This is a genomic window from Sphaerisporangium sp. B11E5 (genome assembly GCF_039871875.1).
GTDB lineage: Bacteria > Actinomycetota > Actinomycetes > Streptosporangiales > Streptosporangiaceae > Sphaerisporangium.
The window spans coordinates 1-113240 of the sequence record NZ_JBDPMD010000017.1 but is presented as its reverse complement, the minus strand read 5'-3'; the positions used below and the strand labels follow the sequence as shown (position 1 = coordinate 113240).

Genomic DNA, 113240 nt, shown 5'->3' with positions numbered 1-113240 from the left:
CGCCGGGCGTTCGCGCAGCGGCGCTGCCTGCTGCCCGCCGACGGCTACTACGAGTGGTACAAGATCGACAAGAAGACCAAGCAGCCGTACTTCATCCACCCCGCCGACGGCGCGGTGATGGCGATGGCCGGGCTGTACGAGTTCTGGAAGGACCCCTCCCGCGCCGACGACGACCCCGACAAGTGGCTGGTCACGTGCACGGTCATCACGACCACGGCCGAGGATCAGCTCGGGCGCATCCACGACCGCATGCCGATGATCATCACCCCGGACAAGTGGGAGGACTGGCTCGACCCCGGTCTCACCGACCTCGACCGGGTGCGCTCCCTGCTCGACGACTCCTCGGCGCAGCGCGGGCTGGCCGCCTACCCGGTGTCCAGTGACGTCAACAACGTGCGCAACAACGGCCCGCACCTCCTGGAGCCGGAGAGCGAGGAGGAGTCGCTGTTCCGGATCAGCGGGGGATAGGCCTGTTTTCCGCACGAGCCCGAAAGCCTCTGCTCGGGTGCTCTGTGCCATCCGGTGCGGTGAGTGAGCGTCCAGGTCGTCGAGGGCGATGTGCGGAAAATGGGGCTAGGGAGAAAAGGCCTATTCACACCGGTGTAAGTAACCGGCCGAATGGGCATCCGGTGAGAAGAGCGATGGCTCATGAACTGACGGTCACCGCCTGAAGTACTCCTCCAGTGCCGGGCGGGAGTTCCGGGGGATCCCGCGCACGGCCGCGTCCAGATCTTCCCGGAGGTGCGGATTCGTGGACGACGCGACCGCTCGTACCCAATTGAAGAGCATGCTCGCCGAACTCGACCGGTCGATCATGGTGCTACGGGGCGACCCCGACGTCCCCGGCGACCGGTCCCTCGCCGACGCGGGCTCCGATCTCACCGACGCCGACCGTGCGCGGGCCATGCTGGACGTGGCGACCCGCCAGCGCACAGCCGTGCTCGCCGCACTCAAGCGGCTGGACTCCGGCGACTACGGCCGCTGCGTGGACTGCGGCAAGCCGGTCCCCGAGGGCCGTCTCGCCGCCCGCCCGGAGGCGGCCCGCTGTGTGCAGTGCCAGTCCGTGCGGGAACGCCGCCGCTGATCCCCGCCGATCCGCCGGCCCGCGCCGCACGGTGGCGCGGGCCCGCGGCGTGCCTCAGCCCGGGCGGCGTGCGCTCGCGACCAGGTGGATGCCGACGGTGTCGTCGTCGTCCGGGTGGGCCTCCAGCTCGGTGCGCACCAGCCAGGCGAGGGCCTTGGCGTCGGCGGCGAGCACGTGGTCGACGGTGGACGGCGACAGCACCGTGCGCGGGCGCACCCACTCGACCTCCAGGCCCGCGTCGCCGAGCAGCTCGCGCAACTGGGTGCTGGTGAAGCAGCGGGTGATGCTGCCGTCCGGCCACGGCACCAGCATGACCTCGCTGGTCTGGCACAGGTGCGCCCAGTAGTTCTGCTCCGCCATGATCGCCATGCCGAGCACCAGCGAGTCCACCGAGGCGAGCACCCGCCCTCCCGGCTTGAGCACCCGCACCACGTCCTGCACGGTCGACTCGGCCATCAGCTCGAGCGACAACACCCGCTCCTCGGCCACCACGGCGTCCACGCTGGCGTCCGGCAGGAAGGCGAGGTCGTCGGCCCGCACCCGGCGGATGCGGTCGGACACGTCGCGCAGCCGCGGGTCGAGCGGCCGCCGGAAGTCGACCACCTCGATCACGTGGTGCCCGGCCTTGGCGGCCTGCACCGGCCAGTGGCCGCGCCCGCCGGACAGGTCCAGCAGCAGGCAGGGACGATCGGGGAGCCAGCGGCGTAGCTGCTCGGCCACGACGGCGTGGTAGAAGGTCCAGTACGGCCCGAGTGCGCCTGAGCCGTTCAGTTCGTTGGCCGGGATGGGCAGCACACGTGGCTCCTGGACGGTCGGGGCTCCGGGGACCAGCCGGTACGTATCTTTTTCCCCGTACCGGGTCGTTCGTCACCTTCTAGTTACCGGGAACAGATGCTATGCCTCGCGTGTTGCACACGGGCGTAAACACGCGAGGAGGTTCCGTCCCATGCTGATGGCCGAGGTCGGCGATCGGGTCGTGACGCACCAGCCGGTATTCTCGGCTGTGTACGGCGCGCATAAGGGGGTGGGTCCGGTCTCAAGGACAGCCGAGGAGACACTGGAGCAGCGCAGCGAGCGGTTCGAGCGCGACGCTATGCCGTATCTCGACCAGCTCTACTCCGCGGCGCTCCGGATGACCAGGAATCCCGCCGACGCGGAGGACCTGCTTCAGGACACCTTCGCCAAGGCGTTCGGTTCGTTCCACCAGTTCCAGCAGGGCACGAACCTGAAGGCCTGGTTGTACCGCATCCTCACCAACACCTTCATCAACAGCTACCGCAAGAAGCAGCGCGAGCCGAAGCAGTCGGGCACCGAGGAGATCGAGGACTGGCAGCTCGCCCGCGCCGAGTCGCACACGTCGGGCGGCCTGAAGTCCGCCGAGATCGAGGCACTCGAGCACCTGCCCGACAGCGACATCAAGGACGCGCTCGCGGCGCTGCCCGAGGAGTTCCGGATCGCGGTCTATCTCGCCGATGTCGAGGGTTTCCCCTACAAGGAGATCGCCGACATCATGGGCACCCCCATCGGTACCGTGATGTCCCGCCTCCACCGGGGACGGCGCCAGTTGCGGACCCAGCTGGAGGATTACGCGCGCGAACGCGGGCTCGTGCGATCGGAGGACGCGTCGTGAGGGCGCCCGGCGGCATGAACTTGATCGGCGAGGGCGGAACGGCCAACGGCGGCGCGGGCGCCATGGTGAGGTGTTGGGCATGAGTTGTGGTGAGCCGCACGACACCGACTGCAGGGAAGTGCTCGACCGGGTCTACACCTTCCTGGACGGCGAGCTCGACGAGAGCAGGCGTTCCGACATCCGGCAGCACCTGGACGAATGCGGTCCCTGCCTGGAGGAATACGGCTTGGAAACGGTCGTGAAACAGCTCGTGGCCAAACACTGCGGCTGCGACACCGTCCCTGAGGACCTCCGGGCCAAGGTGCTCAAGCGCATCGCGGCGGTCCGGTCGGAGCTCGCCGAGGCCGACTAGGCGTCTGATCTCCTAAGATGCCGGGATGCGGGTACTCGTAACCGGCGGCGCCGGCTTCATCGGATCCACTCTCGTCGACCGCCTCCTGGCCGACGGCCACGAGGTCGCCGTCGTGGACGACCTGTCCTCGGGTGACCGCGGCAACCTCGCGGGCGCCGCCCGCAGCCCCCGGTTCACGCTGCACCAGCTCGACGTCCGCGACCCCGCCCTTCACGAGCTCGCCGCGGACCGGCGCCCCGAGGTCGTCTGCCACCTGGCCGCCCAGATCAGCGTGCGGGCCAGCGTCGCCGACCCCGTGCGCGACGCGCGGATCAACGTAGAGGGCACGGTGAACGTCCTGGAGGCGGCGCGGGCCGCGGGCAGCAGGAAGGTCGTGTTCGCCTCCTCGGTCGCGGTGTACGGCAGGCCCGAGGTGATCCCGGTGCCGGGCGGCGCCGCGACCGACCCGCGCTCGCCGTACGCGGCGTCCAAGCTCGCCGGCGAGACCTATCTGGCCATGTACCGCGCGCTGCACGGCCTGGAGTACACCACGCTGGTGCTGTCCAACGTGTACGGCCCCCGCCAGTCGCCGGACGGCGAGGCCGGGGTCGTGTCCATCTTCACCGACGCCCTGCTGCGCGGTGCCCCGACCGTGGTGTTCGGCGACGGCTCGCAGACCCGCGACTACGTCTACGTGGACGACGTGGTGGACGGCTTCGCCCGCGCCTGCGGCCCCCAGGGCGACGGACGCAGGCTCAACCTCGGTACGGGCGTGAGCACCACCGACCGCGAGTTGCACACCCTGGTCGCCGCCGCCTCGGGCGCGCCCGACGAGCCGCGCCTCGCGCCCGCGCGCCTCGGCGACCTGCCCGCCATGGCCGTCGACCCCGCCCCCGCGCTGGACGCCCTCGGGTGGCGTCCGCGCACCGATCTGGTCACCGGCCTGAAGGCCACCGTCGAATGGGCCAGATCAGGTTAGCTGGGGGTAGTGGTTTGATTACGCTTTGGATGCGATTCTTCGACTTCCCGTACGCCCCACCCTGGTTTCTGTAGCCTGAACCCGGACTCGATGGGGAGGCGGAACATGGTGAAGGCACTGGCCACACGCATGTTGACGGCCATGGTGGCCGGCGGTGCCGGGCGTACCTGGGGCGTGATCGTTCTCATGGTCGTCCTCAGTGCGGCGGCTGTCGTCACCGGCACGGGTGGCGTGCCCATGGGGATCTCCTGGACCTGAGCGCGTACCCGTGACGGCCGGAGGTGGCGGCGATGCGTGATCTCCCGTGGCCGGCGAGGGTGTACCTCACGGCACTCGTGGCAGCCGCCGTGGCGATGATGGGGCGGGGCCTGCTCATGTCCGACGGGTTCGCCGGACGCGAGTGGCCCACCCTGCTGGTCCTGGCGCTCCTGTTCCTGGTCTGTGAGTCGGTCCCCACTCTGCTCAACGTCGAGGGGGCCGCCATGTCGGTCAGCTTCTCTGCGGCCCTCGCCGCGGTGGTGCTGGTCGGCGACGTGGGCGCCGCCATCGTCGGCGCCACGGCGGTGCTGAGCGTGCGGCCGGGCTTACCCCTGCACAAACGCCTGTTCAACGGCGCGCAGTTCGCCTTGTGCGGCTACGCCGCCGGCCAGGTGTACGCGATGCTCGGCGGGCCGCAGCACGTCCCGCCCGTCGACAGGTTCGCCGCGCTGATCGTGCCGTTCATGGTCGCGGCGGGGGTCTTCGTGGTGCTGAACGTCCTGCTGTTCGGGGCGATGCTCTCGCTGGCCGGGCACCTGCGCCTGGACGATCTGCTGCCGCTGCGCGGCCTCGCCCAGCTCCTCGGCTCCTACCTCGGCTACGCCACGTTCGGCCTGCTGATCGTCGGCCTGTGGGCCACCGTGCAGTCCATCTCCGCGGTGCTGGTCCTGCTGCCGCTGTTCATCGCCCGGTGGACCTTCGGGCAGTACCGCGCGCAGCAGCGCTCCTACGACGCCACCATCGCGGCCCTGTGCCAGGCGGTCGAGACCAAGGACTTCTACACCCGCGGCCACTGCACCCGGGTGTCGAGCGCCGCCACGATGATCGCGCAGGAGATCGGCATGGGCTCCGAGCGCACCCGCGCCATCGGCTACGCCGGCATGCTGCACGACGTCGGCAAGCTCGGCGTCCCCACCAAGGTGCTGCAGAAGGAAGGCAGCCTCACCGAGGAGGAGTACGCCGCGATCCAGCTCCACCCGATGCGCGGCCTCGAGATCGTGCGGGGCATCGACTTCCTCGACGAGGCGTTCGCCGGCATCATGCACCACCACGAGCGGCAGGACGGCCGTGGGTACCCCATGGGCCTCGCGGGTGCCGAGATCCCGGAGTTCGCCCGCGTGATCGCGGTGGCCGACGCCTTCGACTCGATGACCTCCGACCGGTCCTACCGCAAGGCCAAGTCCATCGAGGAGGCGCTGACCGAGCTGCGCAAGGGCGCGGGCACGCAGTTCGACCCCGAGATGGTGACCGCGTTCATCCGGGCGGTGGACCGCCGCGGCTGGGACCCCCCAGGGCGGGTGACCCTCGCGCAGGCGGGCGAGGTGGTGGAGCCCGTGGCCAAGGACCACGACGACCCGACGGCGCCCATCGAAGTGGTGTCGGAGCGGTGACCACGGCCGAGCGGCCCTTCCACAGAGTGGATTCCGGACGGCTGTTGCTGATCTGCGCCGCCGGGCTGGTCACCGTGGCCGGGGTCGCGCACACCGCGACGACCGGCCTGCTCGACTACGAGAACGCCGTGGCGTTCGGCGCGCTGGTCGCGGCGGGGGAGCTGGCCCGCCTGACCATGCCGGGCAACCGCGAGGTCGCGCCCATCGGCGCCGCGGCGGCGCTCGGGTACACCCTGCTGCTCGACGTCGGCGGCCGTCCGGCGCTGCACTCGGCGCTCCAGGTGGTCGCGGTCATGGCGGCGGGCATGGCGGTGGGAGCCTTGCCCCACCTGGCGGTGGGCCGGCCGCCGTACCTCGACGCCATCGCCCGGCGCCTGCTGTGCGGCGCGCTGCTGGCGTTCGCGTACCGCCCGCTGGCCGGCGACCTGTTCGCCACCACCGGCCCGAACCACGACTCGTGGTGGGTGGTGCTCGGCGTGATGGCGCTGCTCATCACGCTCATGCTGGCGGTGGACGTCTGCGTCGCCGCGCTGTTACGCGCCGAGCAGGTCCGCACCGCGTTCCGCGTCGCGGTGCGGGACGAGATCAACATGGCCGCGCCGCTCGGCGCCGCGGTCGCCGCGTCCGGCATCCTGCTCGCGCTGGCGTCGCACAGCATGAGCCTCGCGGCGCTGGTGGTGTTCGCCGCGCCGCTGCTGGTCACCCAGGTCGCGTTCCGCAAGTACGCGGGCATCCGCGCCACCTACCTGCAGACCGTGCGGGCGTTGTCCCGGGTCACCGAGGTCGGCGGCTACGTCGAGCCGGGGCACTCGCTGCGGGTCAGCCGCCTCGCCCTGTCCATCGGGCGGGAGCTCGGCATGGCCGAGCCTGAGCTGCTGGAGCTGGAGTACGCCGCGCTGATGCACGACATCGGCCAGCTCTCGCTGCGCGACCCGATCCCCGGCGGCGCGACCGTGCTCACCGACCCCGCGCAGGCCCGCAGCATCGCCGAGCTGGGCGCCGAGATCATCCGCAAGACCGGCGTGCTCGGCCGGGTCGCCGAGATCGTGCGCCGCCAGTGCGACCCCGCCACCGCCACCGACCCGCCGCCGCTCGCCAGCCGCATCATCAAGGCCGCCAACGCCTACGACGACCTCATGGGCGGCTCCGCCGACCGCGACCGCGCCGCCGCCACCCTCGACCGCCTGCGCCTCGACCCGCGCCGCGAGTTCGACCCCGCGGTCGTCGAGGCGATGGCCAGAGTCGTCGACCGCCCGACCCGCTGAGCCGCCGCCGGTCCCGGCGGCCCCCGGTTGTCGCCGATCCCCGGCGGTTCGTGGATCTGGCGCCGCCCCCCGGCGGCCCGCCGGCTGTCGCCGGCCACTGGCGGCTCGCTGGAGCCCGCCGCCGGCGCCGGGCCGCCCGCATATCGGAAGTCCGTAATCCGTACACCCGCGGCGGTGGCGCCGGTGGTAACGTGCGTGGCCGGGGACCTGCGGCTTTACCTGGGACTTCAGCGCCACTTGAGCTACTTGGCGGATACAGGAGAGATTCGTAGGCCGGTGGCTGGCATTGTGGACTTCCTACAGACGCGACACGGGGGTTCGGTGGTTTCCCCGGGGGATCTGGGTGCGGTCGCGGTCATAAGGTGGTGAGCCGTCGAAGGGAGCCTGCCGGTGTTCGGAAGTGTTCTGGTGGCCAATCGCGGGGAGATCGCCCGACGGGTGATCCGCACGGTGCGGGGCATGGGGCTGCGAGCCGTCGCGGTGCACTCCGACGCGGACGCCGATCTGCCGTTCGTCGCCGAGGCCGACGACGCGTTCGCGCTCGGGCCCGCCTCGCCCGCCCAGAGCTATCTCGACATCGCCCGCGTGATCGAGGCCTGCCGCGCCACCGGCGCCGAGGCCGTGCACCCGGGGTACGGCTTCCTGGCGGAGAACCCCGCCTTCGCCCGCGCCGTCACCGAGGCCGGCCTGGTGTGGATCGGCCCGTCCCCGGACGCCATGGAGCGCATGGGCGACAAGATCAACGCACGGAACCTCATGGAGCGGGCCGGGGTGCCGGTCGCCGCCGGCACCCGGGAGCCGGTCACGGACGTGGACCGGGCCCTGGTGGCCGCGGCCGAGATCGGCTACCCCGTCATGGTGAAGGCCGCGGCGGGCGGCGGCGGCATCGGCATGGGTGTCGCGCACGACGAGGACGGCCTGCGCCGGGCCTTCGATTCGGCCGCACGAGCGGCGGCGCGCTTCGGCGGCACCCCGTCCGTCCTGCTTGAGCGCTACATCGCCCGCGCCAGGCACGTCGAGGTGCAGATCCTCGGCCTGGCCGACGGCACGGTGGCCGCTCTCGGCGAGCGGGACTGCTCGGTGCAGCGCCGCCACCAGAAGGTCGCCGAGGAGTCGCCCTCGCCCGGCGTGAGCCCCGCCCTGCGCGCCCGCATGCTGGCCGCGGCCGTCCGCGCGGGCGAGGCCGTGGCGTACCGCGGCGCGGGCACGGTGGAGTGCCTGGTGGACGTGGAGCGCGACGACTTCGTCTTCCTGGAGATGAACACCCGCCTCCAGGTGGAGCATCCGGTGACCGAGCTGGTGACCGGCGTCGACCTGGTGGAGCAGCAGCTTCTCGTCGCGGCCGGTGAGCCGGTGACGTTCTCCCCGGACGCCGGGCCGCGCGGGCACGCCATCGAGCTGCGCGTGTACGCCGAGGACCCGAAGCGCTTCCTGCCCGGCCCCGGCAAGATCGACGTGTGGGAGGAGCCCACCGGCCCCGGCGTGCGCGTCGACTCCGGCTACACCGTGGGCAACACCGTCACGGCGTTCTACGACCCCCTGCTGGCGAAGCTGTGCGTACACGGCGCCGATCGTGGGCAGGCGCTTGCCAGGGCCCGTGCCGCCGTGGCGTCGTTCCGTGTCGAAGGGCCCAAGAACAATCTGCCGTTCTGCGCGGAGCTGCTCGAGCATCCGGAGTTCGTCACCGGTGACTACGACACCGGACTGGTGAGCCGGATGCGCGCATGACCCGGTCGGCCCGGCGCGTGTGGAGCGCGCCGGGTCGTTCCGGCACAGTTCCGGTTCGCCGACAATTCTTGATCATTCATAGAGGGGAGTAGCCGTGGCGGAGGTACGCGCGGAGCTGGTGGCCAATGTCTGGAAGGTCGTGGTCGCCGAGGGGGATGCCGTTGAAGAGGGCGACACCTTGGTCATCTTGGAGTCCATGAAGATGGAGATCCCCGTGGTCGCCGAGGACCCCGGTGTGGTGACCGCGCTGAAGGTGTCCGAAGGCGATGTGATCCAGGAAGGCGACCTGATCGCCGTCATCGAGTGACCGGCTCCGCGTGTGCGGCTCGCCTGGCCGGCCGGCGGCGCCGGCGGGCTCGCCCGGCTGCCCGCTCCGGCCGGGTGGCGCCGCGTTCAGCGGGTGAGGCCGCCGAGGAAGCGCTCGCGGTCCACGACCACCCGCTCGATGACGGCCGTGGCCACGGTTCGCTCACGGTCCCGCGCGGTGACCTCGAAGACCAGGCGCCTGCCGTCCACCTCCACCAGCTCGGCCACCACCTCGACGTGGGTGCCGATCGGGCTGGCCGCGCGGTGCTCCAGGGTGACCTTGGTCCCCACCGAGGTGCTTCCCTCGGGAAGGTGGCTCTGCACGGCGCGCACGGTGGCGGCCTCGGCGAAGGCCAGCAGCCGGGGCGTGCCGAGCACGGGGACGTCGCCGCTGCCCAGCCTGATCGCGGTGTCCTCCCGCTCGACCATGATGAGGAGCTCGGCGCGCAGCCCGGCGGCGATCGTCATGCACGTCACCTTATTGGATGCCCTGATGATCGACGGCTCGTCCGGCTCGCCCCGGCTTCACCGGTTGTCGGCGCCGGTGGGGAGCCATGCAATACGCTTCTGGCGTGAGCCCCTTCTGCGACCACTGCGGGCGCCGTCATGACGACGGTGAGCATTCCGCGTGCCGCACGGCGCGGCTCATGGAGCCACCTCGCTACTGCCCGGCGTGCCGGCGCCGGCTCGTCGTGCAGGTGACCCCCCAGGGCTGGTCCGCCCGCTGTGCCGAACATGGCACGACGGCGAGCTGAGCAGCCCATGTGAACCCAGTGACCACAGGGTTTTGTGATGGTGGCGTGACCTCGTCGCGACACTAATCCGCTTTGTTGGAGAACTCTGGGGCGTCATCTGGTTGAACGGATTGGGGTAAGCGGGGGAGACATGGTGGCCCAAGGGACCACGCTGGCGGGGCGGTACCGATTGGACGTCCGCATCGGCGCCGGCGGCATGGGCGAGGTGTGGCGCGGTGAGGACATCGTGCTGGCACGCACCGTCGCCGTCAAAGTGCTCTTACCAGGGCGGAGTGACGACCCGGGCTTCGCCGCGCGCTTCCAGGGGGAGGCCCGCGCCATGGCGACGATCAACCACCCGGGTGTCGTCGACGTGTACGACTACGGTGTGAGCGACGTGCCGGGGGCCGGCCCGACCGCTTACCTCGTGATGCGTTTCGTGGACGGCGAACCGCTGGACCGCTTGCTGGCCAGGCTCGGCCGCATCGCGCCCGAGCCCGCCGTGGAGCTCATCGCGCAGGCCGCCTCCGCGCTCCAGGCCGTGCACGACGGGGGCATCGTGCACCGCGACGTGAAGCCCGGCAACCTGCTGGTCCGGCCGGACGGCACGCTCGTGCTCACCGACTTCGGCATCGCCCGCGCCGAGATCGGCCACCGGCTCACCGACGCCGGCATGGTGCTCGGCACCGCGGCCTACTGCGCGCCCGAGCAGGCCGAGGGGCAGCCGGTCACCCCGGCCGTCGACATCTACGCCCTCGGCGTGGTCGCGTACGAGTGCCTGGCGGGCCGCCGCCCGTTCGACGGCGACACCCCGGTCACCATCGCGCTGAAGCACATACGCGAGGACCCGCCGCCGCTTCCCCCCGACGTGCCGCCGCCGGTGCGCCACCTGGTGGAGCGCGCCCTCGCCAAGGACCCGGCGCGGCGCTGGCGCAGCGCCGCGGAGATGAGCACCGCCGCCCGCCTCACCATGCGGGCCGACACCGGCGTGACCGGCGCTCTCGGGCCGGGCCTGGGCGGCGCCGCAGGGACCGGCGGCACCGGGACCGGCCTGACCGGCATGGTGCCCGCCGGGCCGCAGCCCACCGGCCAGCACCCCCACCTGGCCTCCCCGGAGACCGGCACCCACCTGTCGTGGCGGGAGGGCGAGCCCGGGCAGCCCACCACGGCCACACCGCCGCCGTACATCCTGTCCGCCGCCACCCAGGGCACACAGGCCGTCTCCGCCCAGGACCCCGCGGCGCCCCCCGCGCCGGCGGGTCCGCGGCGCGGGCGCCGGGCCGCGGCGCCGAAGCGGGGCCGCATGGGCCTGGTGATCGGCATCGTCGCGGTCGGCGCGCTGCTCGGTGGCGGAGGCGCGGTGGTGTTCAACCAGCTCGCCAACACCGGGGCGTCCGCCGCGGGCGCCACCCCGACGCCGACCGTGGAGCCCACCGCGAGCCAGGTGCCGACCACGCGCCCCGCGCGCCGTCCCCGCGTCTCGCCGACCCCTCGCACGCCGACCCGCGCGGCCGAGCCGACGGAGACCGATTCCACGCCCACCCCCACGGCGAAGACGCCGACGCCGGGTCCCAGCAGGACCCCCACGGCGTCCCCCAGCCCCACCAAGGAGCCCGCGGCCAAGAAGGTCGTGCCGGCGGTCATCAACCTCACGCAGGTGAACGCCACCGCCCGCCTGCGCGCCGCCGGGTTCAAGGTCAAGGTGGACATCAGCGGCGAGCCGAGCGACGAGGGCTGCACCCGCGTGCTCGACCAGAACCCCGCCCCCGGCACCTCGTGGGCGGTCGATCGCTACGTCAGCATCGTGGTCGAGCAGGGCATTCCCTGCCCCGGCCAGAGCGAGCCCTCCACGCCCACCCCGACCCCGACCGGGTGACGCCGGCCGGGGGTCGCGGGGCGCGCGGTCAGATGCCCGTGGTGGTGCGCGGGTAGGCGATCTGCGGGTCGGTGGCGATGTTGACGAGGTACGGCACACCGGAGTCGAAGGCGCGGCGCAGGGCGGGCCCGATCTCCTCGGGCGAGGTGACCAGCTCGCCGGCGCCGCCGAGCGCGGTCACCACCTGGTCGTACCGGCACTGCGGCTGCAGCTCGGCCGCGACGTCGTAGCCGTACAACATCTGCATGGGGTGCTTCTCCAGGCCCCACATGCCGTTGTTGCCGCACACCATGACGACCGGCAGCTTGTGCCGCACCAGGGTGTCCACGTCCATCAGCGAGAAGCCCGCGGCGCCGTCGCCGAGCAGCAGCACCACCTGGGACTCCGGCCGGGCGAGGCGCGCGGCGATCGCGTACCCGAGGCCGGTGCCGAGGCAGCCGTACGGGCCGGGGTCCAGCCAGCAGCCCGGGCGGCGCGGCTCGATGTACTTGCCGGCGTACGACACGAAGTCGCCGCCGTCGCCGATCACCACGGCGTCCTCGGCCAGCAGGCGGTTCAGCTCGCCGTAGACCCGCATCGGGTGGATCGGGTCGGCGCCGGACTCCAGCAGCTCGGCGTCCCCGGCGATCGCGGCGGCGGCCTTCTCGGCCAGGGTGGACAACCACGGCTCGTACGCCTTGGGGGACACCCCGGCCTCGGCGCAGGCCGTGCTGAGGCTCCAGAACAGCAGGGACAGGTCCCCGGCGGCCGAGGCGGCGGTGCCGATGTGCGTGGCGAGCTGCGACGGCGTGTCGGCCAGGTGGACGACCTTGGCGAGCGGCGCGCCCTCCTTGCCGCCGAAGAAGCCGTAACCGAGCCGGAAGTCCAGCGGGGCACCCGCCACGATGACCAGGTCGGCCTGCGCGAACGCGGCGCCGCGGGCCCGGGTGACGAGCAGCTCGTGCCCGGCGGGCAGGATGCCGCGGCCCTGGCCGTTCGGGATGACCGGCAGGCGGAAACTCTCGGCGAAGTCCCGCGCGGCCTCCTCGGCGCGGTCCATCCAGACGTCGGAGCCGAGCACCAGGACCGGGCGCTCCGCCTCGGCGATGAGGCGCGCGACGGCGGCCAGCGAGTCGCCGTCCGGCTCCAGCGGGGACGGCGTGAGCGTCTCGCTCTCGTGGGTGGGGGACGGCGCGAACAGGTCGTCCATGTAGAAGTCGAGGAAGACCGGGCCGCGGTGCGGGGAGATGGCGGTGCGGAACGCCGACTCGACGTCCTGCCCGATCGAGTCGGCGCCGCCGGCGGTGAACGCGAGCTTGGTGATGCTCTCGAACAGCGGCGGGTGGTCCATCTCCTGCAGCGCGCCCGACCCCCAGCGGGAGCGCGGCGCCCGGCCGCCGAGCACGACCACCGGCGAGCCGTTGAAGTGGGCGGTGGTCACGCCGCTGACACCGTTGGTGATGCCGGGCCCGGCGGTGAGCACGGCGAGGCCCGGACGGCGGGTGAGCCGCGCCGTGGCCTCGGCGGCGAACACCGCGCTCTGTTCGTGCCGGACGTCGACGATGCGCATGCCCTCGTGGACGGCCCCGTCGTACAACGGGAAGACGTGGCCGCCCGAGAGGGTGAACATGACTTCGGCACCGTAGGCGCGTGAGACGGCGACCGCGATGTCGCCGGCGTGCTTTGCAGACTCCATGCGCTGAACTTACCTATTTACCGCCCGGTCAATCCTGTGGGTGGCTCTTCGGCGTGGCGGGCGCGTCACAGGGTCGGCGACAGCGCCTTGATCGGCATCTTCAGGTCGGCCAGCAGCTCCAGGTCCTGCTCGGGGGAGCGGCCGAGGGTGGTCAGGTAGTTGCCGACGATGATCGCGTTGATGCCGCCGAGCATGCCCTCGCGGGTGCCGAGGTCGCCGAGCGTGAGCTCGCGCCCGCCGGCGTACCGCAGGATGGTGCGCGGCAGCGCCAGGCGGAACGTCGCGATGGTCTTCAGCGCCTCGGGGCCCTCGACCAGGGGATGGTTCGCGAACGGCGTGCCGGGCCTCGGGTTGAGGAAGTTCAGCGGCACCTCGTCGGGGGCCAGCTCGCCGAGCTGCCCGGCGAACTCGGCCCGCTGCTCCCGCGTCTCGCCCATGCCGATGATGCCGCCGCAGCACAGCTCCATGCCGGCCGCGCGGACCATCTGGCACGTGCTGAGCCGCTCCTCCCAGGTGTGGGTGGTGACGACCGCGCCGAAGTGGGAGCGGGCCGTCTCCAGGTTGTGGTTGTAGCGGTGCACGCCCATCGCGGCCAGCTCGTCCACCTGCTCCTGGGTGAGCATGCCGAGCGAACAGGCGACGTTGATGTCCACGGCCTCCTTGATGGCCTTCACACCCTCGCGCACCTGGTCCATGAGGCGCTTGTCCGGCCCGCGCACCGCCGCGACGATGCAGAACTCGCTGGCCCCGGTCTTGGCGGTCTGGACGGCGGCCTCGACGAGCGAGGGGATGTCCAGCCACACCGACCGCACGGGGGACTCGAACTGCCCGGACTGCGAGCAGAAGTGGCAGTCCTCCGGGCACCCCCCGGTCTTCAGCGAGATGATGCCCTCCACCTCGACCTCGGGGCCGCACCATTTCACGCGCACCTCGTGCGCCAGCGCCAGAAGCTCCGGCAGGCGCTCGTCCGGCAGTTCCAGGCATTCCAGAGCCTGCTCGGCGGTCAGGCCCCGGCCCTCGTCGAGCACTTGAACCCGGGCGATCTCCAGGATGTCCATACTCATCGGTCCCGCTGCTCCCTCGTCGGCTGGGTCACAGACTAAGGGCTGCCCGGAAGCCGGAAGGGTCGAACCCGCCTCCGAGGGGTGATCCAAGTCCGGACCGGGCCACCCGGGCGAAATCCTGACGGTCCAGGGCACCTGCCCCGGCGGGCAGGACCCCGGCGAGTGGACGGGCGGCCAGCATCTCCAGATCGGGCACGTTGTGCCGTTCGGCGAGGCCGGGGTGCTCCGGCCAGGAGCCGATCACCACGCCCGCGAGGTCCAGGCCGCGGCCCGCGAGGGCCTCCAGGGTGAGCGCGGTGTGGTTGAGCGTGCCGAGGCCGGCCCGCACCACCACCAGGACGGGGGCGCGCACCATCCGCGCGAGGTCGGCGAGGGTGCCGCCGTCCTCGTCGAAGCGCACCAGCAGCCCGCCGGCGCCCTCCACCAGCACCAGGCGATGCGTCTGCGCCAGCTCGGCGACGCGCGTGGCGGCGTCGGCGAGGGACAGCGGGGGCAGCCCGGCCGCGCGGGCCGCGGCGGCCGGGGACAGGGGGTCGGGGTAGCGGGCGAACTCGAACGTCGTGGTGACCCCGGCCAGCCGGACCACCTCGTCGAGGTCGCCCGGCGCGCCGGGGGCGGCGCCGGTCTGGGCGGGTTTGACCACCGCGACCGGCGCGCCCCGCTCACGTGCCAGCGCCGCCAGCGCGGCCGTGACGACGGTCTTGCCCACCCCGGTGTCGGTGCCGGTGACCACCAGAACGCTCACCGGCACCACATTAGGGGGGCGCGACCCCTTTTCCCGCCGCGATGGCCGGCCACGTCAGGCGTCGTGTTGCCCGTCGTGCTGGGGCGGCCGGTGCAGACGCGTGACGAACTTGTAGCGGTCGCCGCGGTACAGCGACTGGGCCCACTCCACCGGCTGCCCGTCGGCGTCGAAGGCGTGCCGGGTGAGCAGCAGCATGGGCAGGCCGACGTCCACGCCGAGGACCTGCGCGTCGTACGGCGTGGCCAGCACCGTCTCTATGATCTCCTCGGCGTCGGTGAGCTGCACGTTGTAGGCGTTGTGCAGCGTCTCGTACAGGGAGGCGTGCACCTCCAGCTCGCGCCGCAGCCGCGAGAAGCGCCGCGCGGACAGGTGAGTGGTGTCGATGGACATCGGCTCGCCGTTGGCCAGCCGGAGCCGGTGGATGCGCAGCACCCGCCCCCCGGGGTTGATCCCGAGACGCTTGGCCAGGGTCTCGTCGGCGGAGATGTAGCTGATGTCCAGGATCTTGGTGTCCGGTTCGAGGCCGACGGTCCGCAGATCCCCGGTGTAGGAGGTCAGCGCCAGCACCTGGGCGACCTTGGGCTGGGCCACGAACGTGCCCTTGCCCTGGATGCGCAGCAGGCGCCCCTCGACGACCAGCTCCGTCAGGGCCTGCCTGACGGTCGTGCGGGACGTCTCGAACCGCACGGCGAGGGCACGTTCGGGCGGCAGCGCCGCCCCGGCCGGCAGAGACTTGGTGAGCTCCAGCAGGTTGCGTTTGACGTCGTAGTACTTGGGGATCCGGGGAGAGTCTTCCGTCACACGTTCACCTTCATCTCGGCCACCGCGGTGAGCGCGCGTCCGATCACCGCGAGATCATCCGAACTCAGATTGGCCCGTGCGGTCAATCTCAGACAAGACCGGCCGGACGGCACCGACGGCGGGCGGAAACATCCGGCGCGCACGCCTCGCTCGGCCAGCGCCGCCGCCGCGCGCAGTGCGGCGTCCGGTGGGCCGAGCACCACCGGCACGACGGCCGCCGCCGGGACCGCGGTGGTAAGCCCACGGTCCTCGGCCATGCGGGCCAGCGCCGATGCGTTGTCACGGGCCTGCCTTGGCAGGTCGGGATGGCCGCCAACGATATCAATGGCCGCGAGCGCCGCGGCGGCGGCCGCCGGGGCGAGCGCGGTGTCGAAGATGAAGGTGCGGCCGGTGTCGACGAGGGTCTCCACCACTTCGGGCGCGCCGAGCACGGCGCCGCCCTGCGATCCGAACGACTTGGACAGCGTGACCGTGCGCACGACGTCGGGGGCACCCGCGAGGCCGGCCTCGTGCACCGCGCCCCGGCCGCCGTCGCCGACGACGCCGAGCGAGTGGGCCTCGTCCACCACGAGCAGCGCCCCGTGCGCGCGGGCGGCGGCGTGCATCTCGGCGACGGGGGCGAGGTCGCCGTCCACGGAGAACACCGCGTCGGTCACCACCAGGGCGTGCTCCTCGGACCGGTCGGCCAGCACCTTGGCCACGGCGTCGGCGTCTTTGCGCGGCGTGACCACCACGCGGGACCGCGACAGGCGGCACGCGTCGATGATGGACGCGTGGTTGCCGGCGTCGCTGACCACCAGGCCGCCCGCGCCGAGCGTCGCCACCGCCGCGAGGTTGGCCATGTACCCCGAGGAGAACACCAGCGCCCGCGGCGCCCCGGCGAACGCGGCCAGCCGCTCCTCCAGCTCGGCGTGCACCCCGGTGGTGCCGGTGACCAGCCGGGAGCCGGTCGATCCGGTGCCCCAGCGCTCCGTCGCGCGGACCGCGGCGGCGATCAGGCGCGCGTCCCGGGACAACCCGAGGTAGTCGTTGGACGCCAGGTCGATCAGGCCGTCGTGGTCGGGCGTGCGGGGACGTGCGGCCCGGCGCAGCCCGGCGGCGTCACGCGCCGCGGCGGCCACGCGCAGGCGTGCCAGGGGATCGGTGTGCTCCATTCGACGAATCTTCCCAGTGCCCGGCCGCTCGATTCGCTTTCCGCCGGGTTAGCACGCATGATGCACACGTGCCGACTCTGAGCGACCTCGTCGGGCGCCACACCACGTTGGACCCGGCCGACCTGGAATGGATGCAGTCCCTGGTGTCGGACTGGCAACTGCTGGCCGACCTGTCCTTCGCCGACCTGATCCTTTGGATCCCGCTCAGGGACGAGTCGGCGTGGGTCGCCGTGGCGCAGATGCGGCCCACCACCGGCCCCACCGTCTACCACGACGACGTCGTGGGCACCATCGTCGCGGCGTGGGAGCGGCCGCTGATCGACACCGCGTGGCAGGAGCGGCGCATCTGCCGCGAGGGCGACCCCGACTGGTCCAGCGGCGTGCCGGTGCGCGAGGAGACCATCCCGGTGCGGCGCGACGACCACTTCGTGGCGGTCATCCAGCGCTCCACCAACCTCTCCTCGGCCCGCACGCCCTCACGCCTGGAGCTGACGTACCTGCAGAGCGCCTCCGACCTCGCGCAGATGGTGGCCGAGGGCCGCTTCCCCTTTCCCGACGAGGGCCCGATCCTGGTCCGCTCGCCCCGCGTGGGTGACGGCCTGCTGCGCCTCGACCGGGCCGGCCGGGTGACGTACGCCTCGCCGAACGCGCTGTCGGCGTACCGGCGCCTCGGCCTGCACGCCGACCTCGTGGGCACCGACCTCGGCCGCACCACCGCGGCGCTGTGCTACTCCGACGAGCCCATCAACGAGGACCTCATCCTGGTGGCCAGCGGCCGCACACCTCGCGAGACCGAGGTCGAGGCGGGGGCCAACGTCGTGCAACTGCGCGCCATCCCGCTCATCGTCGGGGGCGGGCGCATCGGCGCGCTCATCTTGATCAGGGACGTCACCGAGCTGCGGCGCCGCGAGCGTGAGCTCATGACCAAGGACGCCACGATCCGCGAGATCCACCACCGGGTGAAGAACAATCTGCAGACCGTGGCGGCGCTGCTGCGGCTGCAGGCGCGGCGGCTGCGGGTGCCGGAGGGCAGGGAGGCGCTGGAGGAGGCCGTACGCCGGGTGGGGTCGATCGCCATCGTGCACGAGACCCTGTCGCACACCCCCGAGGAGATCGTCGACTTCGACGACATCGCCGACCGCGTGATCGCGATGACGGGCGACGTCTCGGCGGCCAACGTCATGCCGCGCCGGGTGGGCAGCTTCGGCATGCTGCCCGCGATGGTGGCCACACCGATGGCCATGGTGCTCACCGAGCTGCTGCAGAACGCGGTGCAGCACGGCTTCTCCTACGGCAGCGGCACCATCACCGTGGTGGTCTCGCGCACCGAGGAACGTCTGGACGTGAGCGTGGCCGACGACGGCCAGGGCCTGCCCGACGGGTTCGACCTGGACTCCTCGACCAGCCTCGGGCTGCAGATCGTGCGCACGCTCGTGGTCGGCGAGTTGTCGGGCCGGCTCGCCGTGCGGCCGCGCCAGGGCGGGGGGACGGAGGTGTCGCTCACGATCCCCGTTCAGCCGGCCTAGCGCGGATCTCCTCGTCGTGCCCGCGGACCTCGGGGCTTCGCGGCTCTCGCTGTCGGTCGGACGGTCGAGCTATCGGCGGGTCAGACGGCCAGGCGGGCGCGCGTGCGGGCGGTGCGGCGCTTGAGGGCGCGGCGTTCGTCCTCGCTGAGGCCACCCCAGACGCCGGCGTCCTGGCCGGACTCAAGAGCCCACTTCAGGCAGGAGTCGATGACCGGGCACGAGCGGCAGACCTGCTTGGCCTCTTCGATCTGCATGAGCGCGGGGCCGGTGTTGCCGATCGGGAAGAACAACTCGGGGTCCACGTCACGGCAGGCAGCGCGGTGGCGCCAGTCCATGCGTTCCACTCCTTCGTAGGCGGAGCCTCACGGCTCCGAGCGGTGACGGATGTTTGTGAACACTTTCACTAGCAAGGGCGAAAATTTTCCCGGACCTTGGGATGGGGTCCAGGAACATCGCTCTGACCGCCGTGGACCTTTGAGGACAGATTGCCTCCCCAAACGTCCTACGTTCCGACGTCACGTTGAGCTTTTCAGGCATGCCCAGGTCACGCAAGAGGTTTGGGGGAAGGTTTTGCCGGAGATAGATGTCGGATGCGTCACACTATGACGGCAAGTGAACGTTTAGACCAAAACTTGTAACGCGGCTGGCACCGAAACAAACGTCACGCGTTCCCGCTCCCCAAGGTAATCGCCGTCGAGCTGGAACGCGGTGGGCCGCCGGGCGACGAGCGTGAACTCGTCCTCGTCGTGGAGCTGCACCAGATGGCGGCCGCGGGCCAGGCCCGTGCGCTCGCCGATGATCTGCCGCACGATGTGGGCCATCGCCAGAGGGCCGAGGCGGCGAAGGCCGAGCATGTCCAGGCCGGTGTCGAAACCGGCCCACGGCGTGGGGTTGACCGGCCGGTCTCCGGCGTAGGTCCAGGGGGCGGTGTTCGAGATGATCGCCATGTGGATGCCGTCCACCACCGGCCGCCGCGGACGCTCCAGGCGCAACGCCGGGTGACGGCGGTCGGTCATCAGGTAGTGCCGCAGCGCCGTGCCGATGTACCGGGTGGGGGAGGCCTTGTAGCCGGCGGCGCGCAGCCCCTCGACCGCCCGGACCACCTCCGCGTCGTACCCCATGCCCGCCGAGAAGGTGAAGTACCGGCTCCTGGTGGCCGAGCCCGACGTGCCCCCGATGGTGGCGTCGTCCCAGATCGCCCGGCCAAGACCGACGGTGCGGCGCCGGTCCTCCCGCAGCGCCTCCAGCACCGCGCCGGTCGCCTCCACCGGGTCGTTCGGCAACCCCAGGGCCCTCGCCATGACGTTCGCCGAGCCACCCGGGATCACGATCAGCGCCGGCGGCTCGCCCTCGCCCGCCAGCATGCCGTTCACGGCCTCGTTGACGGTGCCGTCCCCGCCGAGCACGGCGACCGCGTCGAAGCCCTTCTCCCGCGCGGTGCCCGCGAGCAGCGTGGCGTGGCCGCGGTAAGCGGTCTCCTCCACCGAGAGGTCGACGGCCGCGCCGAGGGCGCGGATCAGCACCTGGCGGGTACGCCGGTGCGTGGACGTCGCCTTGGGGTTGGTGAGGAGGAGTGCCCGCATGCCGCCCAGCGTAGCCACCGGTCATCCACCCGGCGTACCGGTCGAGTAGGGTCCCGATATGTTCAACCGCCCGGTGACCTTGATCGTCGCCGCCGCCGTGCTGGCGGCCGAGGGACTCACCGCGATCGCCCTCGGCGGCTACGCCGGGGTGCAGACCGTCGCGGGCGGCGCCACGGCCGTCGGCGACTCCATCGTGATCTCCGCGCTCGGCCTCGTGGTGGGCGCCGCGCTGCTGTGGGTCGCCTGGGGCGTGTCGTCCGCCGCGCGGTGGAGCCGGGCCCCCGGCGTGGTCACCCAGATCTTCTCGGTGCCGGTGGGCGTGTCGCTGACGCAGTCCGGGCAGTACGTGCCGGGCGCCCTGCTGCTGGCCCTGGCGGCGGCGGGCGTGGTGGCACTGCTGGCGCCGCCGACGACCCGGGCCATGATCAAAGACTGAGGCTTCCCCGCGAAGCCCCCGGATGTGAAGATCCCGCCCGGCGGTGGGCGGGTCAGTCCTCGGCGGTGAGGCCCTCGCGGAGCTGGGCCAAGGTGCGGGCCAGCAGGCGCGAGACGTGCATCTGCGAGATGCCGAGCTCGGTGGCGATCTGCGATTGCGTCATGTTGCCGAAGAAGCGCAACAACAGGATGCGCTTCTCTCTCGGCGGCAGACGCTCCAGCAGCGGTTTCAGCGACTCGCGGTACTCGACGCCCTCCAGCGACTCGTCCACGATGCCGAGCGAGTCGGACACCGCGGGGGCGTCGTCGTCCCCGGAGTCGGGCGCGTCCAGCGACACCGTGGAGTAGGCGTTGGCGGACTCCAGGCCCTCCAGCACCTCCTCCTCGCTCATCGCGAGGTGGGCGGCGAGCTCGGCGACGGTGGGCGCCCGGCCCTGCCGCTGCGACAACTCGCTGATCGCCTTGGTGAGGGAGAGCTTGAGCTCCTGCAGGCGGCGCGGCACGCGTACCGCCCAGCCCTTGTCGCGGAAGTGCCGTTTGATCTCGCCCACGATGGTGGGCGTGGCGTAGGTGGAGAACTCGACCCCGCGGGCCAGGTCGAAACGGTCGATCGACTTGATCAAGCCGATCGTCGCCACCTGGGTGAGGTCGTCGAGCCACTCGCCGCGGTTGCGAAAACGGCGGGCGAGGTACTCGACCAGCGGCAGATGAAGCTCGACCAGCTCGTCGCGGATGCGCTGACGCCGCGGATCGTCCGAGGGCAGCTCGGCCAGCTCGCTGAACAGCCCACGGGCCCGGACCCGGTCGGGAACGGTGCTGTCACTGCCGGCCACGGCTCGGGTCCTCTCCGTCACAGCGGCCTCGCAGCGCCTCGGCGCTTGTGCAGCACGATGGCCATGCGGTCGGGGGAGTCGGTCTCGGCGTCCACGCTGTCGGCAAGGGCGGTGAGCACCATCCAGGCGAAGTCGTCACGCTTGGGCTCGGCCTGGCCGACGGTGCTCACCTCGACCCGGACGATCATCTCCTTGCCGGTCAGCTCGAACTCGGCGATGAGGTCGGTGCCGGGCACGGCATGGCCGAGCAGCATGGCACACGCCTCGTCGACGGCGATCCGGAGATCCTCGATCTCGTCCAAGGTGAAGTCGAGCCGTGCCGCGAGCCCCGCGGTGGCCGTACGGAGCACCGACAGGTAGGCGCTCGCGGCGGGCAACCGCACGCTCACCGCGTCACGGATCCCCGCCAGGCCGCCGGAGATGCCATCTGCACGCGTCGCTGTCTCGTCGGTCACGTTCCTCCTCGCGCAGAGCTGCTGACTAGCAACTTACCGCCCCCGGACCGCTGATGCGGGACTGGGACGCGCCGATAGTGCTGATCTTGCGTGATTGCGGGCGGGTTTCCGTGACGTCCCGCTGACCCTGCCTTGACGTCTATGCCCGAGGCCGGCCGCCGGCCCCGCGCGACCGTAAAAGGCGCGCGAGGCCGGTGACGGTCCGGACGCTCAGGCGGCCTTGGTCTCCCAGAAGATCTTAGAGATCTCGTCGATCTTCCCGAGGAGGTCGTCGGCCTTGGCGACGTCAACCGTGCCCTTGGCGCCGGCCGCGCCCGCGAGCTTGGTGGCGTCCCAGAAGAGCTGGTGGAGCTGCGGGTACTGCTCCACGTGCGGAGGCTTGAAGTAGTCGGTCCACAACACCCACAGGTGATGCTTGACCAGCTCGGCCCGCTCCTCCTTGATCTTCAGGGCCCGCGCCCGGAACACCGGGTCGTCGTTGTCGGCGTACTTCTGCATGATGGCCTTGACGGACTCCGCCTCGATGCGAGCCTGCGCCGGGTCGTAGACACCGCAAGGGAGATCGCAGTGCGCGGAGGCGACATGGCCCGGCCGCAGCAGTCGTGCGAGCATCGGTTTCCTTCCTAGACGCTGATGACGGGGACAGCAGTTGTCCTGGTTCCCAACTTACTCGTGTCGATTCCCCGCGGAGGAGGCGGATGTCGTTCATGAAGGTCCGTGTGGCCGGCACCTCGATGCTCCCCGTCCTCCACCCCGACGACCTGCTGCTGGTCCGCCGCCGAGCCCGCATCCGCCCCGGCGACCTCGTCGTCGCCCGCCTCCCCGGCACCCCCACCCAACTGATCGTCAAACGCGCCACGATGCGCACCGGAGAAGGCTGGTGGCTGGAAAGCGAAAACCAGCAAGCCCCCGGCCGAAAAGACAGCTGGGACTTCGGCCCCGTCCCCCCCTCCAACGTCCTGGGCCGAGTCCTCCTCCGCTACGCCCCCCTCCACCGCGCGAAACTCTTCCCCTGACGCGGCGCCGGCTCCTCCCCGGTCGTGTAGCCCCGATGGGGCGCCGCGACGATGGGCCGTGGTACGGCGATCCCGGCGCCGCCGTACGGCGAGGTCCCACCGGCGCTGCGGGCGAAGGCCGTCGTCACAGGCCCCGCAGTGCCGGCCGGCTCCCTCCGCCGTGTGGCCCGATCCGGCGCCGCGACGGCGGGACGAGGTACGGCGAATCCGGCGCCGCCGTACGGCGGGGAGCCGGTTACGCGCCTGCCACGCGTTCGGCGTCGCGGCGGCGGGCGCGGTACGCGGCGACGTTGGCGCGGCTGGCGCAGCGTTCGGAGCAGTAGCGGCGGGAGCGGTTGGAGGAGGTGTCGAGGTAGGCGCGGCGGCAGGGGTCGGCCTGGCAGACGCCGAGGCGGTCCACGCCGAGGCCGGTGACAAGAGCGGTGAGGCCCATGACGGCGCCCGCGGCGTACTCGCCGCTCAGCCGGCCGCCCTCGGTCAGGTGGAGGTGCCAGCGGTGCCCGTCGTGCCGGGTGATCTGCGGGTGCACCGGGTGCCGGGTCAGCAGCGCGTTGAGCCGTTCCACGGCTCCCTGCTCGTCCTGCCGGGCGGCGGCCGCGAACACGGCGGCCAGCTCGCGACGCAGCTCGCGCAGGATCACCAGGTCGGCCCGGGTGAGCCGCGCGGCGTCCTTCTCCCGGCCGGCCGCGACGAGGAACCGCCGGGCCTCCTCCAAGGAGTCCAGCGCGTGCCCGCTGTTGACCAGCAGCACCGCGAGTTCCGCGTACGAGGTGAGGTCCACGTCCGGTCCAGGTAAGGGATGAATACGAACTACGAGTATTACACGCTACCCCTGCCCGACGCGGTACCCCCGAAGTCTCTCCGGCTCTCCGCCGTACGGCGGCGCCGGATTCGCCGTACCTCGTCCCGCCGTCGCGGCGCCGGATCGGGCTGCACGGTGGAGGGAAGCCGGTCGGGACTGCGGGGCCTGTGACGACGGCTTCGCCGTCAGCGTTGGCGGGACCTCGCCGTACGGTGGTGCCGGATTCGCCGTACCTCGTCCCGCCGTCGCGGCGCCGGATCGGGCTGCACGGTGGAGGGAAGCCGGTCGGGACTGCGGGGCCTGTGACGACGGCTTCGCCGTCAGCGTTGGCGGGACCTCGCCGTACGGTGGCGTCGGAATCGCCGTACCACCTCTCGCCGTCGCGGCGCCGAATCGGGGCTGCACGACCGGGGAGGAGCCGGCCGGGACGGCGCTTCGCCGTACCGGGGGCCTGGTTCGCCGCACCTCGTCCCTGGCCCGGTGTTCGGGACAGGGGACGAGGCGTAGCGAGGTGGTGGAGGGAGGCGTTGAGGTGGTGGGGGGAGGGGGTTTGCAGGGTGTGGGTGGTCTGTGGGGGTATTGGGGAGAAACGTCAGGGTACGGGTGGATGCAAGGGGATGTCGGGTACCGGAGCGGCCCTCTGGGGGGCGGTCTGGGACGGGGACCCCGGCGCGGGGTGGATTGTGGGACGCACGGCTTCGGCAGGTGTCGTGGGGTGTGGCACAATCGAGCGACGGGTGACCCCCGTACCCCCTCACGGAGACGACCGTCAACGACGACGGCCGCCGGGCGGCTACCGAAGCCTGGGCCTCGCTCAAACGCGGCGTCTAACGAAGGAAACCGTCCTTACGACACAGGGGTCGCTGTGGCAGTCACGCCGTTCTCCGCATCTTTGGAAGATCTCGATCTGGATCCCGCGTTCGCCATGCACCGCGGGGGCAAACTGGAGGTCCGTTCCACCGTCCCGGTCCGCGACGCCGGGGACCTGTCCCTGGCCTACACGCCCGGTGTGGCGCGGGTCTGCACGGCCATCGCCGAGCAGCCGGAGCTCGTCAACGAGTACACCTGGGTCTCCAACGTCGTCGCCGTGGTGAGCGACGGCACCGCGGTGCTGGGGCTCGGCGACATCGGGCCGGCGGCGGCCATGCCGGTCATGGAGGGCAAGGCCCTGCTGTTCAAGGAGTTCGGCGGCGTGGACGCGGTGCCCGTCTGCCTGGACTGCACCGACGTGGACGGCCTGGTCGAGACCGTGGTGCGTCTCGCGCCGTCGTTCGGCGGCATCAACCTGGAGGACATCAGCGCCCCCCGCTGCTTCGAGGTCGAGGACCGCCTGCGGGAGCTGCTCGACATCCCCGTCTTCCACGACGACCAGCACGGCACCGCCATCGTGGTGCTCGCCGCGCTCCAGAACGCCGCCCGGCTGACCGGCCGCACGCTCGGTGACCTGCGGGCCGTGGTCGCGGGCGCCGGGGCCTCGGGTGTCGCGGTCACCAACATCCTGGTGAACGCCGGCATCGGGGACATCGCGGTGTCCGACTCCAAGGGCATGATCTACCAGGGCCGCGAGGGGCTGAACCCCGTCAAGCAGGTGCTGGCCGCCCGCACCAACCGCGCCGGCCGCACCGGGTCCACCGAGGAGGCCCTCACCGGGGCGGACGTGTTCATCGGCCTGTCCGGCTCCACGCTCGCCGAGAGCGCCGTCGAGTCCATGGCCCGCGACGCCATCGTGTTCGCGCTCTCCAACCCGACCCCGGAGATCCACCCCGAGGTCGCCCGGCGGCACGCCACGGTCGTGGCCACCGGCCGGTCCGACTTCCCGAACCAGATCAACAACGTGCTGGCCTTCCCCGGCGTGTTCCGCGGGGCGCTGGACGTGCGGGCGTCGGCCATCACCGAGAACATGAAGGTCGCCGCGGCCCGCGCGCTGGCCGATGTGGTGGGCGGCGATCTCTCCCCTGACTACGTCATCCCGAGCCCGTTCGACGCCCGCGTGGCCCCCGCGGTGACCGCCGCGGTCGCCGCCCAGGCTCACGAGGACGGCGTGGCGCGCAAGTAACCGCGTCCTCCCAGCTCACGACAAGCCCTGCCCGCCGCCACCGCGGCGGGCAGGGCTTTTTGTCGACCAACCTTGGCCTCATCGTGAGGTTTCCCTCCCGAAGGTCAAGTCTCCGGAATTCCCACATCATGTCACGCAACGTGCTATAACAAAAACTCTCCGTTACTCACCGGACAAGAGCGAGCACGACGGGCGTACGTCTCTTCGCAAGGGGAGGCTCGCCGGTGGGCCGGAGCCTCGTCGACCGTCCGTGAGTCCCTGGGGAAGCGATGCGACGTGAGCCCAACCACCTGCTCCGCCACCTCGTCGCCGAGGCGGGCTTCTCCCACAAGGGGCTGGCCCGCGCCCTCAACGACCTCGGAGCGGCCCACGGCCTGACCGGGCTGGTCTACGACCACAGCTCGGTGCTGCGCTGGGTGGCCGGTCAACGCCCGCGCGACCCGGTGCCGGCGCTGCTCGCGGAGATCTTCGCCATGCGGCTCGGACGGCCGGTCGGCCCCGAGGACCTCGGGATGGCGGGGGGAGCCACGCCCCTCGATCTCGGGCAGCACCTCAGCGACACGTGGCAGGAGGGTGTCCAGATCGTGACAGCATTATGGAGGGCGGAGATGGAGCGGCGCAGATTCCTGCTCGACTCCGCCTTCACCGTCGGCGCGGGCTCGGCGGGAGCCCTGGGCTGGCTGACTTCTCCCCCTGGGGCCTTCGCCGAGTCCCACGGGCCACGCAGGGTCGGGGCGCCGGACATCGCCGCCATCCGCGAGGTGACCCGTTCGTTCGGCGAGCTCGACAACCGGTTCGGCGGCGGCAGGGTGCGGGGCGCCGTCGTGCGCTATCTCGACTCCGCGGTCGCGCCGCTGCTGAAGGACGGCCTGTACGGCGAGGCCACCGGCCGCGCGCTCGCTTCCGCCGCCGCCGAGGCGACCCGGCTGGCCGGCTGGATGGCCTACGACCTGGAACAGCACGGGCTGGCGCAGCGCCACCTCATCCAGGCGCTGAGCCTGGCCAGAGGAGCGGGCGACCACGGGCTCGGCGGCGAGGTGCTGGCGGGCCTGGCCCACCAGGCCATCTACATCGGCCGGCCCCGGCACGCGCTCGACCTCGCGCGGGCGGCGCAGATGTCGGCGCGGCAAGCGCAGGTGCCGTCCCTGCTGGCCGAGGCGTACGTCCTGGAGGCCCACGCGCACGCCGCGCTGTCCGACGAGACGGCCTGTGGCCTGTCGCTCCACCAAGCCGACCTCGCTTTCGACCGGCGGCGGCCGGAGGAGGAGCCTGAGTGGATCCGCTACTTCGACGAGGCGTACCTCGCGGCCAAGTACGCCCACTGCTTCCGCGACCTCGGCGACGGGGCGCGTGCGGTGCGGTACGCGCGCCGGTCCCTCGACATGGACGGGCGGTTCGTCCGGGGCCGCATGTTCAACCTGTCGCTGCTCGCCTCCGCGCACGCCCTGTGCGGCGAGGTGGACGAGGCCTGCCGTGCGGGCGCGTCCGCGCTGGACCTCGCGGCGGGCCTGCGGTCGGCGCGCACCCGCTCCTACGTCGCGGACCTGCGCCGCCGCCTCGCGCCGCTCAGCGGGGAGTCCGCCGTCGCCGACCTGGTCGAGCGGGCCGGGCGGCTGGCACCCGCGGCGTGACCTGATGGCTTCCCGGCCGCGGTTCTCTGGGGCGCCGGGCCGGGAAACACGGGCGGGGCCCGGCGAAACGCCGGGCCCCGCACCGGGTGGAGCTCACTTGCCGATCTTGCCGGACCACAGGTTGGAGGCCAGCGAGTAGACCGCGTAGGTCTCGCTGTCGAAGTACGGCGAGGTCGCGAAGTCGAACCGGCCGTTGCCGTCCTTGTCGCCCACCAGGCTGGTCACACCGTTGATGTAACCGAGGCGCTTGGTGCTGCTGTACCCCGCGACCCAGGGGCCGCCCGAGGCGCCCGCGGTGAAGGAGCACTTGATGGCGATCTGCGCCTCGGCCTTGAACGCGGTGACCGCGCCGGCGGCCGAGGTGTTGCCGTAGCAGTACTTCGGCGTCTGGCCGGTGTAGGGGAAGTCACCGTCCGGGTGCGGGCCCGCGGGGTAGCCGAAGGCGTACACCGGCTTGCCGATGGGCTGGTTCCAGGCGAAGCCCTGGCCGCCCACGTTGTCGCCGAGCCGGCCGACGTCCTTCCAGGTGCCCGCCTCGACGCCGTTGTAGACGTTGACGAAGCCGTAGTCGCTGTCGAAGTCCTCGTACACCGCGAAGTCGAAGTGGGTGTAGGCGGACTTGCCGACGTAGATGCCCCACGGCGCCTTGGCCTGGTAGTAACCCGGGATGAAGACCCAGCGGTCCAGGGTGTCGCGGTTGGAGTCGGTGTCGTACACGCAGTGGCCGGCGGTGGCGACCAGGTTGCGGTACTTGCCCTGCACCGAGGAGCCGGAGCACCAGTAGGTCTTGCCGTCGAGGCGGAAGAAGACCTTGCCGATGGTGCGCGGCAGGTTGACGTTCTTGACCTTGGTCGGGGTGACCTTCTCCTGGCCGATCGGCGGCACGGTGCCGGTCTTGCCGTCGGGGGCGGCGTCACCGCCACCGAGCTTGATCTTCGCCTTGGTGGCGGTGTCCTCGGTGTACTTGGTCGCGGACTTCAGCGACTTACCGCCGTTGGCCGTCCAGAACTTGACGGTCTCCAGCGCGGCGGCCTTGGTGGAGGCCATGGGGTCGTTCGCCGGCGCTGCCGCGGTGGCGCTGCCCGCAGTGGTGAGGGAGACGGCGATCATGCCGGTGGCGAAGGCCGCGCCACCAAGAGGGAGCATGAAGCGCTTGACTCGGGTGTTCAATGAGACTCCTTGTTAGCCACAGGAGATGACTCCTGCCCCAGTGGTCCCTAAAGGGACGGTATGAACCTATCGGGGGATCTTGACGTAGGGGCTGTATAGGGCAACCGCCCATGAGCTTGGACAAGGGTGGCGATACGGGCGGATCGATGATCACCACGGGAGAGGCCCTGGTGGAAACGGTCCAACAGGCCGTAGCCCAGGCGGGGAAAGCGTTGCGATGTGACGCAAATCACATCGTTGGCGGTACACCGGCCGGGAGAGGCAGACGTCTGCCGCGCTCCGGACGGGGCCGTACAGGGCGCAGGGCCCGGCGCGAACGCCGGGCCCTGCCAGTGGGTGCTGCTGCGTTCTGGAAGATCAGAACGTCAGGCCTTGGTGACCAGGTCACCGTCGGAGGTCACGATCTTGCCGGACCACAGGTTGGCGGCGGCCTTGTAGATCGCGTAGGTCTCGCTGTCGAAGTACGGCGAGGTGCTGAAGTCGATCCGGCCGTTGCCGTCGGCGTCGCCGATGAGGCTGCTGACGCCGTTGATGTAGCCGAGACGCTTGGTGCTGCTGTACTTCAGGATCCAGGGGCCACCGGAGGAGCCGGCGGTCATGGAGCACTTGAGACCGATCTGGGCCTCGGCCTTGAACTTCGCGGCAGCGGCGGCGGCGAAGGTCTTGCCGTAGCACCACTTCGGCGTGACACCGGTGAACGGCTTGTCACCGTCGGGGTGCGGGGCCGCGGGGTAGCCGAAGACGTAGACCGGCTGGCCGACCTTCTGGTTCCAGGTGAAGCCCTGGCCACCCACGTTGTCGCCCAGGCGACCCGCGTCCTTGTACAGCTCGACGATGAAGAGCGTCTTGTAGTACTTGGTGGTGCTGCTCTTCTTCACCGCGTAGGCGATGAAGTAGTGCTGGATGGTGAACGCGCCGTCCACGATCTTCTTGTAGCCCGGGCCGGTGTAAGCCTTGTAGGTCGCCTCGTCGACGATCTCGGCCGGCACCGCGGGGTAGCTCAGGGCCTTGGCCTGGTGGTAGTTGGCGTTCTGCGGGATCGCAGCGGCCTTGTCGTAGTCCTCCTTGGTGACTTCCTTGGTCGCGGTGTCCGCGCCAGGGGTGCCCCAGGGAACGACGATCTCGCTACCGGTGGTCTTGGCCCAGCAGTCGACCGTCTCGCCGCCGTGCTCGTCCTTGCACTTGTTGTACTCCGCCTCCGTGATCTCCACGTCCTTGGTGTACTTGTAGCCCTGCCACTTCTCGTACGCGTCCTTGCTGACGACCTTCTCGCCGGAGTAGGCGATGCCGTTGTACACAGTGACGAACGCGTAGTCGCTGTCGAAGTCCTCGTACACCGCGAGGTCGTAGTGGGTGTACGCGGCCTTGCCGACGTAGATGCCCCAGGGGGCCTTGGCCTGGTAGTAACCGGGCACGAACACCCAGTTGTCCAGGGCGCCGTTCTGGAGGCCCTCGTCGAACACGCAGTGGCCGGCGGTGGCGACCAGGTTACGGTACTTGGCCTGGATGGAGGACCCGGAGCACCAGTACTCCTTGTCCCCGACGGTGAAGAACACCTTGCCGATGGTCTTCGGCAGGTTGACGTTCTTGACCTTGGTCGGGGTGACCTTCTCCTGGCCGATCGGCGGGACCTGGCCGGCCTTGCCGTCGGGGGCCGCGTCGCCGCCACCGAGCTTGACCTTGCCCGAGACCTGCGCGTCACCGGTGTACTGGGCGGCGGCCTTGAAGTTGGCGCCACGGTTGCTGGTCCAGTAGTCCGCGATCTTCTGCGCGCTGGTGGAACCGGCGAGGGTGACGCTCTTCTTGACGGGGGCGGTCGACGCCTGGGCGGAGGTGACCAGAGTGGCGCCGATCATGCTCGTGGCGGCCAGGGCACCGCCCAGGGGGAGGGCGAGACGCTTGACTCGGGTGTTCAAGGAAACTCCTTGGGCTGATGTGGAACGCATCTTGCGTCCCATGCGTCAGTAAAGGGATAGCCATGAAGATACATAGGTGATCTTGGGCTGTGTGCCCCCTTGGCTATGAAATTTCGGCCTTGCTGGGGCGTGACCCTTTCGTAACCTGATCGCTGGATCAGTGACGCCGCCCGCCGAATGCCGACCGCGATGCTTACTCGCAGATCAGGCAGTATGTGAACCGAGTGGTTCGAATGTGGTCAAAGTGATTCGACGTCCGTACGTGGGTGAGCCAGTGTGACGCAGATCACACTGATCCGATGGAGCCGAATCGGGGGGTCGCTACGTCTAAGCGCCCCACACGGCTGCTGGCGCGTCCACAAAGGCCTCTGTGTGGCCCTCAGCGCCCTCCTGCGGCCCGCCCGTCACATGCCCGTGCGTGGGAGTCGTCCCACGCGAACCACCCATGAAACGCCGACAGGGCCCGGCGCGAACGCCGGGCCCTGCTGGTACTTGCTGTACTACGGGTACTACATCACACCGCTGAGCTCTAGCTGGCTAGAACGTCAGGCCTTGGTGACGAGGTCGCCGTCGGAGGTCACGATCTTGCCGGACCACAGGTTGGCGGCGCTCTTGTAGATCGCGTAGGTCTCGCTGTCGAAGTACGGCGAGGTGCTGAAGTCGATCCGGCCGTTGCCGTCGGCGTCGCCGATGAGGCTGGTGACACCGTTGATGTAGCCGAGACGCTTGGTGCTGCTGTACTTCAGGATCCAGGGGCCACCGGAGGAGCCGGCGGTCATGGAGCACTTGAGACCGATCTGGGCCTCGGCCTTGAACTTCGCGGCAGCGGCGGCGGCGAAGGTCTTGCCGTAGCACCACTTCGGCGTGACACCGGTGAACGGCTTGTCACCGTCGGGGTGCGGGGCCGCGGGGTAGCCGAAGACGTAGACCGGCTGGCCGACCTTCTGGTTCCAGGTGAAGCCCTGGCCACCCACGTTGTCGCCCAGACGACCCGCGTCCTTGTACAGCTCGACGACGAAGACCGTCTTGTAGTACTTGGTCGCGCCGGGGGAGACGACGGCCTTGTACTCGAGGAAGTAGTGCGTGATGGTGAACGCGCCATCCACGATCTTCTTGTAGCCCGGGCCGGTGTAGCCCTTGTAGGTGGCCTCGTCGACGATCTCGGTGTAGGTCTTGTAGTTAGCCTGGTTGTAGTTGTGGTTGCCGTTCCCGGCGGCGTCGAACTGCTCCTTGGTGACTTCCTTGGTGCGGATCTCCACCTTGCCGAGCGGTCCGTTGCCCAGCGGCGTGCTGTAGGGGACGACCTTCTCGGAGGACGGGTCAGCCTTGGCCCAGCAGTCGACGGTCTCGCCGCCGTGCTCGTCCTTGCACTTCTTGTACTCCGCCTCCGTGATCGCCACGTCCTTGGCGTACTTGTAGCCCTGCCACTTGTCGTACGCGTCCTTGGAGACAGCCTTCTCGCCGGCGTAGGCGATGCCGTTGTAGACGGTCACGAACGCGTAGTCGCTGTCGTAGTCCTCGTACACCGCGAGGTCGTAGTGGGTGTAGGCGGCCTTGCCGACGTAGATGCCCCAGGGAGCCTTGGCCTGGTAGTAGCCCGGCACGAACACCCAGTTGTCCAGGGCGCCGTTCTGGAGGCCCTCGTCGAACACGCAGTGACCGGCGGTGGCGACCAGGTTACGGTACTTGGCCTGGATGGAGGAGCCGGAGCACCAGTACTCCTTGTCCCCGATGGTGAAGAACACCTTGCCGATGGTCTTCGGCAGGTTGACGTTCTTGACCTTGGTGGGGGTGACCTTCTCCTGGCCGATCGGCGGGACCTGGCCGGCCTTGCCGTCGGGGGCCGCGTCGCCGCCACCGAGCTTCACCTTGCCGGACACCGACGAGTCGGCGGTGTACTGCGCGGCGGCCTTGAAGTTGGCGCCACGGTTGCTGGTCCAGTAGTCCGCGACCTTCTGCGCGCTGCTGGAGGAGGCCAGGGAAACGACCTTCTTGGCGGGGGCGGTGGAGGCCTGGGCGGAGGAGACCAGGGTGGCACCGATCATGCTGGTGGCGGCGAGGGCACCGCCCAGCGGGAGGGCGAGACGCTTGACTCGGGTGTTCAAGGGAACTCCTTGGGCTGGCGTGGAACGCTTCCTGCGCCCCATGCGTCAGTAAAGGGATAGCCAGGAAGATACAGAGGAGATCTTGTCGGCGGTAACTGGAAACCGAACCATTTTTGGTACCGGTCCAGCCGTGATCTGCTCGTTACTTGGCTGCCTGTCGACTCCGGCTGTCAGATCCGGGCCGACCACCCCTGTTCCCGCAGATCACGCCATGTCTGGGCAGAGTGGGACTTATGTGACTTGAGTGAACCGTTCTGGTGGGTGGCCGTGAGCGTGTGACGCACATCACACTTGGTCGGGGGAGCCGAATCGGGGGTCCGCTACGTCTAAGGGCGCGGCCGATCGAAAGAACCCGACAAAACAGACATGCCTCGTCTGGGGTGCCCGCCGATGAGGTGAGAGGCCTCCCATGGGAACGGTGCAACAGCCCGACGGGACCCGGACACGCCTCGTCACGGCATCCCCCTGAACGACGAAAGGCCCGGCGATGCCGGGCCTTCTCCATGTTCGAGGGACGTTCTCAGTCGGTCTTCTGCCGGATCGCGTACGCGTACACCTGGTAGGTCGCCGTGTTGAAGTACGGCGAGGAGATGCCGTCGTACTTGCCGTCCCCGTTCAGGTCCCAGGTGAGGCTGTTCACGCCGTTGAGGTAACCGAGGCGCTTGACCCCGCTGTACTTGATCAGCCAGGGGCCGCCGCTCGCCCCGGCGGTGAACGCGCACTTGCCGAAAAGCACGCCGCCGTCCAGCTCCCACTTCTGTGTGGAGATCTTGCTGGTGGCACGGGTCAGGCACGACTCCATTCGCCGGCCGGTGTACGGGCGCGTGCCGTCGGGGTGCGGGCCCGCGGGGTAGCCGAACGCGTACGCCGCGACGACGTGGCCGCGGTTCCAGGCGAACCCCTGGCCGCCGACGTTGCTCTCCAGCCGCCCGGTGTCCACCACCTTGTAGACCGGCATGCCCTTGGGGTCCTTCTTCGGCGTGCCGTCGGTGTTCTTGTCGAGGTCCCACCGGTAGCCGTGGTGCACGGTGACGAAGGCGTAGTCGAAGTCGAAGTCGCCGGTGGCGGCGTACCGCTCGTTGAGGTGCAGCGTGTGGCCGACGTAGATGCCGTACGGGGTGGCGCCGTCGCCGGTGTAGGCGGGGATGAACACCCAGTACTCGACGGGCTTGGCCTGCTTGACGTCGTACGCGCAGTGGCCCGCGGTCGCCACGAGGTTGCCGTACCGCGGGGAGTGGAGGGAGGAGGCCGAGCACCAGTACTCGGCGTCGCCGATCCGGAAGAAGACCTTGCCCACGGTCGGCGGCAGGTTCACGTTCCTGGAGGTCAGGCTTTTCGGTGCCGCCTTCGGCGGGACCACCCCGTTCAGCGCGGACGCCTTGCCGCTCGCCGAGGAGGTGGCGCTGCCCGCCAGGGCCGCGGCCGGGGTCGCCGCGGACGTCGTGGCGGTGGAACTCGGACGGGGGGTCGCCCCGCCGCCGGACGAGGTGCGCGGCGTGTAGCTGCTCGCGTGCTTCAGCCGGTCGGGCGTCCACCAGTCGACGACCTTCTGCTTGTCCGTCTTGCTCTGGGCCAGCGCGACGGTCGTGATGCCGTCCGGCGCACTGGAGGCCGCCTGCGCCGGACCCGGGACGGCGGAGACGATCACACCGGCGGACGCCAGCGCGCCGCACAGCGTGAGCATGATCCGCTTCGCTCGGGAGGGCATTCGTACCTTCCAGTGATCAAAAACAGTGGACACAACAGTGAAGGGCGATTTTTCCAGACTCTGTCCAGGGATACACGTGACTTGGTAGAGCTGGGTTCACTTCGTTATGGGACGGGACAGGGGGCCTGGGCCGGGCCCAGGCCCCCTGCCTCACGTCACCTGTGTCAGCCGGCGCTCGTGGAGAGCTTGCCGGTGTACAGGTTGGCGGCGTACTTGTAGATGCCGTAGGTGTCGCTGTTGAAGTACGGCGTGGTGATCCGGTCGTACCGCTGGTTGCCGTCGGTGTCGAGCGTGAGGCTCACCACACCGTTGAGGTAACCGGTGCGCGACGCGCTCTTGTACACGATCAGGAACGGACCGCCGGTGGCGCCAGGGGTGAAGGCGCACTTGATGCCGATCTGCTCCTCGGCCTTGTACTTCGGCACGGCCGGGGCGGCGGACGTCTGGCCGTAGCACCACTTCATGGTCTCGCCGGTGTACGCCTTGTTGCCGTCGAGGTGCGCGGCGGTCGGGTACCCGAAGGCGAACTGCTTGGCCGTGGTGCTGCGGTTCCAGGTGAAGCCCTGGCCGCCGACGTTGTCGCCGAGACGGCCGGCGTCCACCAGCTCCTTGATGTAGAAGACCGTCTTGTAGTACTTCTTCGTGCTCGACTTCTTCACCCAGTACTTCACGTAGTAGTGGGTGATGGTGTACGCCGAGTCGACGATCTTCTTGTAGCCGGGGCCCTTGTAGTTGTTGTAGGTGGCCTCGTCCACGATCTCCGTCGAGGTCTTGGCGGGCGCCTTGGCGTAGTTGACCTTGGAGTTCCAGGCCGGGGCCTTGTCGTACTCCTCCTTGGTCACCTCCTTGAGCACCTTCTCGCCGCCCGCGGTGCCCCACGGCAGCACGACCTCGCTGCCGGTGACCTTCGACCAGCAGTCGGCGGTCTCGCCGCCGTGCTCGTCGTAGCACTTCTGGTACTCGGCCTGGGTGATCTCGACGTCCTTGGCCCACTTCGGACCCTTGTAGGCGTCGAAGGTCTCCTTGTTGACGACCTTGTCGCCCGTCTGCTTCACGCCGTTGTAGACGTTGACGAAGGCGTAGTCGTAGTCGTAGTCCTCGTACACCGAGAAGTCGTGGTGCAGGTTGACCTTGGCGCCGACGTACACGCCCCAGGGCGCCTTGCCCTTGTAGTAGCCGGGGATGAAGACCCAGTTGTCGACGAAGCTGTTCTTGTCGGTGTCGTACACGCAGTGGCCGGCCGTGGCGACCACGTTGCGGTACTTCGACTGGATCGACGTGCCGGAGCACCAGTACGGCTTGCCGTCCACCTGGAAGAACACCTTGCCCACGTTGGTGGGAAGGTTGACGTTCTTCGAGACGCCGGCCGTCTTGCCGCCCGCCCCGATCGGGGCGACCGACCCGGCCTTGCCGTCGGCGGACGCCTTCTCGGTGCTCTTCCTGAGGTTCCCCGAGTGGGTGGAGTCCTCGAGGTAGTTCTTGGCCGCCTTCAGCTTGCTCGGAGTCCAGCTCCCCGCGATGGCCTTCGCGCCGTTGCTGGACACCAGCGTCCCCGACTTCCGCGGCGACGGCTTGGTCTCGGCCTGAGCCGAGGTCGTGAGGGTCGCGCCGATCATGCCGGCGGCGACGACAACGCCACCGAGAGGGAGGATCAGACGCTTTGCTCGGGTATTCATTGAGCTCCTTCTTTGTCATGGGATGCCCGGGAAGGTCCCATGCCTGGGTAAAGAGACAAGTCCCGACCGTACTCCGGCGATCTTGGTCACGGACCCCCAAACCGGACAAAAGGTATGGTCCGTTATCGGCTTGTTATGAAACCGGTGGAACCGGAGAGATACCTGATGCGTCCAATTTCGCTCGTTGATCAGGCCCTCGACGCCTGGTCGACCCGTGGGACGCAAGGGGCCGGCGACCACCCAAGTTCCACGCGAGATCGGGGGCACCAACCATGCGACCGCACCTATTCCTCGTCACCTGCGCCCTGACCCTGGCCACCCTCACGCCCCCCGCCGCCGCCCACCCGGCCGCCGCCCGCCCCGCCACCCCCGGCGCCCGCCTCACCCACATGACCAAGCCCGCGAAGCCGACCCTGACCACCCACCCCAAGTCCCGCAAAGACATCCGCCGCGCCCTCCTCCTGGCCACCGCCAAAGGCGAATCCCCCACCCCCGCCGACCACGCCGTCCTCCTCCAGTGCTCCGCACCCGGAGGCACCCACCCCCACCCGGCGGACGCCTGCCGCCTCCTGGACCCCGTCAACGCCGACCTCAACGAACTCAACGCCGACCCCAAAGCCAAATGCACCCGCGAATACGACCCGGTGACGGTATACGCCTCCGGCCTGTGGGACACCCAGCGTCTGAGCTACGAACACACTTTCCCCAACCCCTGCGAACTCCGCGCCACCATGGGTGCGGTATTCGACCTCGGCGCCCGGTGATGTGTTCTCACGTCGTATCCTCCTGCAGTCTGTAATCACCACAGAAGGTCATCCGTTCCAGGGCCCGGGGGCATTCAGATTTCAGCCCTCAAGGAGTGGGCCGGCTCGGAGCGCGACCACAGTCTTGTGATTGCAGGTATGCGCACGTACCATGTCGTTGCCGGCGGCTCGGCGATGCATACACAATGAAGGTCCTGATGACGATCTTTTCCTGCCGGAGGAGTGCCGGCAGAAGAAGATGAACGATCGGGCGCCGACGGCTACATGAATTCCAATACGACGCCAGAGGCCACGTCTGGCGGAAAGTGACGACTGAACTTCTTGGTAGGCATGCGCACACAAGCGGGGCCGTCTACTGGTGGTAGTAGCTCGTCGTCGCCTGCGGTGTGAGTCCAACCCTGACTGAAGGCGCTCTGCTCGGTTCCCTGATCCGGTGGAAGTCGAGGGAATGTACGTGCGTCATGCGTCCCTCGAGTTCCCTGCGGACATAACGGTGACAAGTGCCGTAGACCGTGCCTGAGAGAAGGGTGCTGATGGAATTCATCAAAGTGGAGCGACGGTCCCAGATTTACGGGTTCTCCCTCGACCCGCGACCTTACCTGCTGGAACTGCCGCGTCTGCGTGCGGAACTTCCTCAAGGGGCTTGGGCGTTCGCGTCGGATCCGGAACACTATGACTTCAGCAGCACGCGTTGCGTGAAAGACCTGTCCGTAGGAAAGATATGCTTGGCCGATGACGGTCGGCTTGCGCTCGATATTGACCTCGAACCGAACCGGTGGAAGCACGACGCAGGGCTCAAGCTTCGGTATGCGGACGTCACGAAGCTCGTGGTCGATCACGCGGCAAGGGGTCCTGAGCCCAAGATGCTCGGGAATCTTCTGCTGGATGAGATTGTCCCTGCTCCGCAGGGATGCAGTCATGAGCTGATATTCACAGGTGGCTCTGTCCTGATTGTGTGCGCCGACCTGGAAGCAGTATGGAAAGGGTGACGATTCACGCTCTCCGGCGCGGTCATGCGGTCAGTTCGGTGATGGCCGTGACCAGGCGGTCGACGTCGGAGTCGTCGGTGTAGGGAGCGATGCCGGCTCGGATGGCGCCGGTGTCGCCGAGGCCGAGGTGGCGGCTGCATTCCAGGGCGTAGAAGTGGCCGGCGGGGGCGTTGACGCCGCGGGTGGCGAGGAAATCGTGGGCGGTGGACGGGGGGACGCCGTCGAGGGAGAACAGGGTTGTCGGGGTGCGGGTGCGGGTGGGGGTGCCGTGGGGGTGTACGGCGGGGATCTCTGACAGGGCGTGTTCGAGGCGGTTCAGCATGGCTTGTTCGTGGTGTTCCAGGGCGGTCATCGAGCGGAGCAGGCGGGTGCGGCGGGGGGCGTCGCCGGGGGTCAGGGAGGCCAGGAAGTCGACTGCGGCGGTTGTTCCTGCCAGGAGTTCGTAGGGGAGGGTGCCGAGTTCGAAGCGTTCGGGGACGGTGTCGGTGGCGGGGAGGAGTTTGTCGGGGTGGATGGTGTCCAGGAGGGCGGGGGTTGCGGTGAGGACGCCCAGGTGGGGGCCGAGGAACTTGTACGGGGAGCAGGCGTAGAAGTCGCCGCCCAGGGCTTCGACGTCCACGGGGCTGTGGGGGGTGAGGTGGACGCCGTCCACGTACAGGAGGGCGTCGGCGGCGTGGACGTGGTGGGCGATTTCGGGGATGTCGGGGCGGGTGCCGAGGAGGTTGGAGGCGGCGGTCACGGCGACGACGCGGGTGCGGTCGGTGAGGAGGGTGGTGATGGCGTCGGGGGGTAGTTCGCCGGTTTCGGGATTGAAGTCGGCCCAGCGGACGGTGAGGCCGTGGGCTTCGGCGGTCTGGACCCAGGGGCGGATGTTGGCGTCGTGGTCGAGGCGGGTGACGATGACCTCGTCGCCTGGGCGCCATTGTTTGGCGAGGGCGCGGGCCAGGTCGTAGGTGAGCTGGGTCATGCTGCGGCCGAACACGATGCCTGCGGGGTCGCTGCCGAGGAGGTCGGCCATCGCCTGGCGGGCCTCGGTGACGATCTCGTCGGCGCGGCGTTCGGCGGTGGTGCGGGTGCCGCGGTTGGCCACGGCCGAGCGGAGGGTGTTCGCCACGGTGTCGGCGACGACGTCGGGGACCTGGGTGCCGCCGGGGCCGTCGAAGTGGGCGGCGCCTTCCTCCAGGGCGGGGAAGTGCCGGCGTACCGCTGCCACGTCGTACATGAGGCCTCCTTGGTTCGTTGCCAGGACGATGATCTCTCAGGCGGGTGGCCAGGCGAAGCGGTGGGTGTGGATGCCGAAGTACGTGAAGGTCTCGGCGCGGGTGACGCCGGGGACACGTTTGATGTGGTCGTTGAGGACGGTCAGGAGTTCGGCGGGTTCCTTGCGGACGACCTCGGCGAACAGGTCGAAGGAGCCGGCGGTGAGGACGACGTAGATGACGCCGGCGAGTTCGCTGATGCGGTCGGCGACGGCGTGGACGTCGGTGTCGACGCGGACGCCGATCAGCGCCATGACGGGGAGGCCGAGGGCCATCGGGTCGGTGACGCCGACGATCTGGACGGCGCCCTCGTCGCGGAGGCGTTGCACGCGCCGGCGGACGGCGGGGCGGACAGGCCGGTCGCCTCGGACAGGGCGGTGGAGGACGCGCGGCCGTCGCGTTGCGGTTCGCGCAGCAGGACGTGGTCGACGGCGTCCAGGTTCACGCGGCCAGCTCCGCGACGGCGGCGGCGAAGACCTCCTGGTGGCGGTCGACGTCGGCCTCGGTGGTGTCGGGGCACATCAGGGCCATGTTGTGGAACGGGGTGAGCAGCACGCCGCGGTTGGCCAGGTAGACGTGCAGGTAGTCGTCCAGGTCGGGGTCGGCGGCCGCGTTGGACTCGCCGCCGTCGCGCGGGGCCGGGTCGGTGAAGCGGTACTCGGCCCGCGCGCCGAGCTGTGTGACCGACCAGGGCAGGCCGTGGTCGTCGATGACCTGCTGGACACCGCCGGTGAACCGTCCGGCGAGCGCGGTCATGTGGTCGAACGCGGCCGGGGTGAGCACGTGCTCCAGCGTGGCCCGCATGGCGGCGACCGACAACGCGTTGCCGGCGAGTGTGCCGCCGACGCCGCCCATGTCGATCAGGTCGAGCCCGCTCATGCTCTCAAGGCGGGCCGCCACCTCGGCGGACAGTCCGTACCCGCCGCTCGGGATGCCGCCGCCGATCGCCTTGCCGATGGTCACGATGTCCGGTGAGAGTCCCCACGCCGCCGTACAGCCACCGGGTCCCGCCGAGAACGTGTGCGTCTCGTCGTTGATCAGCAGGCTGCCGTACCGCCGGGTCAGCTCCCGAACCCCGTCCAGGTAACCCGGTTCGGGGAGGACGATCCCGATGTTGGTGAGCGCCGGCTCCATGAGCACGGCCGCCACGTCGCCGTGCGCGAGCTCCCGCTCCAGCCCCGCCAGGTCGTTGAACTCCACCACCCGGGAGGTCACCGTCGGATCCACCGGTGCCCCCACGTTCCCCTCCCGGGACACCTGCTCGCCGTCCGGGCCGACCACCAGCAGCACCTCGTCCACACTGCCGTGGTAGCAGTAACTGTTGACGAGGATCTTCGGCCGCCCCGTGACCGCCCGCGCCAGCCGGATCGCCCACCGATTGGCGTCCGTCGCGGTCAGCGAGAAACTCCAGTACGGCACCCCGAATCGCTGCCCCAGCTCACCCCCCACCCAGGCCGCGTCCTCGGTCGGCATCATCACCGCCGCCCCACCCAGCACCCCGTACCGCTCCGCCACCGCGTCCACAGCGGCCTTCGGGGAGTGCCCCGCCATGGCCCCCGTGTCGCCCAGACAGAGATCGACGTACTCATGCCCGTCCACGTCGGTGACCCGTGCCCCCCGCGCCGACGCCAGGTACAACGGAAACCCCGCCGCCGTCTTGTTCATCCACGTCATCGGCACACCCCCGAAGAGGCGGCCCCGCGCCTGCTCGTAGGCCGCCGCGGACCGGGGGTTCCGCTCGCGGAACGACTTCCGCTCCCGCTCCAGCAAAGTCCCCAGCCGCCTGCGGTCGATCATGGCCACTACCTAAGAAATCGTTCGTATCCGCCGAATATGCAACGGATTTCGAAGTGAACCTATCTGCTGGCTGTCGAAATGTGAAGAGCGTCGTGTCACAGGTGAGCCCACTTGCCGTCGGTCATGAGGGTGCGGCCGGTGAGCTCGTTCACCTCGCGCCAGGCTTGTACCTGGCGCGGGGCAAGGCGGAAGTAGGGGTAGCCGCCGCGTTGTGCGCGGGGGTCGAAGCCGGTCCTGGCGGTGAAGGCGTCGCCGACCCCGTCCGGGATCTCGGCGGCGGGGATCGTCTCGCGGAGTTCGGCATGGATGAGGACGACGTCGCGCGTGTGGCCGAGCGCGATCTTGATCGTGCCTGTCGCTTCCAGGAACCGGGCTGTGGGGTTGGTTCCGGCTGTGGAGATGAGCAGGGTGTGGCCGTCCCAGAGGAACGACAGCGGCACGAGGTAGGGCGAGCCGGCCGGGTCGGCGGTGGCGAACCAGGCGTCGACGTCGTGTTCGAGCCGGTCCAGGGTGTCGCGGATCCGCTGGTCGAGGGGGCGGGCCGGAGGGCCGGTCACGCTCATGCTCATCATCTCCATAGCCAAGGGAGGGGGTGCGGACGGCGGGTGTCATCGCCGTTCGGCTGGTGGCGGGTTCACCGGACCGAGCGGGAGGTGGCCTCCCAGGTGAAGCCGTCCGGGTCGGTAAGGGGGCCGGCGTCGGTGTCGATGACGAGCCGGTGTGAGCCGGTTCCCTCGATGGAGACGCCGGCGTCCTTGGCGGCGGCGCGGCGGCTGTACAGGGCCAGCCTGACGGGCGCAGTGGCGAACTCGACGTACTTGCGGCCGAAGCTCTTGGCCACCGACAGGCCGCGCTCGACGTAGAAGCGCTTGGTCACGGCGACGTCGTCGACGCCCAGCAGGAGCACGATGTCGTCGATGTTCCGGGTGGGCGGTCCGGTGTCCTTCTTCGACGACGATGCGATCTTCCAGAGCGTGCCGTACGGGTCACGCAGGACACCGCCGTACCCCCAGAAGCTCTTCGCGGGTGGTTTCAGGGTGGTCGCACCGCCCTGCAGAGCGGTGCCGAAGAGGCTGTCCACCGTGCTCGGCTGGGACACCACCAGCGACATGAGGTACCCGCGGAAGCCGGTCGTGGGTGCCTGTGACGCGCGGGTGCGCACGTGGGCTCCCACGCCGAAGGCACTGGCGTAGAACTCGTCGGCGGCCGTGGGGTCGGGGACTTCGAACGTGACGGAGTGAATGGAGGTCATCGCGGTTTCCTTTCGTGTCAGTCCTGGATGAGGCCGAGGACGTTGCCATCGGGGTCGGTGAAGGTGGCCACCAGGCGGCCGCCGCCGACGTCGTGCGCCGCCTCCCGCACCGTGGCCCCCGCGGCGGTCACCTCGGCGAGCTTCGCCTCGATGTCCGGCACGTGCCAGTAGGCCACCGGGGCGGTCATGCCCTGCGGTCCACCGTTCGGCACCAGCCCGATGTGCTGATCGTCGGCCTCGAAGCCGACGTAGTAGGGAGTGTCGTTCTCGGGCCGGCGGCCGAGCAGGGCCGCGTAGACCTCCTTGGCCTTGGCCAGGTCGGACACGGGGTGCAGCACGGTCTTGATCACGATTGCTCCTGTAGGCGCGATCTGTTGTGCTCCTAGCTTTCATCCCGGCCCGGTGGGTGAGCATCCGTGGCGACCACGGAACCGACCACGGATCGCCGGCCCGGATAGCGCACGGAGCGGATGCGACAGAATGCGACCATGGCGACAGAAGGTGACATCTCTCCGAGGGAGGCCGAGGTACTGGAGCTCCTCGGCTCGCACCTCAGCAACGCTGAGATCGCAGCGCGGCTGTTCATCTCGGTACGCACCGTCGAGAGCCATGTCTCCTCACTGCTGCGCAAGCTGGACGTGCCGGATCGGCGAGCTCTCGCCCAGCGCGCAGCCGTCGATCGGCCTCGTCAGGAATCAGTCCCCCTGCCGGCCCCGCTGACCTCGTTCATCGGCCGGGCCAGGGAGCGGGCGGAGCTGTCCGAGATGATCACGGCGCATCGCCAGGTGACCGCGGTCGGTCCTGGCGGCGTGGGCAAGACCCGGCTCGCGTTGGCGGTGGCGGCGGCGGTGGCCGGCCGGTACGCCGACGGGGTGTGGTTCGTCGACCTGATCCCGGTCACCGATCCCGGCATGATCGCGACCGCTGTCGCGGGTGCGCTGGGACTCGGCGAGCAGCCCGGCCGCGACTTGACCGAGTCGGTGGTCGCCGCGCTGGCCGACCGCCAGGCGTTGCTGGTGCTCGACAACTGCGAGCACGTCGTGGACGGGGTGACGCTGCTTCTCGAACGGCTGCTCGCGGCGTGCCCTCGAGTGACCGTGCTGGCGACCAGCCAGGCCCGGTTGATGGTGCCGTTCGAGCGGGTGTATCAGGTCCCGCCGTTGTCGCTGGCCGGCGAGTCGGACGCGGTCGCGTTGTTCATGGAGCGGGCGCAGGCAGCCGGCTGGCCGCTGGATCCGCCGCAGCACGACCAGATCGCCGCGATCTGTGCGCGGCTGGACGGCATGGCGCTGGCGATCGAGCTGGCCGCGGCCCGCTGCCCGACGCTCGGGCTGGACGGCGTCACCGCCGCTGTGTCCCACCCGCTTCGGATGCTCACCGGCGGCTCCCGTGCTGATGAGCGGCACCGCTCGGTCCGGGCCGTGCTGGACTGGAGTCACGCCCTGCTGGAGCCGGCCGACCAGGAGCTCCTGCACCGAGTGTCGATCTTCGTGGCGCCGTTCACCGCGTCGGCGGCGGCCGAGGTCGCCGGATCCGCGATGGACGTGGTCGCCGACGGACTGGCCCGGCTCGCCGGGCAGAGCCTGCTGGGGGTGACGGCAACCCCGAGGGGCACCTGCTACCGGGCATTGGAGACCATCCGCCAGTACGGGACGGAACGGCTCAGCCAGGCCGGTGAGCTGGCCGGTGCCCGGGCCCGGCACCTGCGCTGGTGCCTCACCCAGGCCGCCGACCTGGTGGTGACCGGGCCGGACTGGCGGGCCCGGTTCGACGCGGCCGCCGATGACCTCCGCGCGGCGCTGAGGTGGGCGGCAGGCGAGCCGGAGCAGCGCGCGGACGCCTACCGCCTGGCCCGGCACCTGGCTGAGCTGACGTTCACCCGCCATCTGATCGGGGAGTCGCAGCAGCGGTACGAGCAGGCGTCCGTGCTCGCCGACGACCCCGCCGCCGCTGCGTCCATGCTCCGGCAGGCCGCGGAGGTGGCCGGCTGTCGTACGCGCGGCGATGACATGTACCGCCTGTACCGCGCCGCCGCGGATGCCGCTCGCCGTGCCGGGGACACCGCCGGCGCCGCCGTGGACCTGGCCACCGCCGCCACCGCCGCGTACCGGTTCTCGAGCACGTTCGCGCGGATCCCGTCTGAGGAGGAGGCGGTCGCCCTGGTCCGCGAAGCGCGGGAACTGGTCGGCGACGACCCGGCCGCCGAGGCGGCGGTGGCGCTGGCGGAGGCCGGGGTGCTCAGCGACGCGTTCGGCGCGGTTCAGGGCCCGGCCGACAACGCCGTGCCGGAGACGCTCGCGCGCGCCGGACGTGCGGTCGAGCTGGCTCGCCGTGTCGGCGACCCGCTCGCGGAGTCCGCGGCGCTCGACGCGCTCACCGCGGCACACGCCTGGGCCGGTGACACGTTCGCCTGCGCGGCCACAGCCGAGCGCAGGATCACGCTGCTCTCCTCCATGGCGGACAAGCCGGAGACGCCTGGCGGTGTCCACGAACTGATCGACGGGCTCGGCATGGCCGTTCAGACCAGCCTCGGCGTGGGGAACCTGGCGGACGCCCTCCGGAGGGGGCGGCAGCTCGCCGGCCATCCGGCACTGGCCGAGGTGGGCCATCGGGCCACGAGCTGGCTGCTGGTCGCCGACGCGCTGGCGGGCGACGTCCACGAACTGCTCTCCGGCAGCGCGCGCTTCCTCGACGCGTGGCGGCGTGCCGGAAGCCCGGCCAAAGCGGCCCTCGGCCCGGCGGCTGCCGCGGTAGCGATGATCCACAACTTCCGGGGCGAGCACGGCGACGAGCGCGAGTGGCAGGTGGTGCTGGATCGGCTCGGCGACTCGTCCGAGCGCAGATACGGCTACGGGGCGCTTTTCGACGCGATGCGGATGCTCCATCACGGGCACGCCAGGGAGGCCATGGAGCGGATGGCGCCCGAACCTGGCGAGGTGTGGAAGTGGGTGACCTGGATCTGGCTGCACTGGTACGTGGCGATACGCGCCGAGGCCACCGTGCTCGCCGGAAGTCCCGCCGCGCGCGACCGCCTGGCTGCCGCCCGTGCTGTCACTGCCGGCAACCCGGTCGCCGGCGCCATCGTGGAGCGGGCGGAATCCTTCCTCGACCAGGACCACAAGCGCCTGCTCGCCACCGCGGACGTGTTCGAGGCCGCCGGTTGCCGCTACCAGGCAGCGCGGACGATGGTGCTGGCCGGTGGCGAGCATGCCGACCATGGCGCCGCCGTCCTGGCTGATCTCGGGCTCGCCCCCATGACCGTCACCTGAGTACGCACATTGCCGACCCGTTCGCGGTCAGGGGTGGAGGGAGAGGCCCTTCACGGTTTTGTCGATGGGGTTGCGGGGGCCGTAGATGGCGAGGCCTACCAAAGGGAGGTCGTCGGCGGGGACGGCGTGGACGGTGGCGCGGTTGGCTTCGTCGTGGGTGGTCGTGAACATGTCCTCTATGTAGACGGCTGTCGGGAAGTTCCTGGTCAGGGCGCGCTGGTGGACCTGGGTGAGGGAGGTCTGGGAGGCGGCGTAGATGAGGACGGGTTGGCGGATCATCGGGAGGTAGGTGTTGCCGGTGGCGTCTTCGTAGGGGGCGCCGATGATGTCGTCCACCGTGGCGGCTATGGCGCTCGACAGGAAGGCGGTGACGTTGAGTTTCTGCCAGGTGGCCAGGTCTTCTCGGACGACTATGGCGATCTTGGTGTCGAAGCGCATACGGAGAGGGTGGTGTACACGAGGACGGGGAGTCTTGTACGGGGGTGCGGTGGGGCTCCATGCGTGTTGGGGCAGACTTGACGGGTGGCTGGGGATTGGGCTCGGTACTGGCGGGCGGGGGATCGGGCGGTTGAGGCGATGCATGCGCATTTCGAGCGGCATGTGTATCACCGGCACAGTCATGAGACTTATTCGTTCGGGTTCACCGAGGAGGGGGTGCAGACGTTCACGTGCCGGGGGGCTCGGCATCGGAGTGCTGCCGGGATGGTGATGGTCTTCAATCCGGATGATCCGCATGACGGGCATGCGGCGGATGACGTGGGGTTCACCTACCGGATGGTGCATGTCGGGCCGGAGTTGGTGGCGGACGTGCTCGCGGAGGCCGGTGGGGGTGGGTTGCCGCTGTTCACTGAGCCGGTGGTGCGGGATGTGGAGCTGGCTCGGGCTTTGCGGGGGTTGCACGAGGCGCTGGTGGGGGGCGCTTCGGCGTTGCGGCGGGATGAGTTGTTCGACGGGGTGGTCGCGCAGGTGGTGCGGCGGGGTGGCGGGGGCGATGTTTACGGGGACGCCCGGGGGGTGGAGATCGAGGCGGGGCGGGTGGTCCGGGAGGTGTTGCACTACAGCGATGATCTGGGGATCACGGCGGGGGAGTTGGCTGCCGCGGCTGGGCGGAGCCGGTTCGCGGTCTATCGGTCGTTTCGGGCCGCGTACGGGATGGCGCCGAGTGATTATCAGCGGCAGTTGCGGTTGCGTACGGCGCGGCGGTTGCTCGACGAAGGGCGTCCGCTGGCGGAGATCGCCGTCATGACGGGGTTCACTGACCAGAGCCACCTGACGCGGTGGTTCACCCGGTACTTCGGGGTGACGCCGGGTGCCTATCGGCGGGCTGTCGGTTCCTGACCTCTCCGGCTTGCGGCCGGGGGTGGGGTTGGTCGGGGGTCAGGGACATGCCTGAGCGGGCGACGATGTCTTGTAGGGCGGTGATGTGGTCTTTGTAGGCCTGGCGGCCTTTGGGGGAGAGTTTCAGCCAGGTGCGGGGGCGTTTGCCTACGTGGCCTTTGCGGATCACGACGTAGCCGGCGGTTTCCAGGGCGGTGGCGTGTTTGGACATCACTGAGTCGCTTACGGCTGTCTCGTCGCGGAGGAAGGCGAAGTCCGCTTCCTCCACGGCGGCCAGCAGGGACATGATGCGGAGTCTGGCGGGGGCGTGGATCAGGGGGTCCAGCTCGGTCATCGGGCGGCCTCGATGGTGGCGGCCATGCGGTTGGTGATGTGGCGGGCGATCAACGGGCCGGTGGCGGTCATGTACGCGGTCATGGCCAGGGCGGCGTAGGTGCGGGCGTAGGAGATGTCGGACAGGGCCAGTGCCAGGACCAGGCACAGGGCTATGGCGGTGGCCAGCCAGGTGGCGAAGATGGCGAGGATCTTCCAGGTGACCAGGGCGCGGTGGGGGCGGTGGCGGGTACGGAACGCGAAGGTGAGGACCAGGGCCGCCAGGGCGAGCGTCAGGACGGCGATGCCGGTGGACGTCGCGGCGACGGGGGTGCCGGGTTCGGTGAGGAACTGGATGCCGGTGACGTAGAGGGCCACGCCTGTGGTGTACCACGCGGGGAACCAGGGGCGGGATCTGATCAGGCGGGCTTGGGAGGTACGGATCTCGTTCAGGGTGCGGGCGGCGTCCTCGGGGGTGATGTAGGCGGTGTCCTGGGGCGTGACGTGGGCGGCGTCCTCGGGGGTGGTGTTCATGGGGGGCTCCTCTCTTTCCACTTTGGAAAGTACTTTCCACTTTCCATCTCGTCAAGTACTTTCCATGAGGTGGATCCGAGCGCGGGCGAATCTGGGAGTGTCGTACGCGGCGGGGCCCGCCGGCGGCGGGTGTTGTGCCGGCGTACGTCGCTCGGGGGGACGTGATGGCAGGGCGCCGGTCAGGCGGAGACGAGGACCGTGGTGCCGAGGGGGAGGTGGGAGAGGGTGGTCAGGGCCTGGGCGGGGAGGCGGATGCAGCCGTGGGAGAGGGCCTTGCCGAAGACGCTGGGGTCGGGCCAGCCGTGGATGCCTATGGTGCCTGGGCCGCCTTCGTAGGTCTGCAGGACGTCGGAGTGGGCGCCCAGAGGAAGGATCAGAGGGCTGTAGGTGACCTCGGGCGGGGCCAGGGAGGCGAGGAGGAAGGTGCGGCCGGTGGGGGTGGGGGTTGCGGGGGCGCCGACCGCTACGGGCCAGGAGCCTGTCGGTTTCGCGTCCTTCATCAGGGTCAGGCGGCGGTCGCTGAGGTCTACGCGGACTTCGTAGGGGTTCGTGGTTTGTTTGGTGCTGTTGTCGGCGGTGTGGAGCCAGCCTGTGGCGCCGTTGGGGCGGGTGGGGAGGAGGACGCGGGTCCAGCCGGGGCGGGTTTCCAGGACCGGGAGCCAGGTGGGGTTGTCCAGTTGGGTGGTGGGGAGGACGGCCAGGGGTGGGCCGCCTGGGGTGGTGTAGACGACCTTGGTGTGTTTGGGGTGGATGATCTGGCCGGTGGCGGAGGCGTGGGGGGTCTGGTCTTTCTCGGCATCTTTGAGCCTGGCGAAGGTGGTGGCTTTGGGGAGGGCGGCCAGTTGTTTCTTGGTCACGGGGACGGGGGCTATGGGGGGTTCGATGGGGGGCTTGGCCACGGGGGGCGGCGCTTCTTCGCTCGCCGTCAGGTAGGCGATCAGGGTTATGCCTGCCAGTACGGCTGCCGCCAGTGCGATGATCACGATGGCGGTGCGGCGTGATGGGCGGCGGACGTACATAGGGACCCCCGGATGGTGCTGGTCGGACGGGTGTTCTTTCGGGGCGGGGCGCCGTACGGCGGCGCCGGGTTCGCCGTAAGTGGATCCCGCCGCGTCGGCGCCGGTCAGGAGGGAGGGCGGGGGCGGGGTGCGGTGGTGCGCGGTGGTGCGGGTCTACGGGTGGCGGTGCGCGGGTGGCGCGGGTCTATGGGTGGCGGTGCGCGGGTGGCGCTGGCCCACAGGTGGCGGTGCGCGGGTGGTGCGGGTCTATGGGTGGCGGTGCGCGGGTGGTGCTGGCCCACGAGGGGCGGTGGGTGGGTGGTTCTGGTTCGCGGGTGGGGGGTGGGGGGATGAGGGCCCGCTAGGTGGTGTTGGCGGGCCCTCGCGTGGTGGTGATCAACCCGTTACGGCGAACTGGCGCTTGACGGGCTTCTGGTAGTGGTGGACGTGCTTCTTCTTGTAGTGGGGCTTGTGGTAGCGGTGCTCGGGGACCCAGCGCTTCTTGTGGGAGTCCCAGTACTCGCGGTGGCCGCCGCCGTGGTCGTAGTGGCCGAAGATGTGGCGGCGGATGCCCTTGTCGATGAGGACGACCTGGTCATCCTTCTTGTGCCAGTGGTCCTCGCAGTGACGGCGCAGCTTCTCCCACTTGGGGTCGTGCCAGCCGCCGTCGCCGCGGTGGTGACGGAACTTGTGGCAGATCTTGTCGAACTCGTCGTCGTCATCGTCGTCATGGACGACGACCGGGGTCTCCTCCTCGTGGTCCTTCTCCTCGTGCTTGTCGTGCCCGTCCTTGCCCTGTCCGCCCTTGCCGTGTCCGTCCGGGCCGTTCACGGTCAGGATGAGGATGGGCGAAGCGCTCGGGTCGAACGACGCGTTGCCCTGGAAGTGGGCGGTGATGTGGTGGGTGCCCTCGGTCAGGTTGGCCACGGTGTAGGTGGCCTGGGCGACGCCTTCGAGCGGGGCGGTGCCGATGTCCCTGCCGTTGTCGCGGAACACCACGTTGCCGGTGGGCAGGATCGTGGTGCCGGTGCCCGTCACCGTGGCGGTGAAGGTGATCGACTCCCCGACCTTCGCGGGGTTCGGGGTGGCGGTGAGTGTGAGGGTCGTTGCGATGGCCTGCCGGGCGAACATGGCGAAGCCGTTCTGCACGGGCGCGGCCGGAAGCAGGGCGACTGCTTTCGTCCCCAGGTCTTGCGGCGCCAGGACGGCGCCCGCGGTGCCCGGTGTCGCGGCGAGTACGCCCAGCGCGAGGGCGCCCGTGAGAGAGGCTGTCAGCCACGAACGACCGACATTACGGTGTGTAGACCGAGGATGACCGACGTCTATCATAAAGCGGTCCTTTTCTTTTTGCAGTTCAAAGTAAAGGAGCACCTTGATACATGGCGCGCCTGCATGTCCGACCCTACTCATGCTCGACGTCCAGTCCGTTGTCCGACATGCGGGAGATTCGCGCTAGCAGGCAAAAAATATGACGCAGCGCCTCACTGATATATGCGCATAAAACGGAAATGCAGGATCGGCCGGAGTGGCGAAACACCCGGTCAGGACGGGGAAAGCGACCCATGGATCCCCGCGTCGCGTCGGCGGGTTATTTCTTCCGCCGGCGTGCGGGAGTGTGGGCGTGTCGCGCGGAAGGTGTGCGCGTATTCAGCGGAGTTCGCGCCTTCTTCCGACAACCGCCGCAGGTATGGGTGAATACCCCGAGTGTAATTCCACGGGTGACAGGAAGGCGTGAGAAGAAACGACGTGGGAGGGCGGGAGCGGGAACGGCCGGGGGCGGGGATAGGGTTCCGGCATGTTCGCCGTAACGTGCACAAGCACCGACCCCGACAATCCTCTCGCCGGGCTCACGCTCGGCGATCACCCCGACCCCGAGCCCCCCGCCGGCTGGACCACGGTGACGGTCAAGGCGACGGCGCTCAACCATCACGACCTGTGGACGTTGCAGGGGGTCGGCATCCGCCAGGACCGCCTGCCCATCGTGCTCGGCTGTGACGCGGCCGGCGTGGACGAGGAGGGCAACGAGGTCATCGTCCACTCGGTGATCGGCACTCCGGTGCGGGGGGACGAGACCCTGGACCCTCGCCGTTCTCTGCTGTCGGAGGTGCACGACGGCACGTTCGCCGAGAAGGTGGCGGTGCCGCGGGGCAACCTCGTGCCGAAGCCCGCGGACCTGTCGTTCGAGGATGCCGCGTGCCTGCCCACGGCGTGGCTGACCGCGTACCGGATGTTGTTCGAGAAGGCCGGCCTGGAGCCGGGGGCCACGGTGCTGGTGCAGGGCGCGGGCGGTGGGGTCGCCACCGCGCTGATCGCTCTCGGGCGGGCGGCGGGGTATCGCGTGTGGGCCACCAGCCGGTCGGAGGAGAAGCGGGAGCGGGCCCTTGAGCTGGGGGCCGACCAGGTGTTCGCTCCTGGGTCGCGGTTGCCGGAGCGGGTGGACGCGGTGATGGAGACCGTGGGGCAGGCCACCTGGGATCATTCGCTCAAGTCGCTGCGTCCTGGGGGACGGGTCGTGGTGAGCGGTGCCACCAGTGGCGCGGTGCCGCCGGCCGACCTGAACCGGGTGTTCTTCCTCCAGCTTTCGGTGATCGGCTCGACGATGGGGACCCGTGAACAGTTGGCCCGGCTCGCCACCTTCCTCGGGCAGACGGGGGTGCGGCCCGTGGTGGACCGGGTGCTGCCCTTGACCGAGGCCCCCGAGGGTTTCGCGGCCCTGCGCGACGGCGAGTTCTTCGGAAAGATCGTCTTCACCGTCGGCTAGCCGCCGTTCGTACGCCAGGGCCGTCGTACGGCGGCGCCGGTCTCGCCGTACCACGTCTCGCCGTCGCGGCGCCGGATCACGGGGGTGCGACGGTGGGCGTGGGCGACGCGTGTAGTGGGGACGCCAGGGCGTCCCCTTGGAGGGTGTGCCGGGGTCGGCGGCTTACTGGACTGCTGAGCGGATTCGGGTGGCCGCCTCGTAGAGGGCGTCCTGGGCGGCGGCGAGGGTTTCCTCGGTGACCGTGCCCTCGGTGGTGGCTTCGCGGATGTCGTTGACGAAGTCGGCCAGCATGCGGCCGAGCTCGGCGTTGTGGTCGACGGTGGCCCGGTGGGGGCGGGGGGAGTTCCAGAATCCGCTCAGCCAGTCGTCGCGCCAGCGTTGGGTTTCTTCCTTCCAGGCCTGCTTCTGGCGCTGGAACTCCTGCTTCTGTTGTTGCCAGGCCTGCTTCTGGTCACGCCAGGCGCGGCGGTACTCGTCGCGGGCGGCGCGGATCTCCTCCTGGGCGGCGCGGATGTTCTCTTTGGTGTCGTGAGGGCCTTGCTGGGAACCCTGCCGGACGTCGCGGGCCATCTGGGTGAGTTCGTCGCGCAGGGAACGCACGGTGTCGCGGACGTCTTCCTTGACCTCGCGGGCGATGTCCTGGACGGACTGGGAGATCTCCTGCTCCAGGGCGGCCAGCTCGTCCAGGCGGCCCTCCAGCTCGGAACGGCCGCGGTCGGTGATGGTGAAGACCTTCTTGCCGTCCACCAGCTCGTGGGTCACCAGGCCCTCCTCCTCCAGCCGGGCCAGGCGCGGGTAGATGGTGCCGGGTGAGGGGGAGTAGACGCCGAGGAAGCGGTCCTGGAGGAGGCGGATCACCTCGTAGCCGTGCCGGGGGCTCTCCTCAAGGAGCTTCAGCAGGTACAAACGGAGCCGCCCATGGGCGAAAACGGGGCTCACTGGTCTCTCCTCAACAGGGTCACGTCGGCCGTGATCGTGGTGGCCGACAGGGAGGCCATCCCGCCGCCGAGCCTGCCGGACAGCGAACGCGTGCCGGGACGGCTGGTGCCGTTCAGGCCGGAGAACGCCGTGTTCAGGTGGCCGGAGGTGGACCGGAGGGCGACATCGGTGTCGGCGTCCTTGGGGAGCCGCACCATGATGTGCCCGGACACGCTGTGCAGGGTGACGTGCCCGGTCGGCGGGAGTTCGAGGTCCGCGGTGATGCGGCCCGACATGGTGTTGGCGCGCAGCCGCCGGGGGGTGCCGCCGGCGACGGTCAGCTCCCCGGCGACGCTGGTGAAGCGGAAGTCGCCGGTCAGGCCGCGGCTCTCCACCGGCCCTGACACGGTCTCGGCCTCGGTGTCGCCGCTGAGCCCGTCCAGCACGATCTCGCCGGACACGCTCTTGACGTTGGTGCGTTTCTCGAAGCCCGCCACCACCGCCGACGCGGAGATCACGCCGGCCCGCACGGGGCATTCCTTGGGCACCGTCAGCGTCAGCGTGGTGGACCGCCGGCCGTGCCGCAGCCAGCCGAGGACGCCGTCCCAGGTCAGATCCTTGTACGCGACGGTGAGCCGCCCCTCGTCGTCCTGCTCGACGAGCAGCGGCGGCGAATCGATCTCGGTCACCTCGAGGCTGGGCGGCCCGTCGCTGGCGAGCACGGCCAGACGGCCGGCCACGATGCGCACGTCGAGTGCGGTGACCGGCTCGAACGTGAGCGTGCCGGGCTGATCGATGATCCACTGGGGCATGACATTCGCCCTTCAGGCGGCGGAGGCACAACTGCTTCTACAAACACGATATGTCGCGTTCGCCAAAAGTCAAGATGTATCGCGTTCCCCCGGCGCGTACGAGCGGTCAGTCCTCGTCGTCCAGCCGCGCCAGCCAGGTCGCCAGCCGCTCGACCGGCACCTCGAACTCCGGGTTGAGGTCCACGAACTCACGCAGCCGCTCGGCCAGCCACACCATGCCGACCTCCTCCTCGCCGCGGCGCTCGACCAGCTCCTCGATCCCCCGGTCGGTGAAGTACATCGCGTCTCCCAACGATGATCCAAATATGCGCGAAGTCCCCCACGGAAACACCTGTGGGGGACTTCGGTGCGCGTGGACGTCAGCCGAGGCTCTCGGTGATGATGTGCTCCAGCTCGGCGTCGTGCGCGGCGTGCGAGCCCGTCGCGGGCGAGGAGTTCGCCGGGCGGGACACCCGCCGCAGCGCACGCCCGCCGAGCACACCCGGCTCCTCGGCCATCTTCAGCGTGAGGTACGGCCACGGGCCCATGTTGATCGGCTCGTCCTGCGCCCACACCAGCTCGGCGTCCAGGCTGTAGCGGGACAGCTCGGCGCGCAGCTCCTCGGCGGGGAACGGGTAGATGCGCTCAAGCCGCACGACCGCGACGTCCGACCGCTCCTGCTTGTCCCTGGCCGCGACCAGGTCGTAGTAGACCCGGCCCGAGCACAGCACCACCCGGCGCACGGCCGACGGGGTGACCGAGGCGTCGCCGATCACCGGCCGGAAGTACCCGGAGGTGAACTCGGCGGTGGGCGAGGACGCCGCCTTGTGCCGCAGCAGCGACTTCGGCGTGAAGACGATCAGCGGACGGCGGCGGTTGCTCAGCACCTGCCAGCGCAGCAGGTGGAAGTAGTTCGACGGGGTGGTCGGCTGCGCCACCGTCATGTTGTCCTGCGCGCACATCTGGAGGAACCGCTCGATCCGGGCGGAGGAGTGGTCCGGGCCCTGGCCCTCGTAGCCGTGCGGCAGCAGCAGCACCACCGAGGAACGCTGGCCCCACTTCTGCTCACCCGACGAGATGAACTCGTCGATGATCGACTGGGCGCCGTTGGCGAAGTCGCCGAACTGCGCCTCCCAGGCCACCAGGGCGTCCGGCCGCACCACGCTGTAGCCGTACTCGAAGCCCATCGCCGCGAACTCCGACAGCAGGGAGTCGTAGACGTAGAACTTCGTGGTGCCCTGGTTGAACGTCTTCAGCGGCGTGTGGTCCTCGCCGGTGACCCGGTCGACCAGCACCGCGTGCCGCTGGCCGAACGTGCCGCGCCGGGAGTCCTGCCCGACGAGGCGCACGGGGTGGCCGTCCTGCAGCAGCGAGCCGAACGCCAGGGTCTCGCCCATGGCCCAGTCGATGGCGTCCTCGGAGACCATCTGGCCGCGGCGCTGCAGCACGGGGGCGAGGCGCGGGTGGACGGTGAAGCCCTCGGGGAGGTTGAGCTGCGTCTCGACGACCAGCTTGATCGTTTCCTCGCTGACCGCCGACGGGGTGTCCTCGTGCGACCACGGCACCACCTCGTCGGGAGCCGGCTTGACGACCGCCCCCGGCTCCAGCGGCTTGTGGCCGGCCTCGCGGGTCTCGGTGAACGCGCGCTCCAGTTGCTCCTGGTAGTCGCGCAGCGCCTGCTCGGCCTCCTCGACCGTGATGTCGCCCCGGCCGATCAGCGCCTCGGTGTACAGCTTGCGTATCGAGCGCTTGGCGTCGATCAGGTCGTACATCAGGGGCTGGGTGAAGCTCGGGTTGTCGGCCTCGTTGTGGCCGCGGCGGCGGTAGCAGACCAGGTCGATCACGACGTCCTTGCGGAACGCCTGGCGGTACTCGTAGGCCAGGCGGCCCACCCGCACGACGGCCTCGGGGTCGTCGCCGTTCACGTGGAAGATCGGCGCCTGGATCATGCGGGCGACGTCGGTGGCGTACACGCTGGACCGCGAGGACGCCGGCGAGGTGGTGAAGCCCACCTGGTTGTTGACCACGACGTGCACGGTGCCGCCGGTGCGGTACCCGCGGAGCTGCGACAGGTGGAGCGTCTCCGCCACCACGCCCTGGCCGGCGAACGCGGCGTCGCCGTGCACCAGCACGGGCAGGACGGTGAAGCCCTCCTCGCCGCGCTCCAGAAGGTCCTGCTTGGCGCGGACCACGCCCTCCAGCACGGGGTCGACCGCCTCCAGGTGGGAGGGGTTGGCCACCACGGAGGTCGCGATCTTCTGGCCGTTCGGGGCGGTGAAGTCGCCGCCCGCGCCGAGGTGGTACTTCACGTCGCCAGAGCCGTGCGCGCTGCGCGGGTCGAGGTTGCCCTCGAACTCGCCGAACACCTGGGCGTAGGACTTGCCGACGATGTTGGCGAGGACGTTCAGCCGGCCGCGGTGGGCCATGCCGATGACGACCTCGTCGAGCTTCTCCTCGGCCGCCGCGCTGATCACCGAGTCGAGCAGCGGGATCAGCGACTCGCCGCCTTCGAGCGAGAACCGCTTCTGGCCGACGTACTTGGTCTGCAGGAACGTCTCGAACGCCTCGGCGGTGTTGAGCCGGCGCAGGATGTGGAGCTGCTCCTCCCGGCTCGGCCGGGTGTGGCCCTTCTCGACGCGGGCCTGGATCCAGGCCCGCTCCTCGGGGTTCTGCATGTGCATGTACTCGATGCCGACCGTGCGGCAGTACGAGTCGCGCAGCACACCGAGGATGTCGCGCAGCTTCATCAGGGGACGGCCGCCGAACCCGCCGGTGGCGAACTCGCGCTCCAGGTCCCACAGGGTCAGGCCGTGCGACTTGATGTCCAGGTCGGGGTGCTTGCGCTGGTTGTACTCCAGCGGGTCGGTGTCGGCCATCAGGTGGCCGCGCACGCGGTAGGCGTGGATCAGCTCGATGACCCGCGCCGACTTGGCGACGTCGTCGTCGTGGGAGGCGGAGATGTCCTGCACCCAGCGCACCGGCTCGTACGGGATGCGCAGGGCCTGGAACACCTCGTCGTAGAAGCCGTCCTCGCCGAGCAGCAGCCGGTGGATGCGGCGCAGGAACTCGCCCGACTGGGCACCCTGGATGATGCGGTGGTCGTAGGTGCTGGTCAGGGTCATGACCTTGCTGACCGCGAGGCGGTTCAGCGTCTCGGGGGAGGCGCCCTGGTACTCGGCGGGGTACTCCATGGCGCCGACGCCGATGATCGTGCCCTGGCCCGGCATCAGGCGGGGCACCGAGTGGACGGTGCCGATGGTGCCGGGGTTGGTGAGGCTGATCGTGGTGCCCGCGAAGTCGTCCACGCCGAGCTTGCCGGCACGGGCCTTGCGGACGATGTCCTCGTAGGCCATCCAGAACTGGCGGAAGTCCATCGACTCGGCGGCCTTGATCGACGGCACGAGGAGCTGGCGGCTGCCGTCGCTCTTCTGCACGTCGATGGCGAGGCCGAGGCCGACGTGCTCGGGCTTGACCAGCGTCGGCTTGCCGTCGACCTCGGTGTAGGAGTGGTTCATGTCCGGCATCACGGCGAGCGCCTTGACGATGGCGTAGCCGATCAGGTGGGTGAACGACACCTTGCCGCCGCGGCCGCGGGACAGATGGTTGTTGATGACGATGCGATTGTCGATCAGCAGCTTGGCCGGGATCACCCGCACGCTGGTGGCGGTGGGGACGCTCAGGCTGAGGTCCATGTTGGCCGCGGTGCGGGCGGCGGCGCCGCGCAGGCGGACGGCCTCGGCCTCGGCCGGGACCGGCTTCGCCTCCTCGGCCGGCTTGGCGGCGGGCTTCGGGGCGGCCTTGGCGGCGGGCTTCGTGGGGGCCTCGGCGGGAGCCGCGGCCGCGGGCTTCGCGGGCTCCTTGGGCGTGGGCTCGGCGGCGGGCGGCGGCGCTGTCACCTGCGCGGCGCCGTTGGCCGCCGGGGGGGCCGCGACGCGGCTCGTGCCCGAGTCGGGGTTGTAGTCAGCGAAGAAGTTCCACCAGGCGTGGTCGACGGATTCGGGGTCCTGGAGGTACTTCTGGTACAGCTCATCGACAAGCCACTCGTTCTGTCCAAAGGTGGCCAGCGGGTTTGTCCGCGACGACTCAGACGACACGGCCGAAATCGCCCTCTTCCGCAGATCGGCGTTCAAGAATGGAACCTGTCCAAGGCTACTCGCCGTACGAAGTGGCGTGTGCGCTCTCGGAGCGGGTCACGGCCCGATCCTCCCAGGACAGTTCAAACTGGTCACGCGGAGGTGGCCCGTCCGGGGGGTGAGGCCCTGCTCACCGTGGCGCCGTATCGCTGTAACCGAACGGTCATGGTGGCGTAGGTCACAGACGCGCCGGTGCCGGGCCGTCGCGAGGGGACGCGACGGCCCGGCGGTCCGGTGCGGATCAGGCGCAGGCGGCGCCGTTCAGGGTGAACAGGTCAGGCGTCGGGTTGGGACCCGGCGCCGAGGAGCCGTTGAACCCGAAGGTCACCGAGCTGCCCGGATAGATCTTCTTGTTGTGGGAGAGGTTCTTGGCGCTGACGGTGGCGCCGCTCTGGCTGATGTCGGTGAGCCAGGCCTGCGTGGCCTTCTGGCCCCCGAGGAACGCCCACTTCAGCGTCCAGCCGTCGATGGCCGTGGTGCCGGTGTTCTTGATGGTCACCTGGCTGGTGAACCCGCTCGGCCAGGAGCCGTGCGTGGTGTAGGTGACCTTGCACTTGCCGGGCGCCTTCACCGTGCCGTCGCCCTGGCCAGCGACGAACGCCGAGACCCAGGACAGCGGCGAGTTCCAGTTGATCGTCAGCTCGTTGGTCGACCAGGACTCGATGTCGTCGATGTAGCAGAACTGCGCGGCGCAGCCGGACAGCTTGGCCTGGGCCAGCGGGTCCTGGATCGACGAGTTCGGGCCACCCGCCAGGGTGCCCTTCGGCGGGTTCGGCAGGCTGGAGTCGAGCTGGTGGGCGTACCACCGGCTGTGCTGGTTGCGGGAGTGCACCTCGCCGTAGCCGGTGACGTACGACATGTTCAGGGCGTTGCGGCCGAAGATGTAGTCGATGCCCTGGAGCACGCCGTCGCGGTACTTGCGGTCGCCGGTGATGTCGTACGCGGCGGCCATGACCACCAGGTTGTTGAGGATCAGGTTGTTGGAACCCCAGTCGTAGGTGGTCACGCCGTACGCGATGCCGTACGGGTGGGCGGCCAGGGTGGCGAGGTACTTCTCCGCGCCCTGGACCACCGAGTCGCGCACGGCGGCGCGGCCGGGCAGGTTGTTCGGCACGGTCGCGAGGTCGAGGCGGCCGAGCGCGGCGGTGGCGCCCCAGTCGAAGCCGCGGTCGCGCCAGATGTCGGAGGTGTGCAGCGGCGACGCGAGGATGTAGTCCTTGTACTTGGCCTCGCCGGTCGTGATGTACAGCTCCGCCGCGGCCCAGTAGAACTCGTCGCCCACGTTGTCGTCGTTGTACGCGCCGCCGCCGGTGCCGTCGGCGGGCGAGGCCAGCCGGTCCGGGTTGGCCACTGCCGCGTCCCACGCCTTGCGGGCGGCGGTCAGGTTGCGGGCCGCGAACGCCGCGTCGTACGGCGCGAACAGGCGGGCGGCCTGGGCGGCGGTGGCGGCGAGGTTGAGGGTCGCCGCGGTGCTCACCGGGTGCAGCTCACGCAACTGCGGGTCCAGGTGGGGCATCAGGGGCAGGCCGGTCCAGTTCTGGTCGTGGATCTTGTGGTGGGCCATGCCGGCGAGCGGCTTGCCGTCCGGCACCTGCATCTTGAGCAGGAACTCCTGCTCCCAGCGGGCCTCGTCGAGGATGTCGGGCACGCCGTTGCCGCTCTCGGGCAGGGCGAGCGTGGAGTCGCCGAGGGGCTCGGCGGTGGCGGCGTTCTTGGTGCGCTCGAACTCGCTCATGAGCTGGGCCACCGAGATGCCGCCGTTGACGACGTACTTGCCGTGGTCGCCCGCGTCGTACCAGCCGCCGGCGACGTTCAGCCGGTAGTCGCAGACGCCGGGCTGGCAGGGCACGTCGGTGTCGCCCTGGTTCGGCGCGACGCCGACGTGGCCGGCGGGCCTGCCGTAGCCGGGCCGCAGGGCGTCGTCGATCGCGACGCCGCTGCGCTGGGTGTAGTAGAACTTCAGCGCGTCCCACCGCAGGTCGCGGTACGGGGAGCCGTTGCCGATGTCGAACGGGCGGCTGGTCTCGCCGTCGGCCACCAGGGTGTAGCCGGTGCCGGCCCTGGTGACGGAGCTGAAGTCGATCGAGTGGACGTTCTGGCCGGAGCTGGCGTCCACGCCGCGCGGCCTGGTCTGGCCCTCCGCGACCTTGTTGCCGCTCGCGTCGTTCAGGCGCCAGGGGAGCGCGGCGGTCGCCTCGGTCACCACGGTGGCGTTCTTCGGGCCCTTGGTCAGGTAGGCCACCTGGTTGACCCGGACCCGGGGGCCGGTGTCCGGGACGTACTCCTCGGGCGGGACGCCGCCCTTGAGCGACACGTTGTCCACGCAGAACTGCCACGCGGTGGCGCTGCCGCCGATCTGGAACACCACCTGGGCGTTCGGCAGGTCGACCGGGGAGGTGAACGTGTAGGTGTAGGTGTTGCCCGACGTGCTGACCTCGGGGTTGGCGGCCATGTAGGCCGTGTAGGGGTCCGTCGGCATCTGCACCAGCGCCCGCACGACCCTGGGCGGGGTGGCCGTGGCGAACATGCTGAACGCGTAGGTCTCGCCGGCGACCAGCGGGATGTCGTTCTGGCCGATGATGGCGTCCCACGGGTTGACGGTGCCGGCGGGCACGTCGGTGCAGAGCTGCCCGTCGACCACGGAGAGCGTCAGGTTGCCGGTGCCCCACCACGGGGCGAAGCCGTTGTCGAAGGTCCCGTTGACGATCTGCTCGGGTCCCTCCTCGGCCGCATTCGTGGCGGGTGCGGACAGTACGGAGGCGGCCAGAGTGGCCACCGCGGTGAGGGCGAGCGAGGCCGCCCACCGCCGGGATGGTCTGATCACGCGGTTTCCCCTGGAAGTCAGAATTGGGAGCGCTCCCACATTTGGTCGTGAAAACGTGCCCGCATGGTTCCAACGGTCCACTGGGCCGTCAATGGACCGCATCCGGCCATCTGGGGGGCGGTCGAACCTTGGCCCGTCCGGCGCACGTCGCGGTCCCTGGAGGCGTGAGGAGCGCTGAAATTTTCAGAGCGATGACGCCAAAGGGAAATTTGCAAAACTAGTTTTGCAAAGTTATCTTGGCCGTTATGGACGAGTCAGAGGTCTACCGGGTGACCGACCCCCGCGCGCTGAAGGCCGTCGCCCATCCGCTGCGGGGGCGCCTGCTCGGCGCGCTGCGCGTCGAGGGGCCCGCCACCGCCACCGAGCTCGCCGCCAAGTTCGGCGAGAGCTCCGGCTCCACCAGCTACCACCTGCGGCAACTCGCCCGGTACGGCTTCGTGGAGGAGGATCCCGAGCGCCGCGACGCCCGCGAGCGCCGCTGGCGGGCGATCCACCGGTACACCGCCTGGAACGAGGCGGAGCTCGACATCTCCCCGGAGGGGCGGGAGGCGGCCGGCGACATGCGGGAACGGCAGCTCATGGTGCTGGTCCGCGACCACGAGATCTTCGAGCGCGACCGCGACTCCTACGGCCCCGAATGGATCGAGGCCGCGGGCATGTCCGACGACTTCGGCATGCTGACCGCGGCGTCCGTCAAGCAACTCCACGTCCGCATCAAGGCGATCCTGCGCGAACTGGAGGCCGAGGACGCCGACGCCCCCGGCCGCGAGCGGGTCGCGCTCCACGTCGCCGCCTTTCCCACCAGGAGGTACCCCGCATGACCTCGGTCTCCGCCGGCGACGGCCCCGTGCCGCCGCCGGCGTCCCCCGCCGGGCAGGGCCCGCCTCCTGGCGAGCCGTCCCCCGCCGTCGCCGTAGGTCCGCCGCCCGCCGGGCAGGGGCCGGCCGGCCTGTCGCCCCGGGCCGCGTTACGGCGGTACGTGCTGGTCAGCTTCCTCGCCTGGTTGCCCTCGGGGCTGACGTTCCCGGTGATGGTCCTGCTGATGTCCTCCCACGGGCTCGGGCTCGCGCAGATCGGCGCCGTGACGGCCGTGCACTCGGTGGTCGTGGTGGTGCTCGAACTGCCGACGGGGGGCCTCGCCGACGTCGTGGGGCGGCGGGTGGTGCTCGCCGCGTCCGCGGCGCTCAGCATGGCGGCGCTGGTGCTGATGGCCACGGCCACCACGGTCTGGCCGTTCCTGGGCTGGGCGGTGCTCCAGGGGACGGCACGCGCGCTGTCCAGCGGCCCGGCGCAGGCCTGGTACGTCGACACCCTGCACCGCGCCGCCGGACCGGACGCGGACCTGCGGCACGGGTTGTCCCGCGGCGAGGCGGCGGCGTCGTTCTCGCTGTGCCTGGCCACGCTCGCCGGAGGTTTCCTCCCGCTGGCGGTGCCGGGCGGGCTGATCGTCCCGGTGCTCGGCGGCGCGGTGGCCGCGCTCGTGCTGCTCGCCGTCGTGCTCGCCGTCCTGCGCGAGCCGCCGCGGCCCCGTCCGGCGTTGCGCGCGGTGCTGCGCGACGTGCCGGCCACGGTCGGCGGCGGGGTCGGGCTGGCCGTCCGGGACGGAGGTCTGCGCCGCCTGCTGGCGATCGTGTTCCTCGCCGGCGTCGGGCTGGCGGTGATCGAGCTGTTCACACCCGGGCGGCTGGCCGCGCTCACCGGCGACGCCGAGTCGGGGAGCTCGGTGTACGCGGTCGTGGCCGCGGCCGGGTTCGGCGCGTCCGCGCTCGGCTCGTGGTTGTCCCCCTGGGTGGCGCGGGTGCTCGGCCGCCCGTCCCGCGCGGGGGTGGCGGGGATGGCCGGCGTGGCCCTGGCGTTCGCCGTGCTCGCCTCGACGGCCGCGCTGACCGGCGCCGCGGGCGTGGTGACGGCCGGCGCCGCGTACGTCCTGCTGTTCGCCGGGCTGGCCGTGGCCGAGGTGACGCGCATGTCGATGATGCACGAGCGGGTGGAGTCGTCGCGGCGGGCGACGCTGATGTCGGTGGACTCGCTGCAACTGCAGTTCGGCGCCGCGCTCAGCGCGGCCGGCTTCGGTGCCCTGGCCGGTGTGACAGGGCCGTCCCTCGTCTGGTGGCTGACCGCGTCGGTCACCCTGGTGTCCGCCCTGCTGTACATCCGCCTGCCGGCGGCCACCCCGAGTAGAACCTAGTTCTGCCGCCGGGGCAGAATCGTGTCCCACCCCCCGAAGGGAGCACGGATGTCCGACGGACGCGCGGGACGGCCGGTGCGGCGGGTCACGCCGGCCAGCGAGGAGCAACGGGCCGCGTGGGTCGGCGGGGGCATGCCCGTGGTGGAACGCGTGCGCCCCGGCCTGTGGTCCATCCCCGTGCCGATCCCCGTGAACCCCCTGCGGTACGTGCTGGTGTACGCGCTGGAACTGCCCGGCGGCGTCGCCCTCATCGACGCCGGATGGAACACCGACGAGGCGTACACCGCCCTGAGCGACGGCCTGGCGGTCGCCGGGTACGCGATGACCGACGTGCGGGCCGTGCTGGTCACCCACATCCACCCCGACCACTACGGCCTCGCGGGTCGCGTCCGCGAGGCCTCCGGTGCGTGGATCGGCCTGCACCCGGCCGACGCCGCCCTGCTGCACGACCGCTACGACGACTCCGCCATCGAGGACCTCGTGGCCCGCGAACGCGTGTCCCTGCTCCGCTCCGGCGTCCCGTCCTCCATGCTCGACGAGCTGGCCGGTGCCTCCATGATGATCAGGCACTACGTCACGATGGCCGGTCCCGACCGCCTCATCGAGGACGGCACGACGCTGGACCTCCCCGGCTGGGACCTCAAGGCCATCTGGACGCCCGGCCATTCCCCCGGCCACCTGTGCTTCACGTCCCCTGCCCGCAGGCTCCTGTTCTCCGGCGACCACGTTCTCGCGAGGATCACCCCCATCGTCGCCGTCCACCCCCAGTCGGCCCCCAACCCCCTGGCCGACTACCTGACCGCCCTGAGCTCCGTCCGCGACCTCCCGGTGGACGAGGTCCTCCCCGCCCACGAGTACCGCTTCCTGGAACTGTCGGCCCGCGTGGACCACGTGACGGCCCACCACGCCGACCGCCTGGCGGAGATCGAGAAGGTCGTCCACTCGGCCGACGGCATCACCTGCTGGTCCGTGGCCGAATCCCTGACCTGGTCCCGCCCCTGGTCCCAGATCCCTCCGTTCATGCGCCGGGCCGCCAACAACGAGACCCTCGCCCACCTGGTCCACCTGCACGTCCAAGCCCGGATCCACCCCGTCCCCGGCCCTCCCGACCTCTGGTACCCGGCGACCTGATCCCAGGGCGGGAAGTCGGGTGAACGCGGCGGGGGATGGGCGCGTATCTCCGGGTGTCCGGAGGGAGCGAGGTGCCGATGAAGGGTGGCCGTGGGCTGGTCGCCGGGGTTGTGGCGGTGCTGGCGCTGACGGGGTGTGCGGGGGTGCCCGCGGGGGCCGCCGTGCCTTCGGGAGGGCCTCGGGAGGTGACCGAGGCCGACCTGCCGTACAACCTGACCGATGTGCTGTTCTGCCGGGAGATGATCTTGCATGATCGGCAGGCGGTCACGCTGGCGGGGTTGGTGGAGGGGCGGGGGGAGGATCCGTATGTCAGGGAACTCGCCCGGGAGGTCACGACGGCGGAGGCGTCGCGGGTCGAGGTGCTGGCGGGGCGGCTGCGGGCGTGGGAGTTCACCGTTCCGGACGCGAGCAACCCGCCGATGCACAACATGCCGGGCATGGTGACGGACGCCCAGCTTGTCGTGCTCCGGGGGAAGAAGGGCGCCGACTTCGACAAGCTGTGGCTCACCACGGTGGCGCGGCACACCGGTTACGGCATGCTCCTCGCGGAGAAGGCCCGCGACGAGGGCAAGGACCGCACCACCAGGGACATCGCCCGCACCCTGGCGTCCACCCAGCGCACCGAGGTGCACGAGATCGCCACCCACCTGGCCCGCTTGCGCACCGGCCGGTGACCTCGAAGGCCCGGCCACCGTACGGCAGGTTCAGGGGAGGTGGGCGGTGCCGTGGCCGGTGGTCAGGGGGAGGGTCAACGGGGTCTGGATGCCGGGGGATGACTGGCAGACGGGGGTGATGGAGTTGACGGCGTGGGCGGCGGCGCCGGCCAGGCCGTGGGATATCTCGTCGATGGTCACGGTCAGTTGGGGGATGCCTTCGATGTGCAGGGCGAAGCCGGGGGTGGGCCAGCGGTGGACCTTGGTGGCGTGGGACTTGTAGACGCATTCGACGGTCATGAAGGGGCGGCCGCGGACCAGGCCGGAGAAGATCCAGCGGGAGGCGCTCACCGTGCCGGGGCGGATGGTGCCGGCGGTGATGTCGAACTCCTCGGTGGCGAGGTCGTATTCGTCGGTCTCCTCGACCTCGTCGAGGTCCACGCCCAAGGCGTGGGTGACCAACTGGACGCTTTCCGAGAAGAGGGCCCGCTGGACGGTGCGGAAGGGGCGCACGGCCTGGGCGTATTCCTTGGGGGCGCGGCCGAAGCCGATGAGGTCCATGACGATCTGGCGGGAGGGGTGGCCGACGAAGTCGGAGGACTCGCGGACGTAGATGTGGTCCAGGCGGGTGGACAGGGCGCTCAGGGTCAGGGGGAGCAGGTCGCTCATGAAGCCGGGGTTGATGCCGGTGCCGTAGACGGAGGTGCCGCCGGCGCGGCAGGCGGACTCCAGGCGGTCGACGACCACGGGGCCGTAGACCTGCGGGTAGATGAAACCGGTGGTGGTGATGACGTTCTTGCCCGAGGAGAGCAGGGCGCAGACGGTTTCCAGGTCGGCGGTGTAGTCGCCGCCGAAGTACGCGGCGGGCAGGGGCATGTGGAGCACGCAGTCGGCGTCGGTGGCGAGCACGCGGTCGACGTCGTCGTCGCAGAGGACGCCGGTCTCGGGGAGGCCGACGAGCGGGCCGGCGTCCAGGCCGATCTTGTCGGGGTCGTAGACGAGCACCCCGGTCAGCTCGAACTCCGGCCGGGTGATGACGCTGCGCAGCGCGTAGCCGCCGACGGCGCCGGTGGCCCACTGGATGACACGGAGAGGTGCGGGCATGGAGGCCTCCGGCCCGGTCCCGGACGGGGCCACCGGCCGGGGATCCGGCCGCCGGGCCTCCGTCGGCCCATGCCCCACGCAGGGCAAAACTATAGCAGAAATTCACCTTGCCGATCACTGTCCGCAACCGTGCGGTTTATAACGGCTTCCACTTCTGGGGGCCGAGGGAACGGCGCGTTATCGTAGGGAACCACTAGAAGTTTGTTCTCCTGAAAGGTGAGCGGGCATGCCGGAACTGAGGTTCGACGGGAAGGTCGCGATCGTCACCGGAGCGGGTCACGGTCTCGGCAGATCGCACGCGTTGCTGCTGGCCGAGCGCGGCGCCAAGCTCGTCGTCAACGACCTCGGCGGCGCGCTGGACGGCACCGGCGCCTCGGCCGGCCCCGCCGCGGAGGTCGCCGAGCTGATCGTCAAGAACGGCGGGGAGGCGGTCGCCAGCACCGACAGCGTCGCCACCCCCGAGGGTGCCGAGGGGATCGTCCGGACCGCGATCGACGCGTTCGGCCGGGTGGACGTGCTCGTCAACAACGCCGGCATCCTGCGGGACAAGTCCTTCGGCAAGATGACGGTCGAGGAGTTCGACGCCGTGCTCGCCGTGCACGTCCGCGGCTCCTTCCTCGTCAGCCGCGCGGTGTTCCCGCACATGAAGGAGCAGCGGTACGGCCGCATCGTCAACACCACCTCCCCGGCCGGCCTGTTCGGCAACTTCGGCCAGGCCAACTACTCCACCGCGAAGATGGGCCTGGTGGGCCTGACCAAGACGCTCGGCATCGAAGGCGCACGGGCCGGCATCAAGGCCAACGCCATCGCCCCCATCGCGTGGACCCGCATGACCGAGGCGCTGCTGCCTGCCGAGCTGGAGCAGAAGCTCGGCCCCGAGAAGATCAGCCCGCTGGTGGCCTTCCTCGCGCACGAGAGCTGCGAGACCAGCGGTGAGGTGTTCAGCGTCGGCGGCGGCCGCGTGGCCAGGGTCTTCGTCGCGGAAGGCCCCGGCTGGAGCACCGGCGACCTCACCATCGAGGCCATCGCGGAGAACTGGGACGCCATCCTCACCGAGGAGCCGCACCTGCCCACGACTCTCGGCGAGCAGGCGGCCGCCTCGATGCGCGCCATGCTGTAGCCGCGAAAGGCGCCACCGGACCGGCGGAGACCGTGACTCCGCCGGTCATTTTCGGCGTCGGCAACCAGCAAGCTTTCGTTCATAACGGCGAAAGTTATGAATCGTCATCGAAAAGCCCTTCACCTGGTGGCGGAAGTGGTCTAGCTTCAGGGGCGTATCACCCCAACCCCGGAGGGGCTGTGAAGCGGATCCCCATGCGTCCTGAGAACGCGCATCAGGCGACGCTTTTGCGCTTGCTGCGGGACGGTGGACGGTCACGCGCCGAGCTCGGCGACGTCGTCGAGCTTTCCCGCTCCAAGCTCAACCTGGAACTGGACCGCCTCATCGAGGTGGGCCTGGTGGAGCAGGCGGGCCTCGCCGCGTCCCGGGGCGGCCGCCGCTCGGGCATGGTCCGCCTGTCGCCCGACATCCGCTTCGCGGGCATCGACATCGGCGCGACCTCGGTCGACGTCGCGATCACCAACGGCGAGCTGGAGATCCTCGGTCACGTCAGCGAGCTGTGCGACGTGCGGCAGGGCCCGGCCCTTGTGCTGGACCGCGCGATGGAGCTGCTGCGCAAGCTGCGCGAGCAACGGCTGTTCACCCAGCTCAACGGCGCGGGCATCGGAGTGCCAGGGCCGGTGAGCTTCGCCGAGGGTGTCCCGGTGGCCCCGCCGATCATGCCCGGCTGGGACCGCTTCCCGGTCAGGGACATGGTGAGCCAGGAGCTCGGCTGCCCCATCAAGGTCGACAACGACGTCAACCTCATGGCCCTCGGCGAGCTGCACGCCGGGCTGGCCCGGCAGGTGGAGGACTTCCTGCTGATCAAGATCGGCACGGGCGTCGGCTGCGGCATCGTGGTCGACGGCAAGATCTACCGCGGTGTGTCAGGAAGCGCGGGCGACATCGGGCACATGCGGGTCGACGACCAGGGGCCGACCTGTACCTGCGGCAACACCGGCTGCCTGGAGGCGTACTTCAGCGGCGCCGCGCTCGCCAGGGAGGCGGTGCGCGCCGCGCCGCGGTCGCCGTACCTCACCGAACGTCTCGCCCTGACCGGAGTGCTGACCGCGGAGGACGTCGCCGCCGCGGCGACGCTCGGGGACCCGGTGGCCCTCCAGCTCATCCGGGACGGCGGGCGGCAGACCGGCCAGGTGCTCGCCGGGCTGGTCAGCTTCTTCAACCCCGGCCTGATGATCATCGCGGGGGGTGTGGCCCGCCTGGGCCACGTGCTGCTCGCGGAGATCAGGAGCGTCATCTACCGCAGGTCACTCCCGCTGGCCACCGGGAACCTGCCCATCGTCCTGTCCGAACTCGGGGACACCGCCGGCGTCATCGGGGGCGCCCGGCTGATCAGCGATCACGTGTTCTCCGTCCAATAGCCCCACCAGTCCACTCAGTAGCCGAGTCCACCCGCGATCTCAGGAACCGTCCGTCCCCCCGCAGGGACCCACACCCCGGAGGCCCCGTGAGCGACCTGTTGGTCATGCGAGGCATCGTCAAGCAATTCCCCGGCGTGCGCGCCCTGGACGGCGTGGACCTGGATGTCCGGGCCGGAGAGGTGCACTGCCTGCTCGGCCAGAACGGCGCCGGCAAGTCCACACTGATCAAGATTCTCGCCGGGGCGCACCAGCCGGACGAGGGCACCATCACCTTCGGCGGCCAGGAGGTGCGGTTCGCGAGTCCCATCGCGGCCATCAAGTCGGGCATCGCGACGATCTACCAGGAGCTCGACCTGGTGGCGGGCCTGTCGGTCGCGGAGAACATCTTCCTCGGCCACGAGCACGCCGCGTTCGGCTTCACCCGCAGGAGCGGGATGAACAAGGCCGCGGCCGAGCTGCTGGCCCGCCTCGGCCACGGCGAGATCCGGCCCACCATCGAGGTGGGACGGCTGTCCGCGGCGGGCATGCAGATCGTCAGCATGGCCCGGGCGCTGTCCCATGACGTGCGGCTGATCGTCATGGACGAGCCGTCCGCCGCGCTCGCCCACGACGAGGTGGGCAACCTGTTCCGCGTGATCAGGGACCTCACCCAGCAGGGTGTGGCGGTGGTCTACATCTCCCACCGCCTGGAGGAGATCCGTGAGATCGGCGACCGGGTGACGGTGCTCAAGGACGGCCGCACGGCCGCCGTGGGCCTGCCCGCCCGGGAGACGCCGACCTCCCGCGTCGTGTCGCTGATGACCGGCCGCGAGGTGGAGTACGTCTTCCCCCCGCGTCCCGCGCCGGGCGCGCACGACGGCAGGCCGGAGGTGCTGCGGGTCGAGGGGCTCACCGTCCCCGGCCACTTCGCCGACGTGTCGCTGAGCGTGCGGGAGGGCGAGATCGTCGGGCTGGCCGGCCTGGTGGGCTCGGGCCGCTCGGAGATCATCGAGACGGTGTACGGCGCCCGCCGTCCCGTCGCCGGCAAGGTGATGCTGTCCGGGGAGCCGGTACGTCCCGGCAGCACCTCCAGGGCGGTCCGCCTCGGCATGGGCCTCGCGCCCGAGGAGCGCAAGTCGCAGGCCCTGCTGATGAACGAGTCGGTGGGGCGCAACATCACGATCGCCGGCCTCGGCAAGTACGCCAGGCTCGGCTGGGTGGACCGCCGCGCCGAGCGTGAGGCGGCCGAGCGGCTGGTGCGCACCCTGGACATCCGTCCCCCGGACGCGCGGCGGCCGGTGCGCACCCTCTCCGGCGGCAACCAGCAGAAGGCGGTCTTCGCCCGCTGGCTGGTCGAGGGCCGCAGACTGCTGCTGCTCGACGAGCCCACCCGCGGCGTCGACGTGGGCGCTCGCGCCGAGCTGTACGCGGTGATCCGGCGGCTCGCCGACGAGGGCGTCGGCGTCCTGCTGGTCTCCAGCGAGGTCCCCGAGGTGCTGGGGCTCGCCGACCGGGTCCTGGTGCTGCGCGAGGGCCGGGTAATCCACGAATCCGACGCCCGCGAGCTCGACGAGCCGCGCGTACTGGACATGATCATGGAAGGGAGCGCGTTGTGACGGACGCACGGGCGCCGCAAGACGGCACGCAGGACCTGCGCACCGGGCCCGGCACGCCACAGAACGCCACCAAGGTGCCCGCGCGGCGCCCCGTCACCGCGGCGGGTGTGCTCGGCGGCATCGGGCAGGCCCGCCACCTCGGCCTGGTCGTGGCGCTGGTCCTGCTGGCGGTGGTCGGTCTGGTGACCGCGCCGGACACCTTCGCCACCTCCTCCAACCTCGTCAGCATCCTCGCGCTGGCCGCCACCATCGGCGTGATCACCGTCGGCATGACGTTCGTCATCATCGGCGGCGGCATCGACCTGTCGGTGGGCGCGATCATGGCGCTGGCCTCGGTCTGGGCGACGACGCTGGCCACCCAGGCGTACGGGCCGGTCGTCATGGCGATCTGCGCCATCCTGGTCGGCACGGGCGCGGGCCTGGTCAACGGCTTCCTCATCTCCTACGGCCGCATGGTGCCGTTCATCGCCACCCTGGCGATGCTGGTCGCCGCGCGCGGTCTGGCGCAGCGCATGTCGGACCGCAGGACCCAGCTCGTGCAGCCCGACAACAACGCGCTGGTGGAGCTGTCGACCACCCGGCTGTTCGGCCTGCCGCTGCTGGTGTACATCTTCGCGCTGGTGGTGGCGATCGGCTGGCTGGTGCTCAACCGCACGACGTTCGGGCGCCGCACGTACGCCGTGGGCGGCAACCCCGAGGCGGCCCGGCTCGCAGGCATCAACGTGCGGCGGCACACCCTCATCCTCTACGCGCTGTCCGGCCTGTGCTGCGGCATCGCGGCCATCCTGATCATGGCGCGCACCACCACCGGCTCCAGCACCCACGGCGACCTGTACGAGCTGGACGCCATCGCCGCGGTCATCATCGGCGGCACGCTGCTCACCGGCGGCCGGGGCACGATCATCGGCTCGATCCTCGGTCTGCTGATCTTCACGGTGATCACCAACCTGTTCATCCTGAACGGCCTGAACACCAGTGACCAGCTCATCGCCAAGGGCCTGATCATCGTCATCGCGGTCCTCCTCCAGAGGCGCAGCCTGAACACACCCACCTAGCCGGGCCCCGGGCGCGCCACCGCGCGTGTACCGGGGCCGTGAGGCACGGCGTGTGGCCGCGGGGATCCCGCGGCCCGGGGCCGCCGCGCCCAGCGCACCCCAAAAAACGGATATTGGGCGAAATGTCGCCCTTGAAGGTTCCACACCCCCCACCCCGGAAAAGGAGAAAGACACCATGGAAAAGCGCGTCGGCAGGCGGGGCTTCCTCGTCAGCGGGGCCGTGGTCGGAGCAGGGGCGCTCGTCACGGCCTGCACCAGCAACGAACCCGCGGCGGCTCCCAGCGCCTCGGCCGCCCCCCAGGCCACCACGGCGGGCACCGACAACGACCAGCCGGGTACCAAGGTCGTCATCGGCTTCTCCGCGCCCGCGGCCGACCACGGCTGGATCGCGGCCATCGCCAAGAACGCCGAGGCCCAGGCCAAGCAGTACACCGATGTCGAGTTCAAGCCGGTCGAGCCGACCAACGACATCAACCAGCAGATCTCCGCGGTGGAGTCGCTGATCCAGGCGAAGGTCGGCGCGCTGGTGATCCTGCCCAACGACGGCGAGCAGCTCAACCAGGTGGCACGCAAGGCGATGGACGCCGGCATCCCGGTCATCAACCTGGACCGGGTGTTCCCCGACAAGCTGTCGTACCGCACCTGGATCGGCGGCGACAACTACGGCATGGGTGTGGCCGCCGGCCACTACATCGGCGACAAGCTCAAGCAGGCCGGGGTGTCGAACCCGGTGATCCTGGAGATCCAGGGCATCGCGACGCTGCCGCTCACCCAGGACCGCAGCAAGGGCTTCGCCGACGCCCTGAAGACCTACGGCTTCAGCGTGACCGCCCAGCAGGACGCCAAGTTCACCGTCGAGTCCGGCACCCAGGTGGCGACCAACCTGCTCCAGGCGCACAAGAAGATCGACGCCATCTGGAACCACGACGACGACCAGGGCATCGGCGTGCTCGCCGCCATCAAGGAAGCCGGCCGCGACGAGTTCTTCATGGTCGGCGGCGCCGGGTCCGCCAACGCCATGCGCGACATCCAGGCCGACTCCGGCGTGCTCAAGGCCACGGTCACCTACAGCCCCACGATGGCCTCCTCGGCGATCAAGCTGGCCCGCCTCATCGCGCAGGGCAAGGGCATGAGCGACCTCGTGGAGAACCAGGTGCCGCAGTCGATCACTCTGGCGTCGGAGACCATCACCAAGGAGAACGCCCAGCAGTACCTGCCACTGGGCTTCGAATCCTGAAATCGGGGGGTTACTCGTGACTGAAACAAGGCCGGCGCTCGGGGTCGGCATGGTCGGATACGCGTTCATGGGGCGCGTGCACTCTCAGGCGTGGCGCGCCGTCGGCGCGTTCTTCGACCTGCCGGTCGCTCCGGTCATGGCGGTTCTCTCCGGACGGTCCGCCGAACGTACGGCCGCCGCCGCCGCCCAGCTCGGCTGGGCGGCGGTGGAGACCGACTGGAAGGAACTCATCAAACGCGACGACGTCCACATCGTGGACATCTGCACGCCGGGTGACTCGCACGCCGAGATCGCGATCGCGGCGCTGGAGGCCGGCAAGCACGTGCTGTGCGAGAAGCCGCTCGCCAACACCGTCGAGGAGGCGGAGGCGATGGTGGCCGCCGCCGAGCGGGCCGCCGCGCGGGGCGTGCGCAGCATGGTCGCGTTCAACTACCGCCGGGTGCCCGCCGTGGCGCTGGCCCGGCGCATGGTCCAGCAGGGGCGGATCGGCGACATCCGGCACGTCCGCGCCGTGTACCTCCAGGACTGGATCGCCGATCCGGAGTTCCCGCTGGTGTGGCGGCTGCAGAAGGACAAGGCGGGCTCGGGTGCCCTCGGCGACATCGCCTCGCACATCGTGGACACCGCGCAGTTCATCACCGGCCAGCAGGTGGTCGGTGTCTCGGGCATCACCGAGACGTTCGTCAAGGAACGGCCCCTCGCCGAGGACTCGGCCGGCCTCAGCGCCGCCGGGAGCGGCGGCGCGACCGGCGCGGTCACCGTGGACGACGCCGCCCTGTTCACCGCCAGGCTGTCGGGTGGCGCGGTCGCGTCCTTCGAGGCCACCCGGTTCGCCACCGGCCGCAAGAACGCCATGCGCATCGAGGTGAACGGCTCGCTCGGCAGCCTCGCCTTCGACTTCGAGTCGATGAACGAGCTGTGGTTCCACGACCAGACCCTCCCCGCCGAGGAGGCCGGGTTCCGGCGCGTCTACGTGACCGAGGCCGGCCACCCGTACGCGGGGGCCTGGTGGCCGCCCGGTCACGGCCTCGGGTACGAGCACACCTTCACCCACGAGGTGAAGGACTTCCTTGAGGCGGTCGGGAACGGCACCGACCCCGAGCCGTCGTTCGCCGACGGGCTGCGGGTGCAGCGGGTCCTGGCCGCTGTGGAGCGCAGCGCGGCCGACGACAGCCGCTGGACCACGGTCGACGGCTGACCGCCGCCGTCCATCACCGATCTACGAGGAGCGGACATGACGCGACCGATCACCTTGTTCACCGGCCAGTGGGCCGACCTGCCGTTCGAGGAGGTGTGCAGGCTGGCCGGCGAGTGGGGCTACGACGGCCTGGAGATCGCCTGCTGGGGCGACCACTTCGAGGTCGACAAGGCCCTGGCCGACGACTCCTACATCCCCCGCAAGCTGGAGATCCTCGACAAGCACGGGCTGAAGGTATGGACGATCTCCAGCCACCTGGTCGGCCAGGCGGTCTGCGACAGCCCGATCGACGAGCGCCACAAGGGCATCCTGCCGGCCCGCATCTGGGGCTCCGGCGACCCTGAGGAGGTGCGGCGCAACGCGGCCGAGGAGATCAAGGACACCGCGCGGGCCGCGGCCAAGCTGGGCGTGAACACGGTGGTGGGCTTCACCGGGTCGTCCATCTGGCACACCGTCGCGATGTTCCCCCCGGTCTCCCCTTCCATGATCGACGCGGGCTACCAGGACTTCGCCGACCGGTGGAACCCCATCCTGGACGTGTTCGACGAGGTCGGCGTGCGGTTCGCCCACGAGGTGCACCCGAGCGAGATCGCCTACGACTACCACACCACCGTGCGCACCCTGGAGGCCATCGGGCACCGCCCGGCGTTCGGCCTCAACTGGGACCCCTCGCACATGGTGTGGCAGCAGATCGACCCGGCGGGTTTCATCCTCGACTTCGCCGACCGCATCTACCACGTGGACTGCAAGGACGCCAAGGTGCGCATCGGCGACGGACGCCGCGGCCGCCTGTCCTCGCACCTGCCGTGGGCGGACCTGCGCAGGGGCTGGGACTTCGTCTCCACCGGCCGGGGCGACGTGCCGTGGGAGGACTGCTTCCGCGCGCTCAACTCGATCGGCTACGACGGCCCGATCTCGATCGAGTGGGAGGACGCCGGCATGGACCGCCTGTCCGGCGCCCCCGAGGCCCTCGCCTACATCCGTACGCTCAACGCGATCACCCCGCCCGCGGCCGCCTTCGACGCGGCCTTCTCCTCGGAGTGAGCGCTACTCCCCGATGACGGGCGGCGGCCGGCCGGTTTCCTTCCCCCTCCCCGGCCGGCCCCGTTCGGTTACCGGCCGGCCCGCCCTGCTCCGGCGGGCCGGTCCTGACCGCTAGTCGAAGACCACGACCTGCCGCAGCACCTCGCCGCCCCGCAGCGCCGCCACGGCGTCGTTGAGGTCGCCGAGCCGGATGCGCGAGCTGATCATGCTCTCCAGGTCCAGCTTGCCCGCCTTCCACAACCCGGCGAACAGCGGGAAGTCACGGCGGACGTCGCTGTCCCCGTACAGCGAGCCGTGCAGCTTCTTGCCGTCGAACATCAGGTTGAACGCCGGCAGCGACACCATGTCGTCCATGGCGCCCGCCCCGACCACGACGACGTCGCCACCCCTGCGCGTCGCCTGCCAGGCCGCGAGGATGGTCTGGGACCTGCCGACCACCTCGAAGCCGTAGTCGAAGCCCTGGCCGCCGGTGAGCGAGGCGACGGCTTCCGTCATCTGCCCGGGCGTGCACGCGTCGGTGGCGCCGACCTTCTTGGCGAGGGCGTGCTTGGACTCCAGCGGGTCCACCGCGAGGATCGTGGTGGCGCCGGACAGCCGGGCGCCCTGGATCACCGACAGGCCGACGCCGCCGCACCCGATCACCACGGCCGTCGAGCCGGGGCGCAGCTTCGCCGTGTTGACCACCGCTCCGACGCCGGTGGTGATGCCGCAGCCGATGAGCGCCGCGACCTCGTACGGCACCTCCGGGTCGATCCTGATCGCGCCCTGCCACGGCACGACGATCTCCTCTGCCCAGGTGCCGCAGCCGACCATGCCGAACGCCGGGGTCTCCCCGCCGTACCGGAACCGGGGCAGCGTGAAGCTCTCCATCACGTAGGTCATGCACAGGTACGGCTGGCCGCCGACGCAGCGGTCGCACGCGCCGCACGCCGGGGTCCAGTTGACGACGACGTGGTCACCGGGCGCCACCGAGGTGACGTGGCCGCCGACCTCCAGCACCTCGCCCGCGCCCTCGTGCCCGAGGATCACCGGCAGCGGCATGGGCAGCACCCCGGTCATCACCGAGAGGTCGGAGTGGCAGACCCCGGTCGCCTTGATCTTCACGCGGACGTCCGTGGGACCCATTGGGGCGAGGGTGAAGTCGTCGCGGATGTCGAGCTTGTCATCCCCGACGGCGTGCAGCATCGCGGCTCGCATGAAGGACCTCCTAGGGGGGCGTGCTACTCCTCTTCCAGGGAGAGCGCGGCTTTGGGGCAGGAACGGACCGCGTGGCGCACACGGTCCAGCATCTCCGGCGGTGGTTCCGGGAGCAGCACGTGCAGGTTGTCGTCGTCGTCGACGTTGAAGACCTCGGGTGCGAGGCCCATGCAGACGGCGTTGGCCTCGCATACGTCGTAGTCGACCTTGATCTTCATCTTTGCCCCTCCTGGCGTGGATGTGGATGAAGGTGAGACTAAGCCGTGGCGGGGGCGGTCAGCTTGCGATGGTCCCAGGAGACCACACGTGTCGGCTCGACGAGGTAGGCGACCCTCTTGCGGCCGGTGTGCTCGACGTAGCCGCGCAGTTCTTCGGCGGGCCCTTCGACGGGGAGGCGGGCCATGCGCCTGGTGACCTCCATGCCGACGTCCAGGACCTCGGCCGGCGCGTCGATCAGGCGCGCGGTGCCGTAGATCAGCACGCCGCGCAGCTCGAAGTAGTCGTCGCCCGCCTCGATGAGGCAGCTCACCCGGGGGTCGCGCTCGATGTTGCGCCGCTTCTGGGCCTTGCCGTACGTCCAGAAGGCGACCCTGCCGTCGACCAGGCCGTAGAACATCGTCACCATGTGCGGCGTCCCATCGGGATTGATGGTGCCGAGCTGGAGCTTGCGGCACTCACGCAGGAGCTCCGCGACCTCCTCCTCGCTCATCGCGATGCGGGCACGCTGGTTCACCCAGGAAGTAGAACACGTTCCACCAGGGGTGGCAAGGGCAGGACGGAATATTGTTCGGGCGTGATCGGATCTTGGCGGGGGCACCCTCTCGATGGGCGGAACGTTGAACGGTAGTGTGCTGCCCCGTTGCCGTACTCAGGGGAAAACGATGACTGATCCGACCTTGCCGGCCGAGCTGCGGCACGCGGCCGAGCGGGCCAAGGGGTTCATGCCGAAGCCGGAGGGCCTCGCGCTGTTCCAGACCGCCCACGCCTACGGTGAGCGCGGTCCCATCTGCGAGATCGGCACCTACTGCGGCAAGTCCGCCGTGTACCTCGGGGCCGCGGCCCGCGAGAGGGGCACGGTCGTGTTCACCGTGGACCACCACCGCGGCTCGGAGGAGATCCAGCCCGGCTGGGCCCACCACGACCCGACGCTGATGGACCTGCGCTTCGGCAAGATGGACTCCCTGCCGTTCTTCCGCTCCACCATCGCCTCGGCCGGGCTGGAGGACACCGTCATCGCGGTCGTCGGGCGCTCGGAGGTCGTGTCCCGCTACTGGAACACCCCGCTCGCGATGCTCTTCATCGACGGCGGCCACTCCGAGGAGCCGGTCAGCCTCGACTACGAGGGCTGGGCGCCGCACGTGATGCCCGGCGGCGCGCTGGCGTTCCACGACATCTACCCCGACCCCGCCCGCGGCGGCCAGGGCCCCTACCGCGTGTACCAGCGGGCCCTCGCCTCCGGCGAGTTCCACGAGGTACGGGTGGAGGGGTCCCTGCGGGTGCTGGAGCGCGCCGGCTGAGCCGTCAGGTGCGGCTCGGCGTGGGGGAGCAGCCGCAGGTGGCGGGGTCGGTGACCGGCGGCGAGTACAGGCCGGCGTCCCGGAACAGGGCCGCGGCGGGCGTGGTGCCCGACAGGGCGTCGGCGGCCAGCACCACCGCGGCGGCGGTGTAGGCCGACTGCTCGTGCGGGAACCAGTTGCGGTTCACGAACTGCCAGCCCGTCCAGTACGAGCCGTCCTCGTGCCGCATGTGCTGCACGTCGCGGAACACCGCGTGCGCCCGCTCGGCGTCCCCGAGCGCGTCCAGCGTCAGCACCAGCTCGCACGACTCCGCGGCGGTGACCCACGGCTGGTCGGACACGCAGCGCACGCCGAGCCCTGGCACCACGAAGGTGTCCCACCGCTCCGCCAGCCGGGCCCGTGCCTGCGCGCCGCGCACCGCGCCGCCGAGCACCGGGTAGTACCAGTCCATGGAGAAGCGGCTCTTGTCGGCGAACGCCTCGGGGTGGGCCGCGATGACGTGGCCGAGCTGCCCGGCCGCCAGCTCCCAGTCCGGCTGCGGCGCGCCGAGGTGCTCGCCGAGCAGCACCCCGCAGCGCAGCCCCTGGTAGATGGACGAGCACCCGGTCAGCAGGGCGAAACCGGCGGGCTCACCCGCGGCGGTGCGCTGCCAGATGATCTCGCCGCGCGCGGTCTGCAGCCCCATCACGAAGTCGAGCGCCCGGCGCACCGCAGGCCACATGCGGCGGGCGAAGTCCTCGTCCCCGGTGACCAGCAGCTCGTGCCACACCCCGACCGCGAGGTACGCGGCGTGGTTGCTCTCCCCGGCGGTCTCGGCGGCCCGGCCGCGCACGACCTTCTGCGGCCATGAGCCGTCGGCGCGCTGGTGCCGCAGCAGCCAGTCGTACCCCTCGCGCACCTCGGCGGTGAGCCCGGCCACGGACATCGCCATCAGGCACTCGACGTGGTTCCAGGCGTCCACGTGGCCCTCCGGCCACGGCACCCCGCCGTCGTGCTCCTGGACCGCGGCGATGCTGCGCGCGGTGGCGAGGACCTGCTCGGCGGTGATGACCCCCGGCACCGAGGGGAGCCGGTCGCCTGCCGTCATGCCGGCTTCCGTACGTAGATCACCACGCTCTTGCCGATCAACGGGTTCAGCACCGCCTCGGCGATGCGGGTGGCCGCCGGGCGCTTCATGATGTCCCAGACCAGGAGCCGGTGGTAAGCCTTGGCGAGCGGGTGCTCGTCGTCGTCCACCCCGACCGCGCACTTGATCCACCAGTACGGCGAGTGCAGCCCGTGCGCGTGGTGGTGCGGGCCGATCTCCAGGCCGGTGGCCTTCAGCTTCGCGGTCAGCTCGGCGAGCGTGTAGATGCGCACGTGGCCGCCCGGCGCGGTGTGGTACGCCTCCGACAGCGCCCAGCAGATGCGCTCGGGCAGGAAGCTCGGCACGGTGACCGCGGCCGTGCCGCCGGGCTTGAGCACCCGGTGGATCTCACGCATCGCCGCCATGTCGTCCGGGATGTGCTCAAGCACCTCGGCCGCGATGACCCGGTCGAACGACGCGTCGGGGAACGGCATGGCCAGCGCGTCCCCTGTGACGGTCTCCGCCGTCGTGCCCGGGGGGACCTCGCCCGCCTTGTCCATGGCGGCGAACATGACGGCCACGCTCTGCAGCTCCGCCGCGTCCTGGTCGAACGCGACCACGTCGGCGCCGCGGCGCAGCACCTCGTAGGCGTGCCGCCCGCCGCCGCAGCCGAGGTCCAGCACCCGAAGGCCCGGCCCGACCGTCAGCCTCCCGAAGTCGACCGTCAGCACCTAGCGCTCCCCTTTCGCCCTCGCCTCGATGGCCTCGCGGTACGCCTCCACGGTCCGCCTGGCCACCACGTTCCAGGTGAACCGCTCCATGACCCGGTCGTAGCCCGCCTTCCCGACCCGCTCCCGCTCCCCGGGGGAGTCGTGCAGGCGGCGCAGCACGCCGGCCAGTTCCTCGGGGTCGCCCGGGGCGACCTGGACGGCGGCGTCGCCCACCACCTCGGGCAGCGCGCCGGTGCGGCTGGCCACCAGCGGGGTGCCGCAGGCCATGTGCTCGACGGCGGGCAGCGAGAAGCCCTCGTACAGCGACGGCACCACGGAGATCTCCGAGGTGGCGATCAGCTCGCCGAGTTCGTCGTCGGAGATTCCGTGCACGAACCGCACCCGGTCGCCGAGCGCGAGCTCCTGCACGAGCTTCTCGGTGGGGCCGCCCGGGGTGGGCCTGCTGACCACGGTCAGGTGGACGTCCCGCTCGGTGGCCAGCTTGGCGACCGCGCGCAGCAGCGTCGCGACACCCTTCATGGGGGAGTCGGCGCTCGCCACCGCGACGATCGAGCCCTTGCGCTTCGGCAGGTGCGGGCGGGGGTGGAAGTAGCGGGTGTCCACGCCGAGGGGAATGAGCCGCATGTTGCGCTGTGGCACGTTGAAGTCGCGGTGGATGTCGGCGAGGCTCGACTCGCTGACGGTGAGGATCGGGCTCAGGCGGGGCGCGACGATGCTCTGCATGCGCACGAAGCCGTACCAGCGGCGCATGGAGAGCTGCTTGCGCGGCGGGGCGGCGCGCAGCTCGATGCGCCGGTCCACGCTGATCGGGTGGTGGATCGTGCCGACGACCGGGAACAGCTTCTGGATGCCGAGCAGGCCGTAGCCGAGGGTCTGGTTGTCCTGCACCACGTCGAAGTCGCCCTGGCGGCGCTTCAGCTCACGCAGGGCCCGCAGGCTGAACGTCAGGGGCTCGGGGAAGCCGGCCGTCCACATGGTGGCCACTTCGAGCACGTCGATCCAGTCGCGGTACTCCTTCAGCGCCGGCGTGCGGAAGGGGTCCTCGTCGCGGTACAGGTCGAGGCTCGGCACCTTGGTGAGCACGACGCCCTCGTCCAGCTCCGGGTAGGGCTGGCCGGAGAACACCTCCACGCTGTGGCCGAGGGCGACCAGCTCGCGGCTGAGGTGGCGCAGGTAGACGCCCTGGCCGCCGCAGGTGGGCTTGCTGCGGTACGACAGGAGCGCGACGCGCAGGGGGCGGTCCGGGGCACCGGTGGGATCGGGCCGTCGCTTCGGAACCTCCACGGACACCCCTTCCGGGCTGCTGTTCGATCGCCCCCGAAACGGGGCATGTACCGCAAAAGCCGATCTTAGCTGCGAAGACTACCATCTAGTGCTAGACCCCTACCGTGATGGGAATCGCACCTCATCTTTCCCGCACACCGTGCGAACTGGGATGTTAGGTTAACCGAACGCTGCTCGGTAGAACCGGTTCTAGGTAGGTTGGGCACACCTCGTGGGGCTGCCCATAGCGCTTGACGGACCTCGTGGCGGTACATTCGCCTCTTAAAGTCCAAGTTCGGGCGAAGCATCTCCCCCGGGGGCCCGAAGAACTGGAGGACCTGTTGGCCAGGCGTGCTCTGATCACTGGCATCACCGGGCAGGACGGTTCCTACCTCGCCGAGCATCTGCTGGACCAGGGCTACGAAGTCTGGGGCCTGGTGCGCGGGCAGGCCAACCCCCGGGTCTCGCGGGTGCGCCGGCAACTGAGGGACGTCCAGCTCGTCCGCGGGGACCTGCTCGACCAGGGGTCCCTGATCTCCGCGGTGGAGCGGGTCGCGCCCGACGAGGTCTACAACCTCGGCGCGATCTCGTTCGTGCCGATGTCGTGGGAGCAGGCCGAGCTGACCGCCGAGGTCACCGGCATGGGTGTGCTGCGCATGCTGGAGGCCATCCGGGTGTGCTCGGGCATCACCTCGTCCCGGGCGGCCGCCTCCGGGCAGATCCGCTTCTACCAGGCGTCGTCCTCGGAGATGTTCGGCCAGGTCCGCGAGACCCCGCAGAACGAGCTGACGCCTTTTCACCCGCGTTCGCCGTACGGCGTCGCCAAGGCGTACGGCCACTTCCTCACCCAGAACTACCGCGAGTCGTACGGCATGTTCGCCGTCTCCGGCATCCTGTTCAACCACGAGTCCCCCCGCCGCGGCGCCGAGTTCGTCACCCGCAAGATCACCTTGGGCGCCGCACGGATCAAGGTGGGTCTCGCCACCGAACTGCGCCTCGGCAACCTCGACGCCCGCCGCGACTGGGGCTACGCCGGCGACTACGTCCGCGCCATGCGCATGATGCTCCAGTCCGCCACCCCCGAGGACTACGTCATCGGCACCGGCCGCACCCACTCCGTACGCGAACTGGTGGAAGCCGCCTTCACCGCCGCCGGCCTCGACTGGGAACGCCACGTCGTCCTCGACCCGGCCCTCCACCGCCCCGCCGAGGTGGACCTCCTGTGCGCCGACCCCAAGAAGGCCCGGATGCAACTCGGCTGGGAACCCTCGGTCCCCTTCGAGGACCTGATCGCCATGATGGTCGACTCCGACACCCGCCTCCTGGCCGGCGGCGGCGACCCCGACCAGGACTCCTCCTGGCCCTGACCTCCCCCGAGCGACTGAGTACCCGCACGTCTGAGTACCCGCACGTCTGAGCACCCGCACGTCCGAGCGGCCGCACGTCCGAGCGGCCGCACGTCCGAGCGTCTGAGCGGCCGCGCTGTCTGAGCGGCCGCGCTGTTTGAGCGGCCGCGCTGTCTGAGCGGCCGCGCGTGCGAGCGCTCGCGCGGCCCGCTGGAACACCCGCACCAGCGCACCCCTTTCCCGGCGCCGACGCGGCGGGACGTGGTACGGCGAATCCGGCGCCTTCATACGGCGCCGAGCCGATCAGACCTTGCGGCCGACCCCCGCGAGCACCCACATCTTCCCGAAGTCCACCGGCCGCGCGATCCCGGGCCGCCACTCGGGGGCGGTCACCAGCCCCGGCTCGACCAGCTCGAAGTCACCGAAGAACCGCAGCAATTCCTCCCGGCTCCGCGCGACCCACGGTGCCCCGGCCTTGGTGGACACCTGCACCAGCTCCGCCGTCTCCTCCGGATGCGGGTCGGGAGTGACATGGGACAGGGCGAGATAGCTCCCCGGCGCCATTCTGTCCCGGAGCAGGTCCACCACCTCGTACGCGCGCTCCTCGTCCCGCACGAAGTGCAGCACCGCCACGAGCAACACGGCCACCGGCTCGGAGAAGTCGATCGCGAGGTCAGGATGCGCCAGGACGTCCTCCACCCGCCGCAGATCCCCCCGGATGAACGCCACCCCCGGCGTGTCCGCCACCAGCGCGTCCCCGTGCGCCACCACCAGCGGGTCGTAGTCGACGTACACCACCCGCGTCCCCTCGGCGGCCTCCGCGGCCACCTGGTGCACGTTCTGCTGCGTCGGCAACCCCGACCCGATGTCCAGGAACTGCCGTACCCCCGCCTCCCCGGCGAGGAACCGCACCGCGCGCCCGAGGAACGCCCGGTTCTGCCGCGCCATCACCGGCATCTCCGGCGCCATGGCGAACGCCTTCTCGGCCGCGACCCGATCCGCCTCGTAGTTGTCCTTGCCCCCGAGGGCGTAGTCATAGATGCGCGCCGCGCTCGGCGTGTTGGGATCGACCCCGGCCGGAGCCGGACGCAGGTCGGACATGAAGCATCTCCAAAGGCCGGAAACCGGGTGATCGGAATACTAGGCCCGAATCACTCCCGGTAGATGTTGACCTCCGGCCCGAACCCCAGCGACGCGGGATCGGCCCGCCCCGTGGACACCATCAGGAAGTCCATCGCGTCCACCGTGACCGCCGGGACGTCCGGCCCCGGAGACCCGAACTCGACCTCCTGCGGCTCCTCGCCCACCCCGGTGAGCACGACCCGCGCGGGCCCGAACCCGCTCTCGTGCAGCCTCCGCAACACGTCGTCCAGGGACGCGCCGAGCCCAGGCCCCCGGTCGGACGGCAGCCCGAGCGCGTTCCGCACGTCGTCGGTGTGGATGAACAGGTCGTGCCACAGCCGGATCGCGCTCTGCTCCCTGTCGAGCCCGGGCAGCGGCCCCGGCTTGTGCCAGGACGCCTCCTCCAGCCCGTTGAGGAGGTCCACGATCGCCCAGGCCGCGCGGCGCAACGGCTTGACCAGTTCGGCGGGCTCCCGGTCGCGCAGCGCGGCGGCCTGCTGGTCCCCGGTGCGGGTGGCGCCGAAACCGTCGGCGATGTCCTTGGCCAGGCCGGTGACGTGCCCGGCGATGTCGCGCACCTCCCAGCCGGAGCAGCGGGTCGGCCGCCGCCACTGCTCGGGCGTGAGACCCTCCACGAGGGCTGCGAAGTCCGCGTAGGCGCGGCTGACGCCTTCGGCGATCCGCGCGCCACGTGGAGGATTTCTCAACTGGTTCATGGCGGGACTATACGAACGCGTAGCTTTATCTGTATATACGCGAGTCAACTACTTGTAACCCAAGTCCCGCGCCCCCACCGGGCCGTGAGGGCGCGGGAGACCAGGCTCAGACCTCCACGGGCATCGACTTGATGCCGTTGATGAAGTAGGACCGCAGCCGCGTGACCTCGCCCGCGGGCCGCAGGCCGGGCATGCGCTGGGCCACCACCTCGAACAGCACGCGCAGCTCCAGCTTGGCCAGGTGGTTGCCGAGGCAGAAGTGCGCGCCGCCGCCACCGAACCCGATGTGCGGGTTGGGGTCGCGGCCGATGTCGAACGTGCCGGGCGCCGAGAAGATCGACTCGTCGCGGTTGGCCGAGGAGTAGAAGACGACGACCTTGTCGTTCTCCTTGATCTGCTTGCCGCCGAGCACGGTGTCACGGGTGGCCGTGCGCCGGAACAGGTTGACGGGGGAGACCCAGCGGACGATCTCGTCGGCGGCCGAGGCGGCCAGCGACGGGTCCGCCACCAGGCGCTCCCACTGCTCGGGGTGCTCGAACAGCGCGAGCATGCCGCCGGACGCGGCGTTGCGGGTGGTCTCGTTGCCTGCCACGACGAGCAGGAGGACGAACAGGTCGAACTCCTCCACCGACAGCGTCTCGCCGTTCTCCCCCGGCTGGAGCAGCTTGGTGACGATGTCCGGCTGGGGGTTCACCCGGCGTTTCTCCGCCAGCGCGTTGGCGTAGGCGTAGACCTCGGACGCGGCCTGCTGGCCGTCGTCGGGGGCGGCGGCGTAGTCGGGGTCCTGCGCGCCGATCATGCGGTTGGACCACTCGAAGATCTTGTTGCGGTCCTCGACCGGGGCACCGAGCAGCTCGCAGATCACATAGAGGGGGAGCGGCGCGGCCACGTCGGTGACGAAGTCGATGTCGCCCTTGGCGAGGGCGTCGTCCACGAGGTTGTGGCAGATCTCTCTTATGTGGTCTTCCAGCAGGCCGATCTGGCGCGGGGTGAATCCGCGGTTCACCAGGGAACGCCGGCGGGTGTGCTCCGGGGGGTCCTGGTTGAGCATCATCAGGCGCTGGAGCAGGACCTGCTCCTCAGGCATCTCGTCGAACAACGCGAGCTTCCTGCTGGAGGAGAACAGCTCGGAGTTGCGCGACACCTGCACGACGTCCTCGTGCCGCGTGACCGCCCAGAAACCCGGCCAGCCCTCCTCCGCGCCCTTCTCATGCCAGAACACGGCATCATTGGCCCGCAACCATGCGAACTGGTCGTGCGGGGCGCCGTCGCGCGCGTAGACATCCTGGTCGACGAGGTCGATATCCATAAGGCCACCTGACGGGTCTTGTCGAAACGCCTTGCGGGACACACGTTACTGAAACGTGTTCTATTACGGGCACGGGGAGCGGTCAAGCGACAGGGCCTGGCACGGGATGCGCTGGGTGATACACCGGCTCTGTAACGTGTCCATCTGGACATCCAGGCATCGGATGAATACGAGCCCGAGACCTGAGGCTGCTGGACCGGCCTCCCCCTCTGCGTAATCCTTCCCTGAAGACATCCGATGAATGCAGAGAAGGTCGCGTGAAGCTACTGCGAGTCGGACCACCCGGTCAGGAACGTCAGCCGTGCTGGACGTTGAGGGGCGGCGGTTCTGTTCAGAGTGAGAGGTCACCGGAGCAGGCCGGGAGAGGGAAGGCGACGGCTTTGCCGGGGGTGCTGGTGGTGAGGATCGTGGTCGGGTAGACGCGGCAGCCTCCCTGGGAGAGGTGGTGGGCCATGAGGAGGCCGCGGCCGTTCTCGGCGAGAAGGGTGGACGGCTCGCCGGTGGGAGGGGGTGAGGGGCCGTCGGTGAGGGTGTCGAGGTGGTCCAGGATCAGGTGGACTTCTCGGCTGTCCGGGTCGCCGTCCACGATCTCGCACCAGGTGGGGACTCTGCCGACGTAGGTGATGCGCAGCTCGTACGGTGGACGGGCATGCTTCTCGGCGTTCGCGGCCAGCTCCGCGACGACGATCTCGGCGTCGGCCACGGCATCGGCGGGGACGCCGGCCTGGCGCAGGACGCCCCGCACGACCCCGCGTGCCCGCCGGGCGGCCGACCCGGCCCGCAGCACCTTGACCATGACGCGGAAGTCGCCACTCTGCTTCGGCCCGGTGTGCCGTCCCATGGTGGGGGAGGCATAGGGCTCCGGGGGGTCGGCCTGGTCGTCGTCGGTGGTCCGCATGGTGACGCTCCGTTCCGGTGGGTGACTGTGGCAGAAGGAAAAGCCATACGGTGACCCGGCCGGAATGCCGGTCCGTGATCATTCGTCCGGTACGGGAGTCGCCGTGTCCCGGGTTGGTCGCTCCCTGGTCGTTTCGCCTGGACCGGTGGCGCGCCGAGGGTGCTTCTCGTCACAATGAGCGATCATTCGGATACGGAGGGGGAGGACGCGTGGGTGCACCGCAGGGACGTACGGGCCGTCCGGAACTGACCCGGGAACGCAAGCGGCGCGGCATGAGCCAGGAGGACGCCGCCGAGGTCGTCGGGGTGTCCTCGACGACATGGGCCCGGTGGGAGCGCGGCGAGCAGGGGGTGCGGGCCCGCCACCGGCGGCTCATCGCGGCGGCGTTCGGCGCCGACGCGGCCGAGGTGGAGCGATGGGTGGACGGCTGGACCGCCGGGGGCACAACACCCTGGCCGTTCGCCGACTGTGGCGCGTCCGAACCCATGGCTACCGTGAAGGCGGCCGAGCAATTGTGGAGGTTGGAGATGGACCCGTCCCGGCGTCACCTGCTTGCCACGCTGCCGTTCGTACCGGCCGCCCTTGGGGAATGGCTGGCGTCGGTGGCCTACGACGCTCCGGTTCGTGCGGTCGCCGGCCAGGGGCTGGGACGGTCGGTGGGGCATGCGGACGCCGTCCGGGTTCGCGCCGCGTGCGAGGGGTTCCGGCAGATGGACATGCGGTTCGGTGCCGGACTGGTCCGCCCGGTGGTGGTGCGGTACCTCAACGAGGTGGTGACACCGCTGCTCAGGGGCCGGTACGACGAGCGGGTGGGTGCCGAGCTGATGAGCGCGGCGGCGGCCATGACGGGGATGGCGGGGTGGACGGCCTTCGACATGGGCAACCACGGCCAGGCCCAGCGGCATTTCGGCGTGGCGCTGAGCTTGGCGAAGGCAGGCGATGATCCACTGACCGCCGCGTGGGTGCTGACCGAGATGACCCAGCAGGCGCTCCACATCGACCAGGCCCGCTGGGCCGTCCGGCTCGCCGGGGCGGCTGTCGACTCCGCACGCGAAGCGCAGGCTCCGCCTCGCGTGATGGCGTTGCTGACGCTCAGACAAGCGTGGGCGACCGCCGCGCAGGCGAAGCCCGTGCGGTCCGGAGACCGGCACAGTGCCCACCAGGTCGAGCACCTGATCGCCGAGACCGAGCGTTCTTACGCCCAGGGTGCGACCGACCGGGATCCGGAGTGGGTAGCGCTGCACGACCTGCCAGAGCTCGGCGCCGAGATGGGACGCTGCTGGGCCCTGCTCGGCGAGCACCAGCGGGCACTGCGCTGCGCCGAAACAGCCGTCGCCGCGTTCGAGGGTAAGTTCGCGCGATCCGCACAGTTCAATCGCATGCATGCCGCCGAGTCATATCTCGGCCTGGGCGAGCTGGACCAAGCCCTGCACACCGCGCGACCGGCGGTGCCGACGGCCAGGTCCTTGAGCTCCACCCGAGCCGTGGAGTTCGTCGAGAGATTCACCGCACAACTCGAACCCCACCGCGACGTCATCGCCGTACGCGAGTTCCGAGAGCACGTCCGCACCGAACTCGCCGCCTGACACCCGAGACCGCCGGAGGGCTGACGCCGGGAGCAATGGCCGTCACGGTGCCGTCGTGCTGATCCGCCCTGTCGGAGTGGTCGTGGTAAGCGTCAGCAGAGCGCCTGATGCGCCTCCAGCGCCGTCGCCACGACTCGGTTGATCAAACGTCGGTCACGCGTCATGCTCCTGGGGTTGATCAAGGCTCCTGGCTGTCTGCGCGAAATACGGTCACGGTCGTCCGCCCTTCAGGACGATTTCGGTGTTACGCAGGAGAACCTCTCGGTTCCGTGCGAGTGCCGTGAGCGCCTCCGCGTGCTGCTCGACCAGTTTTTTCTCGTTCGCGTTCTGTGCGTTCGACAGCGCCATGACGTAGCCCGACTGGTTCTTGCACTCCATGTCCGCAGTGGCGACCCTGCGCTCGTCGTCGCTGACCGCCGAGCCTGGTTGCCTGACCCACCGGGCGTCGTTCCAGGCGTCCTCCGGCGTCGCGTAGCCGAAACCGCGTTGCTTCATGCAAGCGCTCCAGCCAGCCGCTGTCCGTATGGCCTCGGCATTTTGCCGGGCAGGCGCCGCTGCCTCCGCCATCAGCCGCCAGACGAGCAGGTCATCTGGCTGAGATGCCCCCGTGGTGAGGATTCGGCTCGCCTCCGCGGTGCAGCCGCCCTGCGGGACGGTCTGCCCGTTGCTCAGGGTCACCCCGCCACCGGTCAGTGCCCGGCGTTCCTCCAGCGTCACGGCCCGCGCCTGATCCGCGGTCCGGCGCTTGCCTGGGGTTGCGTCCGCCACCTCCGCGTAGCCCGTGCGCGCCGCCTGCGCGGGTTCGATGTAAAGGTAACGGCGACCCGTGATGAGCTCCGCACCTTGTTCCTTGGTCTCCAAGCTCTTGAAGTCGGCGAAACCAAGGCGTTTCATGCAGGAGGCAACCAGGCCGGCGCGTGCGGTGGTCAGCTTCTTGCGCTGCTCGGCGGTGTCGATGAATGCGGAAAGGAGGGATGTGCCATCCACGGCCTTGGTGTCCGGGGGCTGGAACCTGGCTGAGCTGACTCCACCAGGCGTGTCGCTTCCACAGCCGGCAAGCACACATAAAAGCGTCAGACCACCGGCCAGTGTCAAAATTGTCCTGCACAGATGTCCCACGAATGCGTCTCCTGAACTCGTTGTACAACTACAGCTCGTTTACGCTCCATATAACGCATAACGTGATGATTTATCTTCTGATCTTTGAAGAAGGCGGCCTGTGAGGTTTTCCGCGCTTCGACGGAACCGGTGCGTTTCCCCGGTGTTCCATTCGCCTCCGGCGACCGTTCGTGAGAGCATCATTGGCCTTCCGTGACTGGGGCGTTCCAGGAGGGCGGTCGTCGTGAAGGCCAACGAGACGACGTTGCGTGGGCTGATCGGTGGGGACAAGCAACTGCTCGTGCCGTTGTACCAGCGGCCGTACTCCTGGGAGCGGGGGCAGCTTGCCACGTTGTGGCGGGACATCGCGTTACAGGCTGAGCGGCTGGAGCACGGGAGGGACAACAGTCACTTTCTCGGGTCGGTGGTGCTGGCGCCGGGGCCGGACAACTCGCCGGAGAACTCGCAGTGGCTGGTGGTGGACGGGCAGCAGCGGCTGACCACGTTGATGGTGGCGTTGTGCGCGTTGCGGGACTACCAGATGACGGAGGATCCGCTGGCCCGGGACCGGGTCAACGAGACGCATCTGATCAACAGGTTCCGGCCGGGGGACATGCGGTACCGGTTGCTGCCCACGCAGGTGGACCGGCAGGCGTTCAAGGACTGTGTGGAAGGGCTGCCGTTCGGGGACACGACGAGCCTGATCGCGGGGGCGTACCGGTTCTTCCGCACCATGCTGACGGAGGTGGACGACCCGGCCGATCCGCATGACATCGCGCGGATCGAGAGCGTGGTGCTCAACCGGCTGAACCTCGTGCAGATCGTGGTGGAGGGGGACGACAACGCGTTCCGGATCTTCGAGTCCATCAACAACACGGGGATGCGGCTCAGCCAGGTCGACCTGATCAGGAACTACGTCTTCATGCACCTGCCCACCATGGGGCAGTTCGTGTACGACACCTACTGGCTGCCCATGCAGCACATGCTCGGCGCCAAGGGGATGGATCAGCTCATGTACCTCGCGCTCGTCCTCGACCGCGGGGACGAGGCGCAGTACAACGACACCTATCGGGGGCATCAGGAGCTGCTTCGCGAGGCGACCTCGGACCGGGCCCGCATGGAGGAGCGCGTCGAGGCGTACGTCAAGGACCTGGCCCGGCGGGCGCGGTACCTGCGGCGCATGCTGGAACCGGCCGGGAACTCCGAGATCGACGCGCGGTTGCGGTTCCTCAACGACTGGAAGGGCAACACCGCCTACCCGGTCGTCATGCGGCTGCTGGAGTTGCACGACGCCGGCGCGGCGACGGAGGAGGAGGTCGTCGAGGCGCAGCGCTACATCGAGAGTTTCCTGGTCCGCCGGCTGGTGGGAGGGGTCACCACCGGCAGCCTGAACAGGATCTTCATGCGGCTGACGCCGGAGCTGACCGAGGACGCGCCGGTGGCCGACGTCGTCCGTCGGGGCCTTTCCCCAGCTCGGCTGTACTGGTCACCGGACGAGCAGTTCCGGGCCGACATCCGCAACCGGGCGTTCTACTGGCAGGGGCGGGCCGCGCAGCAGAAACTCGTGCTGCGCCGGCTGGAGGAGTCGTTCGGCGGCAAGGAGCCGGTCGAGCTGTCCGACAAGAGGATCACCATCGAGCACGTGCTGCCGCAGAGCCTGACGGACGAGTGGCGGGAGATGCTGGCGCAGGAAGGGGACGCCGACCGGCTGCACAAGGAGCTCGTGCACACACTGGGCAACCTCACGCTCAGCGGCTACAACTCCGAGCTGAGCAACATCCCCTTCGCCGAGAAACGCGACCTGCTGCGGCACAGCGGGATCACCATGAACCAGGACATCGCCCGGCAGGAGCGGTGGAGCAGGGCGGAGATCCAGGCCCGCGCCGACGAACTGGCCTCCCGGGCGATCGGCATCTGGCCGGGCCCGGTGGACGCCGGCCCGGCCGGCCCGTCCCGGGACTGGACGTTGCTGCACTCGGCGCTCGCGGCGCTGCCCCCGGGAACCTGGACGACGTACGGGGACCTGGCGGAGCTGATCGGCTCCCACGCCGTCCCCGTCGGCGCCCATCTGTCCGGCACGCGGGTGTTCAACGCCCACCGGGTGCTCAACGCGGCCGGTCAGGTCGCCGAGAGGTTCCGCTGGCCGGATGAGCACGACGACCGCGACGTCCGTGACGTCCTGCGTGCCGAGGGGGTACGGCTGAACCCGGCGAACCGTGCCGACCCCGCGCAGCGGATCTCGGCGCGCGAGCTTGCGGAGCTGCTGGAGCTTCCCATGGCCGTGGATCTCACCGAGGCGGAGCTCGCCGGGGACGACGGGACACCGGTCGGCGAACACGAGCAGCGCTTCTTCCAGCAACTCGGTGACGAGCAAGGACCGCAGACGGCCGGCGCGGTGTCGCGGCTGCTGGACTGGTGGCGCGGCCGTGGCGGCGAGGTGCAGTTCGGCCGTTCGGCGTCCGCCTCCTGCGCCCCCGTCGTCAAGCGGGGCAAGGAGATGCTGGCCTTCGTCCGCTTCTACACCAGAACAGTGGAGGTGCCGTTCGCCACGCTGAAGCGACGCCCCCCGTTCGTCGATCCCCTGTTGCGTGACGAGCTGCGGCGGCGGCTCAACGAGGCACCCGGCATCGACCTACCGGCGGCCAAACTGGAGCTTTACCCGTCTTTCCCGATCGACCTGATGGCGGACGAGGCCGTCTGGGACGTGGTGATCGCCGTGCTCGACTGGTGCGCCGGGCGGGCCGCTGACGAGGCGGGCCCTGGCTGAGGACGCACCGCCACCGGCGTCGTGGATCGACGGCTGGCATCTCGCCCCCGTGTTGTCGCCAAGCCCTGGTCGCTGAACCCGAAGCGATCTCACTGTTTACGGTAAGTGTTTGATCGTGTACTGGTAGTGTTCTGGTCATGCCGACCCGGGAACACCAGATCTGGCTCGAACTCATCAGGGAACGCCCGTCACTGGCCGCTGACCTGCTGGGTTGCGTCTGCCCCGATGTCGTCCCCGCATACCATCAGGCGCGGGTCGAATCGGGCGAGCTGGCCGACCACAAGCCGACGGAGTATCGCGCCGACACCGTCGTGAGCCTGCTCGCCGGCCAGACCCCCATCCTCTCCGTGATTGTGGAGGTCCAGCGCCGTGAAGACATGACGAAGCCCTGGAGCTGGCCCGCCTACCTGGCCACCCTGCGTGCTCGGATGCGATGCCCGGTGGTCCTGCTGGTGATCACTCCGAACGCCCCCGTCGCCGGTTGGTGCCGGCGTCCGATATCCCTGGGCCATCCCGGCTCGGTGCTCCGGCCGCTCGTCCTCGGCCCTGACGAGATCCCCCTCATCACCGATCCCCGTCAAGCCGAGACCAACCCCGAACTCTCCGTCCTCTCCGCGCTGACCCATGCCGACAGTCCTCACGGAGAAAAAGTCCTGGCAGCGATGCTCGACGCGTTCGAGCACATCGATCCCGACCAGGCCGGGAGTTATATTGATGAAGTCCTGGCGATGCTTCCCGCAGCAGCCCGGCACGTCCTGGAGGCGATGATGAGCACCGGCACTCGCGAGTGGAAAAGCGACTTCGCCCGTCGCCTGTACGGCCAGGGCGAAGCCGAGGGCGAGGCCAAAGGTGAGGCGAAGATGCTTCTGGCGGTGCTGTCCGCTCGAGGGTTCGCGGTGTGCGACGAGACGCGCGCCCGCGTCTTCGCGTGTACTGACCTGGACCAGTTGGAGGCGTGGGGCCGTCGTGCCGCCAACGCCGTAACGATTGAGGAAGTCTTCGACTGACCCAGATCGTCCAGCCGTGGAGAAACTGCTGCGATAGTAAATATTCCGCCGGTTGGGGCGATATCTCGCTAAAGGCGGCTGTTTGTCGCTCGTCGCAGCCTGGCCGAGTGATTCGGCTGCCGGTCGTTGCCATGTCGTGGTTGTCTATGCCTTGTGGAAATTTCACCACGGATATCTCTGTCATATCCGGTTAATCGGGCATATGACAATTCAGTTGGCGGTGGCTGGACGAAGGAGATGCGATCATGGCGGTGCGCGCGGGGGTCGTGGCTCTGCTGGTGCCTCTCGGCCTGCTCACGGGGGCGTCCGGCGGGTGGGCCCAAGGGGGGCCGGCCGTGGACGAGCGGGAGATAGTGCTGGCGGTGGGGCGGTTCGAGCCTTACGCGCAAGGGCGGGAGGCTATTACGTATGACCAGAAGCTGGTGCCGGTGAACGCGGCGGCGGCGGTCGCTTATGTGCCCGGTGCGGATGGGCGGATGCAAGTGATGCTCCGGACGCGGGGGCTGGTGCCCAATCGCCAGTACGGGGCGCACGCGCATACGAACCAGTGCGGGGCCAGAGGAGACGACGCGGGGCCGCACTATCAGCACATGAAGGATCCGAAGAGTCCTTCGACCGATCCCAAGTACGCCAATCCGCGGAACGAGATCTGGCTGGACTTCACGACGGACGCGCAGGGGAACGGGGTCGCCAAGGCGGTGCAGGCGTGGCGGTTCACCGATCGGCAGGCGAAGTCGGTGGTGATCCATGCCGAGCACACCCATACCGGTGCCGGGCACGCCGGGCAGGCGGGGGCGCGGCTGGCGTGTCTCACCGTCCCCTTCTGAGCGTCGTCAGCTCGTCCGGACGGCGGTGCCGGAGTAGCGGGGGGTCGTCTCGCCCTGCCGGATCACCTGGAAGGTGAGCTGGTCCTGGCCGGTTCTGGTCAGGGTCAGGGTGCCGGGGTGACAGGGGGTGCCGGCGACCTCGGTCAGACGGTACGTGGCCGTGGATTCGGTGGTGGTGGCGCTGTGGAGGGTGCCTGAGCAGTGGAGGGTGAGGCCCCAGCGCATGGTGCCGGGGGCGCCCTCGGGGAGGTCGATCTCGACGGGGAAGACCTGGCGGGCCGTGGGGTGCGCGGCGGTGCCGGTCCACTTGCCGGCGAACAGGGCGGGCGGGGTGACCAGGTGGCCGGTCATGCCGAGCCACAGGGCGGCCCCCGCCGTGCCGGCGACCAGGAGGGCCAGCGCCGCCACGCGGGCGGCCCAGCGTGGCCTGCGGCGGCGCGGTGGCCCGGGGTGGGTCTCCAGGGTGTCGGGCGGGGACGGCGGCGAGAGGTCTCCGTCGCCGGGTTCCTCCTGTTCCAGGCGGAAGGTGAGCGTCGGAGGGTCGTCGTGCTCGCCGGTCTGGCGGTCGAAGGGCAGGGTGGCGGCTTCCTCGACGTGGGTGGCGGGGGTCTGCACGAGGTCGGCGAGAGAGGGTTTCTGTGCCGCCAGTGACGCGCCGGCTTCCAGGACCTCGCCTCCGGGGAGTTCGACGTCCGCGGTGGGGCGTCTCTCCGCCGAGAGCGGAGCCGGGGCGGAGGACGTACGGCGGGCGATGAGGTAGCGGAGGACCTCTTCGGCGGTGGGGCGGTCGTCCGGGTCGGGTTTGAGGCATTCCTCGACGAGTTCGCGCAGCGGGCCGGACAGCGGGTCCAGGTCGGGCTCGCCGAACAGGATGCGGCCGAACACCGCTTCCAGGGACGCCGCGGCGTACGCGTGCCGGCCGCTGGCCGTGAAGGCCACGGTGAGTGCCCATCCGAACATGTCGGCCGCGGGCCCGGCGCGCTCGCCCTTGAGCAGCTCGGGCGAGATGTACGCCGGCGTGCCGACCGGCAGCCGTCCCGTGGTGGTGGCCGTGTCCATCAGCCGCGAGATCCCGAAGTCGATGACCCGCGGCCCGTCCATGCCCAGCAGCACGTTCCCCGGCTTGAAGTCCCGGTGCACCACCCCCGCCCCGTGAATGGCCGCCAGCGCCGTGGCCGTCCCCACCGCGATCCGCTCCATCGCCCCACCGATCCGGGGCCCTTCCGTCGTCACATACCGCTGCAGCGACACCCCTTCGACGTACTCGCTGACGATGTACGGCCGATCCCCGTAAAGATCCGCGTCCAGCACCTGCGCCGTACAGAACGGCGCGACCCGCCGCACCGCCTCCACTTCCCCCACGAACCTCCGCCGCGCCCGCTCGTCGTCCAGCCGCGACCGCATCAGCTTCACCGCGACACGAGCGTCTCCCTCGGTCACCCCGAGGAACACGGTCCCCTGCCCACCCTCCCCGAGCCGCCCGATCAGCCGATACTCACCCAGCCGCTCGGGGTCCTCTCCCGAAAGCGACTCCACCTCCGACATGTGCACATCCCTACCACATCGCCCCCTCCTGACAGGATCTCTCACCGAAGCGGGTGGTACGCCGTGGAGAGGGCCGGCGCGTCGGGGTGGCCGTCTCCACTCCGCTTGTTATTGAACGTTCTCATTGTCGCGTATCCGGCGAAGCCGAAAACTGTTCGTCATATATGGGGACGGATATCGCGTCCAGCTTCAGGTGATATTTTCGTTACCCAGGGCGATGCTTTTGCCGGGCGATGTCGCTGACCAGCGAGAACCCCGGTCACCGGCGATCCGGGAAGTGGTGTCCACGCGGACATTCCTTCCCGATCTGGGGTAGTAAGGATTTAACTGTTTTTACTTTTTCCCGGAGTTCCGGGGGAGGCGCGATGCCCACGAGGACGCATCTTGTCAAACTCGCGCAGACGCTGCGGCAGCGCCTGGGCGGGCAGCCTTACCTGACCATCGACCGCGGCGAAGTGACCGCGTTGTTGCGTGACATCTCCGGGGAACCCACGACGAGGATCAAAGCCGTCATGGGCGCGGACCTCGAAAGGGCGCTCCTGGAGCAGGGGGTCCGCTGCTTTCCCGAGTTGAGCCGCACCACGGCTCAGGACACCCTGCGGCTCTTCCACGCCGGTGAGGTGCTGGCCTGGTTCATCGACATGCTGCTCTACCCCGACCCCGACACCGACAACCAGTTGAACGTCGTGATGCGGATGTTGCAGCAGGGCGCGCCGGTGGAGCTCACCCCCACGGCGCCGCCCGTCGACGTGCAGGACACGGTGCCCGGCCGGCCGGAGATCACGGTGCCCGTCCGGCCCGAGACGCGGAGGCAGCCGGAGCCGCGCTGGGAGGAAGGCCATCAGCCGGTGGGGTTCACGGGTTCGCGGTTCGAACGGCCGCCGCGGCCGAGGAAGCCCCCGCCCAAGGCGACCGCGCAGGTCGTCCCGCAGGACGAACGACCTTAGCGTTCCCCGACACAAGCAGCACGCCGGCCCGCGTGGCACCCACGTGAATCACGCGGCGCCGTCGATGCGAACATCCCCGATGAACCGGCCACCCCCTCCTTCGGCGATTCCGCCGCCAAGCAAGAGATCGCTGAACTCAGGGGTGGCCCTTCAGACCTCAACTCGGAAGAGGTCCGAAGTGTCCATTTCGACTGTGCAATCGGAATCGGTACCGCCGCAAGCGGAAGGGGTAACAATATCCCTTCCAAAGGCAGGTGAACCTCACCCGGCGGGCCGGCCCGTCCACGCGCGGCCTCCCGCCGGGTCCGCGACCGGTGGCGCGCCATGAGCCGGCCGCCGGACCGCGAGCCGCCGGGAAACGCCGGCACGACGATGGTGAACGGCGCCACGGGATATGTCCGGGCGCTCGGGTTCGGCGCCGCCGGCCTCGGCGGGCCCGCTCTGGCATGGCTGGCGCACCCGTTGATGGGCGCGGTGCTCGTCGGCGCGGAAAGCTGCCTCGCGCTCACCGTGGCCGCCGCGGCGTTGTTCGGATCCGAAGTGATCAGCGAACGGGCGTTCCGGCTGCTGCGCTGGATCGCCAACCGGCCCGAGCCGTCCGGACGGCCCAGGAGGCGCTAGAGCGCGCGGCGCAGCCATTCCTCCACGCCGGAGATGTGGACGGTGGCCCAGCTCCGGGCGATCTCCGGTTGGTGGGTGGCGATGGCGTCGTAGATGGCGAGGTGCTGCTCCTGGGTTTTGAGGGTGGCCCCCTCCTGGGTGAGGCCGCGCCAGATCCTCGCTCTCGCGGTGGGGGCGGAAAGGCTCTCGATCAGCGATGCGAGGACGGTGTTGCCGGAGCCCACGGCTATCCGCTGGTGGAATTCGAGGTCGTTGGCGACCAGTTCCTCGATGGTGGGGTTGGCGGGGAGGGCGTCGAGGATGCCTTTCAGGTCTTCTACGTCCTCGGGGGTCATGCTGGTGGCGGCCATGGCGGTGGCGGCGGGCTCCAGGATGCGGCGGACCTGGAAGAACTCCAGCACGGTGTCGTCGCGGTGGAAGTCGACGACGAAGGAGAGGGCGTCCAGGAGGAGGCGGGGTTCGAGGCTGGTGACGTAGGTGCCGTCGCCCTGGCGGACGTCGAGGACGTTGATCAGGGAGAGGGCGCGGACGGCCTCGCGCAGGGAGTTGCGGGAGAGGCCGAGGCGTTCCGCGAGGTCGGCCTCCTTGGGCAGCCGGGCACCGGGGGCCAGCTCGCCGGAGACGATCATCCCCTTGATCTTGTCGATCGCGGCGTCGGTGACCGCCACCTGCACATCACCCCATGTGGAGAACTACGTCACGACACAAACATCCGATGTCTTGGAGTGTAGGGGATCACTGTGACGAAGGTGTGAAACGTTTGTCCTGCGGGGTGCCGCGCAGGACCTCCAGGCCGTCGAGCAGGCGGGCCAGGCCGAACTCGAAGAGTTTGTCCAGGTCGAAATCGAAGTCGGTCTGGAGAAGGGACGCCACGGCGTTCGCGCCGCCGAGCGACGCGAACTCCCGCTCGTGGGACTCCATCCACTCGTCGCTGGTCATCCCGGTCTCGCGTTCCGCCTCCGCCTCCGGTTCCAGGGCGGTGGCGAGGCCGCGGGCGTAGCTGAACAGCATGATGTGGACGTACATGCGCTCCTCGGGGGCGAGATCGGTCCCGTCGAACGCGGTGAGCGCCCATTCGGTGTGGTTGAGGGCGTGGGGGGCCGGCTGGGGGCGGGTCAGGGACATCACGGGGGCCAGCCAGGGGTGGCGGCGGAAGAGGCGCCACTGCAGGCGGGTGCTGAGTTCGAGGCGGGCGCGCCAGCCGTCCGGGCGGGTGGCGGGGAACGGCTCCTCGCCGAGCGCGGCGTCGATCATGAACAGGACGAGGTCGTCCTTGCTCGGGACGTGCCGGTACAGCGACATCGTGGCGACACCCAGGGCCGTGGCGACGCGCCGCATGGACACCTCGGCCATGCCCTCGGTGTCGGCGATGGCGATGGCGGCCCGCACGACACGGTCCCGGGTGAGGTCGGCGGTGTCGCGCGCCTGCGGGGACTTGGCGGGGCGGCGGGCGGGAGAGCCGGCGACGACCGTGCCTATCCCGGGGTGGACGGCGGTGAGGCCGTCCTGGCGCAGGGCGGCGAGGGCCTTGATGGCGGTCGCGATCGCCACACCCCAGTCCCGGGTGATCTGGCGCGCCGAGGGGATCCGGTCGCCGGGGCTGAGCTCGCCGGAGGCGATGCGGCGGCGGAGCTCGTCGGCGATGCGGAGGTAGGGCGGAGCGGGGTCGGTCATGTGGCCTCCTGGGTCACGTACTAGTACACCAGAGGGCGCCGCCCGACGTCGGCCGCCTGGTGTACTAGTACTCCTGAGCGTGGTTCACGCTAGATATTGCCGGATTTCCCTGGAGCAATGTAGCGTGTACACGCTGACGCGTACGGCGTACAGCGAACTAGGGGGTGTTTCGTGAGGAGCAAGAGTGTGCTCGTCTCCGGTGCCGGCATAGCCGGGCCGGCGCTGGCCTTCTGGCTGAGGCGGTACGGGTTCGCGGTGACGGTCGTGGAGCGGGCGCCGGGGGTGCGGGCGGGCGGGCACGCGGTCGACCTTCGCGGGGTGGCGCGCGACGTGGCCGAGTGGATGGGGATCATGCCCGAGGTGCGGCGGCACCAGGTCGACGAGCGGGGCTTCGCCTTCGTGGACCGCGACGGCCGCCGCACCGCGACGATGCCCGCGGACGCGTTCGGCGGCGAGGGGATCGTCGCCGAGATCGAGATCATGCGCGGAGACCTGGGGCGCATCCTGCACGACGCCACGCGCGACGACACCGTGTACGTGTTCGGCGACCGGATCACGGCCCTCACCCAGAGGGACGACGGCGTCGAGGTGGTCTTCGCGAACGGCGCGCCGCGCCGGTTCGACCTGGTGGTGGGTGCCGACGGGGTGCGCTCCGCGGTCCGCGGGCTCGCCTTCGGGCCGGAGGAGCGCTACGTCCGCCACCTCGGCGCGTACACGGCGTACTTCACCGTGCCGGACCCGGGCGATCTGGACAACTGGTTCCTGATGTACAACGCCCCCGGCGGGCTGGTGGCCGGCATAAGGCCCGAGCGGGGCGGCACGGCGAAGGCGTCCCTCGCCTTCACCTCCCCGCCGCTGCACCACGACCGGCTCGACGTGCGCGAACAGCAGCGCGTCCTGGCCGAGAAGATGGCCGGCGCGGGCTGGCGGGTCCCCGCGCTGCTCGAAGCGATGCCGGACGCGCCCGACTTCTACTTCGACGCGATCTGCCAGGTGCACGTGGACCGCTGGTGGCGGGGGCGGGTCGCGCTGCTGGGCGACGCCGGCTACTGCGGCTCACCGCTGGCGGGCCTCGGCACCAGCATGTCGCTCGTCGGGGCGTACGTCCTCGCGGGCGAGCTGGCGTCCACTCCGGAGGACCACGAGGCCGCGTTCGCCCGGTACCAGGACGAGATGCGTGACTACGTCGCCCGCTGCGTGCGGCTGCCGCCCGGTGGTGTCAACGGGTTCGCCCCCCGCTCCCAGTTGATGATCTCGCTGCGCGGCCTGTCGATGCGCATGATGACCCGCGGGCCGATGCGGCGCCTGATGGCCGGGCAGTTCCATAAATCGGACGGCATCGTGCTGAAGGAGTACGCGGGCCGGTGACCGTCACGGCGCGGAGAACCGCACGGGGTCGCCGGGGTGGCGCCGGGCGTGCCCGCGGCACTCCAGCGTGCGCAGGTGGGCGGCGGCCTCGCCCGCGGCCAGGCCGCGCTGGATCGGGTACAGCTCGGCCCACGGGCGGTTCCACGTCATCTTCTCGGCGATCTGCCAGATGCTGTGAGGAGCGGGGGCCAGATCGGCGAGGAGGGCCCGCAGGGAGTCCAGTTTGGCTTCGTGGTGGGCGTGGATCTCGGCGGCGCGGGACGCGACGCCGGTGAAGGTCCACTCGTGGGCGGGCAGCGCCTCGGTGGTGGTGAAGGCGGAGAGGCGGTCCAGCGAGGCGAGGAAGTCGGCGAGAGGGTCGGTGTCGGAGCGGTCGTACGGATATATGCCGATGTGGGGGGTGATGCCGGGCAGCACGTGGTCGCCGGTGAACAGGCGGTCGGTGTCCTCCAGGTGGAGGCACAGGTGGCCGGGGGTGTGGCCGGGCGTCCAGATGGCGCGCAGCGCGCGGCCGGGGAGGTCGATGAGGTCGTCGTCGTGCAGTTCCACGTCGGGCTGGGCGGGCGGGATGGGCCGTTCGGCGGTGACCATGGCCTCGGCGTCCGCCCCGGCGCCCGCCCGTCGCATCATCTCGACCTGCAGATGTCGCCCGTCGTCGCCGGCGAGCCGCCGGTACTGGCGGATCAGGTCGGCGTCGGCCTGGTGCATGGCGATCCAGCCGCCGCACTCCTCCCGCACCCGGCCCGCGAGCCCCGCGTGGTCGGGGTGGTAGTGGGTGACGACGACGCCGCGCAGGTCGCTCATCCGTACGCCGACGGCCGACAACCCGTCGCGCAGGGCCGTCCAGGCGTCCTCGTGGTTCCACCCCGCGTCGATCAGCACGATGCCGCCCGGCGACTCGACGGCGTACACCAGCGTGTACCCGAGCGGGTTGCCGGGGATCGGGACGGGGACGCTCCACACCCCGCCGCCGAGGTCGGCGGGGCGCTGGTCGCTGTACGGGCGGCGGCGGGTCTTCACGCGCGCTCGAGGACGGTGGCGGTGGCGAGCGCGCCGCCGGCGCACATGGTCACCAGGGCCGTGGCGGAGCCGGACCTCTCCAGCTCGTGCAGGGCCGTGGTGACCAGCCGGGCGCCGGTGGCCCCGACCGGGTGGCCGAGCGCGATGGCGCCGCCGTTGACGTTGACCCGGTCGAAGTCGGGTTCGTGCACCGAGCTCCACGACAGCACGATCGACGCGAACGCCTCGTTCACCTCGAACAGGTCGATGTCACTGATCTTCATGCCGGTCGCGTTCAGCACCTTCGCGGTCGCGTCCACCGGCCCGTCCAGGTGGTAGTACGGCTCGGACCCCACCAGCGCCTGCCCGAGGATGCGGGCCCGCGGCCGGAGGCCGTGCCGGCCGGCGGCGGCCTCGCTCATCAGCAGCACGGCCGCGGCGCCGTCGGAGATCTGCGACGAGGTGCCCGCCGTGTGCAGCCCCTCCGGCCCGAGAACAGGTTTCAGCCGAGCCAGCCCTTCCACGGTCGTCTCGCGCAGCCCTTGGTCCCGCAGCACGGTACGCGACTCCCCGGCCGGCCCGTCCGGCCCGAGCACGGGCGCGGTGACCGGGATGATCTCGCGCTCGAACCGCCCGTCCGCCCACGCCTCGGCGGCGAGCCGCTGCGAGCGCGCCCCGAAGGCGTCCAGCCGCTCCCGGGTGAGCCCGCGCCGCCGCGCGATGCGCTCGGCGGCGGTGAACTGGTCGGGCAGGTCGATGGCCCAGTCGTCGGGCCGCGGGTCCGCGGGCAGCACGTTGCTGCCGAGCGGCTGCCGGCTCATCACCTCGACCCCGCAGGCGACCCCGACCTCGATGACCCCGGCCTGGATCAGTGCCGCCACCAGGTGAACGGCCTGCTGGGACGACCCGCACTGGGCGTCCACCGTGGTGACCCCCGCCTGGTGGGGCAGCCCCGCGTACAGCCAGGCGTGCCGCCCGACGTGCCCGCCCTGCTCGCCCGCCTGGGTGACGCAGCCGGCGAAGACCTGCTCGACGGCGGACGGGTCGAGGCCCGACCGGGTGACGACGCCGTTCATGGCCGCGGCGAGCAGCGCCTGGGGCTTGACCCCGGCCAGCACGCCGCCCCGCTTGCCGATCGGGGTGCGGACGGCCTCGACGATCACCGGTGCGCCCATGCGGCTCCCTCCACGGTCGGAGTCGAACATTGTTCTGGCCCAGACAGTAACGGGTTACAGTTCGGGCGGGAACCCCTGCCGTGTCAGGAGGCGAAGTCGGCGAGCAGCCGCTCGGCCACGATCTCGATGCGCTGCTGGATCTGCTCGTACGTGCGCCGCCCGCGGAGCATCTCAAGGAGCTCCTGCACCCACACCCCGGCCACGGAGCTGGCCAGCGTGAACTGCACCTCGTCGGCGGACTCCGCGGTGAGCCCGGACACCCGCAGCAGCAGCCCGGCCATGCGGTCGCCGAACGGCGTCTCGACCTCGGCCATGATCAGCGACCGGATCAGCGCGTCGGCCAGCTCGGGCTCGCGCATCAGCCCCCGGGTGGCCCGCATCAGCACGTCCACCGCGCGGCCCGCCGGGGTGGCGGCGCGCGGCGGGCGCCGCTCGATGCTGTTCTCCAGCAGGTCGATCTCCTCGCTGACCACCGCGACGACGAGGTCCATCTTGGACGGGAAGTAGCGGTACAGCGTGCCGAGCGCCACCCCGGCGCGTTCGGCGACCGTGCGCATCTGCATGGCCTCGACGCCGCCCCGCGAGGCGAGGGCCGCGGCGGCCTGGATGATGCGCTTGCGGCGCTGGTGCTGGCTGCGCGTGCGGACGCCCGAGGCGACGTGGCCGGGCGTGGCCGGATGGGCCGGGGCCGGGTCGGGACGGGACGGGGGCGCGGCGGTCGCCGTGCCGGCATGCGAGGGACGCATGAGAACACGTTACCGGATTAATCGCAGGTAAGCCTTGTTACCGACCGGTCAACATTGAATGCCATTCTTCCATGTCGTTTGTGTTGCGCGCAGGTATCCCCGGCGATCTTCAGGGCTTGGCTATGGACATGGAATAGAATGTGTTCTAGTTTGCGGCTGACACGCTCAAGGGGGTGCTCGATGGATTTCACCCTGGACGAGACCCAGGCGGAGCTGCGTGGCCTCGCCGCGGGCCTGTTCGGCCGCGAGACGACGGGCGAGCCGTACGACACCGCGCTGTGGGCCGCGACGGCCAAGGCGGGCCTGGTCGGCGCCTGCCTGCCCGAGGAGTCCGGCGGCGCCGGCCTCGGGGCGGTCGAGATGGCGGTCATCCTGCGCGAGGCCGGGGCGCACGTCGCGCCGGTGCCCCTGCAGGACGCCCTGGTGGCGGGCATGGTGGTCGGCAGGCACGGCTCGGCGGCGCAGCGCGGGGCCCTGGCGCGCCTGGCCGAGGGCGAGATCGTGCTCACCGCCGCCCCCCTGGAGCCCGGGCGGAGCCTCGGCGCCGAGCCCCGTACGGTCGCACGCGAGGACGGGGACGGCTGGGTGCTGACCGGCCGCAAGAGCATGGTGGGCTTCGCCGCCGAGTCCGACGCGATCCTGGTGCCCGCCCGCACCGAGGCCGGTGTGGGCCTGTTCCTGGTGCGCCCGCGGGAGGCCGCCGTCCACCCGGTGCCCGCCGCCACCGGCGAGCCGGCCGCCGCGCTGATTCTGGAGGACACCCCCGGCGACCCGGTCGGCGCGGACGACGGCGCCGCGTTCGCCCTGCTGCGCCTGCTCTCCCTGACCGCGATCACCGCGACCGCCTCCGGCGTGCTCGCCGGTGCCCTGGAGCTGACGACCCGCCACATCAGGACCCGCAAGCAGTTCGACCGCGTGCTCGCCGAGTTCCAGGCCGTCACCGTGCAGATCGCGGACGTCTACATCGCCGGGCGGGCCCTGGACGTCGCCGTCTGGTCCGGCGCCTGGCGCGTGGACCAGGGCATGGACGCCGAGGCCGAGATCGACCTGTCGGTGGCCGCGCACACCGTCGCCGACGCCGGCCTGCTCGCCCTGTACACCTGCCAGCACCTGCACGGCGGCCTCGGCCTGGACGTGACCTACCCCTTGCACCGTTACTTCGCCTGGGGCAAACACCGGGCCCACCTGCTCGGCGGCGTGGAGGCCCGGCTGGACGCGATCGGAGAGCTGGTCCGATGCTGATCGACCTCACCCCCGGCCAGAAGCGGCTCCGCGACGAGCTGCGCGACTACTTCGCCACCTGCCTCACCCCGGCCGACCGGGAACGGCTGGCCGGCGACCCGTTCGGCGAGGCGTACATCGAGCACTGCCGCAAGCTCGGCCGGGACGGCAAGCTCGGCCTCGGCTGGCCCAAGGAGTACGGCGGCGCCGGCCTCGGCCCCCTGGAACAGCAGATCTTCGCCAACGAGATCGCGCGGGCCGAGGTGCCGTACCCGATCATCACGCTGCAGACGGTCGGCCCCACGCTCATGCAGTACGGCACGCCCGAGCAGAAGGAGTACTTCCTTCCTCGCATCCTCGCCGGCGAGTGCCACTTCGCCATCGGCTACAGCGAACCGGGGGCGGGCACCGACCTCGCCTCGCTGCGCACCACGGCCGTCCGGGACGGCGACCACTACATCGTGAACGGCCAGAAGATCTTCACCTCGGGCGCCCACCACGCCCAGTACATCTGGCTGGCCGCCCGCACCGACCCCGACGCCAAGAAGCACCGCGGCATCTCCATGCTGATCGTGGACACCGCCGACCCCGGCTTCTCGTGGACGCCGATCATCACCATGGACGGCCGCCACCACACCAACTCCACGTACTACAGCGACGTGCGGGTGCCGGTCGACATGCTGGTGGGGGAGGAGAACAAGGGCTGGGACCTCATCGTCAACCAGCTCAACCACGAACGGGTCACCCTCGGCCCCGCCGGCAACATCGCCCGCGTACGCGACCGGTTCGCCGAGTGGGCGCGCCGCACCGGCGCCATCGAGGAGCCCGCCGTACGCCGCGCCCTCGGTCGTGTGCACGCCTACTTCCGCACCAACGAGCTGCTGAACTGGCAGGTCGCGGCCGGCATGGACCTCGGCTGGCTGGGGGCCCCCGACGCCTCCGCCACCAAGATCTACGGCTCGGAGCGCATGCAGGACGTCGGCAGGATCGTCGGCGAGACGGTGGCCAGGTACGGCGACCCGGCCGACCCGGAGACCGCCGCGTTCATGGAGTCCCTGGACCACGGGGTCAAGGGGGCGATCGTGCTGACCTTCGGCGGGGGAGTGAACGAGGTGCAGCGCGAGCTGATCGCGATGCTGGGCCTGCGACTGCCCCGGCCGCCACGCTGAGGAGGGGAACCCGGTGACCACGACGGCGGGATCGGACGTCCACGAACGGCTGACGGCACTGGCCGAACGGCAGATCGCCGCGGGGGAGGTACGCGGCGCCGCCGCGGTGGACACGGTGAACCTGCCGATGATCCGCCACTGGGTGGACGCGATGGGCGACGCCAACCCGGTGTACACCGACGCGGATCTGGCCGCCGGCACGGTGCACGGGGAGATCGTGGCGCCCCCCGCGATGATCCAGGTGTGGACGATGGCCGGCGTCAAGGGCGAGATGGGCCCGGGACCGATCACTCCCGTGCTGGACATGCTGGACGCCGAAGGTTTCACCGGGGTCGTCGCCACGAACTGCGAGCAGACCTACCACCGCTACCTGCGCCTCGGCGAGCGAGTGGAGCCGTCCACCCGGCTGACCGGCCTGTCGGGCCCGAAGACCACCGCGCTCGGCGCCGGCTACTTCGTCACCTGGATGATCACCTGGTACGTCAGCGAGGAACCGGTCGCCGAGATGATGTTCCGGGTATTGAAGTTCCGCCCGTGGGAGGAGAAACCAGCACCCGGGAAGCGCGACCCTTATCCTCTGCGCCCCGCCGTCAACCGGGACACCGCGTTCTTCTGGGAAGGTGCGACAGAGGGCGAACTAAGGATCCAGAAGTGCGGCGACTGCGGCAAGTTGCGGCACCCGCCCGGCCCGTTCTGCCCTTCCTGCCGCTCGCTCAACCGCACGTACGTCGTGGCGGCCGGGGCGGGCGAGGTGTTCAGTTTCGTCGTGCACCACAACCCGCCGGTGCCCGGTCCGCGTGCGCCTTTCGTGGTCGCGGTCGTCGCGCTGCCAGAAGGCGTGCGAATTGTCGGAAATATCATTGACTGTCCACCGGAACAGGTCACGATCGGAATGCCGGTACAGGTGACGTACCGCGACATGGACGACGACCTGACCCTGCCGATGTGGGCGCCCCGGGAGGTCTGATGCGCACCCTGACCGAAGCGGAGATCAGGATCGGCGCCACGCTGCCGCCGATGAGCGTCGACCTGACCCCCACCACCGTGATCGCCACCGCCCTGGCCACCATGGACTTCACCCCCGTGCACCACGACGTCGCGGGCGCCAGGGCCCAGGGCTCCAAGGACATCTTCCTCAACATCCTCACCACCATGGGCCTGGTCGAGCGGTACGTCACCGACTGGTCCGGCCCGCAGACCCTGATCCGCGGCATCAACGTACGGCTCGGCGTCCCCGCGTACGCCGGCGACGTACTGAACTTCACCGGCACGGTCGTCTCCCGCGAGGACGGCGACTTCACCGTCGAGGTCCGCGGCACCGTCAGCCTCGGCGACCACGCCACCGGCACCGTACGGTTCCGCCTCCCCCACTGACCCCTCTCGAAAGGCGTTCGATGGAGTCACTCTCCGGCCGCACCGCGATCGCGGGCATCGGCGCGACCGAGTTCTCCAAGGAGTCAGGCCGCACCGAGCTCCAACTCGCCGCCGAGGCCGTGCACGCCGCCCTTGACGACGCCGGCCTGACCCCCGCCGACGTCGACGGAATGGTGACCTTCACCCAGGACGCCAACCAGGAGATCGCCGTGGCCCGGGAGACCGGCGTCGGCGACCTGAGGTTCTTCTCCCGCGTCGAGTACGGCGGCGGCGCCGCCTGCGGCACCGTGATGCACGCCGCCATGGCCGTAGCCACCGGCGCCGCCTCCACAGTGGTCTGCTACCGCGCCTTCAACGAACGCTCCGGCCGCAGATTCGGCCAGCCCAACGCCGGCCTGGGCGGCGAACCGTCCTCCCTCGGCGTCGAGATGAGCTGGCACGTCCCCTACGGCCTGATGACCCCCGCCGCCTGGGTGGCCATGTTCGCCCGCCGCTACATGCACGTCTACGGCGCCACGTCCGAGGACTTCGGCCGGGTGGCCGTGGCCATGCGCCGCCACGCCTCGACGAACCCGGCCGCCTGGTTCCACGGCCGCCCCATCACCCTGGAAGACCACCAACGTTCCAAATGGATCGTCGAGCCGCTGCACCTGCTGGACTGCTGCCAGGAAAGCGACGGCGCCGTGGCCCTGGTGGTCACGTCCGCAGACCGCGCTCGCGACCTGCGCCGTTCCCCAGCGGTCATCGCCGCCGCCGCCCAGGGCTCGGGCACCGGCCAGATGATGATGACCAGCTTCTACCGGGACGACATGACCGGCCTCCCGGAAATGGGAGTAGTAGGAACCCAACTCTGGTCCATGTCCGGCATGTCGCCGGCCGACATCCAAACCGCCATCCTCTACGACCATTTCACCCCGTTCGTCCTCTGCCAACTGGAAGAACTGGGCTTCTGCCGACGAGGGGAAGCCAAGGACTACATAGCCGACGGCGCCATTGAACTGGACGGCCACCTCCCGGTGAACCCCAACGGCGGCCAGTTGGGCGAGGCCTACATCCACGGCATGAACGGCATCGCGGAAGCCGTCCGCCAGATAAGAGGCACCTCGGCCAACCAGATCTCCGGCACCCGGAACGTGCTGGTGACCGCCGGTACCGGCGTCCCCACCAGCGGCCTGATCCTGACCGCCGACTGACCCCGCCTGGGCACGTCAGGCCCGTGGGACGGGTCCCGTCGAGTCGCGGACGCTGAGGGTCGTCGCCAGTTGAAGGTGCCGGGAGGCGGGCTGGACGCCGTCCACCATGCCGAGCACGGTCTCGACGGCCATCCGGCCCATGCCGACGAGAGGCTGCCGGACGGACGTGAGCCGGGGCGCGGTCCACTGGGTCTGCGGTGTGTCGTCGAACCCGGTGACCGACAACTCGCCGGGAACGGCGATGTGGAGCTCCTTGGCGGCGGCGAGGGCACCGACGGCGATCTCGTCGTTGCCCGCGACGATCGCGGTCGGCCGCTCGTCGAGCGTCAGGATGTCACGGGCGTGCCGGAGTCCCGCCTCGACGGAGAACGCCTCGTGGCGGATCAGTGTGCGGTCCGGCGTGATGCCGGCCGAATCGAGCGCGGCCTGGTACCCGTGGAAACGTTCCCCCGAGGGGGCGGAGCCCGGTGGCCCGCCGATCCAGGCGATCCTGCGGTGACCGAGCTTGATGAGGTGCTCGGTCGCCGAGCGACCGCCCGCCCAGTTGGTGGAGCCGATGCTGACGACACGTGATTCTGTCGTGTCGATCGGGTCGATCGCCACGACGGGCACCTCCAGATCCTCCGCGGCGAGGAGCACCGAGTCGGGCACGGCGACGGCGAGCGCGATGACACCGACGACACCGGACGCCTTCTGCTCCGCCATCCAGGCGCGGGCCGCCGTGCGGCTCGTGCTGATCGGCTCGTCGGGCGACAGATGGAGCAGGAGCTCGGCCTGCGCGGAGGTGGCGGCCACGAGTATCCCTTGGAGCACCGTCCCGGCGTAACGGGACTCCACGATGTCGAGCACGGTGACGAGGGTCCGGTCCCGCGTCCGCTCGTGCCGCGCCGCCGTCGGCTTGTAGCCGATCTCGGCCATGACTCCGAGGACACGCTCGCGCGTGTTCACCCCCACGTCGCTGCGCCCGTTGAGGACCTTCGAGGCGGTCGTCGCGGAGACGCCGGCGAGGCGGGCGACGTCGGCCAGGGTGGCTCGCTCGGAACGACCGCGCCGTGGCATCAAGGCTCCCTTCAGGGCTCCGAAATTATTTCGAAACCTATCACGGATCTTCCCCGGGTTGCCGCCGGGTTTTCCGGCCGGTCTGACCGTTGACACGGGACAAATGCCCCATCTAGTGTCCTGGAGGTAACGAACAAGTTGCGAAAGATTTTCGAAACACCCCTCAGGACGAGAGGAGAGGCTCATGCGGCTCTCCCAGAAGGTAAGGCTGCTTTCCGCGGCACTCGTTCCGATGTTCGCGCTGGCCGCGTGCTCGGGTGGCGCGGGCGGGGGCGGCGGCGCGGCCGGAAGCGGCGGGGGCGACGCGCCGGTGAAGCTCAAGGTCTGGAGCTGGGACGGCACCGTCGCGCGCGCCGTTCCCGGGTTCCAGGCCGCGAACCCGAACATCAAGGTCGAGGTCGTCAACGCGGGGTCGTCCCAGGACGAGTACAAGGCGCTCGACAACGCCATCCAGGCCGGTTCGGGGGTACCCGACGTCGTGATGTTCGAGTATTTCGCCGTGCCCTACTTCGCCATTCCCGGCAAGCTCGCCGACCTCGGCGAGTTCGGCGTCCAGAACCTCAAGAACGACTACGTCCAGGCCGCATGGAACGACGTGACGGTCAACGGCAAGGTCTACGCGCTGCCGTCCGACTACGGGCCGTCGGCGATGTTCTACAACGCGGCCACGTTCAAGAAGGCCGGCATCGACAAGCCCCCCGCCACGTGGGACGAGTACTACGAGGCCGCCAAGAAGATCCGCGCGCTCGGCGACGACTACTACATCGCTCAGGACACGGGCGACATCTTCTTCCTCCTCTCGCTCATCTGGCAGGCCGGCGGCCGCCCGTTCAAGGTGGACGGCACCAAGGTGCACATCGACTTCACGGACCCGGGCACGACCAAGGCGGTCACCTTCTGGCAGAAGATGCTCGACGAGGGCCTGGTCAACACCAAGATCACGGGCTGGTCCGACGACTGGAACCGGGCGCTCAACGACGGAACCCTCGCCACCCAGACCATGGGCGGCTGGCTGACCTCGACGCTGCCCGAGCGCGCGCCGAAGGCCGCCGGTGACTTCAAGGTCGCCCTGATGCCGCAGTGGACGCAGGGCGACAAGGTCGGGTCGGCGAACGGCGGAAGCTCCTTCGGCATCCCGGCCGCGTCCGAGCACAAGGAGGCGGCCTTCAAGTTCCTCGAGTACTTCGCGCACGGCGGCGGTCTCTCGTCCCGCGTCGACGCGGGTGCCTTCGTGCCGAACACGTCGGTGCTGGACAGCGAGGAGTTCCGGAGCAAGGCCAACGAGTACTTCGGCGACCAGAAGGTCGGCGCCGTGCTGGCCGAGGCCTCGGAGATCGTGGGGATCGGCTGGCAGTACCCGCCGTTCTTCGAGTGGGCCCGCTCGATCTACGGCGACATCGCGTCACCGTTCTACACCTCGGGCAAGGGCTCGCTCGCCGAGATCCTCCAGCAGTGGAAGCAGCGCTGCGTCCAGTACGGCAACGAGCAGGGCTTCGAGGTGGACTAGCGGTCCCCCAGGGAAGCGAGACGGGCCACGCGATGGATCGGAAGGAAAACGGCATGGACCTGGCACGTCAGATCGACGTCACCCCCGCGGCCATGGCGTCGCCTGACACGGCACAGGATCCGGCGCCGGCTCCCCGGCGCCGGAGGTCACAGACCGGGCTGGCGTTCATCGCGCCCTTCGGCGCGCTGTTCGCGCTCGTGTTCATCCTTCCGATCCTGTACGCCGCCTATCTCAGCTTCTTCCAGGAGAAGCTCATCGGGGGCACCACGTTCGTCGGACTGGCCAACTACGCCAAGCTGGTCCAGGACCCCCAGTTCTGGGACGGGGTGGGACGCGTCATCTGGTTCACCCTCATCCAGGTGCCGATCATGTTGTTCTTCGCCATGGCGCTGGCGCTGGCGCTGGACTCCATGCGTGTGCACGGCGCCAGGTTCACGCGGGCGACGATCTTCCTGCCTTACGCCGTGCCGGCGATCGTGTCGACCCTCATGTGGGGATTCATGCTGGGCGTCAAGTACGGCCTGTTCGGCAGCCTCAACGACGCGCTCGGCACGGACATCGACCCCTTCACCCCCGACACCACGCTGATCTCCATCGGGGTGATGGTGACGTGGGCGTTCACCGGGTTCAACATGCTCATCTTCTACGCCGCGCTCAAAGCCGTCCCGCGCGAACTGTACGAGGCGGCCGCGATCGACGGGGCGAACGAGTTCCAGGTGATCCGCGCGATCAAACTGCCGGCGATCCGCGGATCCCTGGTGGTCACGATCATCTTCTCGATCATCGGTACGTTCCAGATGTTCAACGAACCGCAGATCCTGCCCTCGATGGTGGCCAACAGCGGCGTCACCACGTACTACACGCCGAACCTGTACGCGTACAACCTGGCGTTCACCGGGTCCCAGCAGGGGTACGCGGCAGCCCTCGCGCTCGTCATGGCGGCGATCACGATCGCCGTCGCCTACGCCGTCCAGATCAGAGGGATCAGGAATGCATCCGACCAGTAGCCCGCGAGCCGAGGGAGGGAAAGCCTCCCGCACGCCGATCCGTCATCCCGGTCCCGGCCGGCGGCTCCACACGGTGGAGAACCCCCGCAAGAGCAAGACCCTCACCGTGATGACAGGCTTGTTCACCCTGTACTGCCTGCTGCCGCTCGTGTGGCTGGTCGTCAACGCCACCAAGTCGCAGGCCGACTTCGTGTCGTCGTTCGGGCTCGCCCCCGGTCGCGAGTTCGCCCTGTGGGACAACATCGTGCAGGTGTTCACCTACCAGGACGGGATCTTCTCCCGGTGGCTGCTCAACACCCTTCTCTACGTCGTCGTAGGGGCGACCGTGTCCACCTTCCTGGCCGCCCTCGGCGGGTACGCCCTGGCGAAGCTCGACTTCACGGGCAAGCGGGTGTTCCTCTTCGTCGTCCTCGGGTCGATCTCGGTCCCCGGTATCGCGCTGGCGATCCCGCAGTTCCTGATGTTCGCGCAGCTCGGCCTGACCAACACCCCGTGGGCGATCCTCATCCCGTCCTTCATCAACCCGTTCGGGCTGTACCTGATGTGGGTGTTCACGGCCGAAGCCGTGCCGACCGGCTTGCTGGAAGCCGCGAAGATCGACGGCGCCGGGGAGTTCAGGACCTTCCTGCAGATCGCGACCCCGTTGCTCGCGCCGGCGGGCGTGACGGTCCTGCTCTTCTCTTTCGTATCGATCTGGAACAACTACTTCCTGCCGTTGATCATGATCAAGGATCCCGCGTGGTATCCGCTGACCGTTGGGATCAACCAGTGGAACAAGCTGGGCTCGACGGCAGGGAACGGCGCCCTCATCCAGAATCTCGTGATCACGTCCGCGCTGCTGACGATAGTCCCGTTGATCATCGCTTTCCTCGGCCTGCAACGGTACTGGCAGTCGGGCCTGTCGCTGGGCGCCGTCAAGGGCTAGCGGCGGCCCGATTCCCATCCGCGAACAATCCTGAGGAGAAGTGAGATCGACCATGACGAGCGACGGTGTGCTGGAACCCCGGTTGCGGATCGACGGCAAGGTGTGCGAGGAGAGTGCGCTTCCGCACGTCTGGGCCACGTGTATCGGCGCGGGGCGGGCGAACGAAGCACTGCGCGCGGACTGGCAGCGGCAATTCACGGAGGTCGTCTCCGCGTTCGGCGTCAAGTACGTCCGCTTTCACGGCGTCTTTCACGATGACATGTTCGTGTACCGGGAGAGTTACGGTGGCGGTTTCGGCCCGGACACGCCCCTTGCCTCGCCGGTGTACACGTTCAGTTATGTGGATAAAGTATTCGACTTCATTCTGGACTGCGGCGCCCGCCCGTTCGTCGAGCTGGGCTTCATGCCGCGCGAGCTGGCGACGGAGACCGAGACGGTGTTCTGGTGGGGCGCTCACTGCAGCCCGCCCAAGGACATGGCGCGCTGGGTGGAGCTCGTCACGAGGTCGGTCGAGCACTGGATCGACCGGTACGGCCTCGACGAGGTGCGGGAGTGGCGATTCGAGGTGTGGAACGAACCGAACCTGGTTCCCCACTTCTGGACCGGGACGAAGACCGAGTACTTCGAGCTCTACCGCCGGACCGTGACGGCGATCAAGAACATCGATCCCGCGTTGAAGGTCGGCGGCCCCGCGACGAGCGTCTTCGTGCCCGACGACCGCTACAAGGGCGAGACCGAGGACCGCTCCGCGATGCGCGAGACGGCCGCCGCGTCCGACGTGGACGCACTCGACTGGCGCCCGGTGTGGATCGAGGACTTCATCGCCTGGTGCGCGGAGCGCGAACTCCCGGTCGACTTCGTCTCGGCCCACCTGTACCCCACCGACTTCGCGTTCGGCGCCGACGGCGAAGCGGTGCAGATCACCCGGTACGCCGACGCGACGTTCGACGACCTGACCCTCCTCGGCAAGCTCATGAGGAACAGCGCGTATCCCGACGCGGAGATCCACATCTCGGAGTGGTCGACGTCCCCCTCGGCCCGCGACTTCATCCACGACACACCGTTCGCGGCGACCTACATCACGCGGGCCTTCCTGCAGTGCGCCACCCTGGCCGACTCGATCTCCTACTGGACCTTCACGGACGTGTTCGAGGAGGGAGGCGCCGGCATCGGGCCGTTTCACGGCGGGTTCGGCCTCGTCAACGAGAACGGCGTCCACAAGCCCACGTTCCACGCGTTCGCGATGCTGGGACGGCTCGGCGACCGGCTGCTCCTCGGGACGCCCCACGGCGTCGTGACCCGCGACAGCAGGACGTCGGCCCTGTCGGCGGTGTTCTTCAACTACCCCGAGGACATGGCCACGCGAGGTGTCGGCTCACATGACTCGTACCCGGCGGCACGCGCGCTGGCCGGCAAGGGACCGAGCCGCAGGATCCAGCACTCGATCAGCGGGCTGGAGCCGGGCACCGTTCTGCTCGTCGAGATCATGGACTGGGAGCACGGCAACGCCGCCGAGGCCTGGTACGCGCTCGGGTCCCCCCTCAACCTGTCCCGGGCCGAGAACGAGCACCTGAGCGCGGTCGCCGACTCGCTCCTCAGGTTCACGCTGACCGTGCCCGCCACCGGTGTGCTGGACCTCGACGTCGAACTCACGCCGTGGGCGGTGATGTCGCTGAGGCAGGCGACCTGACCGCACGACACCGCTCGCCGGTCGGTGGCGCCGTCGAGCGGTGGATCGCCGTCGCAGGTCAGGGAGTGACGATCGTGGGGACCGCGAAGAACACCGCCATGGCGATGGCGACGCACACGAGGAAACCGACCAGTTCCCACAGCCAGTCGTAGTGGTGCTCGCCGATCTTGATCGGCTTGGGGCGCTTGTGCTGGCGGGCCTGGCGGGGGCGGGGACCCATGTTCCCGCGTGACGATCTGGCCGGACGTGGTGTCCTGGCGTGCTCCACCGGCGCGGCGGTGGCCTCGGCGGACGTCTCAGAGGTGGAGGTCTCCTCAGCGTCCGGGGCGGGGACGGTCACCGCGTCCGCCGGGTCCGCCGCGGGGGCCAGGACAGGGATCGGGTCCGCGTCCGTCACCGGCTCCCGTGCGGGCGTGGTGTCGAGGAGGTCCGTGGTGTCCTGGACGGGTGTCACGTCCTCGGCGGGTGTGGTGGCCCCGGCCGGCTCCAGGCCGGGAGCGGGGGGGAAGGGGGCCACCTTGCGGTCAGGGCGCGGGGTCTTGCGCTCGCGTGGGGACGTGGTGCCGGTGACGGCCGCGGTGTCCGCGGCGGTGTCCAGGACGGGGGCCGCCGGCGGGGACGTGTCGGTGGGGGATGGGGACAGGGTGGGGGGCACCGCGGTCATCGGCTTGGGCAGCGGCTTGCCCAGAGCCAGGAGCCGGCGGCGCTGGCGGGACGGCGGGGATGCCGGCCGGCGGGGGGCCGCGTCGCGGACCTTGGGGAGCGGCTCGGTGGTCGCCTCGTGCCGGGACCTGCGGCCGGGGACGGGCGGGGTGAGCTCCATGGCCGGCGCGGAGTCGGGCTCGCCGGACGGGGCCGCGTGGCCGGAGGGGTCCGGGGCGCCGGACGGGGCTCCGTGGCCGGAGGGGTCCGAAGCGCCGGACGGCCCCTGGCCGGTGGCGGGGCCGTGGCGGGGCGGCAGCTTCTTGGTGGGGAAGACGCCGGTGGTGGTGCGGGGGTCGGGGGCCGCGAG

103 protein-coding genes and 1 pseudogene (1 of these 104 running past the window's edge) are annotated in these 113240 nt (G+C 70.1%); 50 read left to right on the top strand and 54 right to left on the bottom strand.

Annotation, left to right across the window (positions count from 1 at the left end):
* Both ABGB17_RS18060 and ABGB17_RS18055 read left to right on the top strand, forming a co-directional pair.
* Positions 1–468 carry the 3' portion of an SOS response-associated peptidase gene (locus ABGB17_RS18060; RefSeq protein ID WP_347630897.1) on the top strand. Its footprint begins 315 nt before the window's first position, so the window shows 468 of its 783 coding nt (coding positions 316–783); its start codon lies off the left edge, out of view; the stop codon is at positions 466–468.
* 283 nt (positions 469–751) lie between these two features.
* The gene (locus ABGB17_RS18055; RefSeq protein ID WP_347630895.1) at positions 752–1084 is read left to right on the top strand and encodes a TraR/DksA family transcriptional regulator; all 333 of its coding nucleotides are present in this window, start codon (positions 752–754) and stop codon (positions 1082–1084) included.
* A gap of 54 nt (positions 1085–1138) precedes the next feature.
* Here the strand turns inward: ABGB17_RS18055 and ABGB17_RS18050 are convergent, their stop codons facing one another.
* Positions 1139–1879, bottom strand: coding sequence for a methyltransferase domain-containing protein (locus ABGB17_RS18050; RefSeq protein ID WP_347630893.1), 741 nt, complete (start codon positions 1877–1879; stop codon positions 1139–1141).
* A 229-nt stretch (positions 1880–2108) separates the two neighbouring features.
* Here ABGB17_RS18050 and ABGB17_RS18045 point away from each other — a divergent pair, with 229 nt between their 5' ends.
* The 8 genes from ABGB17_RS18045 to ABGB17_RS18010 all read left to right on the top strand — a co-directional run bounded on the left by ABGB17_RS18045 (position 2109) and on the right by ABGB17_RS18010 (position 8973).
* Entirely contained in the window at positions 2109–2714 is a 606-nt protein-coding gene (locus tag ABGB17_RS18045; RefSeq protein ID WP_347630925.1) for a sigma-70 family RNA polymerase sigma factor, read from the top strand.
* A 79-nt stretch (positions 2715–2793) separates the two neighbouring features.
* Positions 2794–3066, top strand: a complete 273-nt coding sequence (gene rsrA, locus ABGB17_RS18040; RefSeq protein ID WP_347630891.1) for a mycothiol system anti-sigma-R factor — start codon at positions 2794–2796, stop codon at positions 3064–3066.
* A 25-nt stretch (positions 3067–3091) separates the two neighbouring features.
* Entirely contained in the window at positions 3092–4024 is a 933-nt protein-coding gene (locus ABGB17_RS18035) for an NAD-dependent epimerase/dehydratase family protein (protein ID WP_347630889.1), read from the top strand.
* Between the two features lie 105 nt (positions 4025–4129).
* Complete coding sequence (locus tag ABGB17_RS18030) at positions 4130–4282, top strand: hypothetical protein (RefSeq protein ID WP_347630887.1); 153 nt, start codon at positions 4130–4132, stop codon at positions 4280–4282.
* A 32-nt stretch (positions 4283–4314) separates the two neighbouring features.
* A complete protein-coding gene (locus ABGB17_RS18025) occupies positions 4315–5673 on the top strand; it encodes an HD-GYP domain-containing protein (RefSeq protein ID WP_347630885.1) in 1359 nt (452 codons plus the stop codon).
* Positions 5670–6938 carry an HD domain-containing phosphohydrolase gene (locus ABGB17_RS18020; protein WP_347630883.1) on the top strand — a complete coding sequence of 423 codons (1269 nt, stop codon included), beginning with the start codon at positions 5670–5672 and terminating at the stop codon, positions 6936–6938. Before ABGB17_RS18025 ends, ABGB17_RS18020 begins: the two co-directional genes overlap by 4 nt.
* A gap of 390 nt (positions 6939–7328) precedes the next feature.
* Complete coding sequence (locus ABGB17_RS18015) at positions 7329–8666, top strand: biotin carboxylase N-terminal domain-containing protein (RefSeq protein WP_347630881.1); 1338 nt, start codon at positions 7329–7331, stop codon at positions 8664–8666.
* Positions 8667–8760: 94 nt separating this feature from the next.
* Complete coding sequence (locus ABGB17_RS18010; protein WP_347630879.1) at positions 8761–8973, top strand: biotin/lipoyl-binding carrier protein; 213 nt, start codon at positions 8761–8763, stop codon at positions 8971–8973.
* 86 nt (positions 8974–9059) lie between these two features.
* Here ABGB17_RS18010 and ABGB17_RS18005 read toward each other — a convergent pair whose 3' ends face one another.
* Positions 9060–9440: a hotdog domain-containing protein gene (locus tag ABGB17_RS18005; protein WP_347630877.1), complete on the bottom strand. Its 381-nt coding sequence runs from the start codon at positions 9438–9440 to the stop codon at positions 9060–9062.
* 417 nt (positions 9441–9857) lie between these two features.
* On the opposite strand from ABGB17_RS18005, the gene ABGB17_RS18000 reads away from it, so the two are divergent.
* Complete coding sequence (locus ABGB17_RS18000; RefSeq protein WP_347630875.1) at positions 9858–11582, top strand: protein kinase; 1725 nt, start codon at positions 9858–9860, stop codon at positions 11580–11582.
* A gap of 28 nt (positions 11583–11610) precedes the next feature.
* On the opposite strand, the gene ABGB17_RS17995 is transcribed toward ABGB17_RS18000, so the two are convergent.
* The 5 genes from ABGB17_RS17995 to ABGB17_RS17975 all read right to left on the bottom strand — a co-directional run bounded on the left by ABGB17_RS17995 (position 11611) and on the right by ABGB17_RS17975 (position 17021).
* Positions 11611–13257 (bottom strand): acetolactate synthase, encoded by a 1647-nt coding sequence (locus ABGB17_RS17995; RefSeq protein WP_347630873.1) that lies wholly within the window; start codon positions 13255–13257, stop codon positions 11611–11613.
* Between the two features lie 65 nt (positions 13258–13322).
* A complete protein-coding gene (bioB, locus tag ABGB17_RS17990) occupies positions 13323–14321 on the bottom strand; it encodes a biotin synthase BioB (protein WP_347630871.1) in 999 nt (332 codons plus the stop codon).
* Between the two features lie 28 nt (positions 14322–14349).
* Complete coding sequence (gene bioD / locus ABGB17_RS17985) at positions 14350–15066, bottom strand: dethiobiotin synthase (protein ID WP_347630869.1); 717 nt, start codon at positions 15064–15066, stop codon at positions 14350–14352.
* Between the two features lie 54 nt (positions 15067–15120).
* Complete coding sequence (locus ABGB17_RS17980) at positions 15121–15867, bottom strand: GntR family transcriptional regulator (protein WP_347630867.1); 747 nt, start codon at positions 15865–15867, stop codon at positions 15121–15123.
* A complete protein-coding gene (locus ABGB17_RS17975; protein ID WP_347630865.1) occupies positions 15864–17021 on the bottom strand; it encodes an 8-amino-7-oxononanoate synthase in 1158 nt (385 codons plus the stop codon). Before ABGB17_RS17975 ends, ABGB17_RS17980 begins: the two co-directional genes overlap by 4 nt.
* Before the next feature lie 68 nt (positions 17022–17089).
* Between ABGB17_RS17975 and ABGB17_RS17970 the strand changes: the two genes are divergently transcribed.
* Positions 17090–18547 carry a histidine kinase N-terminal domain-containing protein gene (locus tag ABGB17_RS17970; protein ID WP_347630863.1) on the top strand — a complete coding sequence of 486 codons (1458 nt, stop codon included), beginning with the start codon at positions 17090–17092 and terminating at the stop codon, positions 18545–18547.
* 80 nt (positions 18548–18627) lie between these two features.
* On the opposite strand, the gene ABGB17_RS17965 is transcribed toward ABGB17_RS17970, so the two are convergent.
* Both ABGB17_RS17965 and ABGB17_RS17960 read right to left on the bottom strand, forming a co-directional pair.
* Complete coding sequence (locus ABGB17_RS17965; RefSeq protein WP_347630861.1) at positions 18628–18882, bottom strand: WhiB family transcriptional regulator; 255 nt, start codon at positions 18880–18882, stop codon at positions 18628–18630.
* A gap of 285 nt (positions 18883–19167) precedes the next feature.
* The gene (locus ABGB17_RS17960) at positions 19168–20130 is read right to left on the bottom strand and encodes a diacylglycerol kinase family protein (RefSeq protein WP_347630859.1); all 963 of its coding nucleotides are present in this window, start codon (positions 20128–20130) and stop codon (positions 19168–19170) included.
* A 58-nt stretch (positions 20131–20188) separates the two neighbouring features.
* Here ABGB17_RS17960 and ABGB17_RS17955 point away from each other — a divergent pair, with 58 nt between their 5' ends.
* Positions 20189–20566, top strand: a complete 378-nt coding sequence (locus tag ABGB17_RS17955) for a hypothetical protein (RefSeq protein WP_347630857.1) — start codon at positions 20189–20191, stop codon at positions 20564–20566.
* 52 nt (positions 20567–20618) lie between these two features.
* Here ABGB17_RS17955 and ABGB17_RS17950 read toward each other — a convergent pair whose 3' ends face one another.
* The 3 genes from ABGB17_RS17950 to sodN all read right to left on the bottom strand — a co-directional run bounded on the left by ABGB17_RS17950 (position 20619) and on the right by sodN (position 22465).
* Complete coding sequence (locus ABGB17_RS17950; RefSeq protein ID WP_347630855.1) at positions 20619–21419, bottom strand: RNA polymerase sigma factor SigF; 801 nt, start codon at positions 21417–21419, stop codon at positions 20619–20621.
* Positions 21416–21853 (bottom strand): anti-sigma factor, encoded by a 438-nt coding sequence (locus tag ABGB17_RS17945; protein WP_347630853.1) that lies wholly within the window; start codon positions 21851–21853, stop codon positions 21416–21418. The genes ABGB17_RS17950 and ABGB17_RS17945 overlap by 4 nt, the downstream gene beginning before the upstream one ends.
* A 210-nt stretch (positions 21854–22063) precedes the next feature.
* Positions 22064–22465, bottom strand: coding sequence for a superoxide dismutase, Ni (gene sodN, locus ABGB17_RS17940; RefSeq protein WP_347630851.1), 402 nt, complete (start codon positions 22463–22465; stop codon positions 22064–22066).
* A gap of 86 nt (positions 22466–22551) precedes the next feature.
* On the opposite strand from sodN, the gene sodX reads away from it, so the two are divergent.
* Positions 22552–22869 (top strand): nickel-type superoxide dismutase maturation protease, encoded by a 318-nt coding sequence (sodX, locus tag ABGB17_RS17935; protein WP_347630849.1) that lies wholly within the window; start codon positions 22552–22554, stop codon positions 22867–22869.
* Positions 22870–23104: 235 nt separating this feature from the next.
* Here sodX and ABGB17_RS17930 read toward each other — a convergent pair whose 3' ends face one another.
* A complete protein-coding gene (locus ABGB17_RS17930; RefSeq protein ID WP_347630847.1) occupies positions 23105–23650 on the bottom strand; it encodes a CGNR zinc finger domain-containing protein in 546 nt (181 codons plus the stop codon).
* A 946-nt stretch (positions 23651–24596) separates the two neighbouring features.
* Between ABGB17_RS17930 and ABGB17_RS17925 the strand changes: the two genes are divergently transcribed.
* Positions 24597–25727, top strand: a complete 1131-nt coding sequence (locus tag ABGB17_RS17925; RefSeq protein ID WP_347630923.1) for an NADP-dependent malic enzyme — start codon at positions 24597–24599, stop codon at positions 25725–25727.
* A gap of 269 nt (positions 25728–25996) precedes the next feature.
* The gene (locus ABGB17_RS17920) at positions 25997–27358 is read left to right on the top strand and encodes a hypothetical protein (RefSeq protein ID WP_347630845.1); all 1362 of its coding nucleotides are present in this window, start codon (positions 25997–25999) and stop codon (positions 27356–27358) included.
* A gap of 93 nt (positions 27359–27451) precedes the next feature.
* Here ABGB17_RS17920 and ABGB17_RS17915 read toward each other — a convergent pair whose 3' ends face one another.
* The 5 genes from ABGB17_RS17915 to ABGB17_RS17895 form a co-directional block, all read right to left on the bottom strand.
* Complete coding sequence (locus ABGB17_RS17915) at positions 27452–28528, bottom strand: hypothetical protein (protein WP_347630843.1); 1077 nt, start codon at positions 28526–28528, stop codon at positions 27452–27454.
* 365 nt (positions 28529–28893) lie between these two features.
* The gene (locus tag ABGB17_RS17910) at positions 28894–30444 is read right to left on the bottom strand and encodes a hypothetical protein (protein ID WP_347630840.1); all 1551 of its coding nucleotides are present in this window, start codon (positions 30442–30444) and stop codon (positions 28894–28896) included.
* 545 nt (positions 30445–30989) lie between these two features.
* Positions 30990–32549, bottom strand: coding sequence for a hypothetical protein (locus ABGB17_RS17905; RefSeq protein ID WP_347630838.1), 1560 nt, complete (start codon positions 32547–32549; stop codon positions 30990–30992).
* Positions 32550–33069: 520 nt separating this feature from the next.
* Positions 33070–34257 carry a serine protease gene (locus ABGB17_RS17900; RefSeq protein ID WP_347630836.1) on the bottom strand — a complete coding sequence of 396 codons (1188 nt, stop codon included), beginning with the start codon at positions 34255–34257 and terminating at the stop codon, positions 33070–33072.
* Between the two features lie 164 nt (positions 34258–34421).
* A complete protein-coding gene (locus ABGB17_RS17895; protein ID WP_347630834.1) occupies positions 34422–35933 on the bottom strand; it encodes a hypothetical protein in 1512 nt (503 codons plus the stop codon).
* A gap of 272 nt (positions 35934–36205) precedes the next feature.
* On the opposite strand from ABGB17_RS17895, the gene ABGB17_RS17890 reads away from it, so the two are divergent.
* Entirely contained in the window at positions 36206–36697 is a 492-nt protein-coding gene (locus tag ABGB17_RS17890; RefSeq protein WP_347630832.1) for an SSI family serine proteinase inhibitor, read from the top strand.
* 533 nt (positions 36698–37230) lie between these two features.
* Positions 37231–37686 carry a hypothetical protein gene (locus tag ABGB17_RS17885; protein WP_347630830.1) on the top strand — a complete coding sequence of 152 codons (456 nt, stop codon included), beginning with the start codon at positions 37231–37233 and terminating at the stop codon, positions 37684–37686.
* 22 nt (positions 37687–37708) lie between these two features.
* Here ABGB17_RS17885 and ABGB17_RS17880 read toward each other — a convergent pair whose 3' ends face one another.
* The 6 genes from ABGB17_RS17880 to ABGB17_RS17855 form a co-directional block, all read right to left on the bottom strand.
* Entirely contained in the window at positions 37709–38908 is a 1200-nt protein-coding gene (locus ABGB17_RS17880; protein ID WP_347630828.1) for a cysteine desulfurase-like protein, read from the bottom strand.
* 36 nt (positions 38909–38944) lie between these two features.
* Positions 38945–39274 carry an Lrp/AsnC ligand binding domain-containing protein gene (locus tag ABGB17_RS17875; RefSeq protein WP_347630826.1) on the bottom strand — a complete coding sequence of 110 codons (330 nt, stop codon included), beginning with the start codon at positions 39272–39274 and terminating at the stop codon, positions 38945–38947.
* Between the two features lie 112 nt (positions 39275–39386).
* Entirely contained in the window at positions 39387–40742 is a 1356-nt protein-coding gene (locus tag ABGB17_RS17870; RefSeq protein ID WP_347630824.1) for a transaminase, read from the bottom strand.
* Between the two features lie 95 nt (positions 40743–40837).
* Positions 40838–41305: a pyridoxamine 5'-phosphate oxidase family protein gene (locus ABGB17_RS17865; protein ID WP_347630822.1), complete on the bottom strand. Its 468-nt coding sequence runs from the start codon at positions 41303–41305 to the stop codon at positions 40838–40840.
* Positions 41306–41376: 71 nt separating this feature from the next.
* Complete coding sequence (locus tag ABGB17_RS17860; RefSeq protein ID WP_347630820.1) at positions 41377–41994, bottom strand: glyoxalase; 618 nt, start codon at positions 41992–41994, stop codon at positions 41377–41379.
* Between the two features lie 17 nt (positions 41995–42011).
* Positions 42012–42344, bottom strand: a complete 333-nt coding sequence (locus tag ABGB17_RS17855; protein ID WP_347630818.1) for a VOC family protein — start codon at positions 42342–42344, stop codon at positions 42012–42014.
* Between the two features lie 138 nt (positions 42345–42482).
* On the opposite strand from ABGB17_RS17855, the gene ABGB17_RS17850 reads away from it, so the two are divergent.
* Complete coding sequence (locus ABGB17_RS17850; protein WP_347630816.1) at positions 42483–45263, top strand: LuxR C-terminal-related transcriptional regulator; 2781 nt, start codon at positions 42483–42485, stop codon at positions 45261–45263.
* 27 nt (positions 45264–45290) lie between these two features.
* Here ABGB17_RS17850 and ABGB17_RS17845 read toward each other — a convergent pair whose 3' ends face one another.
* Entirely contained in the window at positions 45291–45701 is a 411-nt protein-coding gene (locus ABGB17_RS17845) for a DUF2000 domain-containing protein (protein WP_347630814.1), read from the bottom strand.
* A gap of 138 nt (positions 45702–45839) precedes the next feature.
* Here ABGB17_RS17845 and ABGB17_RS17840 point away from each other — a divergent pair, with 138 nt between their 5' ends.
* Positions 45840–46601 (top strand): AraC family transcriptional regulator, encoded by a 762-nt coding sequence (locus tag ABGB17_RS17840; protein ID WP_347630812.1) that lies wholly within the window; start codon positions 45840–45842, stop codon positions 46599–46601.
* Here the strand turns inward: ABGB17_RS17840 and ABGB17_RS17835 are convergent.
* The 4 genes from ABGB17_RS17835 to ABGB17_RS17820 all read right to left on the bottom strand — a co-directional run bounded on the left by ABGB17_RS17835 (position 46546) and on the right by ABGB17_RS17820 (position 49594).
* Complete coding sequence (locus tag ABGB17_RS17835) at positions 46546–46935, bottom strand: transcriptional regulator (protein WP_347630810.1); 390 nt, start codon at positions 46933–46935, stop codon at positions 46546–46548. The two genes, ABGB17_RS17840 and ABGB17_RS17835, sit on opposite strands and share 56 nt — an antisense overlap.
* Positions 46932–47447 (bottom strand): hypothetical protein, encoded by a 516-nt coding sequence (locus ABGB17_RS17830; protein WP_347630808.1) that lies wholly within the window; start codon positions 47445–47447, stop codon positions 46932–46934. Before ABGB17_RS17830 ends, ABGB17_RS17835 begins: the two co-directional genes overlap by 4 nt.
* A gap of 179 nt (positions 47448–47626) precedes the next feature.
* Positions 47627–48430 carry a L,D-transpeptidase family protein gene (locus ABGB17_RS17825; RefSeq protein WP_347630806.1) on the bottom strand — a complete coding sequence of 268 codons (804 nt, stop codon included), beginning with the start codon at positions 48428–48430 and terminating at the stop codon, positions 47627–47629.
* Positions 48431–48841: 411 nt separating this feature from the next.
* A complete protein-coding gene (locus tag ABGB17_RS17820; protein WP_347630803.1) occupies positions 48842–49594 on the bottom strand; it encodes an Ig-like domain-containing protein in 753 nt (250 codons plus the stop codon).
* A gap of 646 nt (positions 49595–50240) precedes the next feature.
* On the opposite strand from ABGB17_RS17820, the gene ABGB17_RS17815 reads away from it, so the two are divergent.
* Positions 50241–51206: a zinc-binding dehydrogenase gene (locus ABGB17_RS17815; protein WP_347630801.1), complete on the top strand. Its 966-nt coding sequence runs from the start codon at positions 50241–50243 to the stop codon at positions 51204–51206.
* Positions 51207–51368: 162 nt separating this feature from the next.
* Here the strand turns inward: ABGB17_RS17815 and ABGB17_RS17810 are convergent, their stop codons facing one another.
* From ABGB17_RS17810 to ABGB17_RS17790, 5 genes are all read right to left on the bottom strand, one after another.
* Positions 51369–52145 (bottom strand): PadR family transcriptional regulator, encoded by a 777-nt coding sequence (locus ABGB17_RS17810; protein ID WP_347630799.1) that lies wholly within the window; start codon positions 52143–52145, stop codon positions 51369–51371.
* Positions 52142–52936 carry a DUF4097 family beta strand repeat-containing protein gene (locus ABGB17_RS17805; RefSeq protein WP_347630797.1) on the bottom strand — a complete coding sequence of 265 codons (795 nt, stop codon included), beginning with the start codon at positions 52934–52936 and terminating at the stop codon, positions 52142–52144. Before ABGB17_RS17805 ends, ABGB17_RS17810 begins: the two co-directional genes overlap by 4 nt.
* A 106-nt stretch (positions 52937–53042) precedes the next feature.
* The gene (locus tag ABGB17_RS17800; protein ID WP_347630795.1) at positions 53043–53216 is read right to left on the bottom strand and encodes a DUF6104 family protein; all 174 of its coding nucleotides are present in this window, start codon (positions 53214–53216) and stop codon (positions 53043–53045) included.
* A gap of 79 nt (positions 53217–53295) precedes the next feature.
* Positions 53296–57009, bottom strand: coding sequence for a multifunctional oxoglutarate decarboxylase/oxoglutarate dehydrogenase thiamine pyrophosphate-binding subunit/dihydrolipoyllysine-residue succinyltransferase subunit (locus ABGB17_RS17795; protein ID WP_347630793.1), 3714 nt, complete (start codon positions 57007–57009; stop codon positions 53296–53298).
* 280 nt (positions 57010–57289) lie between these two features.
* Positions 57290–59872: a glycoside hydrolase family 9 protein gene (locus ABGB17_RS17790; RefSeq protein WP_347630791.1), complete on the bottom strand. Its 2583-nt coding sequence runs from the start codon at positions 59870–59872 to the stop codon at positions 57290–57292.
* 245 nt (positions 59873–60117) lie between these two features.
* Here ABGB17_RS17790 and ABGB17_RS17785 point away from each other — a divergent pair, with 245 nt between their 5' ends.
* The 4 genes from ABGB17_RS17785 (at position 60118) to ABGB17_RS17770 (ending at position 63865) form a co-directional block, all read left to right on the top strand.
* Positions 60118–60693, top strand: coding sequence for a helix-turn-helix domain-containing protein (locus ABGB17_RS17785; protein WP_347630789.1), 576 nt, complete (start codon positions 60118–60120; stop codon positions 60691–60693).
* Complete coding sequence (locus ABGB17_RS17780; protein WP_347630787.1) at positions 60690–62060, top strand: MFS transporter; 1371 nt, start codon at positions 60690–60692, stop codon at positions 62058–62060. Before ABGB17_RS17785 ends, ABGB17_RS17780 begins: the two co-directional genes overlap by 4 nt.
* Positions 62061–62108: 48 nt before the next feature.
* Complete coding sequence (locus tag ABGB17_RS17775) at positions 62109–63191, top strand: MBL fold metallo-hydrolase (RefSeq protein ID WP_347630785.1); 1083 nt, start codon at positions 62109–62111, stop codon at positions 63189–63191.
* A gap of 77 nt (positions 63192–63268) precedes the next feature.
* Positions 63269–63865, top strand: a complete 597-nt coding sequence (locus ABGB17_RS17770) for a DUF305 domain-containing protein (RefSeq protein WP_347630783.1) — start codon at positions 63269–63271, stop codon at positions 63863–63865.
* Positions 63866–63895: 30 nt separating this feature from the next.
* Here ABGB17_RS17770 and ABGB17_RS17765 read toward each other — a convergent pair whose 3' ends face one another.
* The gene (locus ABGB17_RS17765) at positions 63896–64948 is read right to left on the bottom strand and encodes a dihydrodipicolinate reductase (RefSeq protein WP_347630781.1); all 1053 of its coding nucleotides are present in this window, start codon (positions 64946–64948) and stop codon (positions 63896–63898) included.
* A gap of 226 nt (positions 64949–65174) precedes the next feature.
* On the opposite strand from ABGB17_RS17765, the gene ABGB17_RS17760 reads away from it, so the two are divergent.
* The 7 genes from ABGB17_RS17760 (at position 65175) to ABGB17_RS17730 (ending at position 73558) form a co-directional block, all read left to right on the top strand.
* Entirely contained in the window at positions 65175–66068 is an 894-nt protein-coding gene (locus tag ABGB17_RS17760; RefSeq protein WP_347630779.1) for an SDR family oxidoreductase, read from the top strand.
* 233 nt (positions 66069–66301) lie between these two features.
* Positions 66302–67429 (top strand): ROK family protein, encoded by a 1128-nt coding sequence (locus ABGB17_RS17755; RefSeq protein ID WP_347630777.1) that lies wholly within the window; start codon positions 66302–66304, stop codon positions 67427–67429.
* 86 nt (positions 67430–67515) lie between these two features.
* Positions 67516–69024: a sugar ABC transporter ATP-binding protein gene (locus ABGB17_RS17750; RefSeq protein ID WP_347630775.1), complete on the top strand. Its 1509-nt coding sequence runs from the start codon at positions 67516–67518 to the stop codon at positions 69022–69024.
* On the top strand, positions 69021–70079 hold the full coding sequence (locus ABGB17_RS17745; RefSeq protein WP_347630773.1) for an ABC transporter permease: 1059 nt from the start codon (positions 69021–69023) through the stop codon (positions 70077–70079). The genes ABGB17_RS17750 and ABGB17_RS17745 overlap by 4 nt, the downstream gene beginning before the upstream one ends.
* Positions 70080–70254: 175 nt before the next feature.
* On the top strand, positions 70255–71316 hold the full coding sequence (locus tag ABGB17_RS17740; RefSeq protein WP_347630771.1) for an ABC transporter substrate-binding protein: 1062 nt from the start codon (positions 70255–70257) through the stop codon (positions 71314–71316).
* Between the two features lie 16 nt (positions 71317–71332).
* The gene (locus ABGB17_RS17735; RefSeq protein ID WP_347630769.1) at positions 71333–72514 is read left to right on the top strand and encodes a Gfo/Idh/MocA family oxidoreductase; all 1182 of its coding nucleotides are present in this window, start codon (positions 71333–71335) and stop codon (positions 72512–72514) included.
* A 36-nt stretch (positions 72515–72550) separates the two neighbouring features.
* Positions 72551–73558: a sugar phosphate isomerase/epimerase family protein gene (locus ABGB17_RS17730; RefSeq protein WP_347630767.1), complete on the top strand. Its 1008-nt coding sequence runs from the start codon at positions 72551–72553 to the stop codon at positions 73556–73558.
* 111 nt (positions 73559–73669) lie between these two features.
* Here ABGB17_RS17730 and ABGB17_RS17725 read toward each other — a convergent pair whose 3' ends face one another.
* The 3 genes from ABGB17_RS17725 to ABGB17_RS17715 are packed head-to-tail and all read right to left on the bottom strand — an operon-like array spanning position 73670 to position 75488.
* Entirely contained in the window at positions 73670–74755 is a 1086-nt protein-coding gene (locus ABGB17_RS17725) for a Zn-dependent alcohol dehydrogenase (RefSeq protein WP_347630765.1), read from the bottom strand.
* Positions 74756–74778: 23 nt separating this feature from the next.
* On the bottom strand, positions 74779–74973 hold the full coding sequence (locus tag ABGB17_RS17720; protein WP_347630762.1) for a ferredoxin: 195 nt from the start codon (positions 74971–74973) through the stop codon (positions 74779–74781).
* A gap of 38 nt (positions 74974–75011) precedes the next feature.
* A complete protein-coding gene (locus ABGB17_RS17715; protein WP_347630760.1) occupies positions 75012–75488 on the bottom strand; it encodes a pyridoxamine 5'-phosphate oxidase family protein in 477 nt (158 codons plus the stop codon).
* Positions 75489–75636: 148 nt separating this feature from the next.
* Between ABGB17_RS17715 and ABGB17_RS17710 the strand changes: the two genes are divergently transcribed.
* Positions 75637–76272, top strand: a complete 636-nt coding sequence (locus ABGB17_RS17710; protein ID WP_347630758.1) for a class I SAM-dependent methyltransferase — start codon at positions 75637–75639, stop codon at positions 76270–76272.
* A 4-nt stretch (positions 76273–76276) separates the two neighbouring features.
* On the opposite strand, the gene ABGB17_RS17705 is transcribed toward ABGB17_RS17710, so the two are convergent.
* The 3 genes from ABGB17_RS17705 to ABGB17_RS17695 are packed head-to-tail and all read right to left on the bottom strand — an operon-like array spanning position 76277 to position 79353.
* Positions 76277–77359: a prenyltransferase gene (locus ABGB17_RS17705; protein ID WP_347630756.1), complete on the bottom strand. Its 1083-nt coding sequence runs from the start codon at positions 77357–77359 to the stop codon at positions 76277–76279.
* Complete coding sequence (locus ABGB17_RS17700) at positions 77356–78069, bottom strand: class I SAM-dependent methyltransferase (protein ID WP_347630754.1); 714 nt, start codon at positions 78067–78069, stop codon at positions 77356–77358. The genes ABGB17_RS17705 and ABGB17_RS17700 overlap by 4 nt, the downstream gene beginning before the upstream one ends.
* Entirely contained in the window at positions 78070–79353 is a 1284-nt protein-coding gene (locus ABGB17_RS17695) for a glycosyltransferase family 4 protein (protein WP_347630752.1), read from the bottom strand.
* Positions 79354–79673: 320 nt separating this feature from the next.
* Here ABGB17_RS17695 and ABGB17_RS17690 point away from each other — a divergent pair, with 320 nt between their 5' ends.
* Positions 79674–80699, top strand: a complete 1026-nt coding sequence (locus tag ABGB17_RS17690; RefSeq protein WP_347630750.1) for a GDP-mannose 4,6-dehydratase — start codon at positions 79674–79676, stop codon at positions 80697–80699.
* 282 nt (positions 80700–80981) lie between these two features.
* Here ABGB17_RS17690 and ABGB17_RS17685 read toward each other — a convergent pair whose 3' ends face one another.
* The 4 genes from ABGB17_RS17685 to ABGB17_RS17670 form a co-directional block, all read right to left on the bottom strand.
* Positions 80982–81779: an SAM-dependent methyltransferase gene (locus ABGB17_RS17685; protein WP_347630748.1), complete on the bottom strand. Its 798-nt coding sequence runs from the start codon at positions 81777–81779 to the stop codon at positions 80982–80984.
* Between the two features lie 50 nt (positions 81780–81829).
* On the bottom strand, positions 81830–82516 hold the full coding sequence (locus ABGB17_RS17680) for a maleylpyruvate isomerase family mycothiol-dependent enzyme (protein WP_347630746.1): 687 nt from the start codon (positions 82514–82516) through the stop codon (positions 81830–81832).
* Between the two features lie 106 nt (positions 82517–82622).
* Positions 82623–83825, bottom strand: coding sequence for a cytochrome P450 (locus tag ABGB17_RS17675; RefSeq protein ID WP_347630744.1), 1203 nt, complete (start codon positions 83823–83825; stop codon positions 82623–82625).
* Between the two features lie 331 nt (positions 83826–84156).
* Positions 84157–84723, bottom strand: a complete 567-nt coding sequence (locus ABGB17_RS17670) for an ATP-binding protein (protein WP_347630742.1) — start codon at positions 84721–84723, stop codon at positions 84157–84159.
* A gap of 209 nt (positions 84724–84932) precedes the next feature.
* Here ABGB17_RS17670 and ABGB17_RS17665 point away from each other — a divergent pair, with 209 nt between their 5' ends.
* Positions 84933–86309 carry a helix-turn-helix transcriptional regulator gene (locus ABGB17_RS17665; protein ID WP_347630740.1) on the top strand — a complete coding sequence of 459 codons (1377 nt, stop codon included), beginning with the start codon at positions 84933–84935 and terminating at the stop codon, positions 86307–86309.
* Between the two features lie 210 nt (positions 86310–86519).
* On the opposite strand, the gene ABGB17_RS17660 is transcribed toward ABGB17_RS17665, so the two are convergent.
* Positions 86520–87296 (bottom strand): hypothetical protein, encoded by a 777-nt coding sequence (locus ABGB17_RS17660; RefSeq protein ID WP_347630738.1) that lies wholly within the window; start codon positions 87294–87296, stop codon positions 86520–86522.
* A gap of 355 nt (positions 87297–87651) precedes the next feature.
* On the opposite strand from ABGB17_RS17660, the gene ABGB17_RS17655 reads away from it, so the two are divergent.
* The 3 genes from ABGB17_RS17655 (at position 87652) to ABGB17_RS17645 (ending at position 92008) form a co-directional block, all read left to right on the top strand.
* On the top strand, positions 87652–90174 hold the full coding sequence (locus ABGB17_RS17655; RefSeq protein WP_347630736.1) for a DUF262 domain-containing protein: 2523 nt from the start codon (positions 87652–87654) through the stop codon (positions 90172–90174).
* Positions 90175–90311: 137 nt separating this feature from the next.
* Positions 90312–91181, top strand: a complete 870-nt coding sequence (locus ABGB17_RS17650; RefSeq protein WP_347630734.1) for a hypothetical protein — start codon at positions 90312–90314, stop codon at positions 91179–91181.
* A 245-nt stretch (positions 91182–91426) separates the two neighbouring features.
* Positions 91427–92008 carry a superoxide dismutase family protein gene (locus ABGB17_RS17645; RefSeq protein ID WP_347630732.1) on the top strand — a complete coding sequence of 194 codons (582 nt, stop codon included), beginning with the start codon at positions 91427–91429 and terminating at the stop codon, positions 92006–92008.
* A gap of 6 nt (positions 92009–92014) precedes the next feature.
* On the opposite strand, the gene ABGB17_RS17640 is transcribed toward ABGB17_RS17645, so the two are convergent.
* Complete coding sequence (locus ABGB17_RS17640) at positions 92015–93553, bottom strand: serine/threonine-protein kinase (RefSeq protein ID WP_347630730.1); 1539 nt, start codon at positions 93551–93553, stop codon at positions 92015–92017.
* A gap of 365 nt (positions 93554–93918) precedes the next feature.
* Between ABGB17_RS17640 and ABGB17_RS17635 the strand changes: the two genes are divergently transcribed.
* On the top strand, positions 93919–94500 hold the full coding sequence (locus ABGB17_RS17635) for a hypothetical protein (protein ID WP_347630728.1): 582 nt from the start codon (positions 93919–93921) through the stop codon (positions 94498–94500).
* A 324-nt stretch (positions 94501–94824) separates the two neighbouring features.
* Positions 94825–95121: a hypothetical protein gene (locus ABGB17_RS17630; RefSeq protein WP_347630726.1), complete on the top strand. Its 297-nt coding sequence runs from the start codon at positions 94825–94827 to the stop codon at positions 95119–95121.
* Here the strand turns inward: ABGB17_RS17630 and ABGB17_RS17625 are convergent.
* Both ABGB17_RS17625 and ABGB17_RS17620 read right to left on the bottom strand, forming a co-directional pair.
* Positions 95118–95789 (bottom strand): FadR/GntR family transcriptional regulator, encoded by a 672-nt coding sequence (locus ABGB17_RS17625; RefSeq protein WP_347630724.1) that lies wholly within the window; start codon positions 95787–95789, stop codon positions 95118–95120. The two genes, ABGB17_RS17630 and ABGB17_RS17625, sit on opposite strands and share 4 nt — an antisense overlap.
* Positions 95790–95856: 67 nt before the next feature.
* On the bottom strand, positions 95857–96795 hold the full coding sequence (locus ABGB17_RS17620) for a TetR/AcrR family transcriptional regulator C-terminal domain-containing protein (protein WP_347630722.1): 939 nt from the start codon (positions 96793–96795) through the stop codon (positions 95857–95859).
* Positions 96796–96966: 171 nt separating this feature from the next.
* Between ABGB17_RS17620 and ABGB17_RS17615 the strand changes: the two genes are divergently transcribed.
* Positions 96967–98163: an FAD-dependent monooxygenase gene (locus tag ABGB17_RS17615; RefSeq protein ID WP_347630720.1), complete on the top strand. Its 1197-nt coding sequence runs from the start codon at positions 96967–96969 to the stop codon at positions 98161–98163.
* A 3-nt stretch (positions 98164–98166) separates the two neighbouring features.
* Here ABGB17_RS17615 and ABGB17_RS17610 read toward each other — a convergent pair whose 3' ends face one another.
* The 3 genes from ABGB17_RS17610 to ABGB17_RS17600 form a co-directional block, all read right to left on the bottom strand.
* Positions 98167–99183 carry an MBL fold metallo-hydrolase gene (locus ABGB17_RS17610; protein ID WP_347630718.1) on the bottom strand — a complete coding sequence of 339 codons (1017 nt, stop codon included), beginning with the start codon at positions 99181–99183 and terminating at the stop codon, positions 98167–98169.
* The gene (locus tag ABGB17_RS17605) at positions 99180–100337 is read right to left on the bottom strand and encodes a steroid 3-ketoacyl-CoA thiolase (protein WP_347630716.1); all 1158 of its coding nucleotides are present in this window, start codon (positions 100335–100337) and stop codon (positions 99180–99182) included. Before ABGB17_RS17605 ends, ABGB17_RS17610 begins: the two co-directional genes overlap by 4 nt.
* An 83-nt stretch (positions 100338–100420) precedes the next feature.
* Positions 100421–101083 (bottom strand): TetR family transcriptional regulator, encoded by a 663-nt coding sequence (locus tag ABGB17_RS17600; protein ID WP_347630714.1) that lies wholly within the window; start codon positions 101081–101083, stop codon positions 100421–100423.
* A gap of 180 nt (positions 101084–101263) precedes the next feature.
* Here ABGB17_RS17600 and ABGB17_RS17595 point away from each other — a divergent pair, with 180 nt between their 5' ends.
* The 5 genes from ABGB17_RS17595 to ABGB17_RS17575 are packed head-to-tail and all read left to right on the top strand — an operon-like array spanning position 101264 to position 106040.
* Entirely contained in the window at positions 101264–102325 is a 1062-nt protein-coding gene (locus ABGB17_RS17595) for an acyl-CoA dehydrogenase family protein (protein ID WP_347630712.1), read from the top strand.
* Entirely contained in the window at positions 102319–103473 is a 1155-nt protein-coding gene (locus ABGB17_RS17590) for an acyl-CoA dehydrogenase family protein (protein WP_347630710.1), read from the top strand. The genes ABGB17_RS17595 and ABGB17_RS17590 overlap by 7 nt, the downstream gene beginning before the upstream one ends.
* A 13-nt stretch (positions 103474–103486) precedes the next feature.
* The gene (locus tag ABGB17_RS17585; protein WP_347630708.1) at positions 103487–104440 is read left to right on the top strand and encodes a bifunctional MaoC family dehydratase N-terminal/OB-fold nucleic acid binding domain-containing protein; all 954 of its coding nucleotides are present in this window, start codon (positions 103487–103489) and stop codon (positions 104438–104440) included.
* Positions 104440–104847, top strand: a complete 408-nt coding sequence (locus ABGB17_RS17580; RefSeq protein WP_347630706.1) for a MaoC/PaaZ C-terminal domain-containing protein — start codon at positions 104440–104442, stop codon at positions 104845–104847. Before ABGB17_RS17585 ends, ABGB17_RS17580 begins: the two co-directional genes overlap by 1 nt.
* 20 nt (positions 104848–104867) lie before the next feature.
* Positions 104868–106040 carry a lipid-transfer protein gene (locus ABGB17_RS17575; protein WP_347630704.1) on the top strand — a complete coding sequence of 391 codons (1173 nt, stop codon included), beginning with the start codon at positions 104868–104870 and terminating at the stop codon, positions 106038–106040.
* A 15-nt stretch (positions 106041–106055) separates the two neighbouring features.
* On the opposite strand, the gene ABGB17_RS17570 is transcribed toward ABGB17_RS17575, so the two are convergent.
* Positions 106056–107099, bottom strand: a complete 1044-nt coding sequence (locus tag ABGB17_RS17570) for a substrate-binding domain-containing protein (protein ID WP_347630702.1) — start codon at positions 107097–107099, stop codon at positions 106056–106058.
* A 184-nt stretch (positions 107100–107283) separates the two neighbouring features.
* Between ABGB17_RS17570 and ABGB17_RS17565 the strand changes: the two genes are divergently transcribed.
* The 4 genes from ABGB17_RS17565 to ABGB17_RS17550 all read left to right on the top strand — a co-directional run bounded on the left by ABGB17_RS17565 (position 107284) and on the right by ABGB17_RS17550 (position 112228).
* Positions 107284–108606, top strand: a complete 1323-nt coding sequence (locus ABGB17_RS17565; protein WP_347630700.1) for a sugar ABC transporter substrate-binding protein — start codon at positions 107284–107286, stop codon at positions 108604–108606.
* Between the two features lie 53 nt (positions 108607–108659).
* Positions 108660–109613 (top strand): sugar ABC transporter permease, encoded by a 954-nt coding sequence (locus ABGB17_RS17560; protein ID WP_347630698.1) that lies wholly within the window; start codon positions 108660–108662, stop codon positions 109611–109613.
* A 109-nt stretch (positions 109614–109722) separates the two neighbouring features.
* On the top strand, positions 109723–110538 hold the full coding sequence (locus ABGB17_RS17555; RefSeq protein ID WP_347630696.1) for a carbohydrate ABC transporter permease: 816 nt from the start codon (positions 109723–109725) through the stop codon (positions 110536–110538).
* Between the two features lie 52 nt (positions 110539–110590).
* Positions 110591–112228, top strand: coding sequence for a beta-xylosidase (locus ABGB17_RS17550; RefSeq protein ID WP_347630695.1), 1638 nt, complete (start codon positions 110591–110593; stop codon positions 112226–112228).
* A gap of 58 nt (positions 112229–112286) precedes the next feature.
* Here the strand turns inward: ABGB17_RS17550 and ABGB17_RS17545 are convergent.
* Positions 112287–113240: pseudogene (locus ABGB17_RS17545) on the bottom strand (hypothetical protein); the annotation flags it as partial.

Bases quoted from the DNA above. Each gene is read 5' to 3' on its own strand.
- rsrA (WP_347630891.1), top strand. From the start codon at position 2,794: ATGAGTTGTGGTGAGCCGCACGACACCGACTGCAGGGAAGTGCTCGAC.
- ABGB17_RS18035 (WP_347630889.1), top strand. From the start codon at position 3,092: ATGCGGGTACTCGTAACCGGCGGCGCCGGCTTCATCGGATCCACTCTC.
- ABGB17_RS18030 (WP_347630887.1), top strand. From the start codon at position 4,130: ATGGTGAAGGCACTGGCCACACGCATGTTGACGGCCATGGTGGCCGGC.
- ABGB17_RS18025 (WP_347630885.1), top strand. From the start codon at position 4,315: ATGCGTGATCTCCCGTGGCCGGCGAGGGTGTACCTCACGGCACTCGTG.
- ABGB17_RS18005 (WP_347630877.1), bottom strand. From the start codon at position 9,440: ATGACGATCGCCGCCGGGCTGCGCGCCGAGCTCCTCATCATGGTCGAG.
- ABGB17_RS18000 (WP_347630875.1), top strand. From the start codon at position 9,858: ATGGTGGCCCAAGGGACCACGCTGGCGGGGCGGTACCGATTGGACGTC.
- ABGB17_RS17995 (WP_347630873.1), bottom strand. From the start codon at position 13,257: ATGGAGTCTGCAAAGCACGCCGGCGACATCGCGGTCGCCGTCTCACGC.
- bioB (WP_347630871.1), bottom strand. From the start codon at position 14,321: ATGAGTATGGACATCCTGGAGATCGCCCGGGTTCAAGTGCTCGACGAG.
- ABGB17_RS17975 (WP_347630865.1), bottom strand. From the start codon at position 17,021: ATGGAGCACACCGATCCCCTGGCACGCCTGCGCGTGGCCGCCGCGGCG.
- ABGB17_RS17965 (WP_347630861.1), bottom strand. From the start codon at position 18,882: ATGGACTGGCGCCACCGCGCTGCCTGCCGTGACGTGGACCCCGAGTTG.
- ABGB17_RS17960 (WP_347630859.1), bottom strand. From the start codon at position 20,130: ATGCGGGCACTCCTCCTCACCAACCCCAAGGCGACGTCCACGCACCGG.
- ABGB17_RS17955 (WP_347630857.1), top strand. From the start codon at position 20,189: ATGTTCAACCGCCCGGTGACCTTGATCGTCGCCGCCGCCGTGCTGGCG.
- sodN (WP_347630851.1), bottom strand. From the start codon at position 22,465: ATGCTCGCACGACTGCTGCGGCCGGGCCATGTCGCCTCCGCGCACTGC.
- sodX (WP_347630849.1), top strand. From the start codon at position 22,552: ATGTCGTTCATGAAGGTCCGTGTGGCCGGCACCTCGATGCTCCCCGTC.
- ABGB17_RS17925 (WP_347630923.1), top strand. From the start codon at position 24,597: ATGCACCGCGGGGGCAAACTGGAGGTCCGTTCCACCGTCCCGGTCCGC.
- ABGB17_RS17920 (WP_347630845.1), top strand. From the start codon at position 25,997: ATGCGACGTGAGCCCAACCACCTGCTCCGCCACCTCGTCGCCGAGGCG.
- ABGB17_RS17900 (WP_347630836.1), bottom strand. From the start codon at position 34,257: ATGCCCTCCCGAGCGAAGCGGATCATGCTCACGCTGTGCGGCGCGCTG.
- ABGB17_RS17895 (WP_347630834.1), bottom strand. From the start codon at position 35,933: ATGAATACCCGAGCAAAGCGTCTGATCCTCCCTCTCGGTGGCGTTGTC.
- ABGB17_RS17890 (WP_347630832.1), top strand. From the start codon at position 36,206: ATGCGACCGCACCTATTCCTCGTCACCTGCGCCCTGACCCTGGCCACC.
- ABGB17_RS17885 (WP_347630830.1), top strand. From the start codon at position 37,231: ATGGAATTCATCAAAGTGGAGCGACGGTCCCAGATTTACGGGTTCTCC.
- ABGB17_RS17880 (WP_347630828.1), bottom strand. From the start codon at position 38,908: ATGTACGACGTGGCAGCGGTACGCCGGCACTTCCCCGCCCTGGAGGAA.
- ABGB17_RS17870 (WP_347630824.1), bottom strand. From the start codon at position 40,742: ATGATCGACCGCAGGCGGCTGGGGACTTTGCTGGAGCGGGAGCGGAAG.
- ABGB17_RS17865 (WP_347630822.1), bottom strand. From the start codon at position 41,305: ATGAGCGTGACCGGCCCTCCGGCCCGCCCCCTCGACCAGCGGATCCGC.
- ABGB17_RS17860 (WP_347630820.1), bottom strand. From the start codon at position 41,994: ATGACCTCCATTCACTCCGTCACGTTCGAAGTCCCCGACCCCACGGCC.
- ABGB17_RS17850 (WP_347630816.1), top strand. From the start codon at position 42,483: ATGGCGACAGAAGGTGACATCTCTCCGAGGGAGGCCGAGGTACTGGAG.
- ABGB17_RS17845 (WP_347630814.1), bottom strand. From the start codon at position 45,701: ATGCGCTTCGACACCAAGATCGCCATAGTCGTCCGAGAAGACCTGGCC.
- ABGB17_RS17840 (WP_347630812.1), top strand. From the start codon at position 45,840: ATGCATGCGCATTTCGAGCGGCATGTGTATCACCGGCACAGTCATGAG.
- ABGB17_RS17835 (WP_347630810.1), bottom strand. From the start codon at position 46,935: ATGACCGAGCTGGACCCCCTGATCCACGCCCCCGCCAGACTCCGCATC.
- ABGB17_RS17830 (WP_347630808.1), bottom strand. From the start codon at position 47,447: ATGAACACCACCCCCGAGGACGCCGCCCACGTCACGCCCCAGGACACC.
- ABGB17_RS17815 (WP_347630801.1), top strand. From the start codon at position 50,241: ATGTTCGCCGTAACGTGCACAAGCACCGACCCCGACAATCCTCTCGCC.
- ABGB17_RS17805 (WP_347630797.1), bottom strand. From the start codon at position 52,936: ATGCCCCAGTGGATCATCGATCAGCCCGGCACGCTCACGTTCGAGCCG.
- ABGB17_RS17800 (WP_347630795.1), bottom strand. From the start codon at position 53,216: ATGTACTTCACCGACCGGGGGATCGAGGAGCTGGTCGAGCGCCGCGGC.
- ABGB17_RS17785 (WP_347630789.1), top strand. From the start codon at position 60,118: ATGGACGAGTCAGAGGTCTACCGGGTGACCGACCCCCGCGCGCTGAAG.
- ABGB17_RS17780 (WP_347630787.1), top strand. From the start codon at position 60,690: ATGACCTCGGTCTCCGCCGGCGACGGCCCCGTGCCGCCGCCGGCGTCC.
- ABGB17_RS17775 (WP_347630785.1), top strand. From the start codon at position 62,109: ATGTCCGACGGACGCGCGGGACGGCCGGTGCGGCGGGTCACGCCGGCC.
- ABGB17_RS17770 (WP_347630783.1), top strand. From the start codon at position 63,269: ATGAAGGGTGGCCGTGGGCTGGTCGCCGGGGTTGTGGCGGTGCTGGCG.
- ABGB17_RS17765 (WP_347630781.1), bottom strand. From the start codon at position 64,948: ATGCCCGCACCTCTCCGTGTCATCCAGTGGGCCACCGGCGCCGTCGGC.
- ABGB17_RS17760 (WP_347630779.1), top strand. From the start codon at position 65,175: ATGCCGGAACTGAGGTTCGACGGGAAGGTCGCGATCGTCACCGGAGCG.
- ABGB17_RS17740 (WP_347630771.1), top strand. From the start codon at position 70,255: ATGGAAAAGCGCGTCGGCAGGCGGGGCTTCCTCGTCAGCGGGGCCGTG.
- ABGB17_RS17730 (WP_347630767.1), top strand. From the start codon at position 72,551: ATGACGCGACCGATCACCTTGTTCACCGGCCAGTGGGCCGACCTGCCG.
- ABGB17_RS17725 (WP_347630765.1), bottom strand. From the start codon at position 74,755: ATGCGAGCCGCGATGCTGCACGCCGTCGGGGATGACAAGCTCGACATC.
- ABGB17_RS17720 (WP_347630762.1), bottom strand. From the start codon at position 74,973: ATGAAGATCAAGGTCGACTACGACGTATGCGAGGCCAACGCCGTCTGC.
- ABGB17_RS17710 (WP_347630758.1), top strand. From the start codon at position 75,637: ATGACTGATCCGACCTTGCCGGCCGAGCTGCGGCACGCGGCCGAGCGG.
- ABGB17_RS17705 (WP_347630756.1), bottom strand. From the start codon at position 77,359: ATGACGGCAGGCGACCGGCTCCCCTCGGTGCCGGGGGTCATCACCGCC.
- ABGB17_RS17685 (WP_347630748.1), bottom strand. From the start codon at position 81,779: ATGTCCGACCTGCGTCCGGCTCCGGCCGGGGTCGATCCCAACACGCCG.
- ABGB17_RS17680 (WP_347630746.1), bottom strand. From the start codon at position 82,516: ATGAACCAGTTGAGAAATCCTCCACGTGGCGCGCGGATCGCCGAAGGC.
- ABGB17_RS17675 (WP_347630744.1), bottom strand. From the start codon at position 83,825: ATGGATATCGACCTCGTCGACCAGGATGTCTACGCGCGCGACGGCGCC.
- ABGB17_RS17670 (WP_347630742.1), bottom strand. From the start codon at position 84,723: ATGCGGACCACCGACGACGACCAGGCCGACCCCCCGGAGCCCTATGCC.
- ABGB17_RS17650 (WP_347630734.1), top strand. From the start codon at position 90,312: ATGCCGACCCGGGAACACCAGATCTGGCTCGAACTCATCAGGGAACGC.
- ABGB17_RS17645 (WP_347630732.1), top strand. From the start codon at position 91,427: ATGGCGGTGCGCGCGGGGGTCGTGGCTCTGCTGGTGCCTCTCGGCCTG.
- ABGB17_RS17640 (WP_347630730.1), bottom strand. From the start codon at position 93,553: ATGTCGGAGGTGGAGTCGCTTTCGGGAGAGGACCCCGAGCGGCTGGGT.
- ABGB17_RS17635 (WP_347630728.1), top strand. From the start codon at position 93,919: ATGCCCACGAGGACGCATCTTGTCAAACTCGCGCAGACGCTGCGGCAG.
- ABGB17_RS17630 (WP_347630726.1), top strand. From the start codon at position 94,825: ATGAGCCGGCCGCCGGACCGCGAGCCGCCGGGAAACGCCGGCACGACG.
- ABGB17_RS17620 (WP_347630722.1), bottom strand. From the start codon at position 96,795: ATGACCGACCCCGCTCCGCCCTACCTCCGCATCGCCGACGAGCTCCGC.
- ABGB17_RS17605 (WP_347630716.1), bottom strand. From the start codon at position 100,337: ATGGGCGCACCGGTGATCGTCGAGGCCGTCCGCACCCCGATCGGCAAG.
- ABGB17_RS17600 (WP_347630714.1), bottom strand. From the start codon at position 101,083: ATGCGTCCCTCGCATGCCGGCACGGCGACCGCCGCGCCCCCGTCCCGT.
- ABGB17_RS17595 (WP_347630712.1), top strand. From the start codon at position 101,264: ATGGATTTCACCCTGGACGAGACCCAGGCGGAGCTGCGTGGCCTCGCC.
- ABGB17_RS17590 (WP_347630710.1), top strand. From the start codon at position 102,319: ATGCTGATCGACCTCACCCCCGGCCAGAAGCGGCTCCGCGACGAGCTG.
- ABGB17_RS17580 (WP_347630706.1), top strand. From the start codon at position 104,440: ATGCGCACCCTGACCGAAGCGGAGATCAGGATCGGCGCCACGCTGCCG.
- ABGB17_RS17575 (WP_347630704.1), top strand. From the start codon at position 104,868: ATGGAGTCACTCTCCGGCCGCACCGCGATCGCGGGCATCGGCGCGACC.
- ABGB17_RS17570 (WP_347630702.1), bottom strand. From the start codon at position 107,099: ATGCCACGGCGCGGTCGTTCCGAGCGAGCCACCCTGGCCGACGTCGCC.
- ABGB17_RS17565 (WP_347630700.1), top strand. From the start codon at position 107,284: ATGCGGCTCTCCCAGAAGGTAAGGCTGCTTTCCGCGGCACTCGTTCCG.
- ABGB17_RS17560 (WP_347630698.1), top strand. From the start codon at position 108,660: ATGGACCTGGCACGTCAGATCGACGTCACCCCCGCGGCCATGGCGTCG.
- ABGB17_RS17555 (WP_347630696.1), top strand. From the start codon at position 109,723: ATGACAGGCTTGTTCACCCTGTACTGCCTGCTGCCGCTCGTGTGGCTG.
- ABGB17_RS17550 (WP_347630695.1), top strand. From the start codon at position 110,591: ATGACGAGCGACGGTGTGCTGGAACCCCGGTTGCGGATCGACGGCAAG.